Origin of the sequence: Bacillus sp. FSL L8-0654 (assembly GCF_038629965.1) — a bacterium.
Taxonomy (GTDB): Bacteria; Bacillota; Bacilli; order Bacillales; family Bacillaceae; genus Bacillus; species Bacillus safensis.
Genome location: NZ_CP152026.1, coordinates 3,110,126 through 3,225,468, shown reverse-complemented (window position 1 = coordinate 3,225,468; position 115,343 = coordinate 3,110,126). Strand labels below are relative to the sequence as shown.

General features: G+C 41.5%; 113 protein-coding genes, 1 tRNA gene and 1 other annotated feature (2 of these 115 running past the window's edge). Of the genes, 92 read left to right on the top strand and 22 right to left on the bottom strand.

The genetic code is table 11. From position 1 onward, the window contains the following. From MHH65_RS16715 to MHH65_RS16650, 14 genes are all read left to right on the top strand, one after another. Window positions 1-948: the 3' portion of a SpoIID/LytB domain-containing protein gene (locus MHH65_RS16715; RefSeq protein WP_098677698.1), read on the top strand. It extends 1,161 nt beyond the left edge of the window; 948 of the gene's 2,109 nt are visible here — the last part of the coding sequence; its start codon lies beyond the left edge, outside the window; its stop codon occupies window positions 946-948. 23 nt (window positions 949-971) lie between these two features. Next, complete coding sequence (locus MHH65_RS16710) at window positions 972-2,462, top strand: N-acetylmuramoyl-L-alanine amidase (RefSeq protein WP_024423639.1); 1,491 nt, start codon at window positions 972-974, stop codon at window positions 2,460-2,462. Window positions 2,463-2,589: 127 nt separating this feature from the next. Next, window positions 2,590-4,086: a cell wall-binding repeat-containing protein gene (locus MHH65_RS16705; RefSeq protein WP_098677697.1), complete on the top strand. Its 1,497-nt coding sequence runs from the start codon at window positions 2,590-2,592 to the stop codon at window positions 4,084-4,086. Window positions 4,087-4,224: 138 nt separating this feature from the next. Then, window positions 4,225-4,812, top strand: a complete 588-nt coding sequence (locus tag MHH65_RS16700) for a hypothetical protein (RefSeq protein WP_098677696.1) — start codon at window positions 4,225-4,227, stop codon at window positions 4,810-4,812. Between the two features lie 199 nt (window positions 4,813-5,011). Continuing rightward, a complete protein-coding gene (locus tag MHH65_RS16695; RefSeq protein WP_024423636.1) occupies window positions 5,012-5,671 on the top strand; it encodes an exopolysaccharide biosynthesis polyprenyl glycosylphosphotransferase in 660 nt (219 codons plus the stop codon). A gap of 18 nt (window positions 5,672-5,689) precedes the next feature. Then, window positions 5,690-7,141, top strand: a complete 1,452-nt coding sequence (locus MHH65_RS16690) for an MOP flippase family protein (protein ID WP_081124908.1) — start codon at window positions 5,690-5,692, stop codon at window positions 7,139-7,141. Further along, window positions 7,138-8,322, top strand: coding sequence for a glycosyltransferase (locus tag MHH65_RS16685; RefSeq protein ID WP_268412568.1), 1,185 nt, complete (start codon window positions 7,138-7,140; stop codon window positions 8,320-8,322). The genes MHH65_RS16690 and MHH65_RS16685 overlap by 4 nt, the downstream gene beginning before the upstream one ends. Before the next feature lie 79 nt (window positions 8,323-8,401). After that, complete coding sequence (locus MHH65_RS16680; protein ID WP_024426264.1) at window positions 8,402-9,739, top strand: UDP-glucose/GDP-mannose dehydrogenase family protein; 1,338 nt, start codon at window positions 8,402-8,404, stop codon at window positions 9,737-9,739. A gap of 14 nt (window positions 9,740-9,753) precedes the next feature. Next, window positions 9,754-10,683, top strand: coding sequence for an NAD-dependent epimerase/dehydratase family protein (locus MHH65_RS16675; protein ID WP_024426263.1), 930 nt, complete (start codon window positions 9,754-9,756; stop codon window positions 10,681-10,683). Between the two features lie 39 nt (window positions 10,684-10,722). Continuing rightward, window positions 10,723-12,183: an O-antigen ligase family protein gene (locus MHH65_RS16670; RefSeq protein ID WP_268412569.1), complete on the top strand. Its 1,461-nt coding sequence runs from the start codon at window positions 10,723-10,725 to the stop codon at window positions 12,181-12,183. A 61-nt stretch (window positions 12,184-12,244) separates the two neighbouring features. Next, window positions 12,245-12,922 carry a hypothetical protein gene (locus tag MHH65_RS16665; protein WP_098677690.1) on the top strand — a complete coding sequence of 226 codons (678 nt, stop codon included), beginning with the start codon at window positions 12,245-12,247 and terminating at the stop codon, window positions 12,920-12,922. Between the two features lie 24 nt (window positions 12,923-12,946). Continuing rightward, on the top strand, window positions 12,947-13,702 hold the full coding sequence (locus MHH65_RS16660) for a glycosyltransferase family 2 protein (RefSeq protein WP_041115571.1): 756 nt from the start codon (window positions 12,947-12,949) through the stop codon (window positions 13,700-13,702). A gap of 19 nt (window positions 13,703-13,721) precedes the next feature. After that, the gene (locus MHH65_RS16655; protein ID WP_041108506.1) at window positions 13,722-14,918 is read left to right on the top strand and encodes a glycosyltransferase; all 1,197 of its coding nucleotides are present in this window, start codon (window positions 13,722-13,724) and stop codon (window positions 14,916-14,918) included. Between the two features lie 134 nt (window positions 14,919-15,052). Continuing rightward, on the top strand, window positions 15,053-16,120 hold the full coding sequence (locus MHH65_RS16650; protein ID WP_024423627.1) for an MraY family glycosyltransferase: 1,068 nt from the start codon (window positions 15,053-15,055) through the stop codon (window positions 16,118-16,120). A gap of 35 nt (window positions 16,121-16,155) precedes the next feature. Here MHH65_RS16650 and MHH65_RS16645 read toward each other — a convergent pair whose 3' ends face one another. Together MHH65_RS16645 and MHH65_RS16640 are read right to left on the bottom strand one after the other, a co-directional pair. After that, window positions 16,156-17,247 carry an LCP family protein gene (locus tag MHH65_RS16645; RefSeq protein WP_034281103.1) on the bottom strand — a complete coding sequence of 364 codons (1,092 nt, stop codon included), beginning with the start codon at window positions 17,245-17,247 and terminating at the stop codon, window positions 16,156-16,158. After that, a complete protein-coding gene (locus MHH65_RS16640) occupies window positions 17,232-17,900 on the bottom strand; it encodes a YigZ family protein (protein WP_012011434.1) in 669 nt (222 codons plus the stop codon). Before MHH65_RS16640 ends, MHH65_RS16645 begins: the two co-directional genes overlap by 16 nt. 220 nt (window positions 17,901-18,120) lie before the next feature. On the opposite strand from MHH65_RS16640, the gene MHH65_RS16635 reads away from it, so the two are divergent. From MHH65_RS16635 to MHH65_RS16520, 24 genes are all read left to right on the top strand, one after another. Beyond that, on the top strand, window positions 18,121-19,296 hold the full coding sequence (locus MHH65_RS16635) for a sensor histidine kinase (protein WP_003213166.1): 1,176 nt from the start codon (window positions 18,121-18,123) through the stop codon (window positions 19,294-19,296). Between the two features lie 64 nt (window positions 19,297-19,360). Next, a complete protein-coding gene (gene degU / locus MHH65_RS16630; RefSeq protein ID WP_008348273.1) occupies window positions 19,361-20,050 on the top strand; it encodes a two-component system response regulator DegU in 690 nt (229 codons plus the stop codon). Between the two features lie 215 nt (window positions 20,051-20,265). Next, window positions 20,266-21,108, top strand: a complete 843-nt coding sequence (locus MHH65_RS16625; RefSeq protein WP_024423625.1) for a DegV family protein — start codon at window positions 20,266-20,268, stop codon at window positions 21,106-21,108. A gap of 120 nt (window positions 21,109-21,228) precedes the next feature. After that, entirely contained in the window at window positions 21,229-22,626 is a 1,398-nt protein-coding gene (locus MHH65_RS16620) for a DEAD/DEAH box helicase (protein WP_141545669.1), read from the top strand. 48 nt (window positions 22,627-22,674) lie between these two features. Then, window positions 22,675-22,968: a competence protein ComFB gene (locus tag MHH65_RS16615; RefSeq protein ID WP_024423623.1), complete on the top strand. Its 294-nt coding sequence runs from the start codon at window positions 22,675-22,677 to the stop codon at window positions 22,966-22,968. A gap of 26 nt (window positions 22,969-22,994) precedes the next feature. Next, window positions 22,995-23,651, top strand: coding sequence for a ComF family protein (locus MHH65_RS16610; RefSeq protein ID WP_227001684.1), 657 nt, complete (start codon window positions 22,995-22,997; stop codon window positions 23,649-23,651). A 56-nt stretch (window positions 23,652-23,707) separates the two neighbouring features. Next, window positions 23,708-24,127 carry a TIGR03826 family flagellar region protein gene (locus MHH65_RS16605; protein WP_034281098.1) on the top strand — a complete coding sequence of 140 codons (420 nt, stop codon included), beginning with the start codon at window positions 23,708-23,710 and terminating at the stop codon, window positions 24,125-24,127. A gap of 79 nt (window positions 24,128-24,206) precedes the next feature. Next, window positions 24,207-24,470, top strand: a complete 264-nt coding sequence (flgM, locus tag MHH65_RS16600; protein ID WP_024423620.1) for a flagellar biosynthesis anti-sigma factor FlgM — start codon at window positions 24,207-24,209, stop codon at window positions 24,468-24,470. A gap of 18 nt (window positions 24,471-24,488) precedes the next feature. Continuing rightward, complete coding sequence (locus MHH65_RS16595; RefSeq protein ID WP_024423619.1) at window positions 24,489-24,971, top strand: flagellar protein FlgN; 483 nt, start codon at window positions 24,489-24,491, stop codon at window positions 24,969-24,971. A gap of 15 nt (window positions 24,972-24,986) precedes the next feature. Next, window positions 24,987-26,507 (top strand): flagellar hook-associated protein FlgK, encoded by a 1,521-nt coding sequence (gene flgK / locus MHH65_RS16590; RefSeq protein WP_024423618.1) that lies wholly within the window; start codon window positions 24,987-24,989, stop codon window positions 26,505-26,507. Window positions 26,508-26,516: 9 nt separating this feature from the next. Continuing rightward, window positions 26,517-27,425 (top strand): flagellar hook-associated protein FlgL, encoded by a 909-nt coding sequence (gene flgL, locus MHH65_RS16585; protein WP_034281095.1) that lies wholly within the window; start codon window positions 26,517-26,519, stop codon window positions 27,423-27,425. A 46-nt stretch (window positions 27,426-27,471) separates the two neighbouring features. Continuing rightward, window positions 27,472-28,050 (top strand): DUF6470 family protein, encoded by a 579-nt coding sequence (locus MHH65_RS16580; RefSeq protein WP_024426253.1) that lies wholly within the window; start codon window positions 27,472-27,474, stop codon window positions 28,048-28,050. 28 nt (window positions 28,051-28,078) lie between these two features. Then, window positions 28,079-28,513 carry a flagellar assembly protein FliW gene (gene fliW / locus MHH65_RS16575; RefSeq protein WP_024423615.1) on the top strand — a complete coding sequence of 145 codons (435 nt, stop codon included), beginning with the start codon at window positions 28,079-28,081 and terminating at the stop codon, window positions 28,511-28,513. After that, window positions 28,507-28,731, top strand: a complete 225-nt coding sequence (csrA, locus tag MHH65_RS16570) for a carbon storage regulator CsrA (RefSeq protein WP_008360181.1) — start codon at window positions 28,507-28,509, stop codon at window positions 28,729-28,731. Before fliW ends, csrA begins: the two co-directional genes overlap by 7 nt. A 161-nt stretch (window positions 28,732-28,892) precedes the next feature. Further along, complete coding sequence (flaG, locus tag MHH65_RS16565; protein WP_034281093.1) at window positions 28,893-29,234, top strand: flagellar protein FlaG; 342 nt, start codon at window positions 28,893-28,895, stop codon at window positions 29,232-29,234. A gap of 20 nt (window positions 29,235-29,254) precedes the next feature. Next, on the top strand, window positions 29,255-30,784 hold the full coding sequence (locus MHH65_RS16560; protein ID WP_034281091.1) for a flagellar hook-associated protein 2: 1,530 nt from the start codon (window positions 29,255-29,257) through the stop codon (window positions 30,782-30,784). Between the two features lie 17 nt (window positions 30,785-30,801). Beyond that, entirely contained in the window at window positions 30,802-31,206 is a 405-nt protein-coding gene (fliS, locus tag MHH65_RS16555) for a flagellar export chaperone FliS (RefSeq protein WP_342497877.1), read from the top strand. Next, window positions 31,203-31,544, top strand: coding sequence for a flagella biosynthesis regulatory protein FliT (fliT, locus tag MHH65_RS16550; RefSeq protein ID WP_046313066.1), 342 nt, complete (start codon window positions 31,203-31,205; stop codon window positions 31,542-31,544). The genes fliS and fliT overlap by 4 nt, the downstream gene beginning before the upstream one ends. Before the next feature lie 13 nt (window positions 31,545-31,557). Continuing rightward, window positions 31,558-31,938: a hypothetical protein gene (locus MHH65_RS16545; protein WP_041115576.1), complete on the top strand. Its 381-nt coding sequence runs from the start codon at window positions 31,558-31,560 to the stop codon at window positions 31,936-31,938. Between the two features lie 33 nt (window positions 31,939-31,971). Continuing rightward, a complete protein-coding gene (locus MHH65_RS16540) occupies window positions 31,972-33,657 on the top strand; it encodes a methyl-accepting chemotaxis protein (protein WP_061110141.1) in 1,686 nt (561 codons plus the stop codon). 188 nt (window positions 33,658-33,845) lie between these two features. Then, entirely contained in the window at window positions 33,846-34,409 is a 564-nt protein-coding gene (raiA, locus tag MHH65_RS16535) for a ribosome-associated translation inhibitor RaiA (protein ID WP_024423608.1), read from the top strand. A 198-nt stretch (window positions 34,410-34,607) separates the two neighbouring features. Further along, window positions 34,608-37,133: a preprotein translocase subunit SecA gene (secA, locus tag MHH65_RS16530; RefSeq protein WP_034281086.1), complete on the top strand. Its 2,526-nt coding sequence runs from the start codon at window positions 34,608-34,610 to the stop codon at window positions 37,131-37,133. Window positions 37,134-37,200: 67 nt separating this feature from the next. Next, a protein-coding gene (gene prfB / locus MHH65_RS16525) for a peptide chain release factor 2 (RefSeq protein WP_098677688.1) occupies window positions 37,201-38,302 on the top strand; the annotation gives its coding sequence in 2 pieces (ribosomal slippage) (window positions 37,201-37,272 and window positions 37,274-38,302; 1,101 coding nt in all). 124 nt (window positions 38,303-38,426) lie between these two features. Then, a complete protein-coding gene (locus tag MHH65_RS16520) occupies window positions 38,427-40,220 on the top strand; it encodes a M3 family oligoendopeptidase (protein ID WP_061110140.1) in 1,794 nt (597 codons plus the stop codon). Window positions 40,221-40,237: 17 nt separating this feature from the next. Here the strand turns inward: MHH65_RS16520 and MHH65_RS16515 are convergent, their stop codons facing one another. Beyond that, window positions 40,238-40,972 (bottom strand): alpha/beta fold hydrolase, encoded by a 735-nt coding sequence (locus tag MHH65_RS16515; RefSeq protein ID WP_034281081.1) that lies wholly within the window; start codon window positions 40,970-40,972, stop codon window positions 40,238-40,240. Between the two features lie 189 nt (window positions 40,973-41,161). Here MHH65_RS16515 and MHH65_RS16510 point away from each other — a divergent pair, with 189 nt between their 5' ends. The 5 genes from MHH65_RS16510 (at window position 41,162) to MHH65_RS16490 (ending at window position 45,714) form a co-directional block, all read left to right on the top strand. After that, the gene (locus MHH65_RS16510; protein ID WP_061110138.1) at window positions 41,162-42,010 is read left to right on the top strand and encodes a YitT family protein; all 849 of its coding nucleotides are present in this window, start codon (window positions 41,162-41,164) and stop codon (window positions 42,008-42,010) included. Between the two features lie 48 nt (window positions 42,011-42,058). Further along, entirely contained in the window at window positions 42,059-42,388 is a 330-nt protein-coding gene (gene cccB, locus MHH65_RS16505; protein ID WP_024423602.1) for a cytochrome c551, read from the top strand. Between the two features lie 383 nt (window positions 42,389-42,771). After that, entirely contained in the window at window positions 42,772-43,458 is a 687-nt protein-coding gene (ftsE, locus tag MHH65_RS16500; RefSeq protein ID WP_024423601.1) for a cell division ATP-binding protein FtsE, read from the top strand. Next, window positions 43,451-44,341: a permease-like cell division protein FtsX gene (gene ftsX / locus MHH65_RS16495; RefSeq protein WP_034281079.1), complete on the top strand. Its 891-nt coding sequence runs from the start codon at window positions 43,451-43,453 to the stop codon at window positions 44,339-44,341. Before ftsE ends, ftsX begins: the two co-directional genes overlap by 8 nt. Before the next feature lie 110 nt (window positions 44,342-44,451). Further along, window positions 44,452-45,714 (top strand): M23 family metallopeptidase, encoded by a 1,263-nt coding sequence (locus tag MHH65_RS16490; RefSeq protein WP_034281077.1) that lies wholly within the window; start codon window positions 44,452-44,454, stop codon window positions 45,712-45,714. 49 nt (window positions 45,715-45,763) lie between these two features. Here MHH65_RS16490 and MHH65_RS16485 read toward each other — a convergent pair whose 3' ends face one another. Then, window positions 45,764-46,504 (bottom strand): sulfite exporter TauE/SafE family protein, encoded by a 741-nt coding sequence (locus tag MHH65_RS16485; protein ID WP_024423598.1) that lies wholly within the window; start codon window positions 46,502-46,504, stop codon window positions 45,764-45,766. Window positions 46,505-46,657: 153 nt separating this feature from the next. Here MHH65_RS16485 and MHH65_RS16480 point away from each other — a divergent pair, with 153 nt between their 5' ends. The 3 genes from MHH65_RS16480 (at window position 46,658) to MHH65_RS16470 (ending at window position 50,060) form a co-directional block, all read left to right on the top strand. Continuing rightward, window positions 46,658-48,106, top strand: a complete 1,449-nt coding sequence (locus MHH65_RS16480; RefSeq protein ID WP_024426242.1) for a S41 family peptidase — start codon at window positions 46,658-46,660, stop codon at window positions 48,104-48,106. A 344-nt stretch (window positions 48,107-48,450) separates the two neighbouring features. Next, complete coding sequence (locus MHH65_RS16475) at window positions 48,451-48,804, top strand: swarming motility protein SwrAA (RefSeq protein ID WP_007500014.1); 354 nt, start codon at window positions 48,451-48,453, stop codon at window positions 48,802-48,804. Between the two features lie 68 nt (window positions 48,805-48,872). Next, complete coding sequence (locus MHH65_RS16470) at window positions 48,873-50,060, top strand: PDZ domain-containing protein (RefSeq protein WP_024426241.1); 1,188 nt, start codon at window positions 48,873-48,875, stop codon at window positions 50,058-50,060. 9 nt (window positions 50,061-50,069) lie between these two features. On the opposite strand, the gene MHH65_RS16465 is transcribed toward MHH65_RS16470, so the two are convergent. Continuing rightward, a complete protein-coding gene (locus tag MHH65_RS16465; protein ID WP_098677684.1) occupies window positions 50,070-50,435 on the bottom strand; it encodes a winged helix-turn-helix transcriptional regulator in 366 nt (121 codons plus the stop codon). Window positions 50,436-50,662: 227 nt separating this feature from the next. Between MHH65_RS16465 and MHH65_RS16460 the strand changes: the two genes are divergently transcribed. Beyond that, entirely contained in the window at window positions 50,663-51,337 is a 675-nt protein-coding gene (locus tag MHH65_RS16460) for an NAD(P)H-dependent oxidoreductase (RefSeq protein ID WP_034281073.1), read from the top strand. A gap of 89 nt (window positions 51,338-51,426) precedes the next feature. Further along, window positions 51,427-51,652, top strand: a binding site (T-box leader). Between the two features lie 75 nt (window positions 51,653-51,727). Further along, window positions 51,728-53,077, top strand: a complete 1,350-nt coding sequence (locus MHH65_RS16455) for an amino acid permease (RefSeq protein ID WP_034281072.1) — start codon at window positions 51,728-51,730, stop codon at window positions 53,075-53,077. Between the two features lie 193 nt (window positions 53,078-53,270). Here the strand turns inward: MHH65_RS16455 and MHH65_RS16450 are convergent, their stop codons facing one another. From MHH65_RS16450 to MHH65_RS16425, 6 genes are all read right to left on the bottom strand, one after another. Continuing rightward, window positions 53,271-54,686, bottom strand: coding sequence for a HAMP domain-containing sensor histidine kinase (locus MHH65_RS16450; RefSeq protein ID WP_098677683.1), 1,416 nt, complete (start codon window positions 54,684-54,686; stop codon window positions 53,271-53,273). Then, on the bottom strand, window positions 54,683-55,369 hold the full coding sequence (locus tag MHH65_RS16445) for a response regulator transcription factor (RefSeq protein WP_034281069.1): 687 nt from the start codon (window positions 55,367-55,369) through the stop codon (window positions 54,683-54,685). Before MHH65_RS16445 ends, MHH65_RS16450 begins: the two co-directional genes overlap by 4 nt. After that, entirely contained in the window at window positions 55,366-56,349 is a 984-nt protein-coding gene (locus tag MHH65_RS16440; RefSeq protein ID WP_098677682.1) for a YncE family protein, read from the bottom strand. The genes MHH65_RS16445 and MHH65_RS16440 overlap by 4 nt, the downstream gene beginning before the upstream one ends. A gap of 273 nt (window positions 56,350-56,622) precedes the next feature. Next, a complete protein-coding gene (locus MHH65_RS16435) occupies window positions 56,623-57,957 on the bottom strand; it encodes an MFS transporter (RefSeq protein ID WP_034281064.1) in 1,335 nt (444 codons plus the stop codon). 40 nt (window positions 57,958-57,997) lie between these two features. Then, window positions 57,998-58,570: a TetR/AcrR family transcriptional regulator gene (locus tag MHH65_RS16430; protein ID WP_034281062.1), complete on the bottom strand. Its 573-nt coding sequence runs from the start codon at window positions 58,568-58,570 to the stop codon at window positions 57,998-58,000. A 90-nt stretch (window positions 58,571-58,660) separates the two neighbouring features. After that, window positions 58,661-61,195 (bottom strand): PEP/pyruvate-binding domain-containing protein, encoded by a 2,535-nt coding sequence (locus tag MHH65_RS16425; RefSeq protein WP_268412585.1) that lies wholly within the window; start codon window positions 61,193-61,195, stop codon window positions 58,661-58,663. Window positions 61,196-61,476: 281 nt separating this feature from the next. Between MHH65_RS16425 and MHH65_RS16420 the strand changes: the two genes are divergently transcribed. The 3 genes from MHH65_RS16420 (at window position 61,477) to uvrA (ending at window position 66,885) form a co-directional block, all read left to right on the top strand. After that, a complete protein-coding gene (locus MHH65_RS16420) occupies window positions 61,477-61,722 on the top strand; it encodes a CsbA family protein (RefSeq protein WP_034281059.1) in 246 nt (81 codons plus the stop codon). Window positions 61,723-62,015: 293 nt separating this feature from the next. Further along, window positions 62,016-64,001: an excinuclease ABC subunit UvrB gene (gene uvrB / locus MHH65_RS16415; RefSeq protein ID WP_024423583.1), complete on the top strand. Its 1,986-nt coding sequence runs from the start codon at window positions 62,016-62,018 to the stop codon at window positions 63,999-64,001. A 7-nt stretch (window positions 64,002-64,008) separates the two neighbouring features. Next, window positions 64,009-66,885, top strand: a complete 2,877-nt coding sequence (uvrA, locus tag MHH65_RS16410) for an excinuclease ABC subunit UvrA (protein WP_025093988.1) — start codon at window positions 64,009-64,011, stop codon at window positions 66,883-66,885. A gap of 30 nt (window positions 66,886-66,915) precedes the next feature. On the opposite strand, the gene MHH65_RS16405 is transcribed toward uvrA, so the two are convergent. Further along, entirely contained in the window at window positions 66,916-67,146 is a 231-nt protein-coding gene (locus MHH65_RS16405) for a hypothetical protein (protein ID WP_034281058.1), read from the bottom strand. Window positions 67,147-67,343: 197 nt separating this feature from the next. Between MHH65_RS16405 and MHH65_RS16400 the strand changes: the two genes are divergently transcribed. The 5 genes from MHH65_RS16400 to MHH65_RS16380 all read left to right on the top strand — a co-directional run bounded on the left by MHH65_RS16400 (window position 67,344) and on the right by MHH65_RS16380 (window position 73,319). Further along, window positions 67,344-67,679: a DUF4870 domain-containing protein gene (locus MHH65_RS16400; RefSeq protein ID WP_081124890.1), complete on the top strand. Its 336-nt coding sequence runs from the start codon at window positions 67,344-67,346 to the stop codon at window positions 67,677-67,679. Window positions 67,680-67,690: 11 nt separating this feature from the next. Next, window positions 67,691-68,782 (top strand): DUF4097 domain-containing protein, encoded by a 1,092-nt coding sequence (locus tag MHH65_RS16395; protein WP_034281057.1) that lies wholly within the window; start codon window positions 67,691-67,693, stop codon window positions 68,780-68,782. A 6-nt stretch (window positions 68,783-68,788) separates the two neighbouring features. Further along, entirely contained in the window at window positions 68,789-68,983 is a 195-nt protein-coding gene (locus MHH65_RS16390) for a PspC domain-containing protein (RefSeq protein ID WP_024427656.1), read from the top strand. Next, window positions 68,984-69,370, top strand: coding sequence for a phage holin family protein (locus MHH65_RS16385; protein ID WP_024423577.1), 387 nt, complete (start codon window positions 68,984-68,986; stop codon window positions 69,368-69,370). It begins immediately after the preceding gene. Window positions 69,371-69,464: 94 nt separating this feature from the next. After that, complete coding sequence (locus tag MHH65_RS16380) at window positions 69,465-73,319, top strand: metallophosphoesterase (RefSeq protein ID WP_098677513.1); 3,855 nt, start codon at window positions 69,465-69,467, stop codon at window positions 73,317-73,319. A 30-nt stretch (window positions 73,320-73,349) separates the two neighbouring features. Here the strand turns inward: MHH65_RS16380 and MHH65_RS16375 are convergent, their stop codons facing one another. From MHH65_RS16375 to nagA, 3 genes are read right to left on the bottom strand one after another with little or no spacing between them, the layout of a single operon-like run. Next, window positions 73,350-74,075: a GntR family transcriptional regulator gene (locus tag MHH65_RS16375; RefSeq protein WP_065214814.1), complete on the bottom strand. Its 726-nt coding sequence runs from the start codon at window positions 74,073-74,075 to the stop codon at window positions 73,350-73,352. A gap of 18 nt (window positions 74,076-74,093) precedes the next feature. Then, window positions 74,094-74,819: a glucosamine-6-phosphate deaminase gene (nagB, locus tag MHH65_RS16370; protein WP_034281053.1), complete on the bottom strand. Its 726-nt coding sequence runs from the start codon at window positions 74,817-74,819 to the stop codon at window positions 74,094-74,096. After that, window positions 74,816-76,009: an N-acetylglucosamine-6-phosphate deacetylase gene (nagA, locus tag MHH65_RS16365; protein WP_098677514.1), complete on the bottom strand. Its 1,194-nt coding sequence runs from the start codon at window positions 76,007-76,009 to the stop codon at window positions 74,816-74,818. Before nagA ends, nagB begins: the two co-directional genes overlap by 4 nt. A 177-nt stretch (window positions 76,010-76,186) precedes the next feature. Here nagA and hprK point away from each other — a divergent pair, with 177 nt between their 5' ends. The 8 genes from hprK (at window position 76,187) to MHH65_RS16325 (ending at window position 81,991) form a co-directional block, all read left to right on the top strand. Continuing rightward, window positions 76,187-77,119 (top strand): HPr(Ser) kinase/phosphatase, encoded by a 933-nt coding sequence (gene hprK / locus MHH65_RS16360; RefSeq protein WP_024423572.1) that lies wholly within the window; start codon window positions 76,187-76,189, stop codon window positions 77,117-77,119. Window positions 77,120-77,130: 11 nt separating this feature from the next. After that, on the top strand, window positions 77,131-77,955 hold the full coding sequence (gene lgt, locus MHH65_RS16355) for a prolipoprotein diacylglyceryl transferase (protein ID WP_098677515.1): 825 nt from the start codon (window positions 77,131-77,133) through the stop codon (window positions 77,953-77,955). Between the two features lie 19 nt (window positions 77,956-77,974). Next, window positions 77,975-78,919 (top strand): nucleoside recognition domain-containing protein, encoded by a 945-nt coding sequence (locus MHH65_RS16350; RefSeq protein ID WP_034281047.1) that lies wholly within the window; start codon window positions 77,975-77,977, stop codon window positions 78,917-78,919. Beyond that, on the top strand, window positions 78,916-79,566 hold the full coding sequence (gene ppaX, locus MHH65_RS16345) for a pyrophosphatase PpaX (RefSeq protein WP_024423569.1): 651 nt from the start codon (window positions 78,916-78,918) through the stop codon (window positions 79,564-79,566). Before MHH65_RS16350 ends, ppaX begins: the two co-directional genes overlap by 4 nt. A gap of 1 nt (window position 79,567) precedes the next feature. After that, on the top strand, window positions 79,568-80,086 hold the full coding sequence (locus MHH65_RS16340; RefSeq protein WP_024423568.1) for an acyltransferase: 519 nt from the start codon (window positions 79,568-79,570) through the stop codon (window positions 80,084-80,086). 69 nt (window positions 80,087-80,155) lie between these two features. Beyond that, window positions 80,156-80,584 carry an Rrf2 family transcriptional regulator gene (locus tag MHH65_RS16335; protein ID WP_024423567.1) on the top strand — a complete coding sequence of 143 codons (429 nt, stop codon included), beginning with the start codon at window positions 80,156-80,158 and terminating at the stop codon, window positions 80,582-80,584. 87 nt (window positions 80,585-80,671) lie between these two features. Next, window positions 80,672-81,313 carry an NAD(P)-dependent oxidoreductase gene (locus tag MHH65_RS16330; RefSeq protein ID WP_098677517.1) on the top strand — a complete coding sequence of 214 codons (642 nt, stop codon included), beginning with the start codon at window positions 80,672-80,674 and terminating at the stop codon, window positions 81,311-81,313. 45 nt (window positions 81,314-81,358) lie between these two features. Then, window positions 81,359-81,991, top strand: a complete 633-nt coding sequence (locus MHH65_RS16325) for a DsbA family protein (RefSeq protein ID WP_061110126.1) — start codon at window positions 81,359-81,361, stop codon at window positions 81,989-81,991. Window positions 81,992-82,032: 41 nt separating this feature from the next. On the opposite strand, the gene MHH65_RS16320 is transcribed toward MHH65_RS16325, so the two are convergent. Next, window positions 82,033-82,821 (bottom strand): C39 family peptidase, encoded by a 789-nt coding sequence (locus tag MHH65_RS16320; protein ID WP_251232423.1) that lies wholly within the window; start codon window positions 82,819-82,821, stop codon window positions 82,033-82,035. A gap of 234 nt (window positions 82,822-83,055) precedes the next feature. On the opposite strand from MHH65_RS16320, the gene MHH65_RS16315 reads away from it, so the two are divergent. The 17 genes from MHH65_RS16315 to MHH65_RS16235 all read left to right on the top strand — a co-directional run bounded on the left by MHH65_RS16315 (window position 83,056) and on the right by MHH65_RS16235 (window position 98,758). Then, window positions 83,056-84,231 carry an ATP phosphoribosyltransferase regulatory subunit gene (locus MHH65_RS16315; protein ID WP_044334248.1) on the top strand — a complete coding sequence of 392 codons (1,176 nt, stop codon included), beginning with the start codon at window positions 83,056-83,058 and terminating at the stop codon, window positions 84,229-84,231. Then, window positions 84,224-84,868 carry an ATP phosphoribosyltransferase gene (gene hisG / locus MHH65_RS16310; RefSeq protein WP_024423562.1) on the top strand — a complete coding sequence of 215 codons (645 nt, stop codon included), beginning with the start codon at window positions 84,224-84,226 and terminating at the stop codon, window positions 84,866-84,868. Before MHH65_RS16315 ends, hisG begins: the two co-directional genes overlap by 8 nt. A gap of 2 nt (window positions 84,869-84,870) precedes the next feature. After that, the gene (gene hisD, locus MHH65_RS16305) at window positions 84,871-86,151 is read left to right on the top strand and encodes a histidinol dehydrogenase (RefSeq protein ID WP_176544476.1); all 1,281 of its coding nucleotides are present in this window, start codon (window positions 84,871-84,873) and stop codon (window positions 86,149-86,151) included. Beyond that, window positions 86,151-86,735 carry an imidazoleglycerol-phosphate dehydratase HisB gene (gene hisB, locus MHH65_RS16300; protein ID WP_024423560.1) on the top strand — a complete coding sequence of 195 codons (585 nt, stop codon included), beginning with the start codon at window positions 86,151-86,153 and terminating at the stop codon, window positions 86,733-86,735. Before hisD ends, hisB begins: the two co-directional genes overlap by 1 nt. Then, entirely contained in the window at window positions 86,735-87,373 is a 639-nt protein-coding gene (gene hisH, locus MHH65_RS16295) for an imidazole glycerol phosphate synthase subunit HisH (RefSeq protein WP_268412596.1), read from the top strand. Before hisB ends, hisH begins: the two co-directional genes overlap by 1 nt. Beyond that, the gene (hisA, locus tag MHH65_RS16290) at window positions 87,370-88,107 is read left to right on the top strand and encodes a 1-(5-phosphoribosyl)-5-[(5-phosphoribosylamino)methylideneamino]imidazole-4-carboxamide isomerase (protein WP_098677519.1); all 738 of its coding nucleotides are present in this window, start codon (window positions 87,370-87,372) and stop codon (window positions 88,105-88,107) included. The genes hisH and hisA overlap by 4 nt, the downstream gene beginning before the upstream one ends. Continuing rightward, window positions 88,104-88,862, top strand: coding sequence for an imidazole glycerol phosphate synthase subunit HisF (gene hisF, locus MHH65_RS16285; protein ID WP_034281034.1), 759 nt, complete (start codon window positions 88,104-88,106; stop codon window positions 88,860-88,862). Before hisA ends, hisF begins: the two co-directional genes overlap by 4 nt. Next, window positions 88,859-89,488 carry a bifunctional phosphoribosyl-AMP cyclohydrolase/phosphoribosyl-ATP diphosphatase HisIE gene (gene hisIE / locus MHH65_RS16280; RefSeq protein WP_024423556.1) on the top strand — a complete coding sequence of 210 codons (630 nt, stop codon included), beginning with the start codon at window positions 88,859-88,861 and terminating at the stop codon, window positions 89,486-89,488. Before hisF ends, hisIE begins: the two co-directional genes overlap by 4 nt. A gap of 131 nt (window positions 89,489-89,619) precedes the next feature. Then, on the top strand, window positions 89,620-91,077 hold the full coding sequence (locus tag MHH65_RS16275) for a tetratricopeptide repeat protein (RefSeq protein ID WP_024423555.1): 1,458 nt from the start codon (window positions 89,620-89,622) through the stop codon (window positions 91,075-91,077). A gap of 364 nt (window positions 91,078-91,441) precedes the next feature. Beyond that, window positions 91,442-92,830 (top strand): C40 family peptidase, encoded by a 1,389-nt coding sequence (locus tag MHH65_RS16270; RefSeq protein WP_098677520.1) that lies wholly within the window; start codon window positions 91,442-91,444, stop codon window positions 92,828-92,830. Between the two features lie 234 nt (window positions 92,831-93,064). Next, window positions 93,065-94,015, top strand: coding sequence for a thioredoxin-disulfide reductase (gene trxB, locus MHH65_RS16265; RefSeq protein ID WP_087976242.1), 951 nt, complete (start codon window positions 93,065-93,067; stop codon window positions 94,013-94,015). Between the two features lie 357 nt (window positions 94,016-94,372). Beyond that, window positions 94,373-94,837 (top strand): 8-oxo-dGTP diphosphatase, encoded by a 465-nt coding sequence (locus tag MHH65_RS16260; protein WP_024423553.1) that lies wholly within the window; start codon window positions 94,373-94,375, stop codon window positions 94,835-94,837. Window positions 94,838-94,876: 39 nt separating this feature from the next. Then, window positions 94,877-95,764 (top strand): RNase adapter RapZ, encoded by an 888-nt coding sequence (rapZ, locus tag MHH65_RS16255; RefSeq protein WP_024423552.1) that lies wholly within the window; start codon window positions 94,877-94,879, stop codon window positions 95,762-95,764. Then, window positions 95,765-96,724, top strand: a complete 960-nt coding sequence (locus MHH65_RS16250) for a YvcK family protein (protein ID WP_024427676.1) — start codon at window positions 95,765-95,767, stop codon at window positions 96,722-96,724. A gap of 17 nt (window positions 96,725-96,741) precedes the next feature. After that, window positions 96,742-97,692, top strand: coding sequence for a DNA-binding protein WhiA (whiA, locus tag MHH65_RS16245; RefSeq protein ID WP_024423550.1), 951 nt, complete (start codon window positions 96,742-96,744; stop codon window positions 97,690-97,692). Between the two features lie 26 nt (window positions 97,693-97,718). Further along, the gene (locus tag MHH65_RS16240; RefSeq protein WP_024423549.1) at window positions 97,719-97,976 is read left to right on the top strand and encodes an HPr family phosphocarrier protein; all 258 of its coding nucleotides are present in this window, start codon (window positions 97,719-97,721) and stop codon (window positions 97,974-97,976) included. Between the two features lie 38 nt (window positions 97,977-98,014). Continuing rightward, entirely contained in the window at window positions 98,015-98,758 is a 744-nt protein-coding gene (locus MHH65_RS16235; RefSeq protein WP_041107913.1) for an arylamine N-acetyltransferase, read from the top strand. Window positions 98,759-98,808: 50 nt separating this feature from the next. Here MHH65_RS16235 and MHH65_RS16230 read toward each other — a convergent pair whose 3' ends face one another. Then, window positions 98,809-99,297 (bottom strand): ribonuclease, encoded by a 489-nt coding sequence (locus MHH65_RS16230; protein ID WP_024423547.1) that lies wholly within the window; start codon window positions 99,295-99,297, stop codon window positions 98,809-98,811. 374 nt (window positions 99,298-99,671) lie between these two features. Then, complete coding sequence (locus MHH65_RS16225; RefSeq protein ID WP_268412599.1) at window positions 99,672-100,649, bottom strand: D-glycerate dehydrogenase; 978 nt, start codon at window positions 100,647-100,649, stop codon at window positions 99,672-99,674. Between the two features lie 553 nt (window positions 100,650-101,202). On the opposite strand from MHH65_RS16225, the gene MHH65_RS16220 reads away from it, so the two are divergent. Next, the gene (locus MHH65_RS16220) at window positions 101,203-101,784 is read left to right on the top strand and encodes a carbonic anhydrase (protein WP_024423545.1); all 582 of its coding nucleotides are present in this window, start codon (window positions 101,203-101,205) and stop codon (window positions 101,782-101,784) included. 37 nt (window positions 101,785-101,821) lie between these two features. Continuing rightward, on the top strand, window positions 101,822-103,444 hold the full coding sequence (locus tag MHH65_RS16215; protein ID WP_024423544.1) for a SulP family inorganic anion transporter: 1,623 nt from the start codon (window positions 101,822-101,824) through the stop codon (window positions 103,442-103,444). A gap of 26 nt (window positions 103,445-103,470) precedes the next feature. On the opposite strand, the gene MHH65_RS16210 is transcribed toward MHH65_RS16215, so the two are convergent. After that, the gene (locus MHH65_RS16210; protein WP_024427682.1) at window positions 103,471-103,812 is read right to left on the bottom strand and encodes a MazG-like family protein; all 342 of its coding nucleotides are present in this window, start codon (window positions 103,810-103,812) and stop codon (window positions 103,471-103,473) included. A 137-nt stretch (window positions 103,813-103,949) separates the two neighbouring features. Here MHH65_RS16210 and MHH65_RS16205 point away from each other — a divergent pair, with 137 nt between their 5' ends. Beyond that, window positions 103,950-104,528: a TIGR00730 family Rossman fold protein gene (locus MHH65_RS16205; protein ID WP_024427683.1), complete on the top strand. Its 579-nt coding sequence runs from the start codon at window positions 103,950-103,952 to the stop codon at window positions 104,526-104,528. A 57-nt stretch (window positions 104,529-104,585) separates the two neighbouring features. On the opposite strand, the gene clpP is transcribed toward MHH65_RS16205, so the two are convergent. Further along, window positions 104,586-105,185 carry an ATP-dependent Clp endopeptidase proteolytic subunit ClpP gene (clpP, locus tag MHH65_RS16200; RefSeq protein ID WP_268412602.1) on the bottom strand — a complete coding sequence of 200 codons (600 nt, stop codon included), beginning with the start codon at window positions 105,183-105,185 and terminating at the stop codon, window positions 104,586-104,588. Between the two features lie 253 nt (window positions 105,186-105,438). On the opposite strand from clpP, the gene MHH65_RS16195 reads away from it, so the two are divergent. Continuing rightward, a tRNA-Arg gene (locus MHH65_RS16195) sits at window positions 105,439-105,514 on the top strand. A 221-nt stretch (window positions 105,515-105,735) separates the two neighbouring features. Here the strand turns inward: MHH65_RS16195 and MHH65_RS16190 are convergent. Continuing rightward, window positions 105,736-105,918, bottom strand: coding sequence for a hypothetical protein (locus MHH65_RS16190; RefSeq protein WP_012011344.1), 183 nt, complete (start codon window positions 105,916-105,918; stop codon window positions 105,736-105,738). Window positions 105,919-106,130: 212 nt separating this feature from the next. Between MHH65_RS16190 and MHH65_RS16185 the strand changes: the two genes are divergently transcribed. From MHH65_RS16185 to abc-f, 7 genes are all read left to right on the top strand, one after another. Further along, the gene (locus tag MHH65_RS16185; protein ID WP_098677525.1) at window positions 106,131-107,300 is read left to right on the top strand and encodes a macrolide family glycosyltransferase; all 1,170 of its coding nucleotides are present in this window, start codon (window positions 106,131-106,133) and stop codon (window positions 107,298-107,300) included. A gap of 119 nt (window positions 107,301-107,419) precedes the next feature. Continuing rightward, window positions 107,420-109,060, top strand: coding sequence for a nickel ABC transporter substrate-binding protein (gene nikA / locus MHH65_RS16180; RefSeq protein WP_098677526.1), 1,641 nt, complete (start codon window positions 107,420-107,422; stop codon window positions 109,058-109,060). Between the two features lie 14 nt (window positions 109,061-109,074). Next, on the top strand, window positions 109,075-110,004 hold the full coding sequence (gene opp1B / locus MHH65_RS16175; RefSeq protein ID WP_098677527.1) for a nickel/cobalt ABC transporter permease: 930 nt from the start codon (window positions 109,075-109,077) through the stop codon (window positions 110,002-110,004). 5 nt (window positions 110,005-110,009) lie between these two features. Next, window positions 110,010-110,897, top strand: coding sequence for a nickel/cobalt ABC transporter permease (gene opp1C / locus MHH65_RS16170; RefSeq protein ID WP_024423538.1), 888 nt, complete (start codon window positions 110,010-110,012; stop codon window positions 110,895-110,897). Continuing rightward, window positions 110,860-111,678 (top strand): ABC transporter ATP-binding protein, encoded by an 819-nt coding sequence (locus tag MHH65_RS16165; protein ID WP_268412607.1) that lies wholly within the window; start codon window positions 110,860-110,862, stop codon window positions 111,676-111,678. The genes opp1C and MHH65_RS16165 overlap by 38 nt, the downstream gene beginning before the upstream one ends. Continuing rightward, the gene (locus MHH65_RS16160) at window positions 111,672-112,442 is read left to right on the top strand and encodes a dipeptide/oligopeptide/nickel ABC transporter ATP-binding protein (RefSeq protein WP_226015008.1); all 771 of its coding nucleotides are present in this window, start codon (window positions 111,672-111,674) and stop codon (window positions 112,440-112,442) included. Before MHH65_RS16165 ends, MHH65_RS16160 begins: the two co-directional genes overlap by 7 nt. A 330-nt stretch (window positions 112,443-112,772) precedes the next feature. Further along, entirely contained in the window at window positions 112,773-114,332 is a 1,560-nt protein-coding gene (gene abc-f / locus MHH65_RS16155; protein ID WP_268412869.1) for an ABC-F type ribosomal protection protein, read from the top strand. A gap of 216 nt (window positions 114,333-114,548) precedes the next feature. On the opposite strand, the gene MHH65_RS16150 is transcribed toward abc-f, so the two are convergent. Then, a protein-coding gene (locus MHH65_RS16150; RefSeq protein ID WP_075623629.1) for a polysaccharide deacetylase family protein crosses the window boundary here: on the bottom strand, window positions 114,549-115,343 show its 3' portion. It continues 615 nt past the right edge of the window; the window shows 795 of its 1,410 coding nt (coding positions 616-1,410); its start codon lies beyond the right edge, outside the window — the gene reads right to left on this strand; the stop codon is at window positions 114,549-114,551.

The window sequence follows — 115,343 nt, the reverse complement described above, 5'->3', positions numbered from 1 at the left end:
CAAATTGCAGGAAAGCCGTATTTAGGCAGCGTAAACTTTGCAATTGAATCAGGGTATATCAGGCCGACTCTCGAAAATATTCCATTTGAAGACTATTTAAAAGGTGTAGTGCCAAATGAAATGCCTGCAAGCTGGAATGTCGAAGCGTTAAAAGCACAGGCGGTTGCTGCTAGAACGTATTCGGTGAAAAGTATTGGAAAAGTCGTCCCTGATACAACAGCCTTCCAAGTATATGGAGGATATAACTGGTATACAAATTCGACAAAAGCTGTCGATGCCACAAAAGGAAAGGTTCTGAAATATAACAATCAGCTCATTTCAGCAACCTATTACTCTAGCAACGGCGGTTATACAGAGGCAAGTGAAGAAGTATGGGGAAGTGCACTGCCATACTTAGTGGCTAAAAAGGATCCAAAAGATCCAGTCAATCCATGGACACTGAAACTCTCTAAAAAACAGCTAGGCACGACATGGACTGCTAGCACAGCAGCTTCTCAATGGTCTAAAGCAAAAGAGACAAATGCAGCTGACCTTGCCGGCTTGAAATCATGGCTGCTCAAAAACAAAGAAACTGCTGCATCTGATATGAAAATCGCATCGATCTCAAGCCTGACGTTCTCAGGGAAAACAAAAGGACAGCGTGCGAAGACGGTATCGATCAAACTGACATACCATCTGAAAAACAAAACAGGCACATATTCGGTAAACAAAAGCACAACGGCAAGTATGAAGATGACCGAGTTTCGATCAGTCATGGGCGCAACAAAGGTGAAAAGCACGTTTGCGTCAGTCAAAAACAACACAAATGACTTCACGATTTCAGGAAAAGGATATGGCCACGGCATTGGTATGAGCCAATACGGAGCCAAAGCGAGAGCAGAATCTGGAAACTCATATTCTTCCATACTCTCGTTCTACTATCCAGGTACAAAACTAACAAACTATTAAAGGGTAAAAGGAGGACATAGAAGATGCGCTCAATGATGAAAACAGCCATCCTCAGCCTCATCGCCATTTTCGTTATCGTTCCAACAGCATTGGCAGACAATTCAGTCTCAAGAATTGATGGCGGGAGCAGATATGCTGTAGCGGCAAACGTAGCGAAAAAAGGATGGGGAACTGCAAGTACAGTCGTTTTAGTTGGGAAAACTGCGTATGCAGATGCAACAGCAGGAATTCCACTTGCATATCAAAAAAATGGACCAGTTCTTTACACAAACAGTAAAAGCCTTTCGGGTGATACAAAGAAAGCCTTAACTTCATTAAAAACAAAGACGGTGATCGTTTTAGGCAGCACATCAAGTGTGTCAAACAACGTGGTCAACCAAGTGAAGAAAATGGGCATCTCCACACAGCGTATTTCAGGAAAAAACCGATATGAGCTATCTGCCAATATCGCGAAAAAAATGAAAAAGCCAGCAGGCGTCGTTGTCGTTGAGGGTTCTTTCTATGCACATGGGATTGCGATTGCACCTGTAGCAGCTCAAAAAGGATTCCCAATTCTATATACAGATAAAAAGGGACTTCGTTCTGAAATCGCTTCTGTTGCAAAAGCAAGCAATGTGAAACAAACCATTGTAGTCGGCGGAGAGAATTACGTCACAAAAGCAGCTTATAACCAATTGAAATCACCAACACGGATCAAAGGCTCGACTCGTTATGATGTCGCGGCAAATATTGTGAAAAAGTACAATATGAGTGTCAATAATACCTATGTAGGAAGAGGATTTGGTTATGCCACTTCATCTTCTGCTGCAGGCATTGCAGCAAAGCAAAACAAAGCATTGCTTCTAACGAATGAAAAGACACTGCCAAAAGTAACAAGAGCAACAGTGAGCAGCAAGAAAATCACCAAATTTACTGTCGTAGGCAGTACAAATACAGTGACACCAACTGTTGTGAACCAGCTGAAAAACCCAGCTGTTGGGAAAAAAGTATTCATTGACCCAGGTCATGGTGCGCATGATTCAGGAGCTGTAGGATACGGATTATATGAAAAGAATTTGAATTTAGATGTAGCAAAGCGTTTAAATACGAAATTAAACAACGCTGGTGCACTTGTGACCATGTCAAGAACATCAGACACATTTGATAGTCTTCAAACACGAGTAAGCAAAGGTGCGTCAGCAAATGCAGATATCTTTATCAGTGTCCATGCGAACTCAAACGATAACAGCAGTGCAAATGGAACAGAAACGTATTATGACAAAACCTATGCGGCTGCAAACAGCCTGAAGCTGGCGCAAAACATCCAGCCTAAAATGGTCAGCGCATTAGGTACAAGAGACCGTGGTGTGAAAACAGCTGGCTTCTACGTCATTAAATATTCTAAGATGCCGAGCGTTCTTTTGGAAACTGGTTTTGTTTCCAGTCCAGTAGATTCAAACATCTTGAAATCTGCTACGTATAAAGATCGATTAGCGTCAGGCATTTCAAGCGGTGTGTCAGGTTATTTTAGATAAGAAAACACAAACCTGAGGGGTGCCTCAGATACTCCTCTTAGGCTGCTCGAGAACGTACTCGGCAGCCTTTTTTCAAAAGTCGATGAAGCATCTTTGGTGAAGGGTTCAAACCAAGGAGGTTGACTTCATGCGTTTTGATATCAAATGTATGTTACTGATTGCTATTTCACTATGTTTATATACACCATCCGTTTTTGCGCAGCACACTGTATCGAGGATAGAAGGAAGCAATCGATATGAGGTGGCTGTAAATGCCGCGAAAAGGGGCTGGCAGGAAGCGCCTGCCGTTGTTCTTGTGGGCGGTGATGCTTATGCAGATGCCCTGAGTGCTGTGCCTTATGCTTACCAGCAAAGGGCCCCAGTCCTGTTAACGAATGCTGGCAGCCTTTCAGGTGCTGTAAAGGCAGGACTGCAGCAGCTGAAAACGAAGCGGGTAACGATTCTTGGCGGGACTGCAAGTATTTCTGAAAACGTCGTGAAGCAGCTAAAAGCAATGAATCTATCTGTTTCCCGTATTCAAGGAAAGAACCGCTATGAATTGGCGGCAAATGTGGCAAAGCACATGAAGAGTGCTAGTGCGGCAGTCGTCGTCAATGGTTCTGCTTATGCTGATGCTGTCGCGATTGCTCCATACGCTGTTAAACAAGGCTATCCCATTTTATTAACAGATGCGAAAGGACTGCGCGAGGAAACAGCCAATCTATTAAAAAACAAAGCAGTCAAGCGGACCATTGTGATTGGCGGAGAAGCAAGTGTCAATAAAACGGCTTTTCAAAAGCTTCGATCACCAGTCAGAATAAGCGGAGCCAATCGGTATGAGGTGGCTGCCCAAATTGCTAAAACGTATCCAATGAAGACAAGCCAAACATTTATAAGTTATGGGTATGCCTATGCAGATGCAGCCGCTGCGGCAAGTATAGCAGCGAAACAGGGCCAAACCCTTCTTCTTACAGACACTCAAACGGTGCCGGATGCTATCAGAAAAGTCATCGGAGCCAAACAGATGTCAGCTTTTTCTGTTGTAGGCGGAACATCAACCGTTCAAACGAATGTCATCACGCAGTTGAAAAATGCGGTGTTAGGTGAAACGATTTTTATTGATCCAGGTCATGGTGCGCAGGATGCTGGAGCGGTAGGGAATGGGCTGCTTGAAAAGAACATCAATTTAGAAGTAGCATTAAAGCTGCGGTCAAGGCTTCACCAAGCGGGTGCCCTTATTGTCATGTCGAGAACTTCTGATACATTTGACTCCTTGCAGACACGTGTCAGTAAAGGAGCCCAGGCAAGTGCTGATATATTCATCAGTATCCACGCCAACGCAAATGATAACAACGGTGCGAATGGAACAGAGACGTATTATGATACGACATATGCAGCTGCTAATAGTATCAAACTGGCACAAAAGGTTCAGCCCCGGATGGTCAGTGCCCTTGGAACAAAAGATCGCGGAGTGAAAACAGCAGGGTTCTACGTCATCAAATATTCTAGAATGCCGAGTATTTTGCTAGAAACCGGCTTTGTAACAAGTCCAATCGATGCGAGTATTTTAAAATCTACCACTGCAAAGGATCGGCTGGCTTCTGGAATTACAACTGGTGTGTCCAATTACTTTGACGCAAAATGAACCGATAAAAGAAGTGTCAAGTTAAAAATACATTTCATTTTTGGTTATGTTTGTTATAATTGAAACATAGAAGGTGAATGGTTTACACATAAATCTTCAAACGACAGCAAACCGACAAATCATGAAGAGGTGACGATTTTGAAAAAATTAATCACAATGCCGTTTCTAGTATTGCTTCTAGGTGTATTGCTCACAGCGTGCGGCACAACAAATCAATCAAGCGATAACAAAAAAGAAGACAGCAAAAAAGAAACAACCGAAGCAGCCGATCAAAATAAAGATAAGGCTGCAGACGAAAAATCAGAAGATCAATCATCAAAAAATGAAAAATCAGATGATCAAAGCAAAGAAACAGCTGCTCAAACAGAAGAGCCAGCAAGTCAATCTGATGAAGAGGCAAAAGACAGCTCAAGCAAAGAAATCACAAAAGAAGAACCTGCTAAAGACCAATCAAAAGCTGACTCAAAAGGTGAATCTAAAACAAAGAAAGAATCAACAACTAGTAAGAAAAATGAAGTCACCAAAGAAGGCACATATGTCGGTTTGGCTGATGGACATACAATTGCTGTCAACATTGATGGAAAAGAAGTAGCTATTCAATTCGGAAATACATTTTCTAAACAAGTGAACAGCTTAAAAGAAGAATCAAAAGTAAAAGTAACCTATACAAAAGATGCAAACGGAACACTTCGATTAAAAACGATCGAATCTGTAAAAGCAAAATAAAGAAAAGACCCGGAGACCCGTAGAATTGCGGGTCTTTTTTACGTTCAAAAGGGCATAACTTGATATAAGTGCACATTCTTAACACAGTTTTACAAGACTTAACAGCGCATTTACATTTGCTTAATGTTGCTCTGCTAAACTGACTTTCATAGAACATCTCTTTACACAACAACTACTTTGAATGGTGAGGTGCAGGTCAGTGAGTGCAGAGAAAGCGATGAATCTTTACAGAGAATATGAAGTGAGACGAAATCACTCTTTTGCCTTAACAGAACATATGGTTCGTTATTTATTTGCAAAACGTTTCATAGATTTAATGTTCTCGTTCATCGGATTGATGTTGAGTACGCCAATCATTTTGCTGTTTGCTCTTTTGATTAAGCTGGAAACACCAGGGCCAGCCTTTTATATGCAGGAAAGGGTCGGGAAAGACGGTGTTTACTTTAAGTTATGGAAGCTCAGATCGATGAGAATTGACGCAGAAAGCGGAGGAGCGAAATGGGCGCAAAAAAATGACCCGCGTATCACCAAAGTGGGGGCATTCATCCGTAAAACAAGAATTGATGAACTTCCGCAATTTATCAACGTGTTAAAAGGAGAAATGAGTATCGTAGGTCCTCGTCCAGAAAGACCGATGTTTACCGCAGAATTTAATCGGACGATTCCAGGCTTCACAAAAAGATTGGCGGTAAAGCCGGGGCTGACAGGTCTTGCTCAAGTAAATGGCGGATATGAAATGAGTCCAAGTGAAAAATTAACACACGACTTACAGTATATTCAAAACTTGACATTTTCTCTCGACACGAAGATTATGGTAAAAACGTTAAAAGTCATCATGACTGGTGACGGAGCCAGATAAGTAAAGTAGGGAAGAGAAATGGCAAGTATGAAAAAACGCATGCTAGGCGGGGCAAAATGGACAAGCTTGTCCGCATTGATCATCACCATCATCCAAATTGCACAGTTCGCCTTTTTAGGGAACGTGATGTCACTCAAGGAGTTTGGACTCGTTGGTATGATCACAACTGTCACAATATTTACGCAGATTTTACTAGATCTAGGAATTGGGGCAGCAATCATTCAAAAGGAACAAACGACAGAACGTCAATTATCTACATTATATTGGATTAACCTGCTCACAGGGATTATCTTGTTTTGTCTGCTCATTCTGCTAAGCCCAATGATAGCCGCTTTTTATAACCGGCCAGAGCTAGAAGGTCTGCTCAAGCTATTATCGATCATGTTTCTGATCGCACCGATTGGCCAGCAGTACCAGTATATGATGCAAAAAGACTTAGCCTTTAAAACATTAAGCACCATTGAAACCATTGCAACCATCATATCGCTGCTCGTTTTACTCGTTTTCGCCTTCTTCATGAATCCGATTATCGCCTATGTCATTTCTCAAGTGCTGCTGCAATCAGGAAAAGGTCTCATGTATGCAGCGGCTTATTGGAAGAAGTGGCGTCCAGCACCTGTTTTTGCATTAGGAGAGGTGAAGGAATTTTTCTCATTCGGTGCATTCCAGCTCGCATCCAGACTGGTCAACCGAGCAGGATCGAATATCGACATGATTTTAATCGGCCGGTTTCTTGGAGCGGAAGCGTTAGGTATTTACAGCTTGGCGTATCAAATTGTAACAATACCCGTGCTGAAGATAAATCCGATTGTGACGAGAGTGGCTTTCCCAGTTTTCGCAAAAAGTCAGCGGGATCACTCCATGCTGCGAGAGGGCTTCCTAAGTATGACGAATATGCTCGCATTGGTTAGTTTTCCATTATTAATCGGCCTTGCTGCCGTATCAGACAGCTTTATTGAAGTCGTGTTTGGAGAGAAATGGCTAGTAGCGGTTCCGGTTCTAAATATATTGTGCATTGTCGGCCTGCTGCGTGTGCTGATGAATCCAAACGGTTCAATACTTCTTGCAAAAGGGAGAGCGGACTTAGCCTTTTATTGGGATACGGGGATGCTTATCGTATATGGCTGCGCATTATATGCAGGTGTCACTACAGGCAGTCTGCTCACAGTAGCTTGGATCTACTCAGGTGTCAGCCTGCTCAACTTTATTGTCGGCAGATGGCTCATGGCATATGTCATTCAGCTTGATATGAAGGTGTATTTAAAATCACTTGGAAAACCTGCTGTCATGACGCTGCTCATGGCTGTCTGTGCGGTAGCTTTACATCAAGGGATGAAGCTGACGACAGCAGATATTTCACTTCAATTACTACTGACTGTTTGTGTCAGTGCTGCATTGTATGGCTTGCTGCTCATCAAAATGTATCCGCAGGCTGCAGGCAAATTATTGAGAAGAGGTCGTTCGTCATGAAGGTGCTATGGCTGACAAGTGTATATCCTAGTGAAAAACATCCGAGTGAGGGCGTGTTTCATGAAACGCAAGTGCAGGAGCTGCTCAAACAAGGAATAGAAGTGACTGTCATTTGCCCAAATCCAGTGAATCCGCCGGTTTTACGGATGCTGAAGGCATCCTATCGGCAGAAAAGGGATCTGCCTGAACAGGAAGTGAGAAGCGGAGTGACGGTTTACAGACCGCCTTATCCAGCGCTCCCAGGACAGCTGAAATGGGCGCAGCCGAGTAAACGAATAGCGGCTTCCGTTCTCAGAGCAATGCAGCGTCATCAGCTGTCACCAGATTTTATCCATGCGCACTTTGCCATGCCGTCTGGCGGAGCGGCGGCTGTTATTCAGAAAGAAACGAAAATCCCTTATCTTCTGACCTTGCACGGCAGTGATGTGAACGTATATCCGAACTATAGCAAAGGGGCGAAGGCAGCCTTTGAAACGGCGGTGAGGCAGGCATCTGCTGTTCTGACAGTGAGTGAGGAGCTGGCTAAAAAGACAAATGAGATGACGAAGGTAGAAGCAAAATGGCTTCCGCTTGGTATTCCGCTCCGATCATTTTCCAGAACGGAAGAAGGTCAAGAAGGCATCAGAAAGCACTTAGGTTTACCGCTTCAAGATAAGCTCGTTGTTTTCGTCGGGCGTTTAGTGAAAGAGAAGGGCTTGCTTGAATTAGCTGATGCTGTCAGCAGCATGGATGGAGTGAAAGCAGTCTTTGTTGGAAAAGGCCCCCTTGCAAACGAACTCAAGGATCGGGCGGGGGCATCTATTATACTCCCAGGGCAGGTGCCGAATGAGCAGGTGAGAGACTACTTAATGGCAGCTGATCTGTTTGCACTCCCTTCCTACAGTGAAGGAATGCCAACCGTCGTTCTAGAAGCGCTCGCTTTAAAAGTACCTGTCATTGCAACCCGGGTTGGTGGTCTCCCATCCTTATTTTCAACCTATCAACACCTGCTCGTTGAACCGCGTTCGACGCGTCAGCTGAAAGAGGCGATTCACGCCTGCCTTTATGAAAACAGATGGAATGAAGAAGTGAAGAACGATCTTCATGAAATGGTTCATACAGAATTTTCATCAGAACATAATGCGAAACATCTCATTCAGCAATATGAGAAGGTGTTCAATCAATCAACATCCATCGTTTAAACAAGATGAAATGTGCAAAGAATGATAGATAGATAAACAGCTTGGAACGGACAATATGCTTTTACTGAGAGGATGAAAAATGTTGAAGAAAATTGCTGTGATTGGAACAGGTTATGTCGGGTTAGTATCGGGTACTTGTTTTGCTGATATCGGAAATCGTGTCATCTGCTGTGACATCGATGAATCAAAAATCAACAGCTTAAAAAGTGGTGTCGTTCCCATTTATGAACCAGGTTTAAAAGAATTGATTGAAAAGAATACAGAAGAAGGAAGACTGTTTTTTACAACGAATATTCCTGCCGCTATTAGGGAATCAGAGATTATCTATATTGCCGTAGGGACACCGATGACACCACAGGGGGAAGCAGATTTAACGTATGTGAAGGCTGTCGCTCAAACGATCGGTGAACAAATGAATGGCTATAAAATCATTGTCAATAAAAGCACAGTGCCCGTTGGAACAGGCCGTCTCGTTCAAGCCATTGTGGAAAAGGCATCGCGCAGTAAATATCCTTTTGATGTCGTATCCAATCCAGAGTTTCTCCGAGAAGGCTCAGCGATTCAAGATACGATGAATATGGAGCGGGCGGTCATTGGTTCGACCAGCACTCATGCCTCTACCATCATCAAAAGACTGCATGATCCGTTTCAAACAGAGGTTGTAGAGACCAACTTAGAAAGTGCAGAAATGATTAAGTATGCTGCAAATGCCATGCTTGCCACAAAAATCTCATTTATTAATGACATTGCAAATATTTGCGAAAGGGTAGGCGCTGACGTTGAAAAAGTCAGTGAAGGAGTTGGATTAGACAGCCGAATCGGGCATAAATTTTTAAAAGCAGGCATTGGATTTGGAGGTTCTTGTTTCCCGAAAGACACGATGGCTCTTCTCAAAATTGCCGAAACATCCGGATACCGGTTCAAGCTGATCGAATCTGTCATTGAAACGAACAACAACCAAAGAGCCCACCTGGTCAGCAAATTGATGAGTGTGTTCGGTGATATTAAAGGAAAAACCATTTCTGTCTTAGGCCTTGCCTTTAAACCGAATACGAATGATATGCGTTCAGCGCCTGCACTAGATATTATCCCAATGCTGAGAGAGCTAGGGGCTTTTGTGAAAGCTTATGATCCGATTGCTTATGTAGAAGCTGAACGTGAGCTTGGCCCGCAGGCGGTTTTCAGCAACGATCTGTACGAAACAGTAAAAGATACAGATGCCTGTCTCATCCTAACAGAATGGGATGACGTACAGAAGATGGATAAAGACCAGATCAAGCAGCTGCTTCGTTCGCCGATTGTAATTGATGGAAGGAATTTGTTTGATCCAGCAGAAATGAAAGAGAGAGGATTTATTTACCAGTCTATCGGCCGCCCAAGTGTATGGGAAGCAGAATTGGTATCGAAGGCACAATAACAGGGGGAGCTTGGATGAAGAAAGTATTAGTTACTGGGGGAAGCGGATTTATTGGATCACATACGGTAGAGGCTTTACTAGAAAAAGGCTATGAGCCCATCGTTCTTGATAACTTTTCGACTGGATCACGAGAAAATATTGCTCATCTTTCCGTGCAATGTATGGAGGCAGATGTCACAAAGCCAGCGACGATTGATTTGATCAAACAAATCGCACCGGATTATATCATTCATCTTGCAGCACAAGTAAGTGTAGCCGTTTCCGTTCAGGATTTCGTATATGACGAAGAGGTCAATATAAAAGGATCTCTGCACGTCATGAAAGCTGCGGCTGAAGCAGGAGTGGAAAAAGTCATCTTTGCCTCATCGGCAGCTGTCTATGGAGACCCGGTGTATCTGCCAGTAGACACCGCTCACCGGCTGAAGCCTGGTTCACCTTATGGCTTAGCAAAACTGACAGTAGAGCGGTATTTTGAAATGGCAAAATCACTCTATGATGTGGACTATTGTATTCTCAGGTATAGCAATGTATATGGTCCGCGCCAAGATGCACTTGGCGAAGGCGGTGTTGTCTCTATTTTCTCTGATAAGTTTGCAAAGGATGAGGCTCCTTTTATCTTTGGAGATGGGGAACAAACAAGAGACTTTATCTATGTGGGTGATCTAGCGGCAGCGAATGTTGCGGCTTTAACAGCCCAATCAAACGTTTGTTTAAATATTTCATGTGGTGATTCCATCACTGTGAATGAACTGTTTCAAACGATGAAACGGGTAACGAGATCACAGCTTGAACCGATTTACAAGCCGCATCGTGCAGGAGATATCGTGCATAGTACATTGGCAAATGAGGAAACGAAACAAGTCTTAGCATGGGAGCCTGTTGTGAGTTTACAGGAAGGTTTGGCTCGTACCATTTCCTACTATAAACAGGAAGTCAAGGCTTAATTCCTCAAATCGGATGGGTTGCTTAGGAGGAAAATGGGTATGAGTGTGAAACAAACAGCATGGCAAATCATGATCGGATGTATATTATTTGCAGCAGGGCTAGGATTTGTACAATTGGCGTCTGCGCAGCCCGCCGGCTTAAAAAAGATGGTCGCCATTCCGGTCCTGCTTTTAGTCCTGACGGCTTTTCTCGTGTTAATGAAGCTATACATGAACGGTGAGCAAGTGTTCATGTCAGCCATATATCTTTTAATTTCATTGACCTTTCTCAACAACGCTTTCTTTTCAATTAGTGCCGGGTTCTTTAGTCTTTTTCTCTACCGTATCATGCTCATTGCCGCCTTTGCTTTATTCATTTGGCGGATGAGAGATAAGGGGACGTACATATCGCAGTGGCAGCAGATTCGTGTAAAAGGGATTCTTGGTTTTTTCGCTGCATGGTTTCTTTACGGGCTCATCTCACTGCTGTGGGCTCATTCGGTCACAGACGGTCTCAAATATATGTCCCTGCTTGCGATGGGGATGGGATTTATCTTTCTTGTGGTCATGTACATTCAGCGAATGGATCAAGTGGTCACCTTTTATAGCATTTGGCTCATCATGACTGTATTTGTCATGGGGATAGGGTTTTATAATCACTTTACTTTGAACCATTTACCAAATACTTCATTGTATCTTGGGCCGGCGTATAAACAGCACTATCCTACAGCTGTCTTTTTTAACCAAAATGACTTTGCAACGTTTTTATCGATTAGCTTTTTCTTGTATTTAGCGTGTATGCGGCAAATGAAAAATGGTTATATCAAAGCATTTGGATTATTTGGCGCCATCGCAGCACTGTATCTCATTTTGTTAACAGAATCCCGCGCGAGCCTGCTTGGCATTTTTGCAGGAGTGGCCATCTATGTGTGGCTTCTCATGCCGCGCTTTCTCAAAAAGTGGTCACTCATCGCAGCAGGCGGACTTGGTGTTATCTGTATCGCTGTTTTTTCAGTCAAGATTTATTCAGTCTTTTATGACTTGTTTCTCGCTTCTCAGGTCGCGCATTCTTTTAGTGAACCACTCCCATCCAACATTTCGAGAGCGAATTTGATCAAAAATGCATGGCATTTCTTTACGGATTCATACGGGTTTGGTGTCGGAGCGGGGAATGTATCTTACTACTTAGCCCACTTTTCGATCTTTGATACAGATCAAGTCGTTGAAGTGCACAATTGGCTGCTGGAAGTGATGACGAACTTTGGATTTGCGGTCATGCTTGGCTATATCTCCGTCTACGCTTATCTCATGTTCACGCTGTATAAACAATACCAATGGGCTGACACAAGATCAGCAAAAATGATCATTGAAGGTTTGTTTGCTGCCATGCTGAGCTTTCTCGTTTCAAGTATCAGTCCTAGTTCTGTCTCGAATTTATATTTCCACTGGGTCTTTTTGGGACTCGTGATCGCAGCGGTGAATATGTTGAAAAACAAACAGCGCTTGGTAAACCGTGTGTGATGCTGCGCTGGTATGGCTACACTAATGAAAAAGCAAATACGTCAATGTTGGGAGAATGAACATGTCTGGTTTCATATCTAGAATAGGGAAGCGAATCAAAAAGTATATTGTATGGCTTGTGCTGCTGCCTGTCGTATTAGGCGCTTTTGGATTCTTTTTTGCCAAAGGAACAGTGCAGCAGTCTAGTTACACAGCTGCCGTTACGCTTACACTTGGTAAATATGATGACGGAGTGTATAACAATATCGCAGAAGTGACATCTCTATTAAAAAGCGATGCATTTTTAAATGAAGCACTCAGTGATGTGAAAGAAGAAGAAAGGCAGGATGTGAAAAGCCGCCTCATCCTCACCAATCAATCAGATACACAATTACAGCTGTCCTTCACAGATGCTGATAAGGCTCATGCTTTAGCTGTCGTGAAGCAGGTGTCGTATACATTTCTGAAGCAAGACAAAGCATTATTTACAAAAAGGCAGCAGGTGATTGAAAGTAGATTATCTGCTCTAGAAGACGAATCTGTCAGCAACGATTCCAAAGTAGATAAAGAACGATTTTTATATGAATTGGAGTCTACAAAGCTTGGAATGAAGCAGGCGAAGATTGTTGATCCTGCCCAAGTTCTTGATGAAGGCAATAAAGGCATGTCAGCGAAAAAGCGGGCACTGCTTGGACTTGTCATTGGCTTTAGCATCTCGCTCATGTTTGTGGTCTTACCCGAAGTGTTCAAAGAATCTTAATGATGAACTGGAGATGAGTCTTAGGTGAACAATCAACCGTTAGTATCAATCATTACACCGGCCTATAATGCGGAACGTTATTTAACGGATACAGTTCATTCCGTCCTTGCCCAAACCTATTCTAATTGGGAACTGATCATCGCAGATGATTGTTCAACAGATGGAACAAGGAAGCTGCTTGGGGACTTAAGTGAAGCAGACGACAGAATCAACGTCATTTATTTAGAGCAAAATGGGGGAGCTGCCATCGCCAGAAACGCAGCCATCAAACAGGCAAAAGGCCGCTTTATCGCTTTTTTAGACAGTGATGATAAGTGGAAAGAGACGAAACTCGAAAAGCAGGTAGACTTCATGCTGACAAACGATTATGCCTTTACATTCACGGCATATGACATCATTGCAGAAAATGGAGAACCGTTAGAAAAAACCGTCACTGCACCAGCAAGATTAACTTATGATGAAGCTTTGAAAAATACCATTATCGGCTGTTTAACGGTGATGCTTGATGTACAGAAGATAGGACATATAGAAATGCCGAACATCCGCACAAGACAGGATTTAGCTACATGGCTGTCCATATTAAAAAGAGGATTTACAGCCTATGGAATGAGTGAACCGCTCAGTGAATACCGCATCGTTGGAAACTCGATCTCTAGTAACAAGTGGAAAGCAGCGAAAAAAACGTGGTTCGTCTACAGAGAAATTGAGCAGCTTCATTTTGTCAAAGCATCTTGGTGTTTTATGCACTATGCGACAAATGCTGTGAAGAAGCGCTTATAAACAGAAGGGAAAAAAGGTGATAAAGGTGAAAGCAGACTCGATCATACATGTTATCGTAGCGACGGGAGAATGGGGACAGGACGGCCTGAGGTACAGACGGCATCGACTGGCGGAATTTCTAGCATCTGATCCAGAAACGAAAGAGGTCATCTGGGTATGCCCATCTGCATCCCGTCACACAGCTCCCTTTCAGCCCATAACCGATCGAATGAAGCAATTGACCATTCCTGATGTGCTCAAGAGCAAATTTTTCCGTTTTGGCCGATATCAAGACATGTTCTATATTCATAAATTGTCCCCTCTTCTTGAGCATTTGCGGCAGGAGGAAAAGAAGGGAATCGCTGTTTGCTTATGGTATACGTTTCCGGGTTTTCCGCTCTTATCTTCTTTATTTGAATGGAAACATATTGTCTATGATTGCAGTGACCTGTGGGGAGAGCCGATAAGCGGCAAAAATAATTTGCTTTCTTATATGAGACAGCGTGTCATTGTGAAAGCAGAAAATCGAATCATCAAATACGCACACAGCATTACATGTTCTTCTCAATACTTACACGATCAAATCAAAAAGCGTCTCATGGGTGAACCGAAAGATGTCTTTACAGTTGAAAATGGCGTCGAGTACGATGTGTTTGCAAAAAGCAATCTTCCATGTAAGGAGGATGTGCTGCAAGGTAGAGAAGGAACTGTTCTTGGTTTTATTGGAGGCATCAAGCCGAAGCTGGATTTTGACATGATAGCAGAAGCTGCCCGCATGCAGCCTGATTGGACATTTTTATTTGTCGGTCCGGATGGAACAAATGGTGATCCATCTTTTCAGCATGCACTTAAACTGCCGAATGTGATTTGGACAGGTGCTGTTGCACCAGAAGAAGTGCCTGCGTATATGAAGCTGATTGATGTAGGCATGATGCCATACAAACAATCTCCTTACAATCAAGCTGTGTTTCCGCTCAAGCTATATGAATTTTTAGCCGCAGGAATACCGGTTGTTGGTTTAAATCTTCCGTCAACGGAAAGGCTAAAAGAGAATGATGTGTATGAATATTTAGAAGGCGAGGATCCTGCGCTCTTCGTAGAAGCCTGCCAAAAAGTGATCAGCAAAAAAGACGACATGACCTATAGACATCTAAGACAAAGCCGTGCGAAGAAAAAAGATTGGCACGCGCTGTTCACAAACATGGTGGAACTAACGAATATTAAAGAAAACGCATAATTCATCAGGGATTGTGCGTTTTTATTTGTTTCTTCTTCACAGGGGGAGCTTGTGATCATCCTCTATTCAATTGTATAATGGAAAGAGCGGCCAATATACAAAATACAGATTTCAATTTAGAAGGAGACTGACCTATGGATTACGAACGCGCCTTATTAGCGTTTTTTGTCTCTCTGGCTACAGTTTTAATTGTGACACCAATCGTCAAAAAGTTTGCAATTAAGATTGGTGCAGTGGACCAGCCGAATAAACGAAAAGTTCATGATAAAGTAATGCCTCGAATGGGCGGTTTGGCAATTTTTATTGGGGTAGCGGCTGGAGCATTAGCAGGCGGGCTGTTTCTACATAATAAAATTACAGCAATTTCAGTTGGTGCCGTACTTATCGTCATTCTAGGTATATTTGATGATAAATATAATTTAAGTGCAAGATTTAAATTTCTCGTACAAGTTCTTGTTGCTTGTCTGATTGTAAGCACAGGCTTAAAAATGGACTTTTTCTCTGTTCCTTTCTTAACAGATCGAATTGAGTTAGGCTGGATGGCATATCCCCTAACCGTGTTATGGATTGTCGGAATCACAAATGCCATTAATTTAATTGACGGCCTTGATGGACTGGCTGCCGGTATTTCTGTCATCGGTTTATCAACCATTGCCGTGATGGCATTTTCAGCTGATAAAATTTTGATTCTTTCATTATCACTTGTTGTCATTGGCAGTACCATTGGCTTTCTCTTTTACAACTTTCATCCAGCGAAGATTTTTATGGGTGACACCGGTTCGCTTTTTTTAGGCTATATGATTTCGGTACTGTCACTATTAGGGCTGTACAAAAGTGTCACTTTGTTTAGTGTTGTTGTCCCAGTGATCATCTTAGGTGTCCCTATTTTCGATACCACTTTTGCCATCATTAGACGAATATTAAACAAACAGCCGATTTCAGCACCTGACAAATCTCATATTCATCATAGACTGATGGCCTTTGGCTTGTCTCATCGTATGGCTGTCATCGTGATTTATATGATTGGCTTAGTCTTTAGCTTAAGTGCCATTTTGCTGACGAGCGCCACCATTTGGTTATCACTGATTATTATCTTTTTACTGGTCATGTTCATGCAAGTGATTGCAGAAGTCACAGGCTTGGTGAATGAAGAGTTTAAACCATTTACGAAATTTTATAAACGAATGGTCAAAAGACAATAAAAAACAGCCCGTTCCTAGGAACTGGGCTGTTTTTATTATTGTCCAGGTGTGCTGGTCGAAGAGTTAGGTGTATCACTTGTCCCCGTTTCACCAGAGGACGGATTGGTTTGTGAATCTGTTTCAGTTGAAGATTCAGCAGGAAGCTTTAAATGCGTGCGTAATTCATTTTGTACGTTAGCTAAATTGGTCGGATCTGGCTCAAAGTAATACGTGCGATTTGGCCCTAAATAAAGGTCTGATCCCTTAATAGAAAGAGTTTCTGTGTCGTCTCCTTTAAATCCGCTGTAGATTTGCTGAAGGGCAAGACCTTCTGTGATACGGAAATTGGTCGTAATGTGATCACTGACTTCTTTCGCAATGTTATCGACGTTCGCAATGTTATTTGGCTTCGCCATTTGATCAATCATTGCACGTAAAATTTGTTTCTGACGATCGTTACGTCCGAAATCACCGCGTGGATCTTGTTTTCTCATCCGTGCGTAAGCAAGTGCTTCTTCGCCGTTTAAATGCATATTGCCTTTTTTGAAGTAAATCTTTTTCGATTTTTTAACATCACTTTTTTCATTGAAGTCAAATGGAACATCGATATCAATTCCGCCGACTTCATCAATGACATCCTTGAATCCGTCAAAATCAACGGTTGCATACTTATCAATCGGAATATGCAAGAATTGTTCGACAGTTTCGATCGTTTCGTCTTTACCACCTTTAGCAAATGCTGCATTGATCTTTTCTTTACTTCCTGTTGTATCACTTGCAAGCTGTACGCGTGTGTCACGAGGGATACTAACCATTTTCATCGTTTTGTCTTGGGGGTTAATCGTTGCAACAATGAGTGAATCTGAACGGCCATGATCACCCTTTGTGGCATAATCCTCAATTCCGACAAATAGTACAGAGAAAGGTTTTTTCTTAATATCAATGACAGCATCACGAAGATTCGATTTCTCTCCACGGTTTAGTTCATCATATGTTTTGTCAGCAGCTTGAAGAGTATTGACGATTTTATATACTGCAAATCCGCCCATGCAGATGATAAGAAGCAAAAATAAGACCAGAATACGTTTGATAATTCTCTTCTTCTTACTCTTTTTCTTTCGTACACGCACTTTTACTCGTTGTGCCATTCATCTGTCTCCTTTATCGGACCAATGTCCTTTTCTAAATAAATCAGTTCGCCTTCTTTTGTAACACTCTTTCCATTTGTCAGCTCAGTCATCCACTCAATGAACTGCTCTGTTTGTGTTTCTTCGACATATGTCTCAAAAATAACATCTTCTGCATAATGGATTTCTTTTAGCTGAAAAGATGAGGCTCTAAGCTCATTCTCTACCTTTCCAAGCCATGTATAATCTATTGTTGTGTGCATTGTACGCATTAAACAGCGCTCTACCATTCCAACATGGTTGATAGCTTCTGATACAGATTTTCCGTAGGCACGAATCAATCCACCGGCACCAAGCTTGATACCGCCGAAATAACGAGTGACCACAACGACTGTATCTTTCAGCTTCCGTTTTTTTAGCACTTCAAGCATTGGCACACCTGCTGTACCGCTTGGTTCACCATCATCATTCGCCTTTTGAATCAGGTCATGTTCACCAATGAGATAGGCTGAACAATTATGTGTGGCATTCCAATGTTGTTTTTTAATGGATTGTATAAATGCTTGTGCTTCTTCTTCTGAGACAGCACGCTGTATATGACAAATAAAACGTGATTTTTCAATGACGATCTCATGCTCGCCACGACTTTTTACTGTAAGATAGCGATTCAGCAAAAGACATACCCTCCTGACAAGCAAATTGTAAGACTAGTGAAAATTTGCATTGGTTTTAGAATTTTACAGCGTATTTTGTTATGATGATAGGAGCGGAAAAAGGGTCGTCATAAAAACTTCATGATTATACGCATTCTTTCATTATAATTCGACATAAAATGCAGATCAATGACATTTATAATAAAAAAAGATGACATCACTGTTACGGGAGGGAAAAGCCATGACAACACCCAAAATGGATCCGAAATTATTGGATTCAATCATCATGAAAATGCTAAGTACAGTTGATGGCAGCAAGGACGAAGTATTTAGAATAGGCGAACAGTCCCGTCAACAATATGAAAGCCTAGTAGAAGAGCTGAAGCAAATCAAACAGCAAGTAAACGAAGTAATTGATTTTGGGGATAAGCTGGAAGTCCATACAAGACATGCTAGAAACCGCTTATCTGAGGTCAGCAGAAACTTCAACAAATTCAGCGAAGAAGAAATACGTGAGGCCTACGAAAAAGCACATAACTTGCAAGTGGAACTCACCATGATTCAGCAGCGCGAGAAGCAGCTGAGAGAAAGAAGAGACGATTTGGAAAGACGGTTATTAAGTTTACAAGACGTCATTGAACGCTCTGAAACGCTTGTGAGTCAGATTACAGTGGTTCTCAACTATCTCAACCAGGATTTACGCCAGGTCGGCGTTTTACTTGAAGATGCTCAGGCAAAACAAGATTTTGGTCTCAGAATTATTGAAGCCCAAGAAGAAGAACGCAAAAGAGTGTCTCGAGAAATTCATGACGGCCCTGCTCAAATGCTGGCAAACGTGATGATGCGTTCCGAATTAATTGAACGGATTTTTAGAGACCGCGGTACAGAAGAAGGTTTTAAAGAAATTAGAAGTCTCAGACAGAATGTGCGAAATGCACTGTACGAAGTGAGAAGAATCATTTATGATTTAAGACCGATGGCTTTAGATGATTTGGGACTGATTCCGACACTGAGAAAATACTTAAACACAATTGAAGAATATGATGGAAAAACCAAAATTACGTTCCAATGCCTAGGTGATACAGAAAGCGAAAGAATTGCTTCTCAATTTGAAGTAGCACTGTTTAGACTAGCCCAAGAAGCTGTCACAAATTCATTAAAACATTCTGAAGCTGAAGAAATCTCTGTCAAAGTAGAAGTAACGAAAGACTTTGTGACCTTAATTATTAAAGATGATGGAAAAGGCTTTGATATGAAAGATGTGAAAACAAACAAAAACAAATCCTTCGGTTTACTTGGCATGAAAGAACGCGTAGACTTACTGGAAGGTAAAATGACCATAGACTCAAAAATAGGTCTAGGGACATTCATCATGATTCGCGTGCCATTAACATTGCAAAATAAAATTGTAAAATAGAGTCAAAAGACATATTGACCATAAAGTTCAGGTGTAGAACAATAAACATGGGGAGGCGTAGCTTGTGACTAAAGTAAATATTGTAATTATTGATGACCACCAATTATTCCGTGAAGGTGTCAAACGGATTTTAGATTTTGAACCTACTTTTGAAGTAGTTGCAGAAGGAGACGACGGTGACGAAGCTGCACGTATCGTAGAACACTATCATCCGGATGTTGTCATTATGGACATTAATATGCCGAATGTAAATGGTGTTGAGGCTACAAAGCAGCTTGTTGAGCTTTATCCCGAATCAAAAGTCATTATTCTATCTATTCATGACGATGAAAACTATGTAACACATGCATTGAAAACAGGGGCGAGAGGCTACCTGTTAAAAGAAATGGATGCAGACACACTCATCGAAGCAGTGAAAGTTGTAGCTGACGGAGGCTCTTATTTACACCCGAAAGTCACTCATAACTTAGTAAATGAATTCCGACGCCTAGCGACTAGCGGCGTTTCAGCACATCCACAGCATGAGGTATATCCTGAAATTCGCAGACCACTTCATATCTTAACTAGACGTGAATGTGAAGTTCTTCAAATGTTAGCTGACGGAAAGAGCAACAGAGGAATCGGTGAATCGCTCTTTATTAGTGAGAAAACAGTTAAAAACCACGTGAGTAACATTTTGCAAAAAATGAATGTAAACGACCGTACACAAGCTGTTGTTGTAGCTATTAAAAACGGCTGGGTAGAAATGAGATAGTGTTCCGGACAAGTACTCCTTTTTCGCCTGTTTTTATTCTCTCACATTTTAGGTGAAGGGAAATGATAGACAGGGTAAGGATTCTTTTTCGGATATAGAGGGCTTGCCTATTGATTAGGCAGGCTTTTTTGATTACTATTATAAATCTAATGAAAAAATGATCATTCTTTTAAAATAAAAAAGAGTAACTTAACGAATAAGGAAGGTATTTAAGAATGAAAATAGCCGTTGTAACAGACAGTACTGCTTATCTACCACAAGAGCTGCGTGATAAACATAATATTCATATGATCCCCCTTAACGTCATCTTCGGCAGTGAATCATACCGTGAAGAAATAGAAATGGACTGGAAGACATATTATGAAGAAATCAAAAAACACAAAGATCTTCCAACAACCTCTCAGCCTGCTTTTGGTGAATTAATAGCCTTATATGAAAAACTAAGTGAAACATACGACGCCGTGATTAGTATCCACCTTTCAAGTGGAATTAGTGGAACGTATAATAGTGCGGTCTCAGCGAATGATCTAGTTGACGGGATTGATATTTACCCGTTTGATACAGAAACAAGCTGTATGGCACAAGGTTTTTATGTGTTAGAAGCTGCTGAAAAAATCCAAGAAGGTGCTTCTTTAGAAGAAGTGTTAGCACATCTAAATTACCTGAAAGAAAGTCAGCGGGCGTATTTTATGGTAGACGATTTAACTCATTTGCAAAGAGGCGGCAGATTAAATGGTGCTCAGGCTTTTATTGGAAGCCTCTTAAAGGTAAAGCCTATTTTGCATTTTGACAACAAGCTAATTGTTCCTTTTGAGAAGATTCGCACACGTAAAAAAGCCATTTCACGTATTTTTGAATTATTTGATGAAGATGCATCACGTGGTGTTCCGATGAGAGCAACACTGATACATGGTAATAGAGAAGAAGAAGCAGAAGAATTAATTGCGCACTTATCAGAAAAATATCCTCATGTTGAATTTTATAAAAGCTACTTTGGTGCCGTAATCGGCACCCATCTAGGTGAAGGCTCTTTAGCCCTTGGCTGGGTGATTAGATAATTCCTAAAAAACCTCTTTTCGTATGGAAAAGAGGTTTTGTTTTTTGATTTTAACTGTTGGACGAAAGGTCATGTCTTTGCGCATAATAGCCAAACATCAATTGAAAGGTGTTTGGTGAAGATGAATATGGACAAAGCAATGGAACTAATGGGGCAGCTGCATTCACGCCATCTGCTCACCGTTGAAACAAAGTGCCCGCATTCCAATTTAGATTGGCTGGAGGAGAAGGGCTTAGTCAATCGGTCTCCAGCCATTGAGAGGAAAGCAAATGGTTTTACATGCTGCCGGTGCGGTGTATCACACAAGCGGTATTTCGCTCATTCTCCATGTGAAGTGTGTCAAAAGGATTGTGTGTACTGTAGATCATGCATCATGATGGGAAAAGCAGCAGAATGTGGGTTTCTTTATGAATGGACAGGTCCACAAATGGTAGAAACAGGTCGAGCCGAATTAACATGGCAGGGAGAGCTGTCTAAAGGACAAAAAAGAGCGTCAGAAAGAATGATTGAAGCTATTAAAAACAAATTTGATCTACTTGTTTGGGCGGTTTGCGGAGCAGGGAAAACGGAAGTGCTTTTTCACGGAATCGAATATGCATTAAATCAAGGAATGAGTGTCTGTATTGCGACACCTAGAACAGATGTTGTGCTTGAACTCGAACCGCGGCTTAGAAAAGCATTTCAAGGGGTGATAATTACCGTACTTTATGGAGGCAGTTCTCAAAGGTTTCAAATAGCACCGCTTGTGATCACCACAACCCACCAGCTGATGAGATACAAAAATGCTTTTGATGTGCTCATTGTAGATGAAGTCGATGCCTTCCCTTATTCAATGGATGAGCGACTCCAATTTGCTGTTCTAAAGGCGATGAGAAAGAACGGAGGGGTTAGGATTTATTTAAGTGCGACACCCTCTAAAAAAATGACGAGAGAGGTTTCTCGCGGAAAACTGGAAGCGATAAAAATTCCTTTGCGTTTTCACGAGCACCCATTACCCGTACCGACCTTTCATTGGATCGGACATTGGAAAAAGAAATTAAAAAAGAACCAACTGCCCCCTAAAGTGATGAATTGGATGCAGAGACATATTGCAAATAAGAGAAGAATATTACTTTTTGTTCCTTCAATTGCTGTCATGAAGAAGGTAACGAAGATTCTTCGAGAACAATCCTTAAACGTGGAGGGAGTATCTGCCGATGATCCGGATAGGAAACAAAAGGTTCAGCACTTTAGAGATTACGTATACGATGTACTAGTTACAACCACTATTCTAGAAAGAGGCGTAACCATTCCAAATGTTCAAGTGGGGGTACTAGGTTCGGAATCTACTATTTTTACAGAGAGTGCACTTGTTCAGATTTCTGGACGGGTAGGCAGACATCCGGATTATTGTACAGGAGATGTTTTCCTTTTTCATTTTGGTTTAACGAGAAGTATGAAACAAGCAAAGAAGCATATCGCAAAAATGAATGATACGGCTGCAAAAGAGTTTTCTGAAAAACAGTGTGGGTTCAACTAAATCATGGTACATTATATTCACAATACACAAATGGCAGGAGAGACAAATATGCTACTCAATGCAAAAGAAATACTACTCAAGGAAATTCTCAATCAATATCTCAACCAATTAAACATGATTTGTCATTGTGAAAAGTGTATGGAAGATGTATTAGCGATTTCACTGAATCAAGTGAAACCACAATATATAACAGATATCGATAAAATATCTTACAGTAAATCTGAGATGGTGGATAAACAGAAGAATACTGCGATGCTGGTCATTCTGACAGAAGCAGCTTCCAAGGTTTCCGCATTTCCAAGGTGTGAAAATCGTCTGCTGCTGAACAAGGAAACCAATTGATTTGTCAAATTTGCGAGGGACATTTTGTGCCTGCTTTTACATGGAAATCATTCCTACTATTAAATGATGATCGTCTTTGTGTAGCATGTAAGAATCACTTAGTAAAGATTGAACGTCCTATTTGTCCAACATGCGGAAGGGCGCAGTCAAATGACCAATTATGCCAGGACTGTAATAGTTGGAATGAACGCTCTGATTCTATTAAAGTCCTTGTAAAAAATAGGTCAGTTTATACTTACAGCGAGTTGATGAAAGATGTCCTTGCCCGCTTTAAATTTCGGGGTGATACGGCTTTAGCTGAGCTGTTTAAAAGAGATGTACAAGCAGCATTTAAACATTCCTTCTGCATAAAAGACCCATTGCTGATACCGATCCCTTTAAGTCATGAAAGACTAAAAGAAAGAGGATTTAATCAGTCCGTGATAATCGCTTCTTTGCTAGATAAGCCAATATTGCAGCCACTCGTGAAAATACATCAAAGTAAGCAGTCTAAAAAAAAGAAAAATGAACGCCTAGATCAAAAAGGATTGTTTCAAATCAAGCAAACAGATGCGGTTGTTCAAAGGGATATTATATTAGTTGATGATATCTATACAACGGGAGCAACCATCTATGATGCGGCAAGAATTTTGAAAGACGCAGGTGCTAAAAGTGTTTCTTCTTTTACGTTGATACGTAGTTAAAAATCATGATAATTAACCGATAATAAGAAAAGAAAATAACGTAAGGGGTTTTGGTTATGAATCAATTGGCAAACTGTCCACAATGTAATCAGCTATTTTTAAAAACCACCATCCAAACGGTTTGTAACAAATGCTTTGAAGAAGAAGAACGTTCTTTTGATATCGTATATAAATTCTTGAGAAAACAAAGTAATAGACAATCAACTATTGCTGAAATAGTAGAAGCAACAGACGTTGATGAAGAATTAATCTTGAAATTTATTCGTTTGAAAAGACTGCAAATTAGTCAATTTCCAAATATTAATTATCCTTGTGAAAGATGTGGCAAAGCGATCAGGAAAAACAAGCTATGCAGCCAATGTGAACAGGATATTCATTCGCAAATCAGCCAAATGAACCAAGAAGAGGAGCGTAAAAGGGAGATTGAATCTAGGAAAAAAGACACCTATTATGCCATTAATCCTAAAAACGACTGATTCCCTAAACTAAGTTGCAGTTTGGTCGATAAAATGGATAGAATCAAGACAGACTGTAACGGAAAGCGAGAGGAATCCCGTGAAAATTAATCGATATGGAACACAACCAGTAAATCCTTACAAGAAAACATATGAGAAACAAACGTTGCAATCGAATCAAGCTAAATCAACTGATAAAGTCGAAATTTCTAAAAAGGCAATCGAAATGCAAAAGGTGCCGAATATTATGAGAGAACGCCAAGATAAAATTGACCAAATTAAAAAAAGCATTGAAGCCGGAACATATCAAGTAGATACAAAAGGCATTGCAGATAAAATGCTGAATTTTTATAAACAACAATAACAAAAGGGAGCAGCGTGAATGTCAGTTAAAATAATTATTGAAGAACTGCATCGTCTCTATGGATTGCATGAACAGCTTTTAAAGTTGTCTAAGGATAAAACAGAAATGCTGAAAAGCAATGAGATTGATGCTCTTTCAGAGGTCCTGAATTTAGAGCAAAAGTATATTCAGGCCATTTCTCAATTAGAAGAAAAACGAATTGAAGCGACCGTTCAATTTTTACAAAGTGATCAATCACCAACCATCACTGCATGTATCGAAAAGGCTGAAGGTACAGATCAAGAAGAGCTCATTTCATTATATGAGAAACTAAATGACATCATGGTGGAACTAAAAGATGTAAATGAACTGAACAAGCAGCTTATTCAGCAGTCACTTCAATTTATTTCACTGACATTCGATCTCGTTAACCCTAATAAAGAAAATATGAATTACGGACAAAATGGTCTTGAGAGTTCAAAGCCTAAACAGCAAAGGGCTTTGTTTGATTCAAAGGCGTAAACAAGGAGGATACCAATGGGTTCTACATTCATGGGACTAGAAACGGCAAAAAGAGGCATCACAGCCCAGCGTGCAGGGCTTTATGTCACATCAAACAACGTCTCCAATGCAAATACGGAGGGCTACTCAAGACAAAGAGTGACCTTTAAAGCAGAAAATCCTTATCCAGTCATTTCTGTTTATGACGGCAAAACGTATGGCCAAATGGGGACAGGTGTACAAGTTGGAACCGTTGAAAGAATTCGAGACAGCTTTTTAGATCTACAATACAGAGATCATAATAATAACTTATCTTACTACTCAACGAAGTCAGATGCCCTTTCACAGATGGAAGGGGTTATGAATGATTTGACGGATGAGGGCTTGAACAGAGCTTTTGATAATCTATGGAAATCATTACAGGTCTTATCGGAATCAAAAAATGCTGATACGGCTTCTGCACGTACAGTTGTTAAAACAAGTGCACAGGCTTTAGTTGACCAATTCCGTCTGCTCAATTCTTCTTTAACAACGATACAAAAGAATTTAAAAACGGAACTCGATTCAACAGCCAAAGATGTAAACACTCTTTTATCTCAAATAGATGAAGTGAACAAACAAATTGCAGCAGTTGAGCCAAATGGATATCTTCCAAATGATCTTTATGATACACGTGATACTTTGGTCGACCAATTATCCTCACTTGTTGATATTAAGGTCAGCTACAATCCACCTGGTGGTAATGCACTCAAAATTGCTGAAGGAACTGTCAACATCGACATTATCGGTGCAAATGGACAATCTGCTGGAAACATTTTGAATGGTATTACGAACGAAAAGTCTGAACTGCAAATCTCTTACGATAATACAACGGGACTTGTTAACTCACTTCAATTCGGAACAACAACAATTGCAGCGGATCAATTACAAGTGAACGGTAAAGTAAAAGCACTTGTTGAAGCTTATGGCTACATGTCAAACGGTGCTGAAAAAGGCATGTATCCAGATATGCTTGCAGAGCTGGATGAAGTAGCAAAAGTATTCATGGATACATTTAACGATGTACATAAGCAGGGGTACACGTTAAATGGTGCAAGTGGACAAGACTTTTTTGATATCGAAAATAACAATGAGTTGAATAAAGGTTTGGCAGCTCGTATTAAAGTGAGCGATGTCATTTTAGCATCAACAGATAATATTGCTGCATCTCTCAATCAAACACAAGGTGACGGTTCGAATGCTACGAAATTAGCTAATATACAAGACTTAAAGTTACCAATCGGCGGAAATACAACGACAATTCAGGATTATTACCAAAATGTGATTGCTGAGATGGGGGTACAAGGGAAAAAGAACATGACGCTTGAAAGCAGTTCAGCTGCTCTTGTCAATTCAGCCAATGAACGTAGAATGTCGACTAGCGCTGTCTCCATTGATGAAGAAATGACGAATATGATCCAATTTCAGCATGCATATAATGCGGCTGCGAGAATTATGACATTACAAGATGAAGTATTGGATAAGGTCATAAACGGCATGGGTGTCGTAGGAAGGTAGGGATAACGGATGCGAGTCACACAAGGTATGATTTCTCAAAACTCACTTCGAAATATTAGTAAAAGTTATGAAAAACTTTCTAAAATTAATGAGCAGGCACAAACAGGCAAACGTTTTACAAAAACGTCTGATGATCCTGTTGCAGCAGTAAAAAGCCTTCAATATAGTACTGCCTTGTTCCGAAATGAACAATATAAAAATAACTTAAATGAAGCACAAAACTGGATTGATACATCTGAAACAAGTGTCACTGAAATCATTGATATTATGTCAAATATACGAGATAAAGTGCTTGATGCGGCAAATGGAACAAAGCAGCCCGAAGATTTAGCAGCTATCGGAGTGGAAATTGGCCAGATGAAGAATCAAATCATTGATGCAATGAACACTCAAATGCTAGGTAAGTTCGTATTTAATGGGACAAATACAAATGTTAAACCAGTTGTTGAGAATGCAGACGGAACGTATACATTTAACTTCGAAAATTATACAGATGCGAATGCTGTTCAAGCGAATATTTCTGATGGTATCACTTTAAATGTAAACTCAAATCCAATCTCAGCGTTTGGCGGACAGGCTAACGGTCAAAATGTCATTGAAATGCTGACTGATTTAGAAAACTCATTGAAAAATGGAACGTTTGCGAATTCTGATGATGCATTAGGAAGTATCGATCAGTTTAAAGAAGTAATGAGTGCTGAGCGATCTGACCTAGGAGCGCGTTCGAATCGTGTTGACTTAGTAGGAAGTCGTTTGACTTCACAATTTCAAGTACTGAAAAATGCTAAATCAGATAATGAAGATGTTGAAAGTGAAAAGGCAATTCTTGATCTTCTTCAACAAGAGACGGTGAATAGAGCTGCTTTAGCGACAACAGCGAAAGTCATTCAGCCATCCCTTGTAGATTTCTTAAGATAATAAAAAGCATCCGATGGGTGCTTTTTTGCATCATGGAGGTGAACATATGCAAATCCCTAGATTGTTAATGCAGCAAACCTATGCAAAACTTCAAATGTCGACAACTCCTTCCCGGCAAGAAGTAGAGCAGCCACAAGCTGATCTTGAGATTCAGCAGCCACGAGCTGTCATGAATATCAAAAGGACACCATCGAAATTAACCATTGATCAAACCGAGGCGTTTGCCGATATGGACATCAAGTCAATTTTTAGACGTTCTGAGGAATGGGCAGCTGAGGGGAAGCGTGCTGTTGGAGAAGGAATGGGTCGAAGAGCGGAAGAAGGAAGTGAACTTATCAAGATCGAGAATGGTGGGAATGCGATTGCTGAGTTTGCCAAAATCAATGGCAGTCCCCCAGCAAAACAATTCACCATTGGTGTGATACCTTCATTCTTTAGTGTGAAAATTCACTATCAGCCTTCTGAGCTTCAAATTGATGTGGAGCCGCAAAAAGCTATCATAGAGGCCACACCTCATAAACCAATCGTTAACTACCAGCCAGGTAAGGTCAATATTGATATGTTACAATACCCAGAATTAAAAATAGAAGTTGACGAAACGGGCCAAAATGGTGATAAGGTATAATTAAGAAAAATGAAAAAGGTCGTGAATTATGATCATTCAAACAAAATACCATGGTGAAGTGACAATCAAAGAGGAGCAAATCATTCACTTCTCTAACGGGATACCAGGATTTCTGGATCAAAAACAGTTTGTCATTTTGCCTTTATCAGAAGAGTCTCCATTTTTAGTTCTTCAATCATTAAATAACTCGGCATTAGGTTTTATCGTCAGCAGCCCGTTTTTATTCTTCAATCAATACGAATTTGATTTAGACGAAACGGTTGTAGACATTCTGGAAGTAGAAGATGCTAATGATGTGGAAGTAATGGTTATTTTAACAATGGAATCATCTATTGAAAAAACAACAGCCAATTTAAGAGCGCCTATTATTGTGAACCGGAAAAACATGAAAGCCAAGCAGGTGATTTTGCATGATTCAGCCTATCACACAAAACATTTGTTAGAGGTGGCATCCTCATGTTAGTGCTGTCTCGTAAATTAAACCAGTCGATTCAAATAGGCGATGATATTGAAGTCAAGATTATTTCAATCGAAGGCGATCAAGTGAAAGTCGGGATTGAGGCTCCTAAGCACATCGATATTCACAGGAAAGAAGTGTACCTGTCAATTCAAGAAGAGAACAATCGTGCTGCGAGTTTATCCTTAGATCTCCTCTCTCAATTATCCTCACAAAAAAAGTGAGGATTTTTTTATCGCATTCAGCTGTCCTTCTCCGTGTGAAAGCGTTTCGATACAGATGTTCATGATCTATAGGAAACTTTAACAAATCGGTCCATCTATATTTAATTTGCAAATTCAAAGCCGATATAAAAGATAGATTAAAGCACAGGAGCTGAATAACTATGTCTGTTGGTAAGTTGACATCGCTAGAGCCAATTATCGATGCATTTCAAACCCGTGTTTCTAATAACCAGAATGACAATGTAAACTCTGACTCACAAGCAAATGGCAGGGCTGTTTCAAAAGAAGAAATTGAAAAAACGCTTCAAGGGGCAAACAAGCTGATTGAACCTACTCAATTTCATCTTCAATTTGAATTACATGAAAAACTCAACGAATATTATGTCAAAGTCGTAGATAACCAAACAGATGAAGTCATTAGAGAAATTCCTTCCAAGGAATGGCTTGATTTCTATGCAGCAATGACAGAAATTGTCGGTTTATTTGTAGATAAAAGAATGTAAATGAAGGGAGAACATAAATAATGGTCAATCGTATTACTGGATTTTCAAATGTGTTCGATATTGATGAAATCGTATCAAAGCTGATGAAAACGGAGCAAGCACCACTTGATACAATGACGCGTCAGAAACAAACGCTTGAATGGCAAAGAGACAGCTATCGCGAGGTTAACTCGAAAATTAAAGAATTAGATGATTTGATTAACAGTTTAAACTTAACGCGTCCAAGTACATATGGCGCCAAAAAGGTGACAAGCTCTAATGAATCTGCTGTCACAGCAACTGGATCAACAAATGCGACCTCTGGCTCTATTCATGTCACTCAGCTAGCGACAGCTTCCGTCTTCAAATCCTCTGGTACATCTGGATTTACACCAACAAACGGAACGTTTACGTTTGAAGTGACGACACCAGATTCGACAAAACCAAAAACGGTGACAATCAATACTTCTGATACCGATACAATTGATGACATCGTGAAAAAGCTGAACAGCGCGCAATTAGGTGTGACGGCTTACAAAGGCCAAATCTCTGATGGCACTAACTACGTGGATACCATCGCTCTTACTTCTCGAACAACGGGTGAAGGCGTCAGTATTAAAGCAGCTGATGGCAATTCGGCTTCATTTTTAACGCAATTAGGCTTCCAAGTAGATGGAGATAACAAATTAGTTGCGACCACTCAAGGACAGAAGGCGCAATACGAGATTAATGGTCTGAAAATGGAAAATAACAACAATACATTCACGCAGGCTGATATTACGTACGAGCTTAAAGCAACCACAGATAAGCCCGTCAGCTTAAACGTTTCAACAGATGTGGATGCAATATATGATAAAATTAAACAATTTGTTGATAAATATAATGAACTCGTTGAGCAGATTAATGGAAAAGTCAATGAAAAGAAAAACAGAGACTATCATCCATTAACGGCTGAAGAGAAAAAAGCGATGTCTGAAAAAGAAATAGAGCTATGGGAAACGACCGCGAAGTCTGGCTTGCTGAGAAGTGATTCCATTTTACGATCTGGTGCCTCTAAAATAAGAAGTGATTTGTATGCTAATATTACGACAAGTGATGCGAATAAAATCCAACTCACACAAATCGGTATTTCGACATCATCCAGCTATAAAGATGGTGGGAAGCTTGAATTTATTAAGGATAGTGATGGAGTAGAGAAATTAAAAAAAGCCATTGAAGAAGACCCGGAGAAGGTCAGACAAATGTTCATCTCGGGTAGTTTAAATGTGGATTCAAAGGATAAAGACAAAGCGCAGCAGCAATATCAAGAACAAGGCATCATCTATCGTATCAAAAATTCCTTATCAGACTTTTCGAAGAGCATTCAAAAAAAGGCTGGCAGCATAACAATGGAATCAAAGGAATACGGACTTGGTAAGGACCTTGATTCTTTGACAAAACGAATGAGTACATTCCAAGATCGTTTAAAAATGGTTGAAGCCCGTTACTACAAAAAGTTTAACGCCATGGATAGTGCAATTCAAAAGCTAAACAACCAATCTGGCTACCTTTCTCAACTGCTTGGACAATAATTGGAGGTTTATAACATATGGCAATACAGAACCCTTATGCCGCCTATCAGAAAAATTCTATTGAGACCGCAACACCTGCCGAGTTGACGCTTATGCTTTATGAAGGCTGCTTAAAGTTCATCAGAATAGCGAAGCATGCCATTCAAAAAGAGGATGCAGAAACGAGAAACTTGAACCTGAAAAAGGCTCAAAACATCATTCAAGAATTAAATGTCACCTTAAATCGTTCCTATGACGTATCAAAGAGTATGGCAAGTATGTATGATTACATTTATCGCAGACTGATAGAAGCCAATCTTCAAAATGACGAAGAGATATTGAATGAAATAGAAGAGTACGTAACTGATTTTCGTGATGCGTGGAAGGAAGTCATTCAAACCGATCGAAAAGGCCGTCACCACTCTATCGGGGGCTCTCTATGAGTATTGTGGACCAGCTGCATGATCAAACATTAAAAATGGCAGCCGAAATAGCGGAAAATCCGCAAAGTGACACACTGGTTGAAGACTTTGATGCCTTTTTAATTGAGAGAGACGAATTAATGAGAGATATACAGCATGAATTGACGGATCAAGAAAAAGAGAAAATCCGCGAAATCATCCAAACAGATCAACAGATGGCGAAGCAATTAACGGTTATCCAAAATGGAATAAAGGCAGATATTCAAGCCATACAAAAAAAGAAAACAAAACAGCTGAATTATCAAAATCCATACCAGCCCATAACAAGTGACGGCGTATACTACGATAAACGGAAATAAATAGGTGAGACCTGTGGCGTATCGTTCAAATGACTATATTTTATTAACCACATATTATGAACTTCTATACACGATAGAAGAGAGTCTAAACTATTTAGATGAAATTGAGAAGGATTTTGACAAAACAGAAGGGGATCGGATCTTTAATGATCTGATCCATGCCTTCTTTCATTTAGACACAACACATCCTCTTCTGCTTTCAATTATTGAAAATGAACACTTTGCCAAAACGATTCGTTCGTTTGATCAAATATTTTTAAGTTTTGATGTACTAGCTTTCTATACATTCCCTTCAAATCACTTCCAATCATTCCTGAAAACATACTTTATACCTGAATATAGAAAGTGGATGGATGAAATACATGCCTGTATGAGGCCGTATGTCATTCATTAATTTTTGTCCAATTCAGACCATTCGGAGGAAATTATGAGACTAAAAAATCAATTTTTATTTGGGCTTATTGTCATATGTGTATTGTTTGTCAGTATGTTAGGATTCTCAAGCTTTCTCTATTACAAAACAGATCAATCCTATAAAGCGCTATTAAGCAAGGAAGTGAAGCTTTATCAGACATCGCTTGAATTAGAAACTCTTCTGCAAAAGCAGGAAGCACAGATTAAAACATATGTCGTCGTGCAAGATGCTGAAAATTTGCAGAAAATTGAGCAAACATATGAAGATATTAATAAGAAAACAGCAGAAGCTTCTAAAATGAGTACGGTCAAACAAGCAAAAAATCTATTAGATCAAATCTCAGAAAAAAATTATCTCTACTACACCTCAACAAATCGATTATTTAATTCATTAAATATGCAAAATCAAAAAGAATTCAACACCCGCCTCAGTCAAGAATTACAACCTATCGAACAAGAAATACATACCTTTACAAAAGAATTCGCTCAAAATCAGCTAAAACAACGTGATCAAAAAATCAATCAGCTCAATCAAGATAGTAATCAATTATTGCTTACACTCATTTTGGTCAGTGCAGCGATTATTGTTGGCCTTTTGGTGATTGGGATCAGATTTGTTCATCGCATGACAAAACCAATTGTTTCTGTCACAAATGCCGCAAAAAGGATGGCAGATGGTGATCTTACCCTTGAAGAGATTGAAGTGACCTCTAAAAATGAGATTGGTCAACTCGGCACAGCCTTTAATCAAATGACGGCTCATTTGCGTCAGCTTATTTTTCAGGTGCAAAGCGGATCAAGACAGCTTGCTGATTCTGCTGCTCAATTTGAGGAAACCATCAGTCAAACGATATCGGCTAGTGAGCAGACATCCAGCTCGATTGAACAGGTCAGTGAAGCTTCACGTGAACAATCAGATGCGGTCGGAAAAGTGGCATCCGCCATTCAGGAAGTGTCGACTGGCATGCAAAATGCAGCTGTACACACGTCCGATGTTTCGGGTCACTCAATTTCAGTGACTGAAAAGGCTGAAGAGGGTGCCGCCCTTATTCAACAATTTGTGCAACAAATGAGTTCTATTAAAGAGTCTGTGAATGAACACCATTCCACAATGGCCCATGTGCAAGCGCAGTTTACAGGCATTCAAGATCTGTTAGGTCATATCCATGCCATTGCTGACCAGACGAATTTGCTTGCTTTAAACGCAGCTATAGAAGCAGCAAGAGCGGGAGAACATGGAAGAGGCTTTGCAGTTGTAGCAGATGAAGTGAGGAAACTGGCAGAAGAATCTAGTCAGTTGACAGATCAAATTAGTCAATTACTCGAGAACGTGAACAAAGATACAGAAAGGTCATCACAATCGATGACGAAGGTTGAGCGGGATGTAGCAGAGGGTGTAAAAGTATCACAATTATCTGAACAAAGCTTCCATGAAATATTGGAATCTATTCGTGATATTTCAATGAAAGCAGAAGAGCTGTCAGCCACTGCAGAACAAATTTCTGCTAGTACAGAGGAAATTTCTCAAACGGTTGGTTTCATTGAAGAAGGTGCGAAACGAAACTCAGAAGAAACAGAGTACATGTCTGCTGCTGTTGAAGAATCATTAGCGGCCAATGAAGAGATGAAAGCGGCTGCGGAGGATCTAAAATCCTTATCTCAATCGCTGAAAACATCGATTTCATCTTTTACCATTTAATGTACGCTGGTCTTTTTCAAGAATCAGCCGAATATATATTCATCACCTATCAAGCAACAGTTGAAGCACCGCAAAATTCGACAAATTTCAATAAATATTCACATTTTTTTTACGTTTGAGCAGGAGAAAAGGAGGGAAAAGTAGAAATAGGTTTACATATCCTTAATTTTAAAGGAGGCGTTCTTTACATGAATTACAATGTCAGAGGAGAAAACATCGACGTAACACCTGCACTAAGAGATCATGTCGAGAAAAAAATTGGAAAGCTGGAGCGTTATTTTGAGACAGATGTAGATGCTTCAGTCAACGTGAACTTGAAGTTTTACAACGATCAAGAATCTAAAGTTGAGGTTACCATTCCAATGACTGATCTAGCACTTCGAGCTGAGGTGCATAATGAGGATATGTACAATGCAGTAGACCTAGCAGCCAGTAAATTAGAACGTCAAATTAGAAAGCACAAAACAAAAGTAAACCGTAAATTCCGCGAGCAAGGTGCCAAAAAGCACTTATTTGCTGGAGGAAATGGTACGGCTGAAGTAGCAGTTCAAGATGACGAAGAGATTGATGAAACAGAAATCGTCAGACAAAAACGTTTCAACTTAAAGCCGATGGATAGTGAAGAGGCCATTCTCCAAATGAACATGTTAGGTCATAGTTTCTTCGTTTTCACAAATGCTGAGACAAATTTGACCAATGTGGTTTATCGCCGAAATGACGGTAAATATGGACTCATTGAGCCAAACGCTTAAATATCAGTTGATGCTGATTCAAAAACAACCTAAATAAAGTAAACCCGTTCCCTTCATAAGGGGCGGGTTTTTTGTGCGAAATTATGGCAAATTCTTTGGAAATGAAAGAAGGTATGGTATGATAAATGCAGGTAAATATGGACCTGTCAAACTTTTGGACATGCCGAAAAATTGCATGAAATAGAGGAGCGTTATTATATGCTTGGAATCTTAAACAAAGTGTTTGATCCTACGAAACGTACGATCAGCCGATATGAAAAAAAGGCAAATGAAATCGAAGCTCTCGCTCAAGATTTTGAAAAATTATCTGACGAGGCTTTACGAAATAAAACGATTGAATTTAAAGAAAAACTTGAAAAAGGACAATCGGTGGATGACCTGCTGGTTGAAGCATTTGCAACGGTTCGCGAGGCATCCCGCCGCGTAACAGGAATGTTCCCATTTAAGGTGCAGCTCATGGGGGGGATCGCGCTTCACGAAGGTAACATCGCTGAAATGAAAACAGGTGAAGGTAAAACATTGACATCAACAATGCCTGTTTATTTAAATGCTCTTTCTGGAAAAGGCGTCCACATCGTGACAGTCAACGAATATTTGGCAAGCCGTGATGCGCAGGAAATGGGCAAAATTTTTGAGTTTCTTGGTTTAACAGTCGGCTTAAACTTAAACAGCTTAGACAAAGATGAAAAAAGAGAAGCGTATGCCGCTGATATCACGTATTCAACAAACAATGAACTCGGCTTTGACTATTTACGGGATAACATGGTGCTTTACAAAGAGCAAATGGTTCAGAGACCGCTGCATTATGCCGTGATCGATGAGGTTGACTCCATTTTAATTGATGAAGCGAGAACACCTCTTATTATTTCTGGACAAGCTGCGAAATCAACAAAGCTTTATGTACAAGCCAATGCATTTGTCCGCACATTAAAAATCGAAGATGATTTCACGTATGATATTAAAACAAAAAGTGTGCAGCTGACTGAAAGCGGAATGACGAAGGCGGAAAAAGCATTCGGCATTGAGAACCTGTTTGATGTCAAACATGTCGCGCTGAACCATCACATCGCTCAGGCGCTGAAGGCACATGTTGCGATGCAAAAAGACGTGGATTATGTAGTAGAAGAAGGCCAAGTAGTCATCGTTGACTCCTTCACAGGACGTTTAATGAAAGGACGCCGTTATAGTGAAGGTCTGCATCAAGCCATCGAGGCAAAAGAAGGTCTTGAAGTGCAGAACGAAAGCATGACACTAGCAACAATTACGTTCCAGAACTACTTCCGTATGTATGAAAAATTATCTGGTATGACTGGTACAGCAAAAACGGAAGAAGAAGAATTCCGTAACATTTACAACATGCAGGTTGTCTCAATCCCGACCAACCAGCCAGTTGTTCGTGATGACAGACCTGATTTAATTTACCGCACAATGGATGGTAAATTTAAAGCAGTGGCTGAGGATGTTGCGCAGCGCTATATGACAGGGCAGCCAGTTCTTGTCGGAACAGTTGCAGTTGAGACATCTGAGCTTATTTCTAAGCTGCTTAAAAATAAAGGCATTCCTCATCAAGTGTTAAACGCAAAAAACCATGAGCGTGAAGCACAAATTATTGAAGAGGCTGGTCAAAAAGGTGCTGTGACCATTGCGACAAACATGGCAGGACGTGGTACAGACATCAAGCTTGGCGAAGGTGTAAAAGAACTTGGAGGTCTGGCTGTTATCGGGACAGAGCGTCATGAATCCCGTCGTATTGATAACCAGCTTCGCGGACGTTCTGGACGTCAAGGAGACCCAGGGATTACCCAATTCTATCTCTCCATGGAAGATGAATTGATGCGCCGATTTGGTGCAGAGCGGACGATGGCGATGCTTGACCGCTTTGGCATGGATGACTCTACACCAATCCAAAGTAAAATGGTGTCTAAAGCCGTTGAATCATCTCAAAAACGTGTAGAGGGGAACAACTTTGATTCCCGTAAGCAGCTTCTGCAATATGACGATGTGCTTCGTCAACAGCGTGAAGTAATCTACAAACAGCGTTTTGAAGTCATCGATTCTGACAACTTAAAATCAATTGTCATCAATATGATCCAATCTTCAATTGAGCGTGCGGTGGGATCTTATACGCCAAAAGAAGAGCTGCCTGAAGAATGGAAACTAGATGGTCTTGTTGAATTAATCAACACGAACTATTTAGACGAAGGTGCCATTACGGTCAAAGATATCTTCGGTAAAGAAGCAGATGAAATCACAACCTTCATCATGGATCGTATTAAAGAAAAATACGATGCAAAAGAAGAAACATTTGGCGAAGAACAAATGCGTGAATTTGAAAAAGTCATCGTTCTTCGTGCGGTGGATTCGAAGTGGATGGACCATATCGATGCAATGGATCAGCTGCGTCAAGGGATTCATTTACGTGCGTACGCACAAACGAATCCGCTTCGTGAATACCAAATGGAAGGATTTGCGATGTTTGAGCATATGGTTGCTTCAATTGAAGATGACGTGGCCAAGTATGTCTTGAAATCAGAAATCCAAAACAACCTAGAACGTGAAGAAGTGGTTCAAGGTCAAACAACGGCTCATCAGCCGCAAGAGGGCGATGAGGAGAAGACAGTGAAGAAGAAGCCGGTACGTAAAGTCGTAGACATTGGACGAAACTCCCCATGTCACTGTGGAAGCGGCAAGAAATATAAAAATTGTCATGGGAAGACAGAATAAGTAATGGAAAGAGGTGAAAACCTCTTTCTATTCATGTCAGCCCCCATACATCTATGAGGTGAAGGATATGGAATTAGTAGAAATTAGACAAGAGCTTGAAAATATGGCTAGCAGGCTAGCTGATTTTAGGGGGTCTCTTTGACTTAGAAACAAAAGAGGCCAAAATCGCAGAGCTTGAAGCGACGATGTCAGAGGCTGATTTTTGGAATGATCAGCAAAAGGCTCAAGGCGTTATCAATGAAGCCAATGCACTGAAGGATTCTGTGAATTCCTACCATGAGCTCAGTGAATCACATGAAGAGCTGCAAATGACGCATGACTTATTAAAGGAAGATTATGACGAGGAGCTTCATGCAGAGCTTGAAAAAGAGCTGAAGAACTTAACGAAGCAGTTTAACGAATTTGAGCTGCAGCTTCTTTTAAGCGAACCTTATGATAAAAACAATGCCATTCTGGAGCTTCACCCAGGTGCAGGCGGTACTGAATCACAGGACTGGGGTTCTATGCTTCTGCGAATGTACACTCGCTGGGCAGAGCGCAGAGGCTTTAAGGTCGAAACGCTTGATTACCTTCCAGGTGATGAGGCAGGGATTAAGTCTGTGACTTTGCTCATCAAAGGGCATAACGCGTACGGTTACTTAAAAGCTGAAAAAGGTGTCCATCGTTTGGTTCGTATTTCTCCTTTTGATTCTTCTGGCCGCAGACATACATCCTTCGTTTCCTGTGATGTCATGCCGGAATTCAATGAAGAAATTGATATTGATATACGGACAGAGGATATCAAGGTAGATACGTATCGTGCAAGCGGAGCAGGTGGGCAGCACGTTAATACGACGGACTCTGCTGTTCGTATCACACACATTCCAACGAATGTCGTCGTGACGTGCCAAACAGAAAGATCACAAATTAAAAACAGAGAACGTGCGATGAAAATGCTGAAATCGAAACTTTATCAAAAACGGATCGAAGAACAGCAGGCAGAATTGGATGAAATCAGAGGAGAGCAGAAAGAAATTGGCTGGGGAAGCCAAATCCGCTCTTATGTATTCCACCCTTATTCTCTTGTGAAAGACCATCGAACCAATACGGAGATGGGAAATGTTCAAGCGGTGATGGATGGAGATTTAGATTCATTTATCGATGCGTACTTACGTTCGAAATTATCATAAAAACTCGGCTTCTTGCCGGGTTTTTTTAATTGTGAGAAAATATAATGAATATAAAGGTATACATACGACATACTGATTCTATATCCTTTGTATGATGAAATTAGCAAATAAAGGGGGAAATATTTTGGGATTAACACCATTGCAAGAAACGTGGGATTTAGATGCCTTTTTTAAAGGAGGCAGTTCTTCACCAGAATTTAAGACATACCTGCAAAACATTCAGCAGCTACTAGATGAATTACGACAAAAGGTGGATGCCTTTTCAAAAGAAGATACACACATTGAAAGCCAATTAACGTCTGTCCTTGACGCGTATGAAACTACATATAAAAAATTGTCTCAAGCAAGTTCATTTGTATCCTGCCTACAAGCTCAAAATACGAAGGATATGAAGGCAGGCAGTCTTCGAGGTACGATTGCCAACCTAGAAGCTGATTTAGGAACCATCCTTGCACTGTTTGATCAAGCGCTAGCTGCTATCCCTGCAAACAAGTGGGAAGAATTGATGAATTCAGCAGCCTTTTCAGATGTCCGCTACATATTAAATGAGCGAAGAGACCGTGTGAAGGATCAATTACCTGTTGAACAAGAAACGCTGATTCAAAAGCTGGCTGTAGATGGGTACCATGCGTGGGATGAGCTTTATTCCAGCTTAGTCAATAAAATTACCATTCCGTTTGAACAGCATGGAGAAACGCAGATGATCTCTGTAGGCCAAGCAGAAAATGCTATGGATGATTCAGATCGTGAAGTCAGAAAGGCCGTTTATCACAACCTAGAGCATGCATGGAAGCAGGATGAACATTTATTTGCTAGTACGCTCAATCACCTTGCTGGTTTTCGTTTGCAAGTGTATGAAGCAAGGGGCTGGGATCACATTTTAAAAGAACCGCTTGAAATTTGCCGGATGAAACAAGAAACCCTTGATGCAATGTGGTCTGTGATTGATGAACATAAGCAGCCATTCATTGATTATTTACACCGAAAAGCTGACATGCTTGGAGTGGATAAGCTGAGCTGGTTCGATGTTGGGGCTCCTATCGGCAGTGAGACCAAAATCTATCCTTATCAAGAAGCAGCTACTTTTATTGTGAAACATTTCGCAGGATTTGGAGAAGAGCTCGCTGCTTTTACAGAAAAAGCCTTTAATGAACGCTGGGTAGAAGCTGAGGACCGTCCAAACAAACGGGTAGGCGGCTTTTGTACAAATTTCCCTGACAGCGGAGAATCACGTATTTTTATGACCTTCTCAGGAAGTCCATCCAATGTGGCGACACTAGCGCATGAGCTCGGTCATTCGTTCCATCAGGAAGTGATGCAGGATGTTCGCATTCTGAATCGCAAATACGCAATGAATGTAGCTGAAACAGCGTCGACATTCGCAGAAATGATTGTAGCTGATGCCTCATTAAAAGAAGCGGCAAATGAAGAGGAGCGGCTCAGCCTGTTAGAGGATAAGCTGCAGCGCAGTGTAGCTTTCTTCATGAACATTCAATCTCGTTTCTTATTTGAACAGCGCTTTTATGAAGAGCGTAAACAAGGAGAAGTGCCGGCTGACAGATTGAATGAATTGATGGTCGAAGCGCAGAAGGAAGCGTTCGGTGACTCATTAGATGAATACCATCCGCATTTCTGGGCTTCTAAGCTGCATTTCCATATCACGAATGTTCCATTTTATAATTTTCCATACACCTTTGGATACATGTTCTCGTTAGGAATTTACGCAAAAGCATTGCAGGCTGGTACATCGTTTGAAGAGAAATACATTGCATTATTAAAGGATACTGCTTCAATGACAGTAGAAGATTTAGCCAAAAAGCATCTAGGCGTTGACCTTACCCAAAAAGCATTTTGGGAAGAAGCCATTCGTTTGGCTGTAGCAGATGCTGAAGAATTTTTAGAGGTGACAAAAAAATAAAAAATGAAAAGCTCCTATTATGGGAGCTTTTTTGATCGATTCATCCAGTCAAGCATTGTCTGGATGAGATCATTTTGCTGCGATAGGGCTGGAATGTCCGCTGGCTGATCCCCTTTTTGTTTGCCATACATGCCAAACTGCGCATGATTTCCGCCTTTTATTTCATGAAAAACGGTTTGAGACGGCAGATTTGCTTTCGATTTTTTGATTTTTTCTTGTGTTGCCAGCCCATCCTTTTCACCTGAAATAGAGAGGATTTTTAGTGACGATTGTTTCAGGTCATCTGATGCTGGATAAGATGCTAGGAAAAAAAGTCCATCGAGCTTGCTCTGATTTTTTTCTGCAAACATAGCGGCAGCTGCCCCGCCAAGTGAATGTCCGCCAATATACCAGTGTTTGATCGATTGGTGATCTTTGATGATGTCCTGCGCTTTGTTTGGATTGAAGATCGCAAAGGAAAATGGCATGTCAGGGATAAAGACAGAGTAGCCTTTTTTCATCAGCGTATCCCCGATATAGGCATATGCAAGTGGTTCCACCTTTGCCCCAGGATAGAGAATGATGCCAGTATCACTTTTTGATGTTTCAAATGTATAAACATTGTTTTTATGTTCCACTTGCTCCATGTTCACTTGTTTTTTTAATTCTTCTGATGGTCCATATGTAAAGCGGCTCCATGTATAGAAAGCACCAAAAGCTAAGATGATCAGTGCAAGTAATGTCATACCTGTTATCTTCAGTATTTTCTTCATCGCATGCCCCTTCTTTCTCATGTACATATTAAATATACCATCAATTCATCTTATGCCAACCGGCAAGTACGCTGATCCGTCTGTGTGATAAAGTATTAATCCATTAGCACTGCATTTGGCTGTTATTTACAATCGTTTTAAGAGGGATTAAAATAGGTGTGCATTCAGAAGTAACGGAGGAAGACAGACATGAAGCAGGGACATTCACAATTTTGGATCGAAGTGAAAAATTATTTGTTCATTTTAATCGGATCTGCCATCGTGGCGATTGGTTTTAATACGTTATTATTACCGAATCAGATTGCAGCAGGCGGTGTGAGCGGCATTAGTACCATTATGCAGTCATTCGGCTTTGAAGCGGCGTATGTGCAATGGGGGCTTAATATTCCCCTGTTTATCGCTGGCTTTTATTTATTAGGCGGTACATTTGGAGTGAAAACACTCGTTGGCTCGATTTTTTTACCTTTCATGGTGTTTGTCACAAGACATATTGCACCTGTCACACATGAAGCACTGCTGGCGGCTATATTTGGCGGTGTGGTCATTGGGATCGGAATAGGGCTCGTGTTCCTTGGGAATGGATCAACGGGTGGAACAGCACTCGCTGCCAAAATCATCAATAAGTACACAGGACTCACGCTAGGCACCTGTTTAGCGATGATGGATGGCTTGATTGTTCTGGCTGCGATGACGGTCTTTGGAATTGAAGAGGGGCTGTACGCGGTCATTGGTGTGTTTATTTCTAGTAAAACGATTGATGTGGTACAGGCTGGCTTCAGTCATTCAAAAATGGCAATGATCATTACAGGGCATGAAGATGAGGTCAGACAGGCGGTTTTTGATCAAATTGACCGCGGTGTGACGAAGATCTCAGCAGTCGGAGGATATACCGATCATGACCGCCCAATTTTGATGTGTGTCATTGGGCAGTCACAATTCACAAAGTTGAAACAAGTGGTGAAAGCAATCGATGCATCAGCATTTGTCATCGTGATGGATGCAAAAGAGGTGCTTGGTGAGGGTTTTAAAAGGGCATAAACAAGGATATAATAGCGTTGACCAAATGATTGTAAGGGAGGGAAATAGATGAAAAAAAGCGGATTAACGATGCTATTTGCAGCGATGCTTCTTGTTCTCGCGGCTTGTGGAGGAAATTCAAGCAGCAGCGACAAAGAAGGCAGCAAAAGTGCATCATCTGTGAGCAGTGGTGAGGAGATCTATCAGCAAAACTGTATCGGCTGTCATGGGAAAGACCTATCTGGCGGAGGCGGTCCAAGCCTGAAGGAAGTAGGGAAGAAATATAATGAAAGCCAAATCGCAGATATTGCGCAAAACGGTAAAGGCTCTATGCCAAGCGGTATGGTAGATGAGAAGCAGGCAAAAGAAGTAGCAAAATGGCTTGCAGAGAAAAAATAAAACCTTTGTCTAATCGACAAGGTTTTTTTGTTTTTTTATATGTAGAAAAAGACTTTTGGATAGTATGAAAACGCATTATATTAAATTTTATTTAAAAAATAAGGGTATAAAGGCATGTTTTTCGGTTTTGGTTGTTCTATTTACCTTTTATTTATAAGTTTTGAAATATAAATGTAATACCATTGCGTCGATTCATGACGTATAATTGGAGTTGTTGAAATTTAGACGATTCAATTTTTTCATCTTTTTGGATGAAAAGGACATAAATTGTTAGTAAGTATCGAAGGGTATGTGCGTGACCATACATAACGTTTTTTGACGAGAAGTGTCAAAACATCATGATAAGCTGTTAGTCAGCGAATAAGAAAAGATTAGGTGATTACATGATTCAAATGAAGGAAGTCTACAAGATCTATCCTAATGGCGTAAAGGCGATCAATGGAATCAATGTCTCTATCCATCCAGGAGAGTTTGTGTATGTTGTTGGTCCCAGCGGTGCTGGTAAATCCACTTTCATCAAAATGATGTATCGTGAAGAGAAGCCAACCAAAGGGCAAATCTTAATTAATAACAAAGATTTAGGCTCAATGAAGGAAAAAGAAATTCCTTACGTAAGAAGAGAAATTGGCGTAGTATTCCAAGATTTCAAGCTGCTCCCAACTCTTACTGTGTTTGAGAACGTAGCATTTGCTCTTGAAGTGATTGGTGAACAGCCTCATATCATTAAGAAAAAAGTGCTTGATGTTCTCGATCTGGTTCAGCTAAAGCACAGAGCGCGTCAATTTCCTGACCAGCTGTCCGGCGGTGAACAGCAGCGTGTGTCTATCGCCCGCTCGATTGTTAATAGCCCTGAGGTCGTCATTGCAGATGAGCCGACAGGAAACCTTGATCCAGACACTTCTTGGGAAATCATGAAGACGCTCGAAGAGATTAATAACCGCGGAACAACAGTGGTTATGGCGACACACAACAAAGAAATTGTAAACACCATGAAGAAACGCGTCATCGCAATCGAAGATGGAATGATTGTGCGTGACGAAGCAAGAGGGGAGTACGGAATTTATGATTAAAACTCTCTCGCGGCATTTACGTGAGAGCTTCCGTTCACTTGGAAGAAACACGTGGATGACATTTGCATCAATTAGTGCGGTTACTGTCACATTGATTTTAGTTGGGGTTTTCCTTGTGATTATGCTCAACTTGAATAACATGGCATCGAACGCTGAAAAAGAAGTAGAAGTAAAAGTATTAATCGAATTAACGGCGAATCAAAAGCAGCAGGATGAATTAAAAGCAGAAATTGAAAAGATTCCTGAAATCAGTAATGTGAAGTACTCATCTAAGGATGACGAACTGAAAGCACTGATTAAAAGCTTTGGAGAAAATGGACAATCCATGGGACTTGTTGATCAAGAAAATCCATTAAACGATGCGTTTATTGTGAAAACAACAGATCCTCACGATACACCAAAAGTAGCGAAGAAATTAGAAAACCTAAAGGGTACATATAAAGTAACCTATGGGAAAGAAGAGGTCAGCCGACTCTTCAATGTAGTTGGAGTAGCGCGTAATGTCGGCATTGTGCTCATTATTGGGCTGTTATTTACAGCTATGTTCTTAATCTCCAATACGATCAAAATTACGATTTTTGCTAGACGTAAAGAAATTGAGATTATGAAGCTGGTAGGTGCAACGAACTGGTTTATCCGCTGGCCATTCTTCATTGAAGGATTATTGCTTGGTGTATTTGGTTCCATTATACCAATTGCCCTATTGCTTGGCACGTATCAATATGCAGTTGGCTGGGTCGCACCGAGAGTACAAGGCTCATTTATTTCAATGCTTCCATACAATCCGTTTGTCTATCAAGTATCACTGGTCCTGCTAGTGATCGGTGCAATCATTGGTGTATGGGGAAGCTTAACGTCTATCCGTAAATTCTTAAAAGTATAAATATATTTTGATGGCAGCATTCGAGGATTCTATAGAAGATGTGACCGGTTGACCCGATTCATCCGGTCGGCTCTTCATGTCGACAGTTGTCATGGGAGGGGAATATCGTTTTGAAAAGAAAGCTGATGATGGCTGGAATGGCAGCGTTTATTGGAACAACGTGGCTATACATTCCAGGGAACGAGAATCGTGCATTCGCATACGAAGACCTAGATCAAAAACGTCAACAAATCGAAGAGAAAACATCGAAGACTGAATCAAGCTTGAAGAAGAAGAAGTCAGAGCTGGCAAAGCTTGAAAAGAAAGAATCAAAGCTCAAGAAAGAAATTGAACAAATTGACCAAAAGGTAAGTACTGCAACTGAAAAAGTCGCTGAAAAAGAGAAAGAAGTTAAAAAAACGAAGCAAGAGATCAAGAAGCTAAAAAAAGACATTCAAGTCATCAATGAGCGAATTGAAAAAAGAAAAGCCATTTTCAAAGACCGAATTCGTTCAATGCAAAAAAGCGGCGGTACGATCAACTATTTAGATGTGCTGCTAGGTGCTCGCAGCTTTAGTGATTTTGTCGGTCGTGTTGGGGCTGTCACAACGATTGTCGAAGCAGACAAAGACATGATTACAGAACATGAAAATGACTTAAAGCTGGTGGAGCAAAAAGAAGCAGAGCTAAATAATCAGCTAAGCGGACTTGAAACATCTCTGAAAGAGCTAGAAGCACTGAAAAAAGATTTATCTAAGAAGCACAAAGAAAAAGAACACATTTTAGGTGATGTGACAGATAAAAAAAATCATGCACATGATGAACTAGGCAAGCTTGAGAATGAACAAGAAATCCTAGCGAATCAAAAAGCGGCTGTGAAATCTGAGGAAGCACACCGACAAAAGGAAGAAGCGAAGAAAGCAAAACAAGCAGCTGAAAAAAATGCACCTGCATCTCACAGCGGCGGCTCAGATCAAGTATCTGATACACCAGCAAGCAGCTCAGGCTTTATTAAACCAGCGGCAGGGCGTTTCTCATCTGGCTTTGGCGGACGTTCTGGCGGAAACCACTTCGGATTAGATATTGCAGCAAAAGGCACAGTTCCTGTCTATGCAGCAGCATCTGGAACAGTCACGAACTCCAGCTACTCATCGAGCTACGGAAATGTTGTGTTCATTACGCACAATATCAATGGACAGACATATCAAACTGTATACGCCCACCTGTCTACAAGAAGTGTGTCAACAGGACAGAGAGTCGAACAAGGACAATTCCTTGGATATATGGGAAATACCGGCCAATCGCATGGTCAGCATCTTCACTTTGAAATTCATAAAGGATTATGGAATGGCGCAAAATCAAATGCAGTCAATCCAGCGCAATATATCCGCTAATCAAAAAGCCGATAACATGATGTTATCGGCTTTTTTGATCTAGTTAGAATTAAAATAACAGCAGTAATCCGGCAATAATAGGTGTTAACAGAACAGCTGATTTCAATAAGAGCTTCGGTGCAAGGCGTGTGAATTTCGCGCCGATAAATGCGCCTAATACGGTGCCAATTAATATTTGGATCAGCAAGATAAAATCAACATAGCCCTCTGAAATATATCCAATTCCACCGCCGATGGAAATCGGAATAATGACAAGCATGGTCGTGCCAACGGCTTGCCTTATCGACAGCTTCAGTAAAATCAAAAGTCCTACTTGAATGAATGGTGCAGACCCGATACCAAACATGCCTGACAGCATCCCAGACACAAGGCCTAAAATAATGCCTCTTGTCATTAGCTGACGAGAAGAAAGCGGCTGCTGCTCAGCCTCTTCATTAAGAACAAATAGTTTGATCATCATAAAAACAGCGGATAAAAAAAGCATCCCTGCTGTTAAATAGTGCAGACTCTCTTCTGGAATAAAAGGAGCAACCTTAGCCCCAGCAAAAGAAGCGATACAAGCAAGTGCCCCGACAATCAAACCAGATTTCAGCTGAATGTTCCCTTCCCGGTAGTGGCTGTATGCACCTGATAGTGTCGTAAATGCCATAGCGGCTAATGACGTCCCGAGTGCGGTATGAATAGGGATATCAAAAATTAATGTAAGCAATGCGATGACAAATCCTGCCCCGCCTGCTCCTACAAAACCTAATAAAATTCCTAATAAAAGCATCGTCAAGATAATATACATAGCGAAGACTCCTTCTCAATCATAACAAAATAAAAATTACACCTAATAAAATGATTCGTCAAGCCTTCACGGGAGAATGTCTTTACATGAAATCCCTTCTTCTGGCATATAATAACTCAGGTCATCAGGAAGAGTTGAAGAAGGAGGCCAAATATGAAAAAACAAGTCGCATCTATTATGGCAAGTGTCGTTCTCTTAATAAGTGCAGGTGTGATGACGCATAAAGAGGGAACTCATGCGGAGTCACCGCAAGCAGCAGCTGCAATGGCTGGACAAGCTCAATCAAGTGATAAGGCGAAAGAGAATGGGATGGAAAAGATCGAGAAAGCCTATGACCTTATTTCAAATGAATATGTAGAGGAAGTGGATCGGCAAAAGCTGCTTGAAGGCGCGATCCAAGGAATGCTTTCGACTTTAAACGATCCGTATTCAGTATACATGGACAAGCAAACCGCAAAGCAATTTTCTGATTCGCTTGATTCTTCCTTTGAGGGAATTGGGGCAGAAGTGGGGATGGATGAAGGAAAGATCATTATTGTCTCCGCCTTTAAAAAATCCCCTGCGGCAAAAGCAGGTCTAAAGCCGAAAGATGAAGTCATCAGCATAGACGGTGAGCCGATGAAAGAAAAAAGCTTAAACGATGCTGTACTGAAAATAAGAGGAAAAAAAGGAACGTCTGTCGCCTTAACAATCAAACGAAACGGGATTGAAAAAGAGCTGACGTTCCATATCAAACGAGAAGAAATCCCGCTTGAAACAGTGACTTCCTCTGTAAAAGAGGTAAATGGTCATAAAACAGGCTACATTGCGATCTCCAGCTTCTCTGAAGATACGGCGAAGGATTTCACTTCAAGCTTGAAACAGCTCGAGAAAAAGGGCATAGAAGGCCTTGTACTGGATGTGAGAGGAAACCCTGGTGGCTATCTGCAAAGTGTGGAAGATATTTTGAAGCATTTTATTACGAAGGATCAGCCCTATATTCAAATCGCAGAACGGAATGGCGACCGGAAACGGTATTTTTCAAAACTGAAAGAACAAAAGCCTTATCCAGTCAATGTCTTAATTGATAAAGGCAGTGCTTCCGCTTCGGAAATACTTGCTGGGGCCATGAAAGAAGCTGGAAAGTATGAAGTCGTCGGTGATGTCTCCTTTGGAAAAGGAACTGTGCAGCAGGCGGTTCCGATGGGAGATGGAAGTAATATTAAATTAACGCTGTATAAATGGCTCACGCCAAAAGGCAATTGGATTCACAAAAAAGGGGTCGTACCGACAATTGCGATTCATCAGCCGGATTACTTTACCGCAGGTCCGCTTCAGCTAAAAGAACCGCTTCAGCTTGATATGAACAATGAAGAAGTGAGACAAGCGCAGACGCTGTTAAAGGGATTGTCATTTGACCCTGGCAGAGTAGATGGATACTTTGATGAAGAAACGAAAAAGGCCGTACTTGCCTTCCAAAGCACATACAATCTCGATAAATCAGGTGTCATTGATTTGAAAACAGCGGAAATGATGAACAAAATGGTGGATGAAGTGAAATCATACGAAAAAAATGACCTTCAATTACAGACTGCACTAAAAGCACTATATCTTAAAAAATAAAGAGGCGAATAATAGCCTCTTTTTTTTGGTTCATAAGTGTCATGAACATGTAATAATTTATGATTAAAAATAAATTATATCGAGAAATATATTCATTTATTTTACAAAAAACATAACATTCCTTCAATTTTACCCGATAACATATGTATATAAGAGACTTTCTGTTGATTTAAACATGTCATGAAAATGAAACTTTTGAAAGTTGTATGTTACATAAATAATTCTTACAATAAAAAGTAGCACTCATTTTAAATATTTTATTTTTTGCGGATATTCAGCTTGAGCATGAAGCTGTACCGAGGTTTGCGCTTTTCTTAAAAGAACTAGTAAATGGGGGTACACAATTGAAAAGGGCAAGTATTGTGAGAGAGAAAAAATATTACGAGTTGGTAGAGGAACTTAAGAGTCGTACGAAAGATGTGACGTTTTCCGCTACAAAGGCATTAAGTCTGCTCATGCTGTTAAGCAGGTACTTGGTCAATTACACAACGGTAGAATCAGTCGACGAAATCGATGAAGACTGTGCTGAGATATACTTCAATTATTTAATGGATAATCATAAGAGACTTGGTATAAACTTAACCGACATCAAGAGGTCGATGCAGCTGCTCGGCGGCATACTAGATGTAGATGTCAATCACTACTTAAAAGATTTTTCACTGTCGAATGTCACACTTTGGATGAATCAGGAGAAATAAACCTGATGTCAAGCATCGATTTATTTGATAGAATAAGAGAAAATGCTTGACTTGGGCGGTGAACGATAATGAGCTCGGAGTGGATGGGAGCTGGATTAAAAGCGGTCGGTCTGTTTTTAATCCATCCTCTTTTTTATTTCATGATATTAATCAGCCTATTGCATGGCTACATCCGCGTAAAGCGGGAGAGAAAAGCGTTTCAAACAAGAATAGAAGATGTATACGATGAACTTAAATTTACATATTCAAAGGGATGGATTCTAGGGATTTGCCTATCCGTTATTTCAGTAGGCTTAGGGATTGCCCTCCCCCCTGGATTCATCGTGCTGATTGCAGCGATGACCATCGTTTTCTCTTTATTCTTTAAGGCGAGTGCGCTTTCGTCTGCATACACACTCGGTTTCAGTTTTATTGCGGCACTTGGACTGATGCATTTCCAAGTGAGTCATTCTTGGCTGCCGCAGCTCTCAATGATGAATGCATCAGCCGTTGTCATTCTGCTAGGACTTCTATTAATGACGGAGGGGATTCTAGCCTATCGAACGGCGCATTTACGTACATCGCCTGCTATGGTGATGAGTGCGAGAGGACTTTTAATTGGTCAGCAGCGGGCAAACCGTCTGTGGCTTTTACCGCTTGTTTTGCTGATGCCGGCAGGTGAATTCACTTCTTCTCTGCCATGGTGGCCGGTGCTTCAAGTACATGATCAAAGCTTTTCATTTATTTTGATTCCATATATCATCGGATTCGGTCAGAGAATTCAAGGCTCACTGCCAATTGTTAGTATTCAAATTACAGCGCGGCGTATTCTCATGCTCGGACTCGCTGTCGCCTTATTAGGTGCTGCAAGTATTTGGTTTGAACCGATTGCTTGGGGAGCTGTATTGATTGCGGTGATAGGAAGAGCCTTTCTCTCATGGAAACAGAGGGTCAATGACAATGCTGCTCCGTTCTACTTCTCTAAGCGTAATCAAGGGCTGATGGTGCTGGGGATTATTCCAAATACACCAGCGGCTGATTTAAAGCTTGAGATCGGAGAAGTCATCACAAAAGTGAATGGAATTGAAGTCAAAACCGTTTCGGAATTTTATGAAGCCCTTCAAACCAATCGTGCTCTAACAAAGCTCGAGATCATTGGCTTAAATGGTCAGACAAGATTTGAGAAACGTGCTTCTTACGAAGGGGAGCATCATCAGCTTGGCATCCTGTTTGTAAAGGATGATCCACAGCAAGAGCCAACGGCAATTTCATCTTAAAAAAAGCTGCTAGAGATGGCAGCTTTTTTCTTTTGGGCGCGCTTCTCTCCCATAGGATTCGCCCCATTCACACATGGCGAAGATGATAGGCTTTAATGTATTTCCGAGAGAAGTGAGTGAATATTCGACACGAGGGGGGACCTCCTCATAGACTTCTCTATGAACAATGCCGTCTTGTTCAAGCTCACGCAATTGCAGTGTGAGGACACGCTGAGAAATTCTTGGCAGCAGCCGGCGCAATTCATTGTAGCGTTTTGGTCCGCAAGTCAAATGATAAAGGATGACTCCTTTCCATTTCCCTCCGATGACACTTGTCGTCACTGAAACGGGACAGCCATGATTGACAATACTGACTGGATTGGATGGTGCACTCATCTTAACACTCCTTTCTAAGACAAATTTGGTGATACACGAACAAGATGGTACCTAACGAACAAAAATGTGCGTACTTGAATCACTCGAAGCTTTTCTTATACCATAGGGATATCACATCACACATTCGGGCTGTTGTTTTTTTATCATAACAATTTCTATATGGGAATGGAAAGAAATTGGATTGATGAAACTAACGCCCTAATTGGTTAATAGAAAGGATGAATACAATGCAAGACAAAGAGCAATTAAAAAAAGAAATCATTGAGGCGTATGAGTTCCGCCATGCGACAAAAGAGTTTGATCCAACGAAAAAAATATCAGAGGATGATTTTGCATTTATTTTAGAAACAGGAAGACTTTCCCCAAGCTCTGTAGGATTTGAGCCTTGGAAGTTCCTCGTTGTTCAAAATGAAGCATTTAGAGAAAAATTAAAAGAGTATACATGGGGAGCGCAAAAGCAGCTTCCTACTGCCAGCCATTTTGTGATCATCTTGGCAAGAACAGACGCCCGTTATGATTCAGCATATGCAGAATACATCAACAAGCAAATCAAAGGAATGTCAGACGAAACGTTCGAGATGGTGAAGGGACGCTACCAAGAATTCCAAGAGAATGATCTTCATTTGTTAGAAAATGAACGTACGCTCTTTGACTGGGCTTCAAAACAAACGTATATTGCGCTTGGAAACATGATGACAGCTGCTGCACAAATTGGTATTGATTCATGCCCGGTCGAGGGATTCAGCTACGATGAGATTCATCGCATTCTAGATGAAGAAGGGCTGCTTGAGGATGGTCAGTATGATATTTCTGTCATGGCAGCCTTTGGTTATCGTGTCACCGAGCCAAAGCGCGGCAAAACGCGCCGTCCGATGGATGAAGTAGCTGTTTGGATTCGTTAAAAGAGAATGTCTGAAAAAGGATGTTGACAATTGCGTGGTTAGTCAGTATATTTAAAAAATAAAATCTTTGATGAATATACAAATTGACTATAAACGCTTTGACTTGAGAATAGTAGATGAACATCCGTTTTTTTAAGAGAGCTGCGGGTTGGTGCAACGCAGTAAAACGAATCATTGAACTCGCTCAAAGAGCGGTAAGACTGAATGAATAGTAAGTCTTTACGTGTGACCTCCGTTAACGGGTTTTAAGTTGGATTCAGCTATGGCTGAATCAATTAGAGTGGTAACGCGGTTGCAAGGTCAGTCGTCTCTTCAAGGAGATGACTGGCCTTTTTATATGTTTTTATCCTATATTTGTCTGAAGATTCAAATTTAAAGGAGCTATAGAAAATGGAAAAGGAACATGTGCAGTTAAAACGAACAATGACGTCAAGGCATATTATGATGCTCGCACTTGGTGGTGCAATTGGTGCTGGTCTGTTTAAAGGAAGCAGCTCCGCTATTGATATCGCAGGTCCTGCTGTCATTTTGGCATATATGATTGGTGGTCTTATTTTATTATTTATTATGCAAGGACTTGCCGAAATGACGGTTGCACGACCTGGCGCAAGAACATTCCGTGATTTAATTGAACCGGTGTTAGGGAAATATCCGGCTTATTTCTTAGACTGGATATACTGGAAAATGTGGGTGCTGAACATTGCAGCAGAAGCAATCGTATCTGCGATCTTTATTCAGTACTGGTTCCCACAGGTGCCGATTTGGATACTTGTGTTAATCATTTCACTTGTTGTGACATTGATCAATGTTTGTTCTGTTAAAATGTTTGCTGAGACGGAGTACTGGTTAGCTTCTATTAAAATTGCTGTCATTATTTTATTTATTATCATTGGGTTAACCATGCTGTTTGTCTCATTTGGTCAGCATGCTGCACCGGGATTATCCAACTTAACCGACCACGGAGGATTTTTCCCGAATGGAACAGGCGGCTTAATTGCGGCCATGCTTGTGGTGGTGTATTCATATGGCGGGACTGAAATGATCGGGGTCACATTAGCAGAAACAAAAAACCCTGAAAAAGTCATCCCAAAAGCCATTCAAAGTACATTTGTACGAATCATCGGTTTCTATGTACTGCCCTTCTTCATCATCGTCAGCTTGATTCCCTGGAATCAAGTAAACAATGAGCAAGTGAGTCCATTCGTCACCGTGTTTGCAACGATTGGCGTGCCATACGCAAGTGACATCATGAACGGTATCATTTTATTAGCGATCTTGTCTTCTATGAACTCTGGGCTGTACGCATCCTCAAGGGTACTTTATACGCAAGCGATGGATGGGCGTGTATGGAAGGGCTTCTCAAAGCTATCAAAACAGCAGGTGCCTGTCAGAGCGATCCTAGTGTGTACATCTACATTGTATGCTGCTGTATTGATTTCTCTTTTTGTAGGAAGTCAAACCTTTAATTATTTAATGGGATCTTTAAGCTATACGGTCTTATTCATTTGGTTTATTATTGCTGTCGGGCATTTAAAATCTCGAAGTGTAGCAGAACCAGGAGGATATCGCGTGAAGCTGTATCCTTTCACAACATGGTTTTCTGTGATTGCGATCATTGCCATTTTCATCGGCGTTGTGTCAACAACTCCAATTGTCCAAACGATGGTCACAATGGGCATTTATCTGATTATTACTCTTTCTTTCTTCATCAACAGAAAGCGGTTTGAAACAGCTGTTTGATTTAAAAGCGTGCAGGACGTTCTCAAGAAGGTCTTGCACGCTTTTTTTGAGATAGTATTTCGTGAATGAAGCATTCAGCTCTCCCTTTTGAAAAATAGAATATGTGATGAAAAAGGGATTAAAAATTGTGGTTGTTAAGAAGACTGTTCAAATGTAGACAGCTGATTCTCATAGGTAGTCTTCATCTCATTTGTTATTTGGTTGGCACGTCTTCAGTGAAAGGAGTATTTGGCAGCTGAATGATGGCTGTCGTACCAATGCCAGGCTCAGATTGAATGTCGAATGTTCCATGATGTTTTTTGATGATTTGATAGACAACGGCTAGTCCAAGGCCAGAGCCGCCATCCTTTCTTGTTCGTGCTTTATTTACACGATAAAATCGCTCAGAAACATGTGGAAGATCTTCTTTTGGAATACCGCTGCCTTCGTCGGTCACTTTCAATTCAGCAACACCTTGGTGAACTTGTAATTCAATCGATATTGATTTCCCAGATGGCGTGTAATGAATGGCATTGTCCAGTAAATTACGTATCACTTGTTGGAGACGGTCGCTATCACCATAAACAATACAATCCTCTTCTAGCGTTCGTTTGAAAATAATGCTTTTTTTGTCAGCGATGAATGCCATTTGATCAAGAACATCGTGGATGAGCTGTGCAAAGACGACTGGCTCCATCGTAAGTGGATAAGAGTCACCTTCTAACTGTGCAAGATCTAAAAGGTCGTGCACAAGCCGGCTTAAACGTGTGGCCTCATCTTGGATGATTTGCATCCCCTTTTTTTGATCAATGACCCCTTCTTCAATTCCTTCTGCATAGCCTTTCATATAACTTAAAGGCGTTCTAAGTTCGTGAGAGACATTCGCAAGAAATTCCCTGCGGTGCTGCTCAACTTTTTCGAGGGTTGAAGACAGTTTATTAAAGGAGCGGCTAAGCTGGTTTAACTCGTCTCCTTTTTTAGTTACGGCCATTCGTTTTGAGAAATCGCCAGATTCCATTTCCATTGCAATTTTTTTCATTTTATTTATTGTCTGTACAATGTGATTGGAGCTCTTATATCCGATTAAAAATATCAGGAGCAGAATCAATGAGATGGATATACCCAGCGTCAATCTAATTTGGACAAAGGGTTCATATACATCTGATAATGGCATGGAGAGGAAAATAGTTCCCGATAGATCATCATTGCTTGAGAAAACAGGGATGGCGATGCCAAGAATATCTTGGTGAAACTGTGGGTGTTCTCTAATTAACACGACGGTTTCACCTTGAAGGAGCTTTTGGCGTTCCTTGAACGTAATGAGATTATCATTTGTGTTCGTATCAAAAGGAAGACCACTTGAAAGCTCCATTGGATCATCTGTAAAAATAACGTTCGCCTGACTTGAGTCATTTGCCCATTTCATTCTGTCGGTAAAATACTTGTCTTTCCCGTGTGTGTGATAGATTTCTGCAAGCTTCTTACCTTGCAAACTTAAGGAATCAATCTGTTTATCAATATATAAGTGCTGGTATAAGTAAAAGGTAAGGGCAAGCGCTGAGGCTGCAACGATTCCGATCACTGCAAGAATTAAGAAGAGTACTTTCTTTTTAATCGATAATGGCTTCATTCTTCCTCCTCAAACTTATAGCCGACACCCCAAACGGTTTTAATATATCGTTCTGCTTCCTTTAACTTTAGTCGCAGCGTTTTGATATGTGTATCGACTGTTCTTAAAGAGCCGCTCATTGAATGTGATTCCCACAATTTTTGATAAAGGTGTTCTCGTGAAAACACTTGTCCTTGGTTGAGCAAAAGAAACATGAGTAAATCAAATTCTCTTCTTGTTAAATTAACGGGCTGTTGATGGAGGTAAACTTGTCTGCCATCTTGATCAATCTCCATGTCACCAATCTGTATTCGGCTGCGCTTTAGCGAAAGACCTCTAATTCGTCTCAGGGTTGTTTCAATTCTTGCTGCAAGCTCACGCAGACTGAAAGGCTTCATGATGTAGTCATCCGCTCCAATTTCAAGTCCTCTAATTCGGTCCTCTTCATAACTCCTCGCTGTTAAAAATAAAATCGGTATTTGAGATGTTTGTCGAATACGCTGACAGACTTCAAATCCATCCATGTCAGGCATCATGATATCTAATACAACAAGATCAACAGATTCCTTTTCAAGCTGATGCAAGGCATCTTTTCCATTATTCGCAGTGATAATGTGAAAGCCATGTCTCTTTAAAAAAGATCCGATTAACTCAAGCATATCAAGCTCATCATCTACGATTAAAATACGCATTTGTTCCTTCATTTCTTTTCCTCCAACACGATAGCGTAAGGTCCTGATGGGACATTCAGTTGATTTTTCATGATAAATGAGTGTTTATCGATGATGGATACTGAATTGTCATCCAAGTTACTCACATAAATTGATGACGTATCAGCAGTGATATAATTCGGATTTTGACCAGTTTCAACAGAAGCAAGCTGTTTATTTGTTTTGGTATCTACTTTGTATAGCGTATGATCTCCATGACATAGTACATATAAAGTAGAAGAATTTTTCTCTGGAAAAAATGCAACAGGCATAACGCCTAGCTTTATTTCTCGCTGTTTCTTGCCTGTTTTAGGGTCATAAGCAAAAATACTCTTATTTAAGGTGCCTTGTTTACCATGACCGCCGATCCAAATGGACTGTCCATCAAAATGAATCCCAGAAGGCCGTTCAAGTACAGAAAACGTACGTATATTTTTTTCCTTTTCAATATCTATGACGGAGACAGTATGACTTTCTGCATTTAAAACAAATAAAATACCTGACGAAGAAAGAGTCATAGAAGAAGGTAATTTTTCAGTTTTTACAGTCGATTTTATTTTTTTGCGCTCCGTATCAATAAAATAAACGACATTTTTCTGTGAGTTGGCAGCGATTAATGTATGAGAAGCTGCATCATATGTAAGGGAAGTCAGTCCTTTATCCACATTCATATAATCTGTTGCTGTCCCGTGTTTTAGATTAATTTCGATAAGGGATTCTCCCTCTTTACTAGTAGCGATGATGACGTCTTTATTGATTTGAATAAGATCAGTGAGTGGGTGTTTTAAATCCACAGAAGAGAGCATTTTATTTTTTTGTATATCAACTATTGAAAAGGAGGCTTTTTTTAATTGAGAGATGACAGCGATGGATTGAGAGCTGCCTGGCGGCGTAAATTGCTGTTCTTTTCCACAGCCTGTAACGAATAAAAGTAGAGCTGATAAACAGATCAAAACATATTTCACACGTACCATTCTTCCGCTCCTTTGCGTTCTCTATTTTCAAAATCATACCACAAAAATTGTGAAAAAAAATTGAAGTTATCTATGCTGAAAGAATGAAAAAAAGCTTTTAGGTAAGTGAGGGAGACCATTTGTACCTGAAGTTCCTTTTTTGTCTGGATCATATGCCATTTTTTCTTTCTTAAAAGATGATTTTCAGGATTTGATGGATGCACTCGCTATAGTTTACAGTGATACAAATGACGAAAACTCCTCGCTCTAAAGAAACATAGAGCAAGGGAGTCATTAGGCGGAATGTTCGGATGATGGGGAGGTGGATTTGGTTCTTACACGTTGAGATAAAAAGAAACCAAGAATGCCTGCACCCATTAATACAATAAATAAAGATTGAAAACCACTCATGATCCCAATCAATGTAGACGAAATGATACTGCCAAAATATCGAAAGGTAGAGAAAATGCCAGATGCTGAACCAGATAAGCTTTGATCAACAGACGTTAAAGAAGCCATCTGCATACTGGTCATCCCAATACCTGATGAAATTCCACCTGCGACAAGTGTCACGATAAGCAGTGGTAAGGTAGGGAACTGACTGAGTGTGATTAACATGATTCCTGATAAAGTGAGACAGAGAAATGAAAAGCCAATCATTTTTTTCGCGCCTTTTTTCGGATGGAGTCTTGCCCCTAACAAGCCGCTAATAGACATGCAAAGAGAAAATACTGATAGAATAATACCGCTTTGTGTATGAGAAAGTGCAAGTTGTTGTTCCATAAACAGCGGCATAATTAGAAGAATGGCATACATCACAAAATTACTCAGCATGATCGACAGGTTTGCATTTGTAAATGAACTGTTTTTAAAAAGCGACAAATCGATGATCGGATTCTTTACTTTTCGTACATGTTTAAAGAATAAAGGAATGACGATCAACGCTAGAATTCCATAGATCAAGTATTCATTTAGCAATTGGCTTTTAGTGCATAGAATGAGTGTGGCAATCCCGATGGTTAAGTATATTGAACCAGTGATGTCTACATTTGCTTGTAAGCGTGTATGCTTTGTTTTCGGAATGAGTAATACGCCGGTAACAAGTGTAAGGAACAAGAATGGGATATTGACAAAGAATATAGAGTGCCAATCAAAACTCTGAATAAGAATCGAACCAATAAAAGGTCCAAGTGCGGCACCAATACCGGCTCCAAATCCAAAATACCCCATTGTTTTAGACAGTTTTTCGGGGGATACTGTTGCACGAATCAATGCAATGCTATTCGGTGTTAAAATAGCACCGCCAGCTGCTTGAATGGAACGAAAAGTGATGAGAAAAGCTAGATTAGGAGCTAAAGCACATCCAATTGAGCCAATTAAAAAGAGCATGACCCCAATTAAATACATTCGCCTGTGTCCGTATATATCTCCTAACTTACCAGCGATAGGTTGAGTGACTGCCATGACAATAAGATAAATTGTGACAACCCAAGTGATGTTTGCAAGAGATTGATCATAATAAGTTGATATGGATGATAGAGCGACAGCGATCATCGTTGAATTGACGGGAACTAGTATAGCTCCAAGCAACAAAGAATAGATGACGAAACTCTCTTTTTTTAACCTCAATGTGTATACCACCTTTTGTAAAAAAGAAGAATTCCACCCTTTAAGCGGGAGAAATTCCTCTCATGAAAATGTGTGTGCATATTTCAATAAAATCTTCTTTTTGTGTGAGAACGAGTTGAAAATCTTGCTCTAGCTGCTGAATGAAAAATCCGAAATACGTACTAATGAAGATGTCTGCATAAATGTCTTCATTTCCTTTTAATACATGATGCTCGGCACCCATCTTTTTGAAATATTGTATGAGCATTTCTCTCAGTTCTTGAGGGTAAATCTTTTCATGACTGGTTAAATCCTTAAACATAGCCGGTTCTCGCATGCTGATATAAATAAATTCTTTTTTGGAAGTCAAATCTTCAAGGAAATAGGTACCGAGAAACTTCAAATCGGTGTATAAATCGCCTTTGAATTCTGCTTCTAGGATTTTTGTCGGTGTTGATTTCATTTTCATAATGGCAGCAATGACGCCGCGTTTGTTTTTAAAGTTGCGAAAAATAGTTGCTTCACTCACATTCGCTTTTGTCGCTATTTCTTTGGTTGTTGTTTTTTGATAGCCCTTTTCAGTTAATAAATCCATTGTTGCGCGAATGATTCGTTGATTTGTAGATTTTAACAAGCATACTCACCTCAGGTTATGAATGTGTTTGCAACAAAGTAAGTATACCGATAAAACCTATGACCGCCAATATCATCCAAAATGATAAGTTTATACACGCGAATGCTGCTTTAAAATCTGAATGCGTCCATTGCTGCCATCTACTGTCACAAGGTCACCGGATTGAAGTGTTTCAGTTGCTATTCTAGTACCTAAGACAGCTGGTATCATATACTCTCTTGCGATAATAGCTGAATGAGATAAAATGCCTCCAGCATCGGTGATGACTGCTTTTGCATCTCTAAATAAGCTCGTCCATAAAGGTGTGGTCGTTTTACAAACTAAAATATCATCCTTTTGAAATTGTGAGAATTCGTCAGCACATGTAATGACTTTTACTCTTCCAGAAACAATACCGCTGGATGCGCCAATTCCATGGATCACATCGTGTGTGTTGTTTTCATTTTCTCTTAATGAACCAAGCATTCTTTCTACTTGCTGCAGTTCAGCTTCAGTTGGTGTGCCAATGTAAGCCGGTGGTTGAATGTCTTCATTTTCCTTCATTTTTATCTTTCTTTGCTGGATAACCGAATTAAATGAGATAGACGTTGTGAGCGCTTTTTGTACCTCTTCATCGTAGAGATACCAAAGATCTTCTTGATGAGGAATGGCTCCTTTTTGTACAAGAAGTTCACCAATTTTTAATAGATATACCCGGGCCTTTGCATCTAACATGGCATCAATGTAGAAGTGGTGGTCATCTCGGATATTCGCTGCTTGAAGGGCAAATTGATACAGCGTCTCAAATTTTGTTTTAAACGATTCATCCTTCACTTGATTGATAAAATGTTTATACGTCTCTTGTCTTTTGATAACTGCTTTTGCAAATTCTTCATCAAAATCACAATGGCAATGGATATTATTTCTGATGATATCTAATATAAACTCTGGGTTTTCTGCCCAAGTCTCATCTGTAAGGTCATGACTTTTAATAGATCGCCAGCCGTAAACTTGGAGAAAACCCTCCAATTTCGAAATGAAATGCCTTCCTTTTTCCGAGTGATTGAGCGCATGTAACAGCTCCGAGTTCTTTTCATGATGAATAAATGCTTGGTGAAGTTCTGGATCTTGAAGGACATCCTTTGCGATATCAGATAGCACCTTGTCTGTTTCAAGAGATTTGTTCATCACACCTATCATCATTTCATGAAGCAAGACGACTTGGGTTTGGTCACCAGTATACGTGACAAGCATGTCTTCAATGATGGCTGATAGAATGACTTGTGGTATGACGATATCAAAATGATCATCATATGCTTGGATATAAAAATCCTTTAATTCTTCAAAGCCAATGATGGCTTTTTCAATGGTCATAGGTTGTTCATTCATTTGGCGATCGAGTTTTTCGTAAAATGGAAAGAAATTTTTCTCTAGAATCTCATACATCCGTTCACTTAAATGTGGAAATAACTCAAATATACTTTCATCAAAAACGGGTGCAGCTCCCTCTTCCGCTTGTGGCAGATCCGGTGCTGAGTATAGGTGGCCTCTGTAAAGCTTAATATCTTTGATGTTCATATCAGGTACTTGATACTTTTCTCCATTTTTCTTCATCCCGCTTTTTAAGGCTGGTATGATCAGACTTGAGAAAAGAGGGCTCGTTGGACCAGGCATATGATCATCCATTGAAATCCAGAAATCCTGAAGCTCTTCTGGTTTCATTTGAAAAGAAGCACCTGCTGTTTCATTTACTGCTTTTGGAAGAGCTGTAGTAATCGGCCTTGCTTGAAGTAAATAAAACGACCCACCTGCAATTCCGAATTCGATATCGACTCCATGTCCGTAAAGTTCTTCTACTTGTTTCGTGATTTGTGTGATTTCTTTCAATTGATCATCGTTCAAGCAAAACTGGCCAGCCATTTCCTTCGATACCGGCTCCTCGATGACACCCTCTTGGAAAGGAACAATTTGCAGCTCTTTCGCCCCAAGTGTTTTTTCAATCGAAAAGTTCTCTTTATCTACAATAAACGTGTCTGGTGTCACAAGACCGGAGACAATTGCTTCTCCCAATCCGTAGCTTGCGGTCAGCATCATTTCATTTGTTTTCCCCGATACGGGATTCTCACTAAAGATGACACCGGAGACGTCAGAATGGATCAATCCTTGAACGACAACGGCCATGAGCGGCATCTCTTCCTCGTTTTCATTCATCTCTTCCTTATATTCTGTGACCCTCGCTGCAAAATAAGAAGACCAGCATTCTTTGACTGCCTGTAAAAACTCTTCATTTGTTTTGATATTTAAATAGGTCTCGTACTGTCCTGCAAATGAGGCGCCTTCGAGATCTTCAGCAACAGAAGAGGATCTGACTGCAACTGAGGGGTAAGTCTTCCGCAAGGATTGAAAGGACGAAAGCAGCTCTGCTTCCATTTGTAAAGGAAACGATGCTTCTTTGATTTTTTGAGAAAGGTTTTGTTCTGCTGGCTGCAGATTGTGATATGAAAGAAAGCTTGCAAAGCTGTTGGTTTTGATAATAAATCCATCTGGGACTGGCAGGCCGTGATTGTTTAATTTGATTAAATTCAGGCCTTTTGCCCCTGCGAGTGATGCGGATTCTTCAGCCGCATGAAATAAAACTGAATACATGGGAATGCCCCCTTATCCAAATAGCCAATGGTTTGTATGTCTCTCTATTTTTCAAAATGATAGTGCGCACTATCATTTTAATCATAGAATTGATTGGATGTTATTGTCAAAGACGGAAAGACCTATCTTTACAAAGGGGACAATCTCACTAATTTCCTTCTTCTTCTACAACAAAAGTCTCCGAACATGAAGAAAAAAGGCGAAATTGAAAACTGTGAATTGTTCATTATGCCAATCTTTACTATAATCAAGGAAGTAGACCATGAAGAGGGAGGGTTTTTGTGATTACAAAAGCCATATTTGCACTAGTTTTTCCTTTCCTGCTCGTTATTTTATTTTCAAAGGTTACTTACAATCATTACGTGGGCATTGCGTTAACAGCAGCGCTTTTATTTGCTTCGTACATGAAGGGATATACAGAAACCTACTTTATTGTGGGATTAGATATTATTTCTTTAGTAGCTGGGGCTTTGTTTATGGCTAAGAAAGAAATCGAAAAAAGAGAGAAAGCTGAAAAAAATCAATGATGTCATCGCCATCAAGAGCATGACGGCTGAAAACTGACATGTTTTAAACAAGAGCTGTGCTTACGATTTCTAGTAAGCGCAGCTTTCTTTTTCTGCTCATCGAATATCTCACTCCAAAATGTTCCATACTGAAAGGAAGGTTTTCTTAAGAGGGTTATTTGCCATGGGAGAGAGGGTATGACTGTATTGGAAATAAAAATCAAGTGAGAGCCGAACTTTAGTTCGTATTTTTGTGTTCTTTTATGATAATATATTCATTAGATAGATTTCGTAAACGAAACGGAGGCTTTGATGTGAGTGACCGCTTTGAATTAGTTTCTAACTATCAGCCCCAAGGAGATCAGCCAAAGGCGATTGAAAAGCTTGTTGAGGGGATCCATCAGGGGAAACAGCATCAAACGCTGTTAGGTGCTACAGGTACGGGAAAGACCTTTACTGTCTCCAACCTGATCAAAGAAGTAAACAAACCGACACTTGTCATTGCGCATAATAAGACACTTGCCGGTCAGTTATACAGCGAATTCAAGGAATTTTTCCCGAATAACGCTGTTGAATATTTTGTGAGTTACTATGATTATTATCAGCCAGAGGCATATGTGCCTCAGACCGATACATTTATTGAGAAGGATGCCAGCATCAATGATGAGATTGATAAGCTGAGACACTCGGCTACGTCCTCGTTATTTGAGAGAAGAGATGTCATCATCATTGCCAGTGTGTCATGTATTTATGGCTTAGGTTCGCCAGAGGAATACAGAGAGCTTGTGCTGTCTTTGCGTACTGAAATGGAGATTGAACGCAATCAGCTTCTTCGTAAGCTGGTGGATATTCAGTATTCTCGTAATGATATAGATTTTCAGCGCGGAACCTTCCGAGTCCGAGGAGACGTCGTTGAGATTTTTCCTGCTTCACGAGATGAGCATTGTATCAGAGTGGAGTTTTTTGGTGATGAAATTGAACGTATTCGTGAAGTGGATGCGCTGACTGGAGAAATACTTGGTGATCGTGATCATGTGGCGATTTTCCCAGCATCTCACTTCGTCACAAGAGAAGAAAAAATGGAAAAAGCAATTATCAATATTGAACAAGAGCTAGAAGAACAGCTTGAAAAGCTTCGTGAAAATGGAAAATTGCTTGAAGCGCAGCGCCTTGAGCAGCGGACAAGATATGACCTTGAGATGATGAGAGAGATGGGCTTTTGTTCAGGAATTGAGAACTATTCAAGACATCTGACCTTGCGTCCTCCTGGTTCAACACCTTACACACTGCTTGATTATTTCCCAGATGATTTTATGATTGTTGTCGATGAGTCGCATGTGACGATTCCGCAAATCCGCGCCATGTACAACGGGGACCAAGCTAGAAAGCAAGTGTTGGTTGATCACGGATTCCGCCTGCCATCAGCACTTGATAACAGACCGCTCACCTTTGATGAGTTTGAAAAGCATATCAATCATATTGTCCATGTATCAGCAACGCCTGGTCCGTATGAGCTTGAGAAAACACCAGAGGTTGTGGAACAAATTATCCGTCCAACAGGATTACTTGATCCAATCATTGAAGTTCGTCCGATTGAAGGACAAATTGATGACTTAATTGGAGAAATTCATGCACGAGTTGAGAAAAATGAGCGTGTGCTTGTGACCACACTGACGAAGAAAATGTCTGAGGATCTCACAGATTACTTAAAAGAAATCGGAATCAAGGTGAATTACCTGCATTCAGAGATTAAGACCCTTGAGCGGATTGAGATTATCCGTGATCTGCGTCTCGGTAAATATGATGTACTTGTTGGAATCAACCTTCTTCGTGAAGGACTGGATATTCCAGAAGTGTCGCTCGTGGCCATTTTAGATGCGGATAAAGAAGGCTTTTTGCGCTCTGAAAGATCCCTCATCCAGACGATTGGCCGTGCAGCGAGAAATGCAGAAGGCCGGGTCATTATGTATGCAGACAATATGACGAAATCGATGGACATTGCGATTCAAGAAACGAAGCGAAGACGAGAACAGCAAGAAGCATATAACGAGAAATTCGGGATTACCCCGCAAACGATCCATAAGAAAATTCGAGATGTCATTAAGGCAACAAAGATACATGAGGATTCGGAAGAATATGAAACAAAAGCAGCACCAAAACTTTCGAAAATGAGCAAAAAAGAACGAGAAAAAGTGATCGAAAAAGTCGAGATGGAAATGAAAGATGCAGCAAAAGCGCTTGATTTTGAAAAAGCAGCAGAATTAAGAGATCTATTGCTAGAGCTAAAAGCGGAAGGATGATTGCCTGATGGCTATGGAGCGAATAGAGGTGAAAGGTGCTAGAGCCCACAACCTTAAAAATATTGATGTGAATATCCCGCGTGACCAGCTAGTGGTCATTACGGGATTATCTGGTTCAGGAAAATCGTCGCTTGCCTTTGATACGATTTATGCAGAAGGTCAGCGCAGGTACGTTGAATCTCTTTCAGCGTATGCACGCCAATTTCTTGGGCAAATGGATAAACCGGATGTAGATGCCATCGAAGGTCTTTCTCCGGCGATTAGTATTGACCAGAAAACGACGAGCCGAAACCCTAGATCAACAGTTGGTACTGTCACTGAAATTTATGATTATTTGCGTCTCTTGTATGCTCGAGTCGGAAAACCGATTTGCCCTATACATGGGATTGAAATTACGTCACAAACGATTGAGCAGATGACAGATCGTATTTTAGAGTATCCTGAAAGAACGAAATTACAAGTGCTTGCGCCAGTTGTTTCCGGCCGCAAAGGAACACATGTGAAAGTACTTGATCAAATTCGGAAGCAGGGCTATGTGCGAGTGAGAGTCGATGGAGAGATGGAAGACCTTTCAGAAGATATCGAGCTTGAAAAGAACAAGAAGCATTCCATTGAAGTGGTGATTGATCGTATCGTGGTGAAGGAAGGCGTGGCTGCTCGTCTGTCTGACTCACTTGAAACCGCGCTGCGGCTGGGTGAAGGCCGAGTGATGATTGATGTGATTGGACAAGAAGAGCTGTTATTCAGCGAACATCATGCTTGTCCGCATTGCGGGTTCTCTATTGGTGAACTTGAGCCGAGAATGTTTTCATTTAATAGTCCTTTTGGTGCCTGCCCGAGCTGTGATGGACTCGGTTCCAAACTAGAAGTCGACCCTGAGCTTGTCATTCCTAATAAGGATTTAACTTTACGGCAGCATGCCATTGCACCATGGGAGCCGCAAAGCTCGCAATACTATCCGCAGCTTCTTGAGGCCGTATGTACACATTATGGCATCGACATGGACATTCCTGTGAAAGATATCCCATCGCATTTATTCGATAAAATTTTATATGGAAGCGGATCTGAACGGATTTATTTTAAATACGAAAATGATTTTGGACAGGTACGTGAAAATGAAATTGAGTTTGAAGGTGTTCTTCGTAATATTGAACGACGCTATAAAGAAACCAGCTCTGATTATATTCGTGAGCAAATGGAAAAATATATGGCGAATCAGCCATGTCCGACATGTAAAGGATATCGTCTGAAAAAAGAAACGCTGGCGGTTCTCATCAATGGCAAGCATATCGGAGAAATCACCGATTTGTCTGTCTCTGATGCCCTTGATTTCTATGAAAAAATCGAGTTGTCTGAGAAAGATTTGCAGATTGCCCAGCTCATTTTGCGTGAAATCAAAGAGCGCTTGTCTTTCTTAAATAATGTGGGATTAGATTATCTGAATTTGAGCCGGTCAGCTGGCACACTATCAGGTGGAGAAGCGCAGCGGATTCGTCTGGCCACTCAAATCGGGTCAAGGCTGACAGGTGTTCTTTATATATTAGATGAACCATCCATTGGTCTGCATCAGCGCGATAATGACCGGTTGATTGGGACGTTGAAAAACATGCGCGACATCGGGAACACACTGATTGTCGTCGAGCATGATGAAGATACCATGCTTGCCGCTGATTATTTAATAGATATTGGACCTGGAGCAGGAGTTCATGGAGGAGAAGTGATTTCAGCTGGAACGCCAGAAGAAGTCATGAAGGACCCGAAATCCTTAACAGGACAATATTTATCTGGTGAGAAATTTATCCCGCTGCCAATTGAGAGAAGAAAGCCTGACGGCCGCTATATTGAGATAAAAGGTGCAAAAGAAAACAACCTGAAAAACGTGAATGCGAAGTTTCCTCTGGGCGTCTTTACAGCTGTGACCGGAGTATCCGGCTCAGGGAAAAGTACGCTTGTGAATGAAATTCTATTAAAATCACTTTCGCAAAAATTGCACAGAGCGAAAGCGAAGCCAGGGCAGCACAAAGAAATTAAAGGAATGGATCATTTAGATAAGGTCATTGATATTGATCAATCTCCAATTGGCCGTACACCAAGATCCAACCCTGCCACGTATACAGGTGTCTTTGATGATGTGCGGGATGTGTTTGCACAAACCAACGAAGCAAAGGTACGAGGCTATAAAAAAGGCAGATTCAGCTTTAACGTCAAAGGCGGCCGCTGTGAGGCGTGCCGCGGGGATGGCATCATTAAAATTGAAATGCACTTTTTGCCAGATGTGTATGTGCCTTGTGAAGTGTGTCACGGGAAACGTTATAACCGCGAAACACTCGAGGTCACATATAAAGGAAAAAACATTGCTGATGTGCTTGAAATGACCGTGGAGGATGCACTCCAATTTTTCGAGAATATCCCGAAAATTAAGCGGAAGCTTCAAACGATTTATGATGTGGGGCTAGGATACATTACACTTGGACAGCCTGCAACGACATTGTCCGGAGGAGAGGCGCAGCGCGTGAAATTGGCATCTGAGCTTCACCGCCGTTCAAACGGAAGGTCTCTTTATATTTTGGACGAGCCGACAACAGGTTTGCATGTGGATGATATTGCCCGTTTATTAAAAGTGCTTCAGCGTTTGGTTGAAAATGGAGATACGGTGTTGGTCATTGAGCACAACCTTGATATTATCAAGGCTGCTGATTACCTTGTTGATCTCGGACCAGAAGGCGGTGCAGGCGGCGGAACGATCATTGCCTCTGGCACTCCTGAGCACATTGCAAAAGAAGAAGCATCTTACACAGGAAAATACTTGAAGCCTATTTTAGAGCGTGACCGTAAACGCATGAAACAACTGGTTAAAGAAACGGAAAGTGTGACTTCTTCATAAAGAAAACCCCTCGATAAGAGGGGTTTTCTTTTATTGCACATCTTCCTTCGGCATTAAATTACTGAGGTGCGTTAAATCCTTTAAAATATGGGTGCTGCTGCTGTCGAGCAGTACCTTTAAATAACGGATATCACCATACTTTGGATGAGACGGATGAATGGTCTCAAGCTCCTTGATCATATCGCTGTTCATGCTTTTTTGTTTCTGTATAAGGTCTAAAAGCGTTTGAGCCGTGTGGTTTGAATTATGATGATCTGTCAAAATAATTACCCCCTATAATGATAATCACCATCTTTTCAACATATTTTAAAGGGTAATCTGTGAAGAATCTACTCTTAGGTGCAAAAAGAAATAATTTGTGTCTAAGGTCATATGTAAATCGAATGATTTTGAAACTTTTTATACGCAATAAACGTATGAGTTAGAAAGGAATTTTCGTTATGAAGGAGCGAATATATATGAATAGAGATCAGTCGATTATTGCTTCTATTTGTTATTTTAGTGTATTGTTTATGCCGTTTATCGTACCGATCGTGGCGTTTTTTGTAGTAGATCAAAAGGAAACGAAGCGGCACGCGATGCGGGCATTATGGTCACATCTTTTGCCAGTCGCAGCGTGCATTCTGTTGGTTTTTGGGTCTATCCCATTTTTATTGGCGACACAGGCAGGCGACTCGCTCATTCCAGTCATGACGGTGTTCATCTTGTCTTTTTTAGTAGTTATTGGCTTTTTGATCTCTGTCATTTGGAATATCATTCAAGGTATTAAAGTACTTCAATCCATCAAATCTTAGGAGGGCTTTGTATGAATGAAAAAGAACGAATTTTAAAATTAGTAGAAGACGGAGTATTATCAGCAAAAGAAGCAATTACGCTGCTGGAAAAACTAGAAGAAGGTCAGTCAGTCTCATTAGAAAAGTCTACGGCTGATCACAGCTTTCATGAAGAAAAAGCTGGAGCAGAGAGCAAAGGAAATGGTACCGAAAATCTTGGTGCAAAGCTGTTTGGCTGGTTAGATTCTGCGGTGAAAAAGGTAAAAGACGTGGATCTTGATTTGAACTTTGGACAGTCAGTTGATGTTGAGCACATTTTTCAGTTCAAAGATGCATCGCTTTCTCATTTAGATATTCAATTGGCGAACGGCAGTCTCAACGTGATGCCTTGGGACGATCGAGATATTCGAGCTGAGTGCCATGCGAAAATCTACCGTGCAGAGGATGGAGAGCAGGCAAGACAGCAATTTCTCAATCAATTGGACTGCGGGCTTGAAGGAGATAAATTTTTTATTCGAACCGAAAAGAAGACGATGAAAGTCAATGTTACATTATACGTACCTCGTATCCAATACGATAAGATTAAGGTCAAGCTGTTTAATGGACCGATTCGCGGGGAAAAGCTAAAGACAAAAGAACTTGCCGCGAAAACGACAAATGGGGTTGTCTCTTTTGCTTCGTTACAAGCAGAAAAAGTCGGAATTGAAACAGCAAACGGACAAATCAAACTGGCAGATCATGAGTGTGGTATGATTGAGGTAGAAACCATCAATGGGCTCATAGACCTGCGTGGGAAAAGTGAATCAATTGATGCCCAAAGCTTTAATGGAAATATTGCTGTTCAGCTGTCAGATGAAAAGTGCCGTTCCATCTATGCGAAAACGACAACAGGCAGTGTGGACGTTCAAATCCCGCGTGCTTGTGCAGTGACCGCTGAGCTGAAAAGCAATCTCGGGTCTATCTCTCACGATTTACTTGATGCAGAGATGATTAAAGAGAAAAATGAAACATTACAAAAAGAGAAAATGATCAAAGCCAATCAACAAGCGGTGCACAGTATATCCATTTTTGCAGAAACAAAAACAGGCTCAATACAAGTAAAGCACCAATCAGACAAGGAGTGATTCTACATGAAGAAGCTTTATCGTTCAGCAACAGATAAAAAAATAGCGGGTGTTGTTGGTGGACTTGCGGAATATTTAGGTGTGGATGCATCCCTGCTTCGCATTTTAACCGTCATCATCGGATTTTTGACAGCATTTATGCCGATCTTCCTGATCTACTTCATCTGGTATTTTGTTGTTCCGGAAGAAGGCACTAAATAAATGCTTAGATGGATCGTCAGTATTTTAGTAAATGCATTACTTTTAATCGTCATTGCTGGATATTTTGATTCGGGCATTCTGCCTGGACTCGGGAGCGTGTATATTGAAGGTTTTGGCGCAGCCATTGTGGCAAGTATCATTTTGTCCTTGCTCAATATTTTAGTGAAGCCGTTTTTGATCATTTTAACGCTTCCAGTGACCGTTCTTTCACTAGGATTGTTCTTATTTGTCATCAATGCGATTACACTCATGATGACATCGAGCTTTATGGGAGATAGCTTTAACATTGATGGATTCGGAACGGCCATTTGGATGGCTGTCATTTTATCCATTTTCCACCTGTTGATACAAAAAGGAATTGTAGAGCCGTTAGCGAAAAAAAGCTAACGGTTTTTTTGTGCAAATTTGCATCGTTTCTCCGTTCCATCTGACATAAAAACGACCTTCAGGAGACACAATATCCGAAGGGAGGCGGTGCAAGATGGTGAACGTGAGCAGACAAATCATGCTTTTATGTTTTTTTATCATTCTTTTTTGTTTCAGTCAGCCTGCTTCAGCAGGACCTTTTCTTCAAACAGAAGTGAATGTACCGGACAAGCCTTTTTCGCCTTTTATCTTTGACCAATTTCATGTGGACGTCCGCCCGGTTCTAGGAAAAAGCCATGATCTACAGTTTCGTGCGTCCATTAGTGACCAAGAACAGATTTTGTCTGCGAACTTGTATTATAAACAAAGTGATGAACTGGGGTATCGCTTGATTCCAATGGAACGGCTGCCAGGGATGAAGCCAGAATTTACAGCGAAAATTCCGCCAGATCAATTATGGAATCCAACTGTTCGTTACTATACAGAGTTCCTTACGCAAAAATCAGTCATCAAAACGGCTGAGAAATCGGTTCATTTAAATGGATTTGAAGAAGATCTTTCACATATTCCGGACTTATTCATCACAGAAATTGTCGTCAATTCAAAAAACCGAAAAGGCAAAGATGCTTTTGAGTTTATCGAAGTGTATAACACGACACAGGCGCCTATCTCTCTTAAACATTATCAGCTCCGCTACCGCAATCCTGCACAGGGAATTGAAATGGATGATGTATATTCCTTTCACACAAATCCAGTCACCATTTCACCTGGAAAACCTTATGTATTCTGGCTGAGAAAAAAAGGGCAGGAGCATTTAACGGCAGCGGACTTTAATGCCATGTACAAAAGCCAATTAAAAGAGGGCGAGCATCTATCCATTATCGAGAGCAAAGGGCTGTCCAACTCAAAATCTCGTCTTGTTTCGATCACAACAAATATAGGTGAAGAGATTTCTTCTGCCGCATTTCGTTTGAAGCCATCATGGTTTAGTGAGCATAAATCCTTGCTGTTTAAGTATCCAATGGATGGTACGACGCAGACGAAGCTGATTTCGAAAATTGAGGAAGAACCCACTCCAGGTAAAGTGCTAAAAGCACAAATTCCATCGGAAAAAAAGGAAATTTCTCAAGATATCCATAAACCTGTGATTGAAGATATGACGGTAAGGAAACCGGTGAAACCAACTGAAAGTGTAGAGATTAAAGCAGATGTCCAAGATGATCAGGCCGTAAAAACCGTCAAGCTGCGCTATCGAACGAATCGAAAAGATCCGTTTAAGGAAATACTGCTGCAAAAAGACCATAATGACCGGCTATTTCATCATATTATTTATTCACCTGAGTTGATTGGGAAAGAACAATTGGAGTATCAGCTTGAAGCGTCAGACGGCGAAAATGAAGCCAAGACGTTGAAAAAAACGATTGATGTGGAACAAGTCAGTAAAGCCCACGGTCTGCGATTCAATGTAGAAGAGGGAGATACGGTATCAGGTTTATTTTCATTAAAGGCAACGTCTGATCAGAAAAAAAGCATCGAATTACGGATAGATGGAAAACGGAATCAGCAAGTATCCTCTGCCCTTGAAGCAGATCCATATATCGCATTTGATGTCAAAGGAACAAATTTATATTTTAAAAATGGTGTGTCTATAGGTAGGCGTTTACTTTCTATTTTTGATGATTCGACAAAAGTGTACCGTACCTATACAATGCCAATACCCGAAGAAGAGATAAAAAAGGCAGGTCTCCAAACGATCTCTTTTCACGCTGGCACAAAGTCTTCTCCGGTGGACCGGCTGCCTGGAGAGAATCATGATGATTTTGAATTGAAAAACGTCAGGATGATTTTATCAAATGGAACACAAATTCCGCCAATCAATGCGAAGCCGCAAAAAGAATGGAGAATGGGAGACAGCGGGAACGCAAAAAAGGTGAGAACGTTTCAATTTGAAATTCCAAAAGAGGCGTATATTTCAACCTATATAAAGTGGGACACAAAAAGGCTGAAAGAAGGGCCGCACCTGATTGAGGCCAAAACCTCAGACGAGCACGCTTCAGTACGTGTGAAAGTTGATAACACTGGGCCGAGAATTAAGACCAACGTACAAGCAAAGGATCAATATAAAGGCGCCTTTACATTAAAAGCAAAAGTAACGGATCGCTGGAGTGACATAGAGGAGTTGAAGGCATATGTAGATGGCAAACCAGTTTCTTTGCCATATCAGACGTCCTCTAGTGAATTAAAGCCTGGAAAGCACACGTTTACAATTAAAGCAAAAGACGCTGCGGGGAACATGTCGACGTTGAAAAAAGAGTTCAAGACGGTACATGAGCATCCTGAAACACCAGAGCGGGTGGCAGATAAGACGAAAATGAAATCATCAAAACAAACTGTGCTAACCAAGGATCCAACGAATGATAAGTTAGATTACTCTTTTTATCGTGCCTATCAATATACATCGCTGCATCCTTCAATGAAGATTTTTAAGTATGCAGCAGAGACAGAACCGCCTAAGAGTTATCTCCAAAAAGGAGAAATGATTTTTTCTGATCAAGAAAGGAACCGCATTGCATTTGTTGATGGGAAGGCAGTTGAAACGAAGGATTTACAGCGCTTTCCTTATCATCGTTTTCAAATTAAGGTCCATCATGATGTACGTGAAAAGGATGTCGTCGAAGCTGTATGGAAAGGGAGTTCCTTGTCAGGGAGAAAGGTGACAATGTACGCGTGGAATCACCAGCAGGAAAAGTGGGATAAAATCACTCATCACTTTGCCAAGGATCAAAAGGAATTTTACCTGAAAGGGCTGCTGTCAGTCAGACAGTACATGAAGAATCAAACGTTTGATTTGCTAGTACAGGATGAAATCAGCAAATCGCAAAAGCCATATAAGATGATATGGATGTCTGATACTCAATATTATGCAAAGAGCTATCCTCATATCTTTAAACAAATGGTCGAATGGATCAGAGATCAAAGGGAAAAATTAAACATTCAATATGTGTTCCATACAGGCGATATTGTGGATGATTCAAAGGATAAGCAATGGCACCGTGCTGATATGTTTATGCGTGTATTAGATGAGAATCACATTCCCTATGGTGTTTTAGCAGGAAATCATGATGTTAGACACAAGGATGGTTTATATGCGGAATACGGAAAATATTTCGGGGAAAAACGCTTTGCGGATAAGCCTTACTATGGTGAATCCTATCGAAACAATAAAGGTCATTATGATCTCATCTCTGCCGGCGGCAATGATTATATGATGGTGTACATGGGCTGGGGGATTAAGCAAGATGAAATTGATTGGTTAAACCGTGTCATTTCTGAGCATCCAGATCGTATCGTCATTTTAAATTTCCATGAGTATTTGTTAGTGAGCGGCAACCGAAGCCCGATTGGCGACCTCATCTTCCACCAAGTGGTGAAACGTCATCCTAATATTGTGGCCGTATTTAGCGGCCATTATCATGGAGCAAGCAGGAAAGTAGATGAGCTTGATGATGACCATGATGGAAAAGTAGACAGGAAAGTATATCAAATACTCGCCGATTATCAGTCAGGACCTGAAGGTGGTCAAGGGTTTATGAGGGTGATAACAGCCGATCAAGAAAAAAATCAGCTTCACTTTACGACATACTCTCCTTACTTGAATCAAGAGCATTTTTATGATCCTAAAACGTATGGAGATCAGGATGAATTTTCAATCGATGTGGATTTGACACCGAAAATGAAATCTGTCAAAACCAATTATTTTGAACTCAATGTGTATACGAATGTTCTTCTAGGAGAGGCTCGAGGCATAAAAAGCGGCAAAAAAGCAAGCTTTGAGTGGAAGGGCTTAAAGCCAAATGAAGATTATTATTGGTACACTGTAGCAAAAGATCGTTTTCAAGGAAAAGCCATTTCACCAATATGGAAAATTCATACAAAAGATGATGACGAAATAAAATTTCTTAGGAAATAAAAAAACAGTGCTCCGTGTCAGGGGCACTGTTTATCTTTCCATTGTATGAATGAGCTTGTAACGATCCCCTCTATAAACGGAAACAACATACTCAAATGGAATGTCTTTTTGAAAAAAAGTCGTTCTTGTTATGGACAGTACAGGGTCTCCTGCTAGAATAGACAGCAAGTGTGCTTCTTCCTTTGAGGCAACATTGGCTTCAAGCTCCTGTTTGGCATGAGCAATGACATGGCCAGTGTGAGTTTCAATATATTCATATAAAGAGCCAGTTAAATGTTCCTTTGTTAAATCTCCTGCAAATCTTTCAGGTATATAGCTCGTTTCAATCGCCATCGGTTCATCATTTGCAAGGCGTATCCGTTTTAGTTCAAATACAGCATCACTATTAGTCAGCTGTAAGACGGGCAGCAAGTGCTCTGGACATGCGGTTTTTTTAAAGTCAATCAGCTGGCTTGATGCTTTGAGCCCACGCTGGCGCATATCCTCTGAAAAGCTTGTTAAGCCTTGAAGCGGCTGTTCAAATTTTTTCCGGCTAACAAAGGTGCCTTTTCCTTTTTGACGATACAAATATCCTTCGTTCACAAGATTCGATAAGGCTTGTCTGACAGTCATTCGACTAATACCAAAGCGTTCGGCATATTCTCTTTCAGAAGGAATGAGTGTATCAGGTGCTAATGTTCCATCCTCAATCTGCTTTTTCAAGTTCTCCATAATCTGATGGTACATCGGAATAGGTGACTGCTTATCAATAAACATGTGAAAATCCTCTCGTTTTTAGCGTAGTGATCCAGCTTCTCGATCAATCATAACCGTTACATCTTCATGAAGTTTCAGTGCAGACGCTGGGAAGTCCGGATGAATCTCTGCCCGTTCTAAATATTGTATCACTTTCGCTTTTGATTTTCCCGAAGCAAGAAGGAGAATCTTTTTACTTGAAAGAATGCTCGCGATTCCCATTGTGATGGCATGTGTAGGTACCTCATCAATAGAAGAAAAGTATCTTGCGTTAGCCTGTCTCGTGTTTTCATCTAACTGCACAACATGAGTCTTTGAGTTGAAAGGGGTACCTGGTTCGTTAAAACCGATATGCCCATTTTGACCGATTCCAAGGAGCTGAAGATCGATGCCGCCTACATCCTCAATGAGCTGGTCATATCTTAAGCATTCCTTTTCTAAATGAGCTGCTTTGCCATTTGGAAGAAAATACTGATCCTGAGGGAGATCAATATGGTCAAATAAATGACGTTTCATGTAGGTCATATAACTATTTTCGTGTTCTGGATTGAGTCCTGCATATTCATCTAAATTGATTGTTTTTGTTTGCTTGAAAGACAGTTGATTCGCTTGATGAAGTTGAATTAACTCTTTGTAAGTTTCAATAGGTGTACCGCCCGTTGCTAGGCCGAGTACGGCATCGGGTTTAGCAGCTATTGTCCTTGCAATAATGGCAGCTGCTTCTTTTCCTAATTGATCTTTGCTTTCAAATTCGATGATGTTCATGAGTGGTTGGCCTCCTTTTTTTCAAAGACGATTTGTCCACGGCAGATCGTCATCATCAGTTCACCAGATTCATCCCAAATCACCAAATCTGCTATTTTTCCAATTTCGATGGAACCGAGCTGTTGGTCAAGACCCAGTTGAGCGGCTGCATTAGTTGAGGTCATCTTCGCAATCTCTGTCCATTCACAATTTGTGAGCTGTTTCATCCGTTTGACGCCATCTTTCATTCGCAAAATTGATCCTGCAAGTGTACCATCGTCCAGCAATGCTTTTTCGCCGCTGACTGTGACCGTCTGACCGCCAAATTCGTATGTTCCATCCCCAAGACCTTTTGCACGCATTGAGTCTGTGATCATGATCAAACGATCACTTCCTTTTGCCAAATACGCAAGCTTGATGGAAAGAGGGTGGGAGTGAATCCCATCTGTGATCAGCTCGGTATAAAGGTTCTCATTCGTAAGAGCAGCACCTACAGCATTCGGTTCACGATGCTGAAACGAACTCAGTGCATTATAAAGGTGTGTTACATGGCGTGCACCATGCTTAGCTGCTAAATTCATCATGTCATGATGGGCATTCGTATGTCCAATAGAAGGGATCATGTTCATTTCCTGTAACATGGAAAGGAAAGCAAAATCTGTGTCTTCCTCAGGCGCAAATGTGACAATTCGAATGAGCTGTTCAGAAGCATCCAGCCATTTTTTAAAAAGCGGAATATCGGGCTGTTTAATCCATTGAACAGGCTGTGCCCCTGCCTTATCTTTAGAAATAAATGGACCTTCTAGGTGGATTCCTATACATTGTGCCTGACTTCCTGCTTGTTCTTCATTACTTTGTTTCCACTGAGCGACGTTTTTAAGTGCCTGCTCAATCTCATGATGGTTTTGTGTGATGGTTGTCGCTAAAAAACTTGTCGTTCCTTCGGACGGAAGGTTGTCAGCGAGTGTATTCATTGCTTCTGCTGTCGCATCCATCATGTCTGCACCATATCCGCCATGGATGTGAATATCAATCATTCCAGGGAGTAAATAAAAGTTTTCCCGGGAAATATATACTTTTTCATAATTTCCTGTCGGTGGAGATGTTGAAATATAGTCAATCTTGCCATCGCGTAAACCGACAAAACCGTTTTCAATGATCTTTGTCTTTGTCACAATATGAATATTGGAGAGCAATAAAGAACCGCTCATGTTTGAGCCCCCTTATTCGTTATCTTTACTTTAAGTTTACTCTTTTTAAGTATAGTTGTCTATACCAGTTAGGGCGGTCAAACAGGAACAGGATAAAATACTGTTTTGGGTTCATCATTGAAAGTGATAAAATAGAGCTGTATTTCTGAATCGCCTGTGATAAAAGGAGGAAGAAGCGTGCCGAAAGTTCGTACGAAGGACATAATGGAACAATTTCATCTTGAACTGGTAAGTGGGGAAGAAGGGATTAATCGTCCCATTACAATCAGTGATCTTTCCAGACCAGGTATTGAAATGGCTGGTTATTTTACATATTACCCAAAAGAAAGAGTTCAACTTTTAGGGAAAACAGAGCTTTCTTTTTTTGAACAGCTCCCAGAACGCGAACGAAAGCAGAGAATGATGTCTCTTTGTACAGATATTACCCCTGCGATTATTTTGTCACGAGATCGTGATGTCCCGAAGGAATTAATCGAAGCATCAAATGAAAATGGCGTGCCCGTTTTACGATCTAGCCTAAAAACGACAAGACTTTCGAGTCGATTGACCAACTTTTTAGAAAGTAAGCTTGCACCAACGACTGCTATTCATGGTGTGCTCGTAGATGTATATGGTGTAGGTGTATTATTAATTGGGAAAAGCGGAGTAGGAAAAAGTGAAACAGCCTTAGAATTAGTGAAGAGGGGACATCGGCTTGTCGCAGACGATTGTGTGGAAATCCGTCAAGAGGATCAGGATACATTAGTCGGGAGCGCACCAGAGCTGATTGAACATCTTTTAGAAATCCGCGGGTTAGGTATTATTAATGTGATGACCTTATTTGGAGCAGGCGCTGTTAGAAGCTATAAGAGAATTACGATTGTAATGAACCTGGAGCTTTGGGAACAAGGCAAACAGTATGATCGTTTAGGACTTGAAGAAGAGAAAATGCGCATAATCGATACAGATGTGCCGAAGCTGACGATCCCTGTACGGCCAGGTCGAAACTTAGCTGTCATCATTGAGGTGGCTGCGATGAACTTCAGGCTGAAACGTATGGGACATAATGCAGCAGAACAATTTACAAGTAAACTTGCCGATGTCATTGAAGACAATGGCCAGGATGAATAGGAGTTGACTATATGAACGAAGCAATTCAGCCAATTGATCCGATCGCTTTTCAGCTTGGACCTATTTCGGTTCATTGGTATGGTGTGATTATTGGGATCGGGGCCTTGCTTGGACTCTGGCTCGCACTGAGAGAATGTGAAAAAAGAGGAATCAATAAAGATATGTTTATTGACTTAATCTTATTTGCCATTCCAATAGCGATTATTTGTGCACGAATTTATTATGTATCTTTCGAATGGGATTACTATCAGCAGCACCCAAACGAAATCATTAAAATTTGGAATGGTGGAATTGCGATTCACGGCGGGCTGATCGGTGCCGTGCTGACAGCCATCGTTTTTACAAAAGTGAGAAAGGTATCCTTTTGGAAAATAGCTGACGTCGCAGCACCTAGTATTTTACTAGCGCAGGCAATTGGGCGCTGGGGGAACTTTATTAACCAAGAAGCGCACGGTGAGGCGGTTTCAAGAACCTTTTTAGAAAATTTGCATCTGCCTGAGTTTATCATTAATCAAATGTATATTGATGGGACCTATTATCATCCGACGTTCTTATACGAATCATTATGGAATCTTGCCGGTGTTGTCATATTGATTTTACTACGCAGAACATCGCTGCGAAGAGGCGAAATCTTCTTGTCTTATTTAATTTGGTATTCAATCGGCCGTTTCTTCATAGAAGGGATGAGAACAGACAGTTTAATGCTGACAGAGCATCTTCGAATCGCACAGATGATTTCGATTGCGATATTCGTAGTGGCTGTTCTACTGATTTTCTTTAGAAGAATGAAAGGATACGCATCGATTCCGTATAAAGAGAACAACTCATCGAATTAAGCAGGGGGGATCATAAGAGATGGGAGAGACATGGAAAAACGGCTTGAAGGCAGGGCTATCGACAACTTGGACACTTGGCAAAGTCATCTTTCCAGTTACCATTCTCGTCAGTATCTTGCAGCATACGCCTGTAATGGGTTGGATCATACAATTCATTCGGCCATTTATGGGGGTGTTTGGTCTTTCGGGAGAAGCGGCTATTCCGCTTGTATTAGGAAATATGCTGAACTTGTATGCGGGGATTGCTGCCATTTTGACATTAGAGCTTCCTGTGAAGGAAGTGTTTATTTTGGCAGTGATGCTGTCCTTTTGCCATAACCTGATCATCGAATCGACAGTGGCAGCAAAGGTTGGACTGAGAGTATCTGTGATTTTGTTGGTCAGAATCAGTCTTGCTGTTATTTCGGCTATTGTCATTCATCTCGTTTGGCAGGGAGGCGAGGAGCCGGCGCAATATGGACTACTGACGGCAGCTCAGGCGGCTGATGTGCCTTCCAGCTGGTACATGATCGTCCTGCTTGCTTTACAAAAAGCTGTACTCGGTGTGCTCCAGCTCGCCTGTATCGTCATCCCTCTCATGGTCATCATTCAATTCATGAGAGATTTAGGGTGGCTTCATACACTGTCTAAGTGGCTGTCACCTTTTACTAGAATGCTTGGAATGAAAGAAAATACATCTATGACGATGGTGGCTGGATTAACGATTGGTCTGGCGTACGGAGCCGGCGTGATGATGAAGGCAGTGGAAGAGGACGGTGTGAGTAAAAAGGACTTAACTCTTGCCTTTATTTTCCTCGTTGCCTGCCATGCGGTGGTCGAAGATACGCTGATTTTTATACCACTTGGTATTCCAGTATGGCCGCTTCTTGTCATCCGCCTGATTTCTGCAATTTTATTGACAGCTGCTATTAGCTATATTTGGCGGAAGCGGGAACTTGCAGCTGTTAGAAAGGAAGCCATATGAACGAATCGACGATCAACACAGTGCTATTTGATTTAGATGGCACATTAATCAATACAAATGAATTAATTATTGCTTCATTTCAGCATACGCTGGATCATTATTACCCTGGTCAGTACAGCCGTGAGGATATTCTTCATTTCATTGGTCCGTCCTTGTTTGATACATTCTCTGCGATGGACCCTGATTTGACGGATGATATGATTCAGATGTACCGCACGTTTAATCATAAGCAGCATGATCTGCTTGTGACTGAATATGAGACCGTTATCGACACATTGAAAGTCCTGCAGGATCGAGGATTTAAGCTCGGTATTGTCACAACGAAGATACGGGATACGGTTTTAATGGGATTGAAGCTGACCGGTTTAGAGCCGTTCTTTGAGGTCATTGTGACGCTCGATGATGTGCAAAATGAGAAGCCGCATCCGGAGCCTGTTCAGCTGGCATTATCAAAGCTTGGCAGTGATCCGCATGAAGCGGTGATGGTCGGTGATAATTATCACGATATTTTGTCTGGTCAAGCGGCAGGGACAAAAACGGCAGGTGTTGCTTGGTCTATTAAGGGAGAAGAGGCGCTTTTAAAGCATCGCCCTGATTTCATGCTGAAGAAAATGAGTGATCTCCTGGCGATTGTTGGAGCTGATTAAGTTGAGAAAAACAGATCGTTATCCTGTAAAAGGGGTCAATTCACTGCGGCAAGTCTATCGGACAGTTCCCTTTTTCAAAGTGGTGAAAAACTTCATTTTTATTCAAATGGCAAGGTACACGCCTTTTATGGGAATGAAAAATTGGATATACCGAACCTTTCTTCGTATGAAGGTCGGCGAGGATACGGCGTTCGCCTTAATGGTGATGGTTGATCTGATGTTTCCTGAGAAAATCACTGTCGGTCGAAATAGTGTGATCGGCTATAATACGACCATCTTGTCCCATGAGTATTTGATTAAAGAGTACAGACTTGGGGAAGTCTATATTGGTGATGAAGTTTTAATTGGAGCTAATTCAACTATTTTACCTGGTGTGACCATTGGGGATGGTGCGATCGTATCGGCTGGTACACTTGTTCATAAGGATGTGCCAGCAGGCTCATTTGTTGGAGGAAATCCAATGCGCATGATTTATACGAAAGAAGAAATGGAAGCACGTCAATCTACGTCTGCTGAGTAGCTCGGCAGACTTTTTTGTTGACAATGTGACATGGTGTAACTATAATGATTACAACAGAGGTGAGAAAACATGAAAATCAGCAGCAGATTTACTGTCGCTGTCCATATTCTGGCCTTGCTATCACTTGAAAAAGGATCATTACAGACATCGGAGGATATCGCAGGAAGTGTGAATACAAACCCAGTGGTCATCCGCCGCATTATGAGTAAATTAAAAAAAGCAGGCCTAATCTCAACGAGTCTTGGCAAAGGTGGTTCTCAGCTGAACCGCAGTGAAGACGACATCACACTGCTCGATGTGTATAAAGCGGTTGAAGTCGTGGATGAGGGAGAATTGTTTCAAATTCATGAAAGCCCAAATCCTGACTGTCCGATCGGTGCAAATATTCAAGCGGTGCTTGAATTAATTTTATGCCGCGCTCAAAGTGCGATGGAGCAAGTACTTGCTGAGATCAAATTAAGTGAACTAACGCATGTGCTAATCAAAAAAATTGGATGATCTATTCAATTTTTTTTACCTCTGTTGTAACCGTATTGGTTACACCTTTCTTTATCAACATAAAACCATATTGCAGGAGGAGTTAACATGAAAATTGGAGTTATTGGCGCAACAGGTAAAGCAGGACAAGAAATTGTGAAAGAGGCTCAATCAAGAGGACATGAAGTAACGGCGATCGTCCGAGATGCACAAAAGGTGACAGATTCATCACTAGCTGTTCTTGAGAAGGATGTGTTTCACTTGCAAGCAGAAGACATCAAAGGCTTTGATGTGATTGTAAATGCATTTGGCGCACCTGCTGGAAAAGAGCACCTGCACGTAGAAGCTGGGAAAAAGCTGATCGATATTTTAAAAGAGGCACCTGAGACTCGTTTGATCGTTGTGGGCGGAGCAGGAAGTCTATTTGTAGATGAGGCGAAAACAACAAGACTAGTGGACACACCAGAGTTTCCTAAAGAATATGCTGCTACGGCTTCACAGCAAGGAGAAAACCTAAAAGATCTTCAACAGACAGAGGGATTAAAATGGACCTTCCTCAGTCCAGCTGCGTTCTTTAATCCAGCTGGCAAACGTACAGGTTCTTACGTGAAAGGGAAAGACCATCTGATTGTCAATTCTAAAGGTGACAGCTATGTGAGCTATGCTGACTACGCCATTGCGCTGGTTGATGAGGTGGAGCAGGCAGCCCATGTTGGAGAACGTTTTACCGTTGTATCTGAAGCTGAATAATCAGTTTCATGACCGCCTAAAAATGATAAATGGGGAGTCTAACGTATGAATGAGCAAGAATTGTCTTTCATCTATGTATGGGATGCGTATTGTGGCTGGTGTTATGGATTTTCAAACAGTATCCGCACTTTGCATGAAAATCATCCGGAGATATCATTAACACTTGTGTCGGGTGGTTTATTTGTAGGGGAAAGAAGTCTTCCAATAAAGGATTATCCACACATCTCAGAAGCAAATCAGCGTATTAGTCAGCTGACTGGTGTCGAGTTTGGTGAACGTTATCAGGAGCTGCTAGCAAACGGAACGTTTCTTTTAGACTCTGAGGCTGCGGCCATTGGTTTTTCTGCATTAAGATCCATCGCACCTGAGCGCGCATTGCACTTGGCTTCATCGATGCAAAAGGCTTTTTATCAAGACGGAAAAAGCCTGAGTGATGAAGAAACGTATCGGGAGATCGCTTTGGCGCATCATCTTGATCCTGACGCAGTCATTGAACGCATGAAAACAAAAGAAGCGATGAATGATGCGTATGCCGACTTTGCGAAGGTTCATCAACTTCATGTGAACGGCTATCCTACACTTTTATTAAAAAGAGGGGATGAATACTTCAGCCTGGGCGGAGGTGCGATGACAGCTGAAAAGCTTGAAGACCGCCTGAAGGAATTATTAGAAAAATAAATCATTCAAAAACAACCTCTATGCGGATAGAGGTTGTTTTTTTACGCTTTAATGATAATCGCCTGACTGCCCATCTGTTCCCAAGAATCTTCAAACTGATCACGGTCGACTTTTTGATTCTTTTCTCCATAGGGGTTATTCAAGTAGACATGCTCCTTGTCATAGCCTGTGATGACCACGCTATGCATATTAAAGCTTACATTTATTTTGCCATTCGGTGTATTCCAAGTTTCGATGTTATCTGTTTTGTCAAAGGTGGATGTCGTAATCACCCAGACAGGATAGCCCTTTTCAAGTGATTGATAGATGGCCTTTTTAACAGGCTTTCCGGTTAAGTCGACAACTTGATCGCCTGCATATTTTTTCGCAAGCTGATAAATCGGTTCGTGGTAAACACCAAGACCCGGCCCATTCTCCATATCGCCTACAAACCCGTCATGAGGGTCTCCTTTTAAGCCATTTTCATAATTGAGCGGAACACGTTTTACTTCATTTGCCAACTTGTTTTTCGTTACATGCTCATAGCCGTTGTAATGAAGCAGCATCGCTAAGCTCGTGACTTCGCATCCGTTATAAAGCCTTGGCGCATCCATTTGATTGTAGAGGATGACGTCCATGGCTTTTTTGCTTCCTTTTAATGAATGATGTGTGGTTTCTGCTTTTTTCGTTGAACGAGTTTCTTCAGCTGCAAGTGCCGTATCGTTTTCTTTTGCTGCTTTTTGCGGCGAAGCTGTTTTCTTGACTTGATCGATTTGTGAAACGTATATAAAGCCGAAATAAACAAGACATGCGCACAACAAAGTTAAGATGAATGTCTGGATGAACTTCACTGTTAATCTCCTGTGTTATTCAATATTTTTAAGTATTATAGCACGTTCCTTCATCGAACATACAGAAAAGGCACAGGTGTCACTTGAATGTAATAATTCCAGAATATGTTGATGAAAATAGAGAGAAATAAAAATGATTGATTTAATCACTTTATTTTGTTAGCATATTATCATATTAGCGAACTAAAGGATTCGGAATTTTTTGTTTTAATGTGTTGGAGGTGCGGAAGAAACATGTTTATGTTTGAGAAACCATATGGAATGCGGGATTCATTACCTGGATTGTATGAGACGAAAAAAAAAGTGAGGCATTCCTTAACAGAGGTCATGACTGGTTGGGGTTTCCGTTTGATGGAGACACCAACGCTTGAATTTTACGATACAGTCGGTGTTCAATCGGCGATTACTGATACACAGCTTTTTAAGCTTCTTGATCAAAACGGGCAAACCCTTGTACTGAGACCTGATATGACAGGTCCGATTGCAAGGGTGGCGGCTTCTAAGCTTCATGAACAGGCGTATCCGCTTCGTGTTGGGTATGCAGCCAATGTGTTCCGTGCTCAGGAGAGAGAAGGCGGAAGGCCGTCAGAATTTGAGCAGGTCGGAATTGAATTGATTGGTGATGGTTCGATTAGTGCAGATGCTGAAGTCATCGCGCTTGCCGTATTTGCCTTAAAAAATGCCGGGCTAAGGTCCTTCAAAATCGCGATCGGGCATGTCGCTTTAGCAGAAACGTTATTTGTTGATGTACTCGGAAATACAGAGCGTGCAAACGTCCTTCGCCGCTTCTTATATGAAAAGAATTATGTGGGATACCGTCAGCATGTGAAACAATTACCGCTTTCCTCCATCGATAAAACGAGGCTGTTACAGCTTTTAGAGTTAAGAGGCGGCCAAGAGGTTATAGAGCGGGCAGAGGAAATCGTCGTTTCACAAGAAGGAAAAGAGGTGCTCGCACAGTTAAAGTCGCTTTGGGAGACACTTGAAGATTACGGCTGTACAGAATATATCCGTTTAGATTTAAGCATGGTGAGTCATATGAGCTATTATACGGGTATTTTGTTTGAAGTATTTGCAGATCATGTTGGGTCGGTCATCGGAAGCGGCGGGAGATATGATCAATTGCTTGCTCACTTTGATGCACCTGCACCAGCTACAGGGTTCGGACTTCGACTAGACCGTCTTCTTGAAGCGCTCGATGCAAAAGAAATCATTGAGCCGCAGGAGGCTGTGATTTTTAGTAAAGAACAAAGACTGGAAGCCTTTGCTTTTGCAGAAAAGGAGCGGTCAAAAGGGAAAAAGATCGTCCTGCAAGACTTAGCGGGGATTGAAAATATTGACGCGATGACCAAGGCATTTGAACAGGTGACTTATTTTATCGGCGCTAGAAAGGAAGAGCGGAATGGGTAAAGTGTTGACGATGGCGATGCCAAAGGGCCGGATATTTGAAGAAGCAGCAGGGCTGTTAAGACAGGCGGGGTACCAGCTGCCAGAGGAATTCGAGGATTCAAGAAAATTAATCATTGATGTACCAGAAGAAAACCTCCGCTTTATTTTAGCCAAGCCAATGGATGTGACCACCTACGTAGAGCACGGCGTGGCGGATGTTGGCATTGCAGGGAAGGATGTCATGCTCGAAGAAGCTCGTGATGTGTACGAAGTGCTCGATTTAAACATCAGTAAATGTCATTTAGCTGTTGCTGGATTGCCAGGAGCGAGCTGGGGTGGTGTCGCACCGCGTGTGGCAACAAAGTACCCAAATGTCGCATCATCCTATTTTAGAGAGCAAGGGGAGCAGGTGGAGATCATTAAGCTGAATGGTTCCATAGAATTAGCACCGCTCATTGGGCTTGCCGATCGCATTGTAGATATTGTCTCTACAGGTCAAACACTAAAAGAAAATGGACTTGTGGAAACGGAACATATTTGTGATATCACGTCACGTTTTATTGTCAATCCTGTGAGCTATAGGATGAAGGATACGGTGATTGATGAAATGGCGCAGCGTCTTGCAAGAATTATTGGAGAAGGGGAGGAAACATCGTGAACATCACCTATCTACAAGAAGGTGAGACAGATACTCTCTCACTCAAACGGTCTTTAGATACAGGAACAGAAGAGCAGCGTCAGGCTGTTCAGCGCATTATACAAGAAGTGAGAACAAATGGTGATGAAGCTGTACAGTCTTTTACAAAGCAATTTGACGGGGTGTTGATTGAAGATCCACTTGTCACAGAAGATGAAATGGCAAAAGCCTGTGACCGCTTGGACAAAGAGATGGTTCAAATTATTCAAACGGCTATCAAGAATATTCGCACATACCACGAGCGCCAGCTGACGTCCTCTTGGTTTTATCACCAAAAGGACGGCTCAATGCTTGGACAAAAGGTGACACCGCTTGATGCGGTAGGTGTGTATGTCCCCGGTGGAACAGCTGCCTATCCATCATCTGTATTAATGAATGTGATTCCTGCGCTAGTCGCTGGCGTTGAACGAATCGTTCTTGTGACACCCCCTGGGAAAGATGGCCGTCTCTCAGACGCTGTACTGGCTGCGGCGAAGGAGCTTGGTATTTCAGAAATGTATAAAATGGGCGGAGCACAGGCGGTTGCTGCACTTGCCTATGGAACGGAAAGCATCAAGCCTGTTGATAAAATCACAGGTCCAGGCAACATTTATGTCGCGCTGGCAAAGCGGGAGGTATTTGGTCAGGTAGACATTGATATGATCGCAGGTCCAAGTGAAATTGCAGTTCTAGCAGACGAAACAGCAGTCGCGCATGAGGTAGCGGCGGATTTACTTTCACAGGCAGAGCATGATGCGCTGGCATCTAGTATTTTGGTAACACCGTCTAAGACACTTGCTGAAAGTGTGCAGGCTGAAGTTCGAAAGCAGCTGGATACTTTGCCGAGAAAATCAATCGCAGCAAAATCTATACAAGATCATGGCCGTATTTACGTGACAGAATCAATCGATCGTGCAGTAGACGTCATCAATCAATTAGCACCAGAGCACTTAGAGGTGCTGACAGCATACCCAGAATCACTTCTTGGTCAAATCAAGCATGCTGGCGCAATTTTCTTGGGACGCTATAGTCCAGAGCCGGTGGGCGATTATTTTGCAGGGCCGAATCATGTGCTGCCAACAAACGGAACAGCTCGATTCTCCAGCCCGCTTGGTGTGACTGATTTTCAAAAGAAAACGAGCATTATTTCATATAGTCAAGAAGCCTTTGAAACACACCGGGAAAGCATTGCAGCTTTTGCCAGATTAGAAGGGCTTGAAGCACATGCAAGGTCGATTGAAGCGAGAAAGCGGGAGGAATCGTAATGAGACAGGCGAAAACAGCGAGAAAAACAAATGAAACGAACATTTCATTAGCGCTAGAAATTGATGGAGAAGGAAAAGCGGATATTCAAACAGATGTCCCTTTCATGACGCACATGCTTGATTTATTTACGAAGCATGGACACTTTAATTTGACCGTCGATGCGAAAGGAGATACGGATGTTGATGATCACCACACAACAGAAGATATCGGCATTGTACTTGGGCAAATGTTTAAGGAAGCGTTAGGCGATAAAAAAGGGATTAAGCGGTATGGCTCCAGCTTTGTTCCGATGGATGAAACACTTGCCCAGGTCGTGGTCGACTTAAGCAACCGTCCTCATTTGGAAATGAGAGCGGCCTTTCCGAGTCAAAAGGTTGGTACCTTTGATACAGAGCTAGTACATGAGTTTCTGTGGAAATTTGCACTTGAAGCCCGGATCAACCTTCATGTCATTGTTCACTACGGAACCAATACACACCATATGATTGAAGCCATTTTTAAAGCGATGGCACGTGCCTTAGATGAAGCAACAACCATTGATCCACGTGTGAAAGGAATTCCTTCAACAAAGGGGATGCTCTAATGATCGGAGTTATTGATTACGGAATGGGAAATTTGTTCAGCGTATCAAAAGCACTGGAACGAGCAGGTGCCCGCTATATCGTCTCCTCTGATGTGGAGGAGCTGAAAAAAGCAGATGCTTATATATTGCCCGGAGTAGGTTCGTTTCGTGATGCAATGCAGCTGTTAAAAGAGACTGGACTTGAGGCGTTAATTCACCAAGTCGTGCAGGAAGGAAAGCTGTTATTCGGCATTTGCCTTGGCATGCAGCTGTTATTTGAAGAAAGTGAAGAGGCAGGCCTCACAAAAGGATTGGGGCTGTTAAAAGGGCGTGTCGTTCTTTTAAAGGATCATGATCAGGACGGGCAAAGATTGAAGGTACCTCATATGGGGTGGAATGAGCTCACATTTCATCAGCCCTCCCCATTGTTTGACGGTGTACCAGAAGGATTTGCGTACTTTGTTCACTCGTATTATGTGAGCGATATGAATCCAGATGAGCAATTAGCAAGCGCGGACTATGGTGTTCAAGTACCAGCTGTTGTTGGCAAGGGAAATGTGCTTGGTGCACAGTTTCACCCTGAAAAAAGCAGTACAACGGGAATGGCGCTGCTCAAACAATTTATTCAATTAGCAAACGAACAGAGGGTGAGCAAATGAGCGAGTTTATATTATATCCAGCGATTGATATGAGAAATGGCAAATGTGTACGTCTTGTGCAAGGAGATTATGATCAAGAAACCATTTATGGAGATTCACCGCTCGACATGGCCGCGCAATTTGCGAAGGATGGAGCAGCATGGATTCATCTTGTGGATCTAGATGGTGCAAAAGCAGGGAAACGTGTCAATCATGAGCATGTGCTGGCGATTGCTTCTTCTTTAGATGTGAAGGTACAAATCGGCGGCGGAATTCGGACAGAAGAAGACGTTGCCTTTTATTTAAAGAGCGGCGTAGATAGAGTGATTCTCGGCAGCTCAGCTGTATCTAACCCAGCCTTTGTGAAAAAAATGCTGGCGCAATATGGAGAGAAAATCGCAATTGGGATTGATGCGCGAAACGGCTTTGTATCGACTGAAGGATGGCTTGAAACGTCTAAAGTGAAGGCAGAGGAACTCGGCAGGGAATTGGCAAAGGAAGGCGCAGAGGTCTTTATTTTCACCGATATTCAAATGGATGGCATGCTGTCTGGTCCCAATGTAGAAAGCACGGTTCGCTTAGCAGAAGCAACCGGCAAACAAGTGATTGCTTCAGGTGGTGTCAGCGCAGTAGCTGATCTTCAAAAGCTGTCAGCGCAAAAACAGTCTGGTGTGTCTGGTGCGATCGTTGGAAAGGCACTTTACACAAACCAGTTTACTTTAGCAGAAGCATTTGAAGGGCTTGACCGTATATGATGACAAAACGAATCATCCCATGTCTTGATGTGAAGGAAGGTCGTGTTGTCAAAGGGGTGCAATTCCTTGGCTTAAAAGATGCTGGTGATCCGGTTGAATTGGCGCAGATCTATGATGAAGAAGGGGCGGATGAACTCGTCTTTCTTGATATTTCTGCTTCTCATGAAGGCCGGAAAACGATGGTGGATGTGGTCAAACAAGTCGCGTCTACGCTTGCGATACCATTTACGGTGGGTGGAGGGATTAACCACCTTGATGACATGAAGCGTATATTAAGAGCGGGTGCAGACAAAGTATCTGTCAACACAGCAGCTGTGTTAAGACCAGAACTGATTTCAGAAGGTGCTGACTTTTTTGGCTCCCAGTGTATCGTTGTTGCAATTGATGCAAAATACGATGAAGAGAAAAAAGCATACATGGTCTATACACACGGAGGACGCCGTCAAACAGATTTAGAGGTCAGCGACTGGGCGAAGGAAGCTGTGCAGAGAGGGGCAGGAGAGATTTTACTGACAAGTATGGATGCTGATGGTGAAAAGACAGGCTTTGACCATCGATTGACAAAGCTTGTATCAGAGGCGGTCAATGTGCCAGTGATCGCTTCTGGCGGCGCTGGCAATGCTCAGCATATGCTCGAGGCCTTTACAAAAGGAGAAGCTGATGCAGCATTAGCAGCCTCCATTTTCCATTATAAAGAAACCTCCATTCATGAGGTGAAGACATATTTGAGAGAACACGGGGTGAAGGTCAGATGAAACAGGCAAATGAATTAACCTTTAATGAAGCAGGCCTGATTCCTGCGATTGTACAGGATGCTCAAAGTAAGGAAGTATTGACGCTTGCATATATGAATCAAGAATCCTATGAAAAAACGCTGGAGACAGGTGAAACATGGTTTTATAGCCGGTCGAGAAACGAGCTTTGGCACAAAGGCGCCACCTCTGGACATACCCAGCAAGTGATTTCTATTCGATATGACTGTGACAAGGACGCTCTGCTTGTCCTTGTGGCGCCAAGCGGCCCAGCCTGCCATACTGGCAGCTATAGCTGTTTTTCGGAAGAAGGGGTAAAACGCCTGAGCGAAGAGCAGGAACGTTTTGCGATATTAAATGAACTTGAACAGGTCATTGCAAAGCGTCAGGCGGAAATGCCAGAAGGGGCTTATACAACCTATCTATTTGAAAAAGGGGTCGATAAAATCCTGAAAAAGGTAGGGGAAGAGGCGTCTGAGGTGATCATTGCAGCGAAAAATCGGGATCAAGAGGAATTGAAATGGGAAACTGCTGACCTCCTCTATCATCTTCTTGTATTATTACGTGAACAGCAATTGCCGCTTGATGATGTATTAAAGGTATTAAAAAAACGTCATCAAGGTGAATGAAAAGCCGGGGGATATCCCAGGCTTTTTACTTTTAAATGAAAAACAAATCCTTCCTTTCCTTTTGTTCTATGTGACGACTGGTGAAGTATGTTATACTACACACGGTACACTGTTCGAAATGGAGGGTATCGGTGAGTAAATACACTTCTCAAAATAATCACACACAAGTCGTCCAGCTATTTCAAGATGGGCATTACTTTTTTCATAAAGGTCTTAAAGCATATAGAGAAAGAAATCTGTCTAGGGCAAGTAAGCTGATACAGCGGGCCATCGTACTTGAGCCTGAAAATGTAGAAATGCTGTCACAGCTTGCCATTATTTATACTGAAATGGGTCATTACCAGCAATCAAATGAACTGCTTGATTTTATCCTTGAACACATCGATGAAAACATGTCTGAGTGCCACTATTTTAAAGCCAATAATTATGCGAATCTCGGACTGTTTCAAGAGGCATATAAATCAGCTACTGCTTATGCCGCGCTGGAAGAGAACGGGGAATTTGCGGATGAAAATGACGACCTTCTTGACCTGCTCGATATGAGCGACGAAGAGGACGAAGATTTTCCTTATGATCAGGATGACCTGATTGTGAAGCAGGATCAAGCAAACCATTTGCTAGAAAGCGGCAGACTCGATGAAGCCATTGAGATGCTGGAACAGATGATTGTTGAGTATCCAGAATTTTGGTCGGCGTATAATAATCTCGCTTTGGCCTATTTTTATTCTGGCCGAATCCATCAGGCGAAAGAAATGTTGAACCGGGTCCTTCATGAAAATCCCGGTAATCTGCATGCCCTTTGCAATCAGCTAGTCTTCTACCATTATGAAAAAGAAGAAGAAAAGGTCAATGTGTTAGCAAAGCAATTAACGCACGTGTATCCAATACTAAGTGAACAGCGTTATAAGCTTGGTGCAACATTTGCCCTTGTGGGAGAATTTGAATGGGCCTTTAAATGGCTTTATTCTTTGTACAAAACAGGTTTTCAAGGAGATAGTACATTTTTATACTGGCTTGCAAGCGCAGCCTATCATACAGGCCACAAGACGCTCGCCCAAACGGTTTGGGATAAGATGGTCGAAGAAGATATCGATGCAGATGAAATCAAGCCGTGGCAGGATAAACCTGAGGTGACTGAGCCAATGGTCTCGATTGAGGAACGGCTGACTGCGTACTATGTCAGTAAACAAAAAGGGGAACGTGACGTTCTGCAGTCTGTCCTTGATGCACGCGCAGCGAAAACGGCCTTTGAACAGCAATTCATAGAACTGCTTTTATATGAAGATGAAATGAAAGAAAAGTCTTTTTCAGAAGATGCAGTTTTTGCAAAACAGGCGGCATCTAGTCTGGAGGAAGCGGTTCAGCCTGACAGCCATATGCCTTATTTTTGGTTATTCCATATTATTCAGCAGGCACGTGCTTCTGGTATTGATAAGAAAAATGCACCTGCCTGGGCAGCAGCATCTTATTATCTATGGATGAATGAACAAGAAGCAGCTGTCAGCAAAAAAGATGTTGCGTCCGCTTTTCAGATCAGTGTTCAAACACTGTCTAAATACGAACGAGAGATCTGTACGTTAATCGATTAAATAGGTAAATAGATTCAGAACATCCGAGCATGGCCGAAAAGGTCATGCTTTTTTCTTGGATAAAAAGGTGGGATTTGCAAGGAATTGGCGAAGTATGACAATCACGACATGTTTTTGAAACATAAATGTAATAAAAATATTAGCTCATTTTGTCGATGTCTCATGTATAATGAAACTCGTGGATTAAAATAAAGATAGATATTTAAATATTTTACTATACATAATGAAACACCTAGTGATAGAAACAATCTGGTCAACAACTGACTGAACAATCAGGAAGAAAGACATAGAGAGCACAGATTGATCGCAGAGAATTTGCTGCTTTCTAATGTCGCTTGGGAAATTGTCAAAGGAGGAACTATTCGTGAAAAAGTTTATTACTTTCGGTTTAGCTTCGGTGATCGGAGCGAGCGGTTTATTTATTCCATTTACGCATGAAGCAAACGCACAGAACTTTGAACAAAAGAAACAAGAACTAGACAGCAAGCAATCTGAGGTAAACAAGAATCTTCAAAAGAAAAAAGAAGAGCTTTCAAAGCTTGAAGCAAAACAAGAGGCACTTGCTCAAAAGCTTAAAGATATTGATGAGAAAGCTTTAAAAACAAGTGATCAAATCGAAGAAAAACAAAAAGAAAATGAAAAAACAAAAAAAGAAATCAAAGCACTGAAAAAAGAAATTGCTGATACAGAAAAACGTATTGAAGAAAGAAACGAGTTCTTGAAAAAGCGTGTACGTGCCCTTCAAGAGAGCGGCGGTTCTACGAAATACATAGATGTATTACTAGGAGCAAAAAGCTTTAGCGATTTCATCAGCCGTGCAGGTGCAGTATCTACACTGATCAACGCAGACAGTGAAATCATTAAAGAGCAGGAAAAAGACAAAGCAGAACTTCAAAAGTCTGAAAACGAATTAAACACAAAGCTTGAAAATGTGCAAAACACACTTGCAAAGCTTGAAACGCTTCAATCAGACTTGAATAAACAGCTTGATGAAAAAGACAAGCTATTCAAGCAAGTGAAAAAGCAAAAAGGAAGTGCTTTTTCTGAAATCAGCGAGTTAAACAGTGAGGCTAACAGCATTGCATCTGAAAAAGACGCAACAATCGCTGCACAAAAACAAGCTGAAAAAGAAGCAAGAGAAGCAGCTCAAAAAGCAAAAGAAGAAAAAGCGCAAAGACAACAGCAGCAGCGTCAAGCTAGTGTCCAAGCGGAAGACAACAGCTCAAATAACGATAGCAGCCCGTCTTCAAGTAATAGTGGATCACCTTCTAATGACAACAATAACAGCAACAGCAGTGCACCAAGCAAGAAGCCATCTTCTGGCGGTGGATCACCTGTCAGCAGTAACGTAGGCGGAATTGAAGGTGCAATCAGCACAGGTTCTACGATTGTTGGACAATCTCCATATAAATGGGGCGGCGGCAGATCACAAGCCGATATTGACGCACGTCGTTTTGACTGTTCTTCATTCGTTCGCTGGGCATTTGCATCAGCAGGCATCAACCTTGGACCAGTTGGCGGTACAACAACAGATACGCTTGTAGGTAAAGGAAGAGCTGTAAGTGCATCTGACATGAAACGCGGAGACCTTGTGTTCTTTGATACGTATAAAGTAAATGGACACGTTGGTATTTACTTAGGAAACGGTTCATTCTTGAACGATAACAGCTCTCGCGGTGTTTCAGTTGACTCAATGAACAACGTATACTGGAAAAAAGCTTTCAATGGCGTTGTAAGAAGAGTCGTTGAATAAATCATTACTTTTTATATAACCGTAAACAGGCTTCCTTAAACAGCAGTTTAAGGAAGCTTTTTCTTTTTTTGAAGATATGAGCAAATGATTCGCTTATTCCCCGCAGATTTAATAGGATATGGGTAAGGAATAAAAGCTAAGAGTGGAAATGATGCTCTCTGTCATGAATGGAAGCATCACCCAAGGGCATTCTAATAAGAAATGCGAGCAGCAATTGAAGAGGGAGTGACAGTTGTGTCAGAAGAAAAAATCTACGATACGATCATCATTGGAGCTGGTCCTGCCGGAATGACAGCCGCTGTTTATACATCACGGGGAAATCTTTCAACATTAATGATTGAAAGAGGAATTCCAGGCGGACAAATGGCGAATACGGAAGATGTCGAGAACTATCCTGGCTTTGAAAGCATTTTAGGGCCGGAACTTTCAAATAAAATGTTTGAGCATGCGAAGAAATTCGGTGCAGAGTATGCATATGGCGATATTAAAGAAATCGTGAACGGTGAAGAATATAAAATCGTCAAAGCCGGCTCAAAAGAATACAAAGGACGCTCTGTCATTATCGCGGCAGGGGCTGAATACAAAAAAATCGGTGCACCAGGTGAAAAAGAACTTGGCGGCCGCGGCGTATCATATTGTGCAGTATGTGACGGGGCATTCTTTAAAAACAAAGAGCTTGTCGTCATCGGCGGCGGAGATTCTGCGGTAGAAGAGGGTGTGTATCTCACACGCTTCGCTTCTAAAGTAACGATTATCCATAGACGCGATAAACTTCGTGCACAAAGCATTTTACAAGCGCGCGCCTTTGATAATGAAAAAATTGACTTCAAGTGGAACAAAACCGTCAAACAGATCAATGAAGAAAACGGGAAAGTCGGCAGTGTGACATTGGTTGATACGGTGACTGGTGAAGAAGAAGAGTTTAAAACAGACGGCGCCTTTATCTATATCGGCATGCTGCCACTGTCTAAACCATTTGAAAATCTCGGCATTACAAATAAAGAAGGCTACATCGAGACAAACGAAAGAATGGAAACAAGAGTGGAAGGTATTTTCGCCGCTGGTGACATTCGAGAAAAAACACTTCGTCAAATTGTGACAGCAACAGGTGACGGAAGTATTGCAGCACAAAGCGCACAGCATTATGTAGAAGAGCTTGCTGAAAAACTCAAAGCAACGAAATAAAAGGCTGTCGTAAATCCTTAATATAGCGTCATGGGCTTTTAACTGGAATGTAACACGGGTGAAATAATTATCCGTTATGATGAAACTAGTAATTGACCCCCTTTTATAAGGAATACATGTTTGGCACGGATGTGAATCCGTGTCCTTTTTTTTGCCTAAAATCAGAAATTCACGAGATGTTCACAAATGACGCATGGAGAACCGTTAGATGCTGTAAAATAAAGAGTAGAGAAATTGCCCGTTACACGATTCAAACGAAAACCGGTCTGTTTTCGGGGAAGAACGGGCATGTTCATTGTGGGAGTCAGGTTGAACCTGTATAATAAGTTAAAGACATAAAAGAGTAGGTGACAGCTGATGCAACGAGTAACGAATTGTGTGCTGCATCACGAAGATCAAGTTCTCTTGCTGCAAAAGCCAAGACGGGGCTGGTGGGTAGCACCGGGCGGCAAAATGGAAAGCGGAGAATCGGTCAAGGATTCAGTCGTTCGAGAATATAGAGAAGAAACAGGTATTTATATTTTAAATCCGCAGCTGAAAGGTGTTTTTACCTTTATCATAAAAGAAGGCGATCAAATCGTTCAAGAGTGGATGATGTTTACCTTTATGGCAGATTCATTTACCGGAAAAAACGTAACAGAGTCAGAGGAAGGCATTTTAAAGTGGCATGACGTAAAGGATGTGCCTCATTTGCCGATGGCCCCAGGAGATTCCCATATTCTTGATTTCATGCTTAAAGGAAAGGGACTTCTGCACGGCACTTTTACGTATACACCCGATTTTGAGTTGATTGCTTATCGGTTAGATCCTCAGGGAGAATAATACATGAACCGTTTTCATAAAGAAGGAGAGGAAGCAGGCATGAATACACACAAACAAGAAGATATTCAGCTTGTGATTATTACAGGAATGTCAGGTGCGGGGAAAACCGTCGCCATTCAAAGCTTTGAAGATTTAGGCTACTTTTGTGTTGATAACCTGCCGCCATCACTTTTACCGAAGTTCTTAGAGCTCATGAAGGAATCGAATTCCAAGATGAGCAAGGTCGCTCTTGTGATGGATTTGCGTGGACGCGAATTTTTTGACAGTTTAATTGCCGCGTTAGATGAAATGAGTGATCTTGACTGGATCACGCCAAGGATTCTGTTTTTAGATGCAAATGATAAGGTACTTGTCTCAAGATACAAAGAAACGAGACGTTCGCATCCCCTTGCGACCACAGGTTTGCCGCTTGAAGGAATTGCAATGGAGCGCGAGCTGCTAGAGGAGTTAAAAGGCCGGTCTCAAATGATTTTTGATACATCGGATTTAAAACCAAAACAGCTGCGAGAAAAAATTGTCACGCACTTTGCCACGAATCAAGGGCAGGTGTTTACAGTAAACGTGATGTCCTTTGGCTTTAAATACGGTCTGCCGATTGATGCTGATCTTGTCTTTGACGTGAGATTCCTGCCGAATCCTTACTATATTGAGAGCATGCGTCCACAGACTGGAAACGATGAAGAAGTGCGCTCCTATGTGATGAAATGGACTGAAACACAAAAATTCACAGAGAAATTAATCGATCTCCTCAGCTTTATGCTTCCGTCCTATAAACGAGAAGGAAAAAGCCAGCTTGTGATTGCCATCGGCTGTACAGGCGGACAGCATCGATCTGTGACACTAGCCAACTATTTATCGGAGTATTTTAAAAACGATTACTATACACATGTCACTCACCGGGACATTGAAAAGAGAAGCAGAAAATAGATGACGACACTACCAAAGGTGGTCATTCTTGGCGGCGGCACTGGCTTATCTGTTTTGCTCAGAGGGCTTAAAACGAAGCCGGTGGACATTACCGCTATAGTAACGGTTGCTGACGACGGAGGCAGCTCAGGCAGACTGCGGCATGATTTGAATATTCCCCCTCCAGGTGATATTCGAAATGTCCTTGCGGCTCTCTCTGATGTTGAACCGCTTGTAGAAGATTTATTTCAGCACCGTTTTAACAAAGGGAATGACTTAACAGGCCACTCACTCGGCAACCTCATTCTTGCGGCCATGACAAATATAACCGGTGATTTTTTTCATGCCGTCACTGAAATGAGCAAGGTTTTAAATGTGAGAGGAAAAGTATTGCCAGCAGCGAACTCAAGTGTTGTTCTTCATGCGGAATTAGAAAATGGGCAAATGGTGACAGGAGAATCGAAAATTCCTACCTATGGTAAGCGAATTAAACGAGTGTTCCTCACACCCGATACGATTGAACCGCTGCCAGAATCCATTCAAGTCATTCGTGAGGCGGATTTAATCGTCATTGGGCCTGGCAGCCTGTATACGAGTATTTTGCCAAACTTGCTTGTCCCGCATATTGGAGAAGAAGTGATTCGCTCTAAGGCGAAAAAAGTGTATATATGCAATGTCATGACGCAGCCGGGGGAAACGCTTTCCTACAGTGCAGCTGATCATGTGCAGGCATTAAATGATCATATGGATCGTCCATTTATCGATACGATTTTTGTGAACAATAAAGAAATTCCAGAAGAAATCAAAGCAAAATATGCAGAAGAACAGGCACAGCCTGTCCAATTCGACACAGATGCACTGAAAGCAATGGGACTAGAAGTGATTCCTGGAGAAATCATTACATATGACCAGCATGTCATTCGTCATGACACGCTGAAAGTAGCCTCGCTGCTTGTCGACCTGCTGCAACAGAAAAAATAGGAATGGGGGTGGCAAGGATGTCATTTGCATCCGAAACAAAAAAAGAGCTGACTAATCTGGACGTGAAGGACTGCTGCACAAAAGCAGAGCTTTCTGCCCTCATCCGTATGAACGGTTCATTATCTTTCTCTAATCGAAAATTGATTTTAGATATACAGACAGAGAACGCAGCCATTGCAAGACGGATTTATACGCTGCTCAAAAAGAAATACGATGTGACAGTCGAACTGCTCGTCCGTAAAAAAATGAGATTGAAAAAGAATAACGTGTATATTGTCAGACTGGTAGAACGAGCGAAAACCATTTTAGAGGATTTAAAAATATTAGGTGAGCAATTTGTATTTGAGCGCAATATTTCAGAAGAACTTGTGAAGAAAAGATGCTGCAAGCGCTCCTATATGAGAGGTGCTTTTTTAGCAGGCGGTTCTGTGAATAACCCAGAAACGTCCTCCTATCACCTTGAAATTTTTTCACTATATAAAGAACATAATGATGCCCTTTGTGAGCTGATGAATCAATTTCATCTCAATAGTAAAACACTTGAGCGCAAAAAAGGGTACATTACGTACATGAAGGAAGCAGAAAAAATCACGGAATTCTTAAGCGTTGTGGGTGCTCATAACTCACTGCTTCGCTTTGAAGATGTGCGGATCGTCCGAGATATGAGGAACTCCGTCAACCGGCTCGTCAATTGTGAAACAGCAAACTTGAATAAAACGATAGGTGCATCACTGCGTCAGGTCGAGAACATTCAATTCATTGATGAAAAAATTGGGCTTGATGCCCTGCCGGAAAAGCTTCGTGAAATTGCCAAACTGCGAGTCGACTATCAAGAGGTCACGCTGAAAGAACTTGGAGAAATGGTGGAAAGCGGCAAGATCAGCAAGTCAGGGATTAACCACCGTTTAAGAAAGCTAGATCAAATCGCAGAACAATTACGAAACGGACAAGCTGTTACACTCAAATAGGAGAATGAAAAAGGGAGGCAGATCATATGGTGGAAAAAACGGTCACCATCCAGCTGAAAACAGGCTTGCAGGCACGTCCAGCCGCTTTGTTCGTACAAGAAGCCAATCGCTTTGGTGCTGATATTTTTCTAGAGAAAGATGGGAAAAAAGTCAATGCGAAAAGCATTATGGGTCTCATGAGTCTTGCGATCAGCTCTGGGGTTACTGTCACACTGATTGCAGATGGTGCAGATGAACAAGAAGCCATTGAGGCGTTAACAGATTTTATCAATCAAGAAAACTGAGTCTCTTCAAAGGCTCAGTTTTTTTAGGAGGGAATGTCATGATTCAATCAGCTTTTTTACAGAAGGTCGGATATGAAGGCAAGTCCATCACCTTTAAAGACTTGCCTGTATTATTAAAAAAAATGGCCTATACCTTTCCGTTCGAAAATAGATCTGTTTTGAACAAACAATCCTACGCTTTGAATCAAGAAGGGTTGAAGCAGCATCTTCTTGAAGAAAACAGAGGAGGTCTTTGTTACGATCTCAATCCTCTCTTATACTATGTGTTAAAAGAGGCAGGGCTCTCTGTACAGCTTCTTCAAGGCACAGTGTATAACAAAGAAGCGGGTACGTGGGCAATTGATGGCACGCACGTAGCCATCATGTTGAAGCATCACAACGAACACTTCCTCATTGATGCGGGATTTGGTGTGAATTTACCTCTTCAGCCTGTGCCTTTTACAGGAGATTGGGTGGAAGGAGCGTCAATGCGGTTTCGCGTCAAAGCTGAGGAAACCGAAAAAGGGACACATCTGCTCCAATTAGATAAGGGAGATGGCGCTGAAACAGGCTATGCTTTCACATTGAACGAGGTGGACGAGGCTGTATTGGCCCAAATGAGACACGAGATTTATGAAAATGAATCCTCTCCATTTAACAAAAGACCGCTTGCGTCAAAGCTCACGCCAACAGGACGTGTGATCGTTACTGAGGATCATGTCACCACACATGAACACGAAGAAGTGTCGAAAAAGCCGCTGCCGATTCCTTTTGAGGATTACGTGAAAAACCTCATACCGTAAACCACCATACGAAAAGACAGCCCCAGATCAAATAGGGCTGTCTTTTTTGATTATCGAATACGGGTGAAAGTCGCATAATGGTCTGTTGTTTTGTAAATGAGCCAGTCGCTTGAATACACAAGACGGTCTGCATTGCGGAAGCCTGAAACGTAGTTGATGTCTGCCTCACGCCATGTTCGGCCGCTTGCTGAAGGAAGACGTCCCTCCCGGTTTGAGAAAATATCTCCACCAATGCTTTTACCTGGCGCCACCTCGGCTAGATTTCCCTTAGATGCCACCCATCCGAGAGCACTTGCTTGTGATTTCGTAATGTAGTTATCAGGCAGTCGTTTGTAGCGAATTAAATAATCTGCTACACCATCAAACGTATTAATGACGGCAAGGGTGCGCACATCTGGCGTGAGCTGAATAGAAGCAGTTTCAGTTGTGGCTGTTGGTGTAAGAGGTGTTTCTGCATGAGCTTGCTGCGGGACAAATCCAGAAAACAGAATAGCAGCGATCAGAGCGAACATAGTAAAAACCGAACTCAATCTTTTCATCTTCATCCTCCTATTAAGGAAATCGGATGCCGTCCTCTTGATGCTTGTCTAGCTCATATTATAGCACCCGAACATGAAGGAAATGTAAAGAATGAGGATCTTTGCTAAAATGAGTCTTTTATCCTGATGTCTCCTAAAGAAATAAATAAAAAGACGCAGTTTCGCGTCTTTCAGCGTGTAGACAAACCCTCGCATTCTTTGTCAGTCCTGCGCGCTGGTGCTCACGAATGTCAAATTCGCTCCGCAAAAGTAGCCGTCCTTCCTAGACTGCAAAGGTTTTCTATCACGCTGAAAAGAAGACAAAGAGCTAAAATAAAGATCATTTTAGCCCTTTGTCAACAATTTAAAAGACGCAGTTTCTGCGTCTTTGCTGTTCAAGATGAAGTAAGCTCCTTCACAACATCAACAGGCGCCTTCCCATCTATTCCATGAATCACATTATGAATGGCTCGTTTCAGCATGAGATCCCTTGTTGTTTCAGTAGCGGAACCGATGTGAGGGGCTAGGGTGACATTGTTCATCTCTTTGAAAGGATGATCTTCTTGAAGCGGTTCCTGCTCATACACATCAAGACCAGCGCCTTTAATCCATCCCTCCTGAAGGGCTTGAATGAGGCTTTTTTCATTCACTGTTTTCCCGCGGGAAATGTTTACAAATAAAGCCGTTTGCTTCATTAACTTCAATTCTCGTTCCCCAATCATATGATACGTTTCCTCGGTCAGCGGTGTAATCAACACGATGATATCAGCTTGTTTTAAAAGATCATCAAGTGCACAATAGACAGCGCCATACGCCGATTCAGCCTTTTCATTTCGGCTTCGGTTATGATAAAGAACGTTCATATCAAACCCAAGTGCCGCCCGTTTTGCTACTTGCTCGCCGATACGTCCCATGCCAATTATGCCAAGTGTTTGATGATGAACATCAATGCCAAAGATCTCTTCCTCCTGTACGAATTTCGTCCATTTTCCTTCACGGATAAAACGATCAAGCTCGGCGATTCTTCTCGCAGAGGAGAGTATGAGTGAAAAGGCAAGGTCAGCCACGGTATGATCGAGCGTATAAGGGGTGTGCGTACCAATCACGCCTCTTTGTCTCATCACTTCTATATCGAAATTGTCATAGCCGACAGAGTTATTACTCACTACCTTGAGTTTTGGTGCGTGATCTAACAGCTCTTGATCGATTTTCGTTCCAGATGTTAAAAGACCATCAGCGTGCTGCAGCTTTTCAAACAAAATGTCTCTTGGAATAGGGTCTTTGGATTGCCAAACCTCGTATGTACAATGTTCCTTTAGCATTTCCTCAAAAGAAGCAGGTAAGGGTTTGGCGACAAAAATGTGTGGTGTCACAGTCAATTCGCTCCTTTCACATGGTCATCTTACTCCTTTTATTATAAAGCAACCATTTCGGCAGAACACGTTTGAATGTTAGCAGCTCAATATTTAATATACTGAAATAACGGTAAAGAAAGACATTTTCTTAGTGAAAAAGTAGATTCTTATGCCATCTGATGCATTTTTTATCTATATAAAAATAAGCTGATAGTAGATGAGACATGTGAAATTGCAAAAATTTACGAGAGATTATCTGACAAACTGGAAAATAGATCGAGACTTTTTGATAGAAAATTTATTATATTTGAAATGTATTAAACGGGATGGTCATTTTCTACTAAACCATTTTATTGTCTTTTGGTGTGATGAGAACAATAGATTGAAAGCAAACCCGCGAAGCCGTTGGGATGCAGCGTAAAATAGAGAAAATGATGATATTTCTTCTCATCGTTTTCTCATTTTTTTCTTTTTTTTCTATCATTTTTCTTCTCTATTCTTGAGAACACAAGAAAGAAAAGGAGGACAGGCACGAGCTTACGTTACTTAAAAAAAGATGGGAGATGGCAAAATGGAGTCAAAATTAGAACAGATTCTTCAGCACAATTCAGAGTTTGTGAATGAGAGACATTATGAGCCTTACAAAGCGGGGAAATTTCCTGAGAAAAAACTGGTTATTTTAACGTGCATGGATACCCGTCTTTTGGAATTATTGCCGCAATCTATGGGTCTGCGCAACGGTGATGCAAAAATCATTAAGAATGCAGGCGCCATCGTGACACATCCGTTCGGCAGTGTGATGCGGAGTATCCTGCTAGCTATCTATGAGCTAAAGGCAGAGGAAGTATGCATTGTAGGGCATCATGAATGCGGAATGGCAGGTCTTGCGGCGGACCCTTTACTTGAAAAGGCGAAAGCACGCGGAATCGAAGAGAAATGCTTAAGCATTGTGAAAAACTCAGGAGTTGATTTAAAGGGCTGGCTGACAGGCTTTGATTCAGTTGAAGAAAGCGTGGCCCAAAGTGTGAAATTAGTGAAAGAGCATCCACTGATGCCAAGTGATGTGGCAGTTCATGGACTGGTGATTCACCCAGCGACAGGAAAGCTGGATGTCGTAGTGAAAGACAAACAAATTGACCCACAGTATACCTAAATCATCTACACATACTTGAAGGAGGCCAACACATACCATGCGTTTTTATGGAAGATTTGAAGGGTACAATTCATCAAAGTTTAGACGCGATTTAATCGCTGGGCTTGTCGTGGGCGTTGTGGCAATTCCTTTAGGCATGGCATTTGCCATTGCATCTGGTGTCGGACCAGAATATGGATTATACACAGTCATCGTTGCCGGCATTTTGATTTCATTGTTTGGTGGTTCAAAGTATCAGATCGGCGGGCCGACCGGGGCGTTTGTTCCAATTTTATTCGGGATCGTCAGCCAGTACGGTATTGAAAACTTGCTCATTGCCGGTTTTATGGCAGGCTGTATGCTTGTATTATTCGGAATATTCAAACTAGGAAAGCTCATGAAATTTATTCCTCGTCCGGTTATCATCGGTTTTACTGCTGGCATTGCTGTCATTATTTTTTCAGGACAGATTGCCAACTTCCTCGGATTAAAGGGTGTTGAAAAACATGAAAGCTTTTTCCTCAATATGAGAGAAATCGTGGTCCATCTTGGTACTACAAACAGTCTCGCCATTATCACAGCCGTCATCGGGCTCATCGTGATTTTGGCGGCACAAAAATACATTCCCAAAATACCTGGTGCTCTATTAGGTTTATTGGCTTCTACGTTTCTAGCCGTTCTCTTTTTTCAAGGACAAGTTGAAACGATTGGCTCTGCATATGGTGAAATCCCTCGTCAGCTGCCAACCTTCGCTTTTCCTGAATTAACGATTGAAAAAATGATATACCTCCTGCCTCCAGCAATTGTCATTGCGCTTTTAGGCGGCGTGGAATCGATTTTGTCCGCAATGGTCGCTGATAATATGAAAGGCTCTAAGCATGACAGCAATAAAGAGCTTGTGGGGCAAGGAATTGCCAATATGGCGGCACCGCTTTTCGGAGGAATTCCAGCGACGGGAGCTATTGCCCGAACGGCCACGAATATAAAAAATGGCGGGGCAAGTCCGATTTCTGGTGTTGTGCATGGCGTTGTCGTCTTGCTGATCTTAATGGTATTTGCGCCGTATGCGTCGATGATTCCACTTGCTGCAATGGCACCGATTTTAATGTTTGTTGCTTGGAATATGAGTGAGAGAAAAGAGTTTATCAATATTTTGAAAGTGAAAAATGCTGATTCGCTTGTACTCGTCGTGACCTTCCTGCTCACAGTGATCGGTGATTTGATTATTGGCGTCACTGCTGGTCTCATTTTAGCATTTATCGCCTTTATCAAAAAAATGAGCCAGACGACCAATATTCATACAAATGTCGCCGTTCCTCAAATGGAAACAGCAGCTGCTTTAGAAAAACAGACAGAGGAGAAAGGGATCAGTATGTATTCCATTGAAGGGCCGCTCTTTTTCGGAACAACAGATTCATTAGAAAATTCGATATTGGATCATGTTCAAACAAAACCGAAAACGCTCATTCTGCTTATGAATAAAGTCAATTACATGGACACATCGGCAGAAGCGGTTCTCATGAATATCTCCAATCGGTTAAAGCATCATAATGGAAAGCTGATGATCGTTGGACTTCAATCACAGCCTAAGGAGCTTTTGCATCGAACAGGTCTATTCCATCATATCGGAAAACAGCATTTCTTTGAACGAACGGATGACATTTCACCACAGCATCTTTAAGGCGTAAAAAACACGTGACAGCTTGGTCACGTGTTTTTTACTGGCTCTTTTTCTCCAGAAAAACGCTTTGTGAGTTTTTGTTGATGAGCGCTGAAGATCTCTTCTACTGTGACATCATATTGATCCGCTAAAATGAGGAGATTTGCTAAAACATCTCCCATTTCTTCAATGAGTTCTTTCTTCAGCTCAGATGATTCCTGTCTCTGCTCATCAGGCCGGTCTCGTCCGATTTCTATTGCTCTAACAGCTCGAGCGAGTTCTCCCGTTTCTTCCATTAAGAAGCCTAACCGGATAAACGGTCCGTATTCTGTCCAATTTCTCGTTTGATAAAAATCCTTGATCCACTTCTCCATCTCAGTTGTTTGCATTCTCTCTTTACAGCTCCTTATATGGTGTTCACTCTTTTGATTTTACACTATATATAGAAGAAACGGCTGTTTCTTTACAAATCATTATAGTAGAATGAGTGGGTGAAGAAATCATAGAGAGAGATGGGGCTGTTTTGATGAAAACGATTTGTGTGTTTGCTGGTTCGAATCCAGGTGTAAATGATGTCTATAAACAAAAGGCTGTAGAGCTGGGTGCTTATATGGCGAAGCAGGGCATTCGTCTTGTTTACGGCGGATCGCGTATTGGGTTAATGGGCGCGATTGCCGATGAGGTCATGAGACATGGCGGGCAAGTGATCGGGGTCATGCCTAAGGGACTTTTTAGAGGAGAAGTCGTGCATCAAGAGCTGACAGAGCTAATTGAGGTAACAGGCATGCATGAACGAAAAGCAAAAATGAGCGAGCTGGCCGATGGGTTTATTGCGATGCCAGGCGGCTTTGGTACATATGAAGAATTATTTGAGGTGCTGTGCTGGGCACAAATCGGCATCCATCAAAAGCCGATTGGATTGTATCAAGTGAATGACTACTTCAATCCGCTCATAGACATGGTGAAATTTAGTATACAAGAAGGTTTTTCGAATGAATCACATCTTCAATTGTTACATGCTTCGAGTGAACCGGAGGAATTAATCACGCAGATGGCTTCTTATCAAACACCGTCTCTTCAGCAGAAATGGACGGAGCTGTCTTAAAGTATATGTCAATCACAAAAAACCGTCTGTTCAAGGAACAGACGGTTTGTGTTGTGATCATTTTTTTTGGTCTTCTGTATTACGGGTCAAGACTTTGTCAATGAGTCCGTATTGAAGTGCTTCTTCCGCTGTTTTGAAGTTGTCACGATCTGTATCGCGCTCAATGACTTCAATTGGCTGACCAGTACGTTCAGCAAGTACTTGGTTCAGTTTATCGCGTAAAGAAAGGATTCGTTTTGCCGCAATTTCAATTTCTGTTGCTTGACCTTGGGCACCGCCGAGTGGTTGGTGAATCATGACTTCACTGTTTGGAAGAGCATAACGCTTACCTTTTTCACCAGCAGCAAGCAGGAACGCACCCATAGATGCAGCCATACCAATACAAATAGTTGATACCTTTGGTTTAATAAATTGCATCGTATCGTAAATGGCCATACCAGCTGTGATTGAACCGCCAGGGCTGTTAATGTAGATAGAAATATCTTTTTCTGGATCTTCAGCTTCTAAGAAAAGCAGCTGTGACACGATGGAGTTGGCAACATTGTCATCGATCGCAGAACCAAGCATGATAATACGGTCTTTTAAAAGACGAGAATAAATGTCGTAAGCTCTTTCCCCACGATTTGTTTGCTCAATGACTGTAGGTATTAAATTCATAATGTTCCTCCTTCACCTTTTAGGTAAGTATGTAATTCAATGATACATTTTTGGTCAATAAAGGTCAAACAAAACGCTGACCTAAATTCAAATACCCCTATCCATTTTCCCCAAAATCATTCCACTTCAAACCATCATATTAGTGTATGAATACAAAGTAATAAAATACATCATCATGACGAATGATTAATCATTGCTTTCTCGCAGCATTTCCCTTATAATTTGATATGCTGACGTTCAAAAAACATATCGTGCGCTCGTAGCTCAGTTGGATAGAGCGGTGGTTTCCGGTACCACGTCTGCCGGGGGTTCGAATCCCTCCGAGCGCGTACTTGACCTTGCTTACGATGATAAAGGTCTTTCATGAACCCCTCTTCATATGGAGAGGGGTTTTTGTGTGCTCAATCGGATTGATCGTTCTCTTCTAATAAAGCTAGGGTAAGCAAGTGAAAAAATGATCTGGTTGCAACACAGCAACATCTATCAGAATATAATAAAATAACCCCCACTCTTAACATAAGAGTGGGGGTTACTGCTTTAGAATAAAGGGTTATCTGCCTTTCTGGCCTTTCCTGTAAATAGCCGCAGGTATAATTGTAAGAAGAACAATGATAAATCCAATCACGGATACAGTATTTTTTATTGTATTGTCATTCACAGTGAAGTTTGTCACGATCATTGCCGCTAGACAAAGAATGATAATTAAATAACTGTATTTCTCCAAGACTTTCACAAAATATCCCCTCCAATATGAAGCTGAAAATAATATTATGACTAATTATACAAAAATATTGGATGTTTGCTCGTGAGAAGGTGTTATGTTCATGTCCCTCCATGAAATACTGGACGTAAGACTCATTTCTTCCCTTTTCAGGCGTATTTGTTGAGCCAGCTTGCTGTATATGATTAACATGGAAGGGAATTGACAATGAGGAGGAATTTCTTGTGGCGAAGATTTTATTGATTACGTTTCCAGCTGAAGGACATGTGAACCCTATGTTAGGAATGATTAAATCATGGGCGGATCGAGGCGATGAAGTGCATGCGGTCACAACTGTACATTATGAGGAACGAATCAAACGCTTAGGCGCTCACGTACATATACATCCAGACTATATTCGGACATTACATGTGGAAGAAGGAGATTTAGATTCCATGCAGCCGTTCTTTCATGCCATGCTGCAAACATCATATGATATTTTAGAGGTGGTGGAAACACTTTCCGAGAAGCATTCATTTGATTTGGTTTACTTTGATATGTTTGGGGCAGGGGAGCTTGTTCGAGATTACTTGCACATTCCGAGCATTGGTTCCAACCCATCTTTTGTGCTGCAAGAGGCGCATTTTGATACACCGCTATACAGAAAGGATGAGAAAGCCGATCATCTGTTAGAAAAAATACAAGAGCGTTTTGGCGTTCAGCCAACGCGTTTGATGCAATTTATGAAAAACCGTGGAGAACTGAATATCGTCTATACAAGTGAATATTTCCAGCCTTCAGTTGATTCATTAAACGATTCGTTTGTTTTCATTGGACCGAGCTTTCTAAAAAGAGCCGACCAGCATGATTTCCCGCTGGAAGCACTTGAGCAAGAAAAAGTCGTTTTTATTTCCATGGGCACCGTTCTTGGTGATACAGAAGCATTTTTTAATATGTGTATAGATGCTTTCGAAGACTTTGACGGAAAAGTGATTATCGCAACAGGTGAAAAAGTAGATCGTTCTCTCTTAAAAGAGCCGCCTGCTCATTTTCTGATCGAACCTTATGTGCCGCAGCTTGAAGTGCTCGAACTGACAGATGTGTTTATAACGCACGGCGGGATGAATAGTGTCAATGAAGGTATTCATTACCACGTTCCGATGGTCGTCATTCCAGTCGACAAAGATCAGCCGATGGTGGCACAAAGACTGACCGAATTATCTGCTGCCTGTGCACTTGATAAAGATCAGCTGACAGCAAAGCAGCTAAGAGAAACTGTTGAGACCGTTTTAGGCAGTGACACGTACCGTGCCGGTATTGAGAAAATTGAAGAAAGCTTCCAAGCGGCAGGTGGAACAGAAAAAGCATTAAAGGTGATCGACCAATTTATACAAGCGAAACAGACTCAAACATGAGTCTGTTTTTTTATGAAAAGACGTTGTATTTCCCGTTTCTGTATGCTAATATTCAATTCGTAATCATTTCGATTAATAATCGTAATGATTACGATAATGTTGAATTGGGGGAAGTACATATGAGTGATCAACCTGTTTACATAAAGAAGAAATATGAGAAAAGGCATCCCTACGTGACATACACCTTGATGCTGTTTTCAGTGATGGCTTGTTTTTTATTGGCCTCATGCTCTGAAAACAAAGCATCCTCCAGCAATGATAGAGAAGAAGATGAGCTCGTGTATGCAAGTACAAAAGATATCAGGGACATCAATCCCCATCTATACGGTGGAGAGATGGCTGCTCAAAATATGGTGTTTGAATCGCTTGTCGTCAATACAGAGAAGGGCGTTCAGCCTGCCTTAGCGAAAAGTTGGGACATATCAAAGGATGGAAGGACCTACACCTTTCATCTTCGAAAAGGTGTGACTTTTTCAGATGGTGAGCCTTTTAATGCAAAGGCAGTGAAATTGAATATTGATGCTGTCGTCAAAAATATTGAAAAGAACGCTTGGCTTAATCTCGTATCCGAAATCAAATCCACAAAGGCGTTAGATGACGATACATTTGTTCTCACGTTGAAAGAGCCTTATTATCCTACGTTAGAAGAGCTGGGCTTAACACGCCCCTTCCGTTTTATTTCTCCAAAAAGTTTCATTGATGGAACGACTGCAAAAGGAGTCAAAAGCTATGCAGGTACAGGTCCTTATGTGCTAAAGGAACATAAGAAAAATCAATATGCCGTTTTTGAAATGAATGCCCACTATTGGGGGGAAAAGCCGAAGATTTCAACTGTGAAATGGAAAGTCATGCCGGATCACCAAACCATCTTACTTGCGCTTCAAAAAGGAGAGATTGATCTTTTATTTGGAGCAGATGGTGACATGATTGATGGAGACTCATTCCAGGCTTTAAAAGAAGCAGGTCAATATGGGGTAACCGTGAGCCCTCCTGTTGGTTCAAGATCGATTGTCATTAATTCAAACCAGCCAATCACAAAAGATCCGAAAGTAAGAGAAGCGTTTCAATACGCCATTCAAAAGGACATGATCACAGAAGGTATTTTAAATGGAACGGAAAAGGTGGCACACACATTGCTTGCTCCTTCTGTCCCTTACGCAGATATTCCACTGAAAAAGAAAACTTATCAAAAGAAGAAAGCAGAGGCATTATTGGATGAGGCAGGCTGGAAGATGAAAGAAGACGGGTATCGCTATCAAAATGGCAAACTGCTGAGTGTGGCTATTTACTATAATTCCGATAATGCAGGGGAAAGAACGATCAGTGAATCGATTCAACAAGATTTCAAGCAGGTGGGGATCAAGCTGGATATTAGAGGAGAAGAAAAACAGGCATTCTTAGATCGCCAAAAAACAGGAAAGTTCGATCTGATGTACTCGCTGTCTTGGGGGCTTCCTTATGATCCACAAACTTATGTCTCTTCATTCCGTGTAGCATCCCATGCTGATTATCAAGCCCAATTAGGACTGAAAAAGAAAAAGTGGCTGGACGAGACGATTACAGAAGTATTAGTAGAACCAGATGAGCAAAAGCGGAAACAAATGTATCAAGAAATATTGACGTATATTCATGATGAAAATGTCTACCTCCCAATCTCTTATTCTGTGACAAAGGCCGTTTATAATAAGCGACTGAAAGGCGTAGGTTTTCATGTGTCTCAGTATGAAATTCCATTTGACCGTATGTATTTTGCGTCATAAACGGAGGTAGAGACATGACTCGCTATCTCTTAAAACGAATATTGATGCTTTTTCCGCTTATGATCTTCATCACCTTCTTTGCTTTTGTACTGCTGACGATGCGGGCAAGTGATCCAGCAGAGGTCGCTTTGCGGGTGAATCAAGTCACTCCAACAGAAGAAATGATTGAATCGATGCGGCAGGAGTTAGGCTTAGACCAGCCATTTTTCATCCGCTATGCCACATGGCTTAAAAATGGATTAACAGGTGATTTTGGCAGAAGCTATGTCAATCAGGAGCCCGTTTTTGCTCTTATCATGGAGGCGCTGCCTGCGACATTGCAGCTTGCAGGAGCAGCGCTTTTTTTCATCATTGTGTTGAGTTTATTATTTGGAGTGATTTGTGCATATGCTGCTCATTCCTGGGTGGATCGGGTTCTGAGAGCCTTTGTGTTTATCGCAGCTTCTATGCCTAGTTTTTGGCTGGGGATTTTGTTGATTTGGCTTTTTTCTGTCAAATTCAATTGGGTCAATACGAGTGGAATGGAAGGATTCAAATCGATTCTTCTTCCAGCTGTCACATTATCATTAGGCTACTTATCGACCTATGTGAGACTAATACGTAATCAAATTCTAAAATTTCAGCACGAGCCCTTTGTTTTTTATGCAAGAGCACGTGGTTTAAAGGAACGAACCGTTCAACTGAAAATCTTGAGGCATGCCCTGCAATTAGCGGTAACAGCACTTGGCATGTCTATTCCAAAGCTCATTGCGGGAACTGTTATTATTGAAAACCTTTTTGCTTGGCCAGGGGTTGGCCGGTTGTGTGTAACGGCTATTTTCCATGCGGACTTCCCTATTATTCAAGCCTATTTGTTTGTGATGGGGTTCCTGTTTGTTATGTGCAATCTCATCGCTGATATGATGCAAATGACCATGAATCCGCAATTGCGAAAGGAGGTATGACAACAATGATAGGGTGGCATCAATTAAGAAAAGACCGTATGGCGATTCTTTCAATCTGGCTGTTAGCGCTTGTCGCATTAGCTGGACTGTTTGCTCCAATGTTAGCACCACATGATCCAACAAATACGAACATTCTCCAAAAATATGCCGGTATCAGTCTTACTTACCCACTCGGAACGGATCATCTAGGGAGATGTGTATTATCGCGGCTTTTATATGGCATTCGGACAACAATGCTTGCAGCTATGCTGACCATGTGTATCACGATGCTCATTGGCAGCGCACTTGGACTCATGGCAGGCTTCTTTCGAGGAAAGGTGGATGGGGTTTTGATGAGGCTGTGTGATGTCATGCTGTCCTTTCCAGCAGAGGTGATGATTCTTGCGGTTGTTGGAATACTCGGACCTGGACTATTCAATATTATTTTGGCGAATGTCCTAGCGAAATGGGCCTGGTATACAAGAATGATTCGGTCGTCTGTCCTTCAATATGCGAATGAACCTTCTGTTCAATTTGCAAAGGTGACTGGCGGCAAACCCTTTTACATATTGAGGAGACATCTATTTCCTCGCATCTCAGGAGAAATTGCTGTTTTTGCGACACTTGATGCGGGCTGGGTGATCTTAAATATATCAGCACTGTCTTTTCTAGGATTAGGTGTGAGTGCACCTACACCAGAATGGGGCATGATGCTCAACGAGGCGAAGAATGTCATGGTGACACATCCAGCCCATATGCTTGCGCCTGGACTTGCCATCTTGTTTGTGGTCATGGCGTTGAGCTTTTTAGGAGACAGCCTTCAGCATGCCGCGAATCCTGCCATGCATCATACCAGAAAGAAAGGGGTGAGGCCATTTGCCTTTAATCGACGTAAAAAATCTGTCCGTACATGATCCACAGCAGCAAAAGAATATAGTGTCGAATATCACATTTTCTTTACATCAACAACGCTGTTTAGCCGTCATTGGAGAAAGTGGCAGTGGAAAATCAACTGTCGCCAAAGCGTTAATTGATCTTGTCGCCCCTTCGCTAGAAGTGGAAGGAACGATCATTTTTGACGGCAAAACATTAACAAATCAAGAAGCGCATCAATGGCGGGGGAAACGAATAGGTTTCATCTCACAGGATGTCATGAATGCATTCAACCCTATCGAAACGATAGGTCATCAAATGGTGGAAACATTTCAGCAGCATTTGGGCTTACGAGGGAAAGAAGGGAAAGCACATGCTATGGCTGGGCTTACACGTGTCCATTTAAAAAATCCATATGATTTGATGAAAAAGTATCCGTATGAACTGTCTGGAGGAATGCTTCAGCGTGTGATGATTGGCATCACGATGATGCTTTCTCCAGACGTGATCATTGCAGACGAGCCAACTGCATCACTTGATGCCTTTAATGGGCGTGAAGTCATCAGACAATTACACAGTCTAAAGGAAGAAACTGGTGTTACCTTGATCGTCATAACGCATGATTTAGGCGTCGTTCAGGCAATTGCTGATGAGTTGATGGTCATGCACCAAGGAGTAATGCTTGAGCATGGGTCAGCCAAGGAAGTGTTCACATCACCCGAGCATCCCCAAACAAAGCATTTACTTGAGACGAGGCTTCGATTATCTGCCCCTACTGAAGCACTGCGGCAGCAGAAGAGAGTGGAGGCGTTTCCATGTTGATCACAGCTTTCGATCTAGTCAAACACGGTGAGAAGAAAGGTCTTTTTTCAAATCAAAAGAAACCAAAAGACCGCCTATCAAATGTTTCGTTTCAAATCGAAAAAGGACAATGTGCCGGATTAGTCGGTGAGAGCGGAAGTGGCAAAAGTACATTGGCACGTATCCTGCTCGGTTTAGAAAAAATAGATGGAGGCGAGGTACAGATTGATGGTATGACAGCTGACAAATGGCGAAGGATGAACCGGGGGAAAATGAGTGTTGTCTTTCAGGATTATCTATCTTCTGTTCATCCCTCTTTTAAGGTGAAAGAGATCATAGCAGAACCGATGCGTTTGTTAAAGCAGAATCAGAATCTGGATCAGAAGGTTTTGTCATTACTTGAGCAAGTCAGACTGCCCTCGTCTGTGCTGAATCAATATGCTCATCAGCTAAGCGGCGGTCAGCTCCAGCGAGTGTGCATCGCACGAGCGATATCGACGCATCCAGCCATTCTTATACTAGATGAAGTCTTGAGCTCACTGGATGTCTCTGTTCAAGTACAAATATTGGAGCTGCTTGAGACATTAAAACAAGAGCTAGACATGACCATGCTTCTCATTACTCATGATGTAGAAGCAGCGGTGTATCTATGTGACCGCCTCCTATTTTTACATGAAGGAAGCCTAGTGGAAGAATGCAAAAAGGACGAACTGTTTGAAGTGTCCCATCCATTTACACTCCAGTTAATCGACTCACTTATGCCATTTCAGCTTGACAAAAAATAACCAATCTTTTATCGTATACGTAACAAACGACGGAAGGGTGACCCAATGCAATGAAGTACTAATCCTATGACCTGTAAGCAAAATGAACGAACGAAGGCAGTGAGCAAACGATCCGTTTGCCATGTTTGCTGCGTTTTCATTTTTTAGCTTCGGAATAGGATGGTACAGCTTGGGAATCAAAAAATGAAGTGATTGATACGTGGAGTGTGTGTTCAAATAGGAACAGCACACCATACTGGATCAATCCGCTTATTTTTGTACACCATTTTGCCTCCTATTCTGAGAATGGGAGGCTTTTTCATGTCTCCTGATACGAAAGGAGAGGATTGGATGTTATTAAAAGCCAATCAGTTAAAGGTATTTCGAAAAGATCGCTTGTTATTTGATATTGAGGAGCTCGCCATCCATCAAGGTGACCGCATTGGTCTTGTAGGGACAAATGGCAGCGGAAAAACGACTTTATTGCATGTGCTGGCAGGACAGGAAACACCAGACAGCGGCACGGTTGCCGCCACAGCGGTCTGTACGCTGCTTCCTCAATTGAAACAAGGAGACGGCAGACAGAGTGGCGGTGAAATGACCCAGACTTATATTGAAAGAGCATTAAGCCGGCCGTCTGCCCTTTTATTAGCAGATGAACCGACCACTCATTTGGATACGGAGCACATTGAGTGGCTGGAAGAAAAGCTGCGTCATTATCAAGGAGCTCTCATTGTTGTTTCGCATGATCGTGCTTTTTTAGATGCAATATGTACGGAGATTTGGGAGCTGGATCATGGGAAGCTACATCATTACAAAGGCAACTACACGCATTTTGCACAGCAAAAAGAGCTGGCACATCGTCAGCAGGTGGAAGCGTATGAAGCTTATACACAAAAGAAAAAACAGTTAGAGCATGCACTGGAAAAGAAAAAGAAAAAGGCGGACAAAGCGACAAAGCCATCCCAAAAGGTGAAATCCTCAGGACCTAAAATTGCAAAGCCCTACTATGCAAATAAGCAAAAAAAGTTGCAAAAAACAGCCAAATCCATTGAAACAAGGATGGAGAAATTAGAAAAGGTGGAGAAGGTAAAGGACATTCAGCCCATTCAAATGACTCAGCATACGATGAAGGAAACAGCAAGCCGTACCATTTTGCGAGTGGAAAATGTAGTTGGCAAGGCGGGCGATAAAGTGCTTTGGAAGCAGTCGAATGTGGAAGTGAGGGGCGGAGACAAAGTTGCCATTATCGGAAAGAACGGGAGCGGCAAAACGACATTTCTCCGTATGTTAGTGAATGGACATCCCGGAGTTACTCGTTCAGAGGCTGTCAAGCTAGCCTATTTTCGTCAGGATCTGTCAGGATTGAAGGTAGATGAATCGATTTTACAAAATGCGCTGAAAGAGGCGGTTCAAGATGAAACAGTGGTTCGAACGGTTTTGGCGAGACTAGGATTTAGAGGGGATGATGTGCACAAGCCTGTTGAGGTATTAAGCGGGGGAGAACGGGTGAAGACGATGCTTGCGTCCTTACTCGTCAGTGATGCCAATGTTCTCATGCTGGATGAACCGACGAACTTTTTAGATCTGGCGGCAGTTGAAGCACTTGAAGGTCTATTGAAGGATTACCCAGGTACCGTTGTGTTTGTTTCCCACGATCGCAGGCTGATTGAAGAAGTTGCCACTCGTATTTTTCATATTCACGAGGAACGTATTGAAGCTTTTGAAGGCACATATGAAGCCTATAAACAAAAGGAAGAAAAACCAGCTGTGACAAATAGAGAAGAGGAGCTTCTGTTAATTGATATGCAGCTGTCTGAAGTGCTCAGCCGTTTAAGTATTGAGCCGTCGCAAGAGCTTGAAGAGACATTTCAAGCATTATTGAAACAAAAAAAGTCTTTGGAGTCATAAAAGAAAACCCCTGTTTACTCTACAGGGGTTTCAGCGCGCGGACAAACCCTCGCATTCTTTGTCAGTCCTGCGTGCCGGTGCTCACGAATGTACAATTCGCTCCGCTCCAGTACTCGTCCTTCCTAGACTTCAAAGGTTTTCCATCACGCTGAAAAGAAGACAAAGGGCTAAAATAAAGATCATTTTAGCCCTTTGTCAACAATCTGAGACCCCTGTTTACTCTACAGGGGTTTGTTCATGTCGTTCTTTTTTTAATTGTTCAAGTTCACTCACTGTGACGAGCTGGTAGCCTTGTTTGGTGAGTTCATGGATGATCTTTACTGCTGCTTGGGCTGAGCTTTCATAAATATCGTGCATTAACACTGTTCTGCCATCTGCTGCATGTGAGAGTACGCGGTTTGTGATTTGCTGGCTGTTGCGGATCTTCCAATCCTCAGGATCAACATCCCACAAAGTGACCTTCATCCCAATTGCATGATTGATATCTTGATTTGTACCGCCATATGGCGGTCTAAAGTGCGTAGGTGTATATCCGCTTGCTTTCTCAATCAGCTGCTGGGTGTCCTTCACTTGTTTCACCGCTTCTTCTAAAGGCAGTCTTGTTAATAAAGGGTGATTGTAGGAATGGTTTCCGATCTCATTCCCGCCTTTTAAAATATCGGCAAGCATTCCAGGGTAATATTGCACCCTGCTGCCTAATACGAAAAAGGTGGCATGACCTTTATTTGCCTTCAGCGCATCTAAAATTTTTGAGGTTGTCGCTGGATTCGGACCATCGTCAAATGTGAGTGCGATGGCTTTTTTATTCGGGTCAAGCTTTGATTTTTGCGGCAGCTTGACGGCTTTTCTTTTTGGATTCGGTTCTTTCATTTCATTTTTATTTTTGAGTTTATCCATATAATCTGGCTTTAATATGTCCTTCAGCAATGTCTTTTTGATTGCGAGTGTTTGCGGCCCAAGATCCTCTGCTGCTACTTGAGATGCAGGGAAATAAAATTCTACATATTTGTC

Coding starts and splice junctions, on each gene's coding strand:
- MHH65_RS16710 (WP_024423639.1), top strand. CDS start 972: ATGCGCTCAATGATGAAAACAGCCATCCTCAGCCTCATCGCCATTTTC.
- MHH65_RS16705 (WP_098677697.1), top strand. CDS start 2,590: ATGCGTTTTGATATCAAATGTATGTTACTGATTGCTATTTCACTATGT.
- MHH65_RS16690 (WP_081124908.1), top strand. CDS start 5,690: ATGGCAAGTATGAAAAAACGCATGCTAGGCGGGGCAAAATGGACAAGC.
- MHH65_RS16685 (WP_268412568.1), top strand. CDS start 7,138: ATGAAGGTGCTATGGCTGACAAGTGTATATCCTAGTGAAAAACATCCG.
- MHH65_RS16680 (WP_024426264.1), top strand. CDS start 8,402: ATGTTGAAGAAAATTGCTGTGATTGGAACAGGTTATGTCGGGTTAGTA.
- MHH65_RS16675 (WP_024426263.1), top strand. CDS start 9,754: ATGAAGAAAGTATTAGTTACTGGGGGAAGCGGATTTATTGGATCACAT.
- MHH65_RS16670 (WP_268412569.1), top strand. CDS start 10,723: ATGAGTGTGAAACAAACAGCATGGCAAATCATGATCGGATGTATATTA.
- MHH65_RS16665 (WP_098677690.1), top strand. CDS start 12,245: ATGTCTGGTTTCATATCTAGAATAGGGAAGCGAATCAAAAAGTATATT.
- MHH65_RS16650 (WP_024423627.1), top strand. CDS start 15,053: ATGGATTACGAACGCGCCTTATTAGCGTTTTTTGTCTCTCTGGCTACA.
- MHH65_RS16645 (WP_034281103.1), bottom strand. CDS start 17,247: ATGGCACAACGAGTAAAAGTGCGTGTACGAAAGAAAAAGAGTAAGAAG.
- MHH65_RS16635 (WP_003213166.1), top strand. CDS start 18,121: ATGACAACACCCAAAATGGATCCGAAATTATTGGATTCAATCATCATG.
- MHH65_RS16625 (WP_024423625.1), top strand. CDS start 20,266: ATGAAAATAGCCGTTGTAACAGACAGTACTGCTTATCTACCACAAGAG.
- MHH65_RS16620 (WP_141545669.1), top strand. CDS start 21,229: ATGAATATGGACAAAGCAATGGAACTAATGGGGCAGCTGCATTCACGC.
- MHH65_RS16615 (WP_024423623.1), top strand. CDS start 22,675: ATGCTACTCAATGCAAAAGAAATACTACTCAAGGAAATTCTCAATCAA.
- MHH65_RS16605 (WP_034281098.1), top strand. CDS start 23,708: ATGAATCAATTGGCAAACTGTCCACAATGTAATCAGCTATTTTTAAAA.
- MHH65_RS16595 (WP_024423619.1), top strand. CDS start 24,489: ATGTCAGTTAAAATAATTATTGAAGAACTGCATCGTCTCTATGGATTG.
- flgK (WP_024423618.1), top strand. CDS start 24,987: ATGGGTTCTACATTCATGGGACTAGAAACGGCAAAAAGAGGCATCACA.
- flgL (WP_034281095.1), top strand. CDS start 26,517: ATGCGAGTCACACAAGGTATGATTTCTCAAAACTCACTTCGAAATATT.
- MHH65_RS16580 (WP_024426253.1), top strand. CDS start 27,472: ATGCAAATCCCTAGATTGTTAATGCAGCAAACCTATGCAAAACTTCAA.
- fliW (WP_024423615.1), top strand. CDS start 28,079: ATGATCATTCAAACAAAATACCATGGTGAAGTGACAATCAAAGAGGAG.
- csrA (WP_008360181.1), top strand. CDS start 28,507: ATGTTAGTGCTGTCTCGTAAATTAAACCAGTCGATTCAAATAGGCGAT.
- flaG (WP_034281093.1), top strand. CDS start 28,893: ATGTCTGTTGGTAAGTTGACATCGCTAGAGCCAATTATCGATGCATTT.
- MHH65_RS16560 (WP_034281091.1), top strand. CDS start 29,255: ATGGTCAATCGTATTACTGGATTTTCAAATGTGTTCGATATTGATGAA.
- fliS (WP_342497877.1), top strand. CDS start 30,802: ATGGCAATACAGAACCCTTATGCCGCCTATCAGAAAAATTCTATTGAG.
- fliT (WP_046313066.1), top strand. CDS start 31,203: ATGAGTATTGTGGACCAGCTGCATGATCAAACATTAAAAATGGCAGCC.
- MHH65_RS16540 (WP_061110141.1), top strand. CDS start 31,972: ATGAGACTAAAAAATCAATTTTTATTTGGGCTTATTGTCATATGTGTA.
- raiA (WP_024423608.1), top strand. CDS start 33,846: ATGAATTACAATGTCAGAGGAGAAAACATCGACGTAACACCTGCACTA.
- secA (WP_034281086.1), top strand. CDS start 34,608: ATGCTTGGAATCTTAAACAAAGTGTTTGATCCTACGAAACGTACGATC.
- MHH65_RS16515 (WP_034281081.1), bottom strand. CDS start 40,972: ATGAAGAAAATACTGAAGATAACAGGTATGACATTACTTGCACTGATC.
- MHH65_RS16510 (WP_061110138.1), top strand. CDS start 41,162: ATGAAGCAGGGACATTCACAATTTTGGATCGAAGTGAAAAATTATTTG.
- cccB (WP_024423602.1), top strand. CDS start 42,059: ATGAAAAAAAGCGGATTAACGATGCTATTTGCAGCGATGCTTCTTGTT.
- ftsE (WP_024423601.1), top strand. CDS start 42,772: ATGATTCAAATGAAGGAAGTCTACAAGATCTATCCTAATGGCGTAAAG.
- ftsX (WP_034281079.1), top strand. CDS start 43,451: ATGATTAAAACTCTCTCGCGGCATTTACGTGAGAGCTTCCGTTCACTT.
- MHH65_RS16485 (WP_024423598.1), bottom strand. CDS start 46,504: ATGTATATTATCTTGACGATGCTTTTATTAGGAATTTTATTAGGTTTT.
- MHH65_RS16480 (WP_024426242.1), top strand. CDS start 46,658: ATGAAAAAACAAGTCGCATCTATTATGGCAAGTGTCGTTCTCTTAATA.
- MHH65_RS16470 (WP_024426241.1), top strand. CDS start 48,873: ATGAGCTCGGAGTGGATGGGAGCTGGATTAAAAGCGGTCGGTCTGTTT.
- MHH65_RS16465 (WP_098677684.1), bottom strand. CDS start 50,435: ATGAGTGCACCATCCAATCCAGTCAGTATTGTCAATCATGGCTGTCCC.
- MHH65_RS16460 (WP_034281073.1), top strand. CDS start 50,663: ATGCAAGACAAAGAGCAATTAAAAAAAGAAATCATTGAGGCGTATGAG.
- MHH65_RS16455 (WP_034281072.1), top strand. CDS start 51,728: ATGGAAAAGGAACATGTGCAGTTAAAACGAACAATGACGTCAAGGCAT.
- MHH65_RS16450 (WP_098677683.1), bottom strand. CDS start 54,686: ATGAAGCCATTATCGATTAAAAAGAAAGTACTCTTCTTAATTCTTGCA.
- MHH65_RS16445 (WP_034281069.1), bottom strand. CDS start 55,369: ATGAAGGAACAAATGCGTATTTTAATCGTAGATGATGAGCTTGATATG.
- MHH65_RS16440 (WP_098677682.1), bottom strand. CDS start 56,349: ATGGTACGTGTGAAATATGTTTTGATCTGTTTATCAGCTCTACTTTTA.
- MHH65_RS16425 (WP_268412585.1), bottom strand. CDS start 61,195: ATGTATTCAGTTTTATTTCATGCGGCTGAAGAATCCGCATCACTCGCA.
- uvrA (WP_025093988.1), top strand. CDS start 64,009: ATGGCTATGGAGCGAATAGAGGTGAAAGGTGCTAGAGCCCACAACCTT.
- MHH65_RS16400 (WP_081124890.1), top strand. CDS start 67,344: ATGAATAGAGATCAGTCGATTATTGCTTCTATTTGTTATTTTAGTGTA.
- MHH65_RS16395 (WP_034281057.1), top strand. CDS start 67,691: ATGAATGAAAAAGAACGAATTTTAAAATTAGTAGAAGACGGAGTATTA.
- MHH65_RS16390 (WP_024427656.1), top strand. CDS start 68,789: ATGAAGAAGCTTTATCGTTCAGCAACAGATAAAAAAATAGCGGGTGTT.
- MHH65_RS16385 (WP_024423577.1), top strand. CDS start 68,984: ATGCTTAGATGGATCGTCAGTATTTTAGTAAATGCATTACTTTTAATC.
- MHH65_RS16380 (WP_098677513.1), top strand. CDS start 69,465: ATGGTGAACGTGAGCAGACAAATCATGCTTTTATGTTTTTTTATCATT.
- MHH65_RS16375 (WP_065214814.1), bottom strand. CDS start 74,075: ATGTTTATTGATAAGCAGTCACCTATTCCGATGTACCATCAGATTATG.
- nagB (WP_034281053.1), bottom strand. CDS start 74,819: ATGAACATCATCGAATTTGAAAGCAAAGATCAATTAGGAAAAGAAGCA.
- nagA (WP_098677514.1), bottom strand. CDS start 76,009: ATGAGCGGTTCTTTATTGCTCTCCAATATTCATATTGTGACAAAGACA.
- lgt (WP_098677515.1), top strand. CDS start 77,131: ATGAACGAAGCAATTCAGCCAATTGATCCGATCGCTTTTCAGCTTGGA.
- MHH65_RS16350 (WP_034281047.1), top strand. CDS start 77,975: ATGGGAGAGACATGGAAAAACGGCTTGAAGGCAGGGCTATCGACAACT.
- ppaX (WP_024423569.1), top strand. CDS start 78,916: ATGAACGAATCGACGATCAACACAGTGCTATTTGATTTAGATGGCACA.
- MHH65_RS16335 (WP_024423567.1), top strand. CDS start 80,156: ATGAAAATCAGCAGCAGATTTACTGTCGCTGTCCATATTCTGGCCTTG.
- MHH65_RS16330 (WP_098677517.1), top strand. CDS start 80,672: ATGAAAATTGGAGTTATTGGCGCAACAGGTAAAGCAGGACAAGAAATT.
- MHH65_RS16325 (WP_061110126.1), top strand. CDS start 81,359: ATGAATGAGCAAGAATTGTCTTTCATCTATGTATGGGATGCGTATTGT.
- MHH65_RS16315 (WP_044334248.1), top strand. CDS start 83,056: ATGTTTATGTTTGAGAAACCATATGGAATGCGGGATTCATTACCTGGA.
- hisG (WP_024423562.1), top strand. CDS start 84,224: ATGGGTAAAGTGTTGACGATGGCGATGCCAAAGGGCCGGATATTTGAA.
- hisB (WP_024423560.1), top strand. CDS start 86,151: ATGAGACAGGCGAAAACAGCGAGAAAAACAAATGAAACGAACATTTCA.
- hisH (WP_268412596.1), top strand. CDS start 86,735: ATGATCGGAGTTATTGATTACGGAATGGGAAATTTGTTCAGCGTATCA.
- hisA (WP_098677519.1), top strand. CDS start 87,370: ATGAGCGAGTTTATATTATATCCAGCGATTGATATGAGAAATGGCAAA.
- hisF (WP_034281034.1), top strand. CDS start 88,104: ATGATGACAAAACGAATCATCCCATGTCTTGATGTGAAGGAAGGTCGT.
- hisIE (WP_024423556.1), top strand. CDS start 88,859: ATGAAACAGGCAAATGAATTAACCTTTAATGAAGCAGGCCTGATTCCT.
- MHH65_RS16260 (WP_024423553.1), top strand. CDS start 94,373: ATGCAACGAGTAACGAATTGTGTGCTGCATCACGAAGATCAAGTTCTC.
- rapZ (WP_024423552.1), top strand. CDS start 94,877: ATGAATACACACAAACAAGAAGATATTCAGCTTGTGATTATTACAGGA.
- MHH65_RS16250 (WP_024427676.1), top strand. CDS start 95,765: ATGACGACACTACCAAAGGTGGTCATTCTTGGCGGCGGCACTGGCTTA.
- whiA (WP_024423550.1), top strand. CDS start 96,742: ATGTCATTTGCATCCGAAACAAAAAAAGAGCTGACTAATCTGGACGTG.
- MHH65_RS16240 (WP_024423549.1), top strand. CDS start 97,719: ATGGTGGAAAAAACGGTCACCATCCAGCTGAAAACAGGCTTGCAGGCA.
- MHH65_RS16235 (WP_041107913.1), top strand. CDS start 98,015: ATGATTCAATCAGCTTTTTTACAGAAGGTCGGATATGAAGGCAAGTCC.
- MHH65_RS16230 (WP_024423547.1), bottom strand. CDS start 99,297: ATGAAAAGATTGAGTTCGGTTTTTACTATGTTCGCTCTGATCGCTGCT.
- MHH65_RS16220 (WP_024423545.1), top strand. CDS start 101,203: ATGGAGTCAAAATTAGAACAGATTCTTCAGCACAATTCAGAGTTTGTG.
- MHH65_RS16215 (WP_024423544.1), top strand. CDS start 101,822: ATGCGTTTTTATGGAAGATTTGAAGGGTACAATTCATCAAAGTTTAGA.
- MHH65_RS16210 (WP_024427682.1), bottom strand. CDS start 103,812: ATGCAAACAACTGAGATGGAGAAGTGGATCAAGGATTTTTATCAAACG.
- MHH65_RS16205 (WP_024427683.1), top strand. CDS start 103,950: ATGAAAACGATTTGTGTGTTTGCTGGTTCGAATCCAGGTGTAAATGAT.
- clpP (WP_268412602.1), bottom strand. CDS start 105,185: ATGAATTTAATACCTACAGTCATTGAGCAAACAAATCGTGGGGAAAGA.
- nikA (WP_098677526.1), top strand. CDS start 107,420: ATGAGTGATCAACCTGTTTACATAAAGAAGAAATATGAGAAAAGGCAT.
- opp1B (WP_098677527.1), top strand. CDS start 109,075: ATGACTCGCTATCTCTTAAAACGAATATTGATGCTTTTTCCGCTTATG.
- opp1C (WP_024423538.1), top strand. CDS start 110,010: ATGATAGGGTGGCATCAATTAAGAAAAGACCGTATGGCGATTCTTTCA.
- MHH65_RS16160 (WP_226015008.1), top strand. CDS start 111,672: ATGTTGATCACAGCTTTCGATCTAGTCAAACACGGTGAGAAGAAAGGT.
- abc-f (WP_268412869.1), top strand. CDS start 112,773: ATGTTATTAAAAGCCAATCAGTTAAAGGTATTTCGAAAAGATCGCTTG.